This is a genomic window from Bradyrhizobium sp. LB13.1 (assembly GCF_054056815.1).
In genome coordinates, this window is the sequence record NZ_JBSRYQ010000001.1 from 2,446,933 (window position 1) to 2,562,275 (window position 115,343).

The following is a 115,343-nucleotide window of genomic DNA, read 5'->3' on the forward strand; positions in this document are numbered from 1 at the left end:
AGGAGGGCGGTTTCCAACAGCGACGGATCGACGTGGCATCGCCATAGCCGGTCATCGGTCACGAGCCTGACCTCGCATCCTCCTCCGATCGCCTGGCGGAGGAGTTCCTGGAACTCAAAGATGAGCTGGTTTGCGTTGACCAGCTTTGGGTTGAGTTTCTGTCGTCGGGAAAACGAGAGCAACTGCGCGGTCAGCTTGATTCCGCGGTCAGTGGCCCGTCCTGCGGCCGCGGTGAAGCGCCGGATCTTGCCGTTACCATCGGCAGCTTGAATAAGCTCGAGATTCCCCGAGATCACCATGAGCAGGTTGTTGAAGTCGTGTGCGACACCGCCGGTGAGCTGTCCGACGGACTCCATCTTCTGGCTCTGGTGAAGTTGCTCCTGGATGATGCGTCGCGCCTCTATCGCTTGCTTGTGTTCGGTGACGTCTCGAAAGTAGACCGCGAGGCCTTGGCTGGAGGGAAACGCATTGAGCGCGTACCAGACACCGCTGCGGGGACAAAGCGCCTCGAACGAAACGGGGCGTGGGATCCGACATGGCTTCCCGAAACTGCCTGAAAATTGCTTTTTCGGGATCGTCCAGAAAGGCTTCCTCCAGGCTCGCGCCGATGAGGTCACGCCCTTCGGAAATCTGCGCTTGGGCCCGCGCGTTGAGGTAGCTGATGCGCAAATTCCGATCGCTGATGATCACGCTATCGGTGGTGCTCTCAAAGATTATCGTGATGCCGGCTGCGGTTTCCTCGGCTCTCTCCTTCGCCTCAGACAATTCACGCTCGCGACGCTGTAATGCATCAGCCATAGCGTTGAACGCATCGGCCACCCGAGCGATTTCAGACCCATCCCGGATGTTCACACGTCGGCCGTAATCGCCGAGCCGCCATTGGTTCGCGGCACCGGCCAACTGACCTAGTGGGCGATGGATGAACCGCCGGGCGCCCAAAAATGTCAGAGCCAGCACCAGCGACGCGCTTAAGACGATTAGCAGGATGCCGCGCTGCGTGCGGCTCTGGATTGCGGTGAAGGCCTGCGCCTTATCGAGGCCAAAGCTGACAACGAGCCCCCCGGAATCAACCTGTAACGCCGAGTAGGCTTCGATACGTTCCACCCCATCGACATCGCGGATATCGCCGGTTTTTAGATATTCCTCGGCAGGCATTTTTTTGCCGACGAACCGGCCATTATCGGGGTAGCGGGCGAGGTAAGTACCATTGCGATCCACGATGGCAAGCGCGGTTCCTTGCGGGACGCTCTTTCGAGCGATGTAATCCGCGAGCCAATCCAGGCTGAGACCTGCCACAATGACGCCGCTCATCCGGTCATTGTCACTGTAGAACGGCAACGCAAACTGAATGACTTTACTGCCAGTTGACAGACCTGCTGAGAATTCTCCAACGGTGAATGCGCCCGTCTTCAAGATGCCGGCAAAGTAGGCTCGCGCAGCGATGCTGATTGGTCTGTGGTCGCTGTTCGTGTCGCAGAAAGATGCGCCTTTCAAGTCGGTAACAAGAAAGGTAATGAACGCCGGAAATCGTTTCTGCAAAGCCGCCAGGTAAACGTTGCACGCCTGACTGTCTCGCGTTTTTATGGATGGAAGCTCCGATATTGCAATCAAGACCTGACGGATTCCCTGTACGATCTGTTGCTGTTCTGCCGCGGAGAGCTTGGCCAAGCTGGCCGCGTGGTTCTGCACTTCGACTTCGCGCGAGCGCCGCAGGGCGAGCTCACTGTACGCCTGGATGGCGATCACGGGCAGTATTGCGACGGCCACCAGCACGAATAAGCGTGATAAAATACTCACCCGTCCGCTAGTTCCAGTTTGTGGCACTCGCTCGGCGAGAGGCGATGTTGTGCGCTGCGATACGTTCAATCATCGTGCTCTTCGTCGCAAAATGCTCGGGTAAATGTCGTTCGAGACCGGTCCGTCCATTCCAGATTTCCGGCCGCCGGGCACGAAAGATGCCGGCGCCGTGTGGCGGTTCAATGCCGTCGACCACAATATTTCGTTACGATTGTAATGCGTCCAGGAGTGTCGCGGTACGTCTGCGGCGAGGCAGTTTGCAAGCGTGCCTCCAGGAGACGGTTCAATCACGAACCTGGCATTCCTGAAGCTGGGGCCTGTCCTGCGTCAGCGACGCCAGAACGAGGTTGATACAGATTCGGCGGTTGGCAGCCAGAGCGCAGCAGCCAAAGCCTTGGCGATCCTCAGGAAGCGACAGTCTCTCTAAGCAAGGGTGAATATGCCTTGCTGCTCGGCTTCCTAGAGACACCGCAGCGAAAGTGGATGTTTGAAGCGAGCTACAGTCGTAACGGTTTTCCCCCCGATGGTGATGCTGCCGTAATGTGCATCTCCGAGAAGCGTACCGCGAGACACTATGGGAGAACCCGATGCTACTGATCTATTCACTCGTCTCCAAGATCCGTAATGGTAACCGGCAGCATACAATGAGCGGAGACGACGCTCGCGTCGAGAATGTCGATAGCTCCTTCGTTGAACACCAGAGACCAGCGCTTATCTCCCGCTCGGGGCGGAGCAAGTTCAAACATTCGGGAACGTCGTTTCATTGTCACAGAAGCGGCGGAAACGGACGGGCCGCCCCCGACATCGTGGTCGGCCGTGCCCGGATATCTCATCGAGTGTTTCGTTCTATGCGGAGCATCCGTGCCTCCAAACGCCGTGTTTCCGATCGAGGCGTTTCGAGTGAATCGTAATATGCCGCAACTTGGACGCATGTCTCCATCATACGTGAGTGAGGCGATCGACGCGTATGCACGATGGTTGTGGAAAGAGTGTTGGAATTTGATTGCGACGCCTTGGGCGCACTGGTGTCGCGAGCGGTTGATCAAGAAAGCCGTCGTTGCCCTGGAAGGCTTCGATGACCTGACCTTGCGCCGGATGGGAATTTGCCATCGGTCGCAGATAGAACAGACCGTAAGGTATTGCCGAGATTGCTGACGCGCCTGCATAAGTCCGCTTCTGATGCTGTGGACGGCTCTCCACCAGGAGTTCAATCTTGAGGGATTGATCAGTGGAGAACGGCGATGGAAGCAGCAGTGGTGATTGGTCTCGATCTCGCGAAGTCGGTCTTTCAAGTCCATGGTGGCGATGCAGCAAGGAAGGTCGTTATCCAGCGGCGCCTGACGCGTGGGGCGGTTGTTACAGTTTTTCACAAAGCAGCCCGCGTGCCTGGTCGGAATGGAAGCCTGTGCTGCGGCCCATCATTGGGCGCGTGAGCTGAGGAGGCTCGGGCATGAGGTGCGGTTGATGCCGCCCCGATATGTGAAGCCCTAGGTGAAGCGCCAAAAGAACGATCTGGCTGATGCGGAGGCGATCTGCGAGGCGGTCACACGACCGAGCATGCGCTTTGTGCCGATCAAGTCCTGCGAGCAGCAGGCAGTGATGGTGCTGCACCGGACCCGCTTAATGCTGATGCGTCAACGCACTCAGCTGTCCAATGCGATCCGGGGTCATATGGCGGAGTACGGGCTTGTTGCTGCGGCCGGTCGGATCGGCCTCCAGCATCTAATCTTGATCATCAGCGATGCGGATGATCGCCGAGTTCCGTCGATGGCCCGCACTTCCTTAATGATGTTGGTGCGCCAGCTTGATCTGGTGAATCGCCACGCGCTGGAGAATGACCGAGAGGTAAGAGCTAGTGCGCGGGCCAGCGATACCGGTCGCAAGCTGATGGAGATACCGGGCGTTGGACCAGTCGTTGCGAGCGCCGTGATAGCGTCCGTTCCCAATCCGTCGGCGTTCAAATGCGGCCGGGATCTGGCGGCGTGGATCGGGCTTGTGCCCCGACAAAACTCTAGTGGTGGCAAAGAACGGCTGAGCGGGATCACTAAGCAGGGCGATGGATATCTACGACAATTGCCGGTTGTAGGAGCGCTTGCCGTCATCCGACACGCGCAGCGCCATGGAACGAAGCGCAGCTGGTTGCTCCATCTTCTCGGTCGCCGGGCACCGAAGGTGGCGGCTGTCGCTCTGGCCAACAAGACCGCCAGGACGATCTGGGCGATCATGATGACAGGTGAATCCTATCGGGAGCCGATTGTGGCTGTGGCCTGACGGAGATTTGCGGCTTTGTGTTTGGGAAGGGCGATCGCGATGTAATGCACCAATCGGTTAATCCCGGAGCGGGAAAACCCATTTGCGCCACGGCGCCTTGAGCGCGTGCTTTTGGTCGGGACCTGCCTCAGCGGAAGGCATTATGGCCAGCGGCTAATGTGTGCCGCATAGACAGGCCGCACACATGGCCGCACCGACCGAAGTGCATTCCATCAAGAAAACTCTTGCCAACGGAGAGCCGTCCACACATGGCGCAAAGCCGCCATCTAAGCGGCGAGAAATTGGATCGGTCCTACGGAGTTCCGGTACTTATTTTCGGCTGCGCGGGATTGCCGCTTTTGGGTAAGCCATGATGCGGTCGAGCAAGTTCCCGGCCTTGATCAGGTCCGCGCGCTCGCTGGCTGTGAGGTATGCATCCATGGCTTCGGTGAGCCAGCGCTCGCCGCGGGTGCGGCTGTCGTCGAGAAATCGATGTCCGGCTGCACTGAGACGGAGCCTGAATTTGCGCCGGTCTTTGGTGTCTGGCCTGCGCACGATCAGCTTGCGTGCTTCGAGGGAACGTAGCGCGGCAGCAAGATTCGAAGAGCGCATGCCTTCATCGGCCGCGAGCACCGAAGGTGTGGCCGATTCGCCATGGCGGTCGATTGCACCCAGCACCAGCAGCCGCGCCCAGGATCGGTCGTCCGCGGTGGCTTCATGGCGCAACCGGCGGGAGACGCCCATCAACTGGCTTCGCAATATCGTGATGTTGCGCGTCGAACGTTGAATTCCCATATTACTATCGTGAAATAGCTATGAGTCGATAGCAATAGGGACGAACGGAATTCTGCCGAATGCTTCCGAGCAGAAGACGCTGCGGCGCTGCCCCTCTCCGCGCATACCGCGAGGGTCGCAGCCAGCTCAGAATAAGTCAGGAGATGACGATGACTTCCCGCACCCTGAGAACTTTGATCGAGGAAAAGCCGCTTGTGACCTGTCCCGGCGTCTTCGACCTGGTTTCCGCCAAGCTCGCCGATCGCACTAGGGCCGACGCGCTTTACATGACAGGCTATGGAGCGGTGGCGTCCTATCTCGGACTGCCTGACGCCGGTCTGGCGACCTACTCACAGATGCTTGATCGCGTGCAGGCTATCGCTCAAACCGGGTGCAAGCCGCTGATCGCCGATGGCGATACCGGTTACGGCGGCCTGCTGAACGTTCATCATACGGTCCGCGGCTACGAGAAGGCTGGGGCCGCAGCAATCCAGCTTGAAGATCAGCAGAGCCCCAAGAAATGCGGCCACACGCCGAACCGGCACGTGATCCCCGTCAAGGAAATGATCAACAAGCTGACGGTTGCGAGCGATGCGCGCTCGTCAAGAGACTTCCTGATCATCGCGCGCTCCGATGCCCGCACGCCGCTCGGCCTCGACGAGGCAATCCGCCGGGGCGAGGCCTATGCCAAAGCCGGGGCCGACATTATTTTCATCGAGAGTCCGGAATCGGAAGCAGAGATGCGAAAGATCGGATCAGCCCTGGACGTGCCGCTGGTCTCAAATCAGCTTCACGGGGGCCGGACTCCCATCCTCAGCCAGGATAAACTCAGGGAAATCGGTTACCGGATGGCGATTTATCCGACGGCGGGTCTGCTCGCCCCCGCTTATGCGCCGGACAATGTCTATGGTGCGCTGGTTGACGACAAGCCGGTACAGGCGCCGCTTTATGACTTCGACGAGTTCAGCTCGTTGATTGGTTTTCAGAAGGTGTGGGATTTCGAGAAGAAATACGCCGCCCTGGAAACGGATTGAACCGCGACGTGGCCGACCGCTCTGAAAACCCGCCGGAAGTCTATGACCGCACGACGATCACGCTGCACTGGGCCACCGCAATCCTCGTTGTAATCCAGTTTTTGATCGGCAGGACGACCAACTTTTTGCCACGTGGCCCGCTTCGGGTCGACATCTGGTCCGCGCATGTCCTGTTTGGATTTGCGCTTGCCAGCGTGGTGGTGTTGGGAATGCTTTGGCGCGCCACACGCTGCCATAGATTACCTCCACTTAATCGCGGCGTTCTCCACTTGATGGCGGTGGCGACGCACCGGTTGCTCGATCTGCTGCTGCTGGTCATGGTCGCGTCAGGCATCACCAATGTGTTTGCGCATGGTTTTCCGCTGTTCAACCTCTGGCACTTTCCGAAAGTCGGCAGTGAAGGATTCATGCACGGCGTCAATGCGTGGCACGGATTGCTCGCAAATATCATTGTTGCTGTGGTGCTGATTCATTCCGCAGCCGCGCTTTTCCATCACCATCTGATCAAGGACGGGGCTTTGCGCAGGATGTGGCCCACCTTGACTGAGCGGTGAAGGACGCTGTGCGAATGGAACAGATCGGACGCGACAACGGCGAGCCGGGTGAAGGTGACATAGCGCGGATGCTGCATGCAGTGGAGTGCGAACGCGTTGAACGATGACGCTATGGCCGCGCATCGTTCTTGACCGGATCGAATTCGGCTTGCCGTCGTGCTCCACGCTACGATTGTAAGCTTTCCCTGCCTCCGCAACATCTACCTGTAATCTCGTCCCTGCAAAGGTGAACGCCTCGGACCACACGTCGGCCACGTCGCGAACATGGCGCGCCCATATCAGGAGAGGTAATGATGCGAAACGTCATCAAAACGGTAGCAGTGCTGGCTTTGCTCGGCGGCCGCGCAGGCATGGCGCAGACGGTGGAAACGGCGAGATCGTCAGTAGGGCATCCGACTGCACTGGCGCCCTTGCGGCTGACGCAGAACACGCGATTGACCGTCGGTGCGCCGGTTGGCCATCGTCAGCCGCAAGCGCGCGACGTGCCGTCAGGGAACTCCGGCGATCTCGAGCGGCTCACTGAGGAGGACGCTAGAGTCGATCGCAAGCTCATTATCTGTCGCGGCTGTTGAGGTGATTGCGGCGCTAATAATGAACGGCGGCGCGTTCGCAAGACCGCGCCACGTATTACAACCGTAGCCGTTCGCGCCGCTTTCGAAGCCAAGGCGTAACCGGGATCCTCTGATCTTGACCGCTCCAACGCGGCGAGGGCTCTCGACGGCGCCGGCCCGCATCGAAGCTGTGTCGTTCAATCACAGGGATTGCATTGGTGCGCGTTCCGCCTACTTCGATGGCATTCACCTTGCTGCTCGGACTTCTCGTTGCGCTACCGTCCTTCGGTATCGACATGAGCCTGCCGGCACTCACGTCCGTGGGAGCCGCGCTCGGTGTCGCCCCGGAGCGCGCCGGCCTGATGATGAGTCTCTTCATGCTTGGATTCGCCGTCGCGCCGCTGTTCTACGGACCGGTGTCCGATCGATATGGTCGAAAACCAGTCGTGGTGTTCGCCTGCACGCTGTTCGCTATCGCCGGCATCGGCTGTGCCTTTGCCCGGTCGTTGCCAACGCTATTGGTATGGCGCGTCGTGCAGGGTGCCGGTGCCGGCGCCAGCATGACGATCACGTTGGCGATTGTCCGTGACCTGTTCGAGGGGCAGGCGGCGCGCACCCGGCTCTCCTATGTGGCGATCGCCACCATGGTCGTGCCCATGATAGCGCCGAGCGCAGGAGCTGCATTGCTTGCTGTCGGCGGATGGCGTGTCATCCATGCGGTACTTGCCGGGGTCGGTGTGTTGTTGCTGGTGGCCATTATGATCGGATTCACCGAGAGCGCGCGGCTGGATCCGGCAAACCGGCTGGTGCCGTCAGTGATTGCCCGCAATTATCTGAGGGCCCTGACGCATCCGCTGTGTCTCGGGTATATCCTGATCAACGCCGCCGCATTCGGGGCGCTGTTTGCCTATGTTAGCGGCTCCTCGCTGTTTCTGATCAACGTCGTGGGCCTGAGGCCCGGCCAGTTTGGCCTGGTGTTTGGGGCAACCTCGCTCGGAATCATGGCGGGTGCATTCCTCAACGGCCGGCTCAGCGCCCGGGGCGTCGCAACGTTCTATCCGTTGACGGTCGGCCTGGTCCTCGCGGCGGTCACCGCAACAGCTCTATTGCTGATGACGCTGGTCGGCTGGATGCCACTCGCTCCGGTCATATCGCTTCTGATCGTCGGCAACGTTGGCTTCGGACTGATCGCGCCGAACGCGATGCAGGGGGCGATGCAGCCCCTGCCCCAGATTGCCGGCACTGCCGGCGCCGCGACCGGCTGCATCCAGATGACGACGGGTGCCGTCGTCAGCGGGCTCGTCGCGATGCTTTATGATCAACACTCGGCGCTCTCGATGACCGCGCTCATGGCAGTGTGCTCGCTTGTCGCTCTTGGCGCCTATCTGCTGCTGGTCCGTCCTGCCGAGCGGGCGATTGTGCAGGCTTGAGCGCGGCCGCCTTCGCAAGGCCATCCCACATTGCAGCCGTAACCATTTTGCGCGGCCTTCGAAGTCCAGGCGTAATCGTGGAGCTGCAGCTTGTGTCCTGCTGAGCAAATCCATCGGAAGCCGTTCCGGATGGGCGACGCTTTCCAATAACTGGAGTCACAGGTCACATGAAAATCCTCTTTGCTTCGACCCCGGCCACCGGGCACCTCAATCCGCTGCTCGCGATTGGACGCTTTCTGATCGACGAGGGCCACGAGATCGCCATTCTATCGGGTAGCGCTCTGCGCAGCCCGATCGAACGCATCGGTGCGGCGTTTTACGCCTTTCCGGCCGGCGCTGACTTTGATTTGCGTGACTTCGCAACAGTGGCTCCCGAACTGAAAACCATTCCGCCCGGGCCGGAATGGTTTCGCGTGGCCATGGAGCGGGTGTTCGTCGATGCCATTCCCGCTCAACACAAGGGTATGCAGCAGGTGCTGCAGAAATTTGCGGCCGACATCGTTATCGGGGACGACATGCTGTTCGGGGTGTTGCCAATGCTGCTCGGGCCGCGATCGAAGCGGCCGCCGATCGCGCTGTGCGGCACGTCGTTCCTGCACTGGCGCCGCGACGACGGCGCGCCGCATTTTGTCGGCTTGCCGCCCGCCACCACGCAACAGGAGCGTGAGGATTACACCGCGATCTATCATGAGCATGATCGCCTCATCTATCAGCCGGTATCCGATCGCCTTAACAGATCGCTGCAGACTTTGGATGTCGGGCCGTTGTCGATGACCCTGTTTGATTCCGTCGTCGTGCTCGCCGATGCCTATCTGCAGCTGACCGCTCCGAGCTTCGAGTTTCCGCGCGCCTTTCCAGCCTCGGTGCATTTCGTCGGCCGGCCTCCGATCATTCCGGATCAGGCGCCGCTGCCGCCATGGGCCCATGAACTCGACGGCTCGCGCAAGGTGGTGCTGGTGACGCAGGGAACGCTGGCCAATCACAATTTCGGGCTGTTGATTGGGCCGACGCTGGCGGCACTCGCGGACGAGCCCGATCTGCTCGTCGTCGCCACCGCGGGCGGCCGTCCCGTCGACACCATCCCGGGTCCAATTCCGGCCAACGCGCGCCTTGCCCAATACCTGCCGTTCGAGTGGATACTGCCCAAGGCCGACGTATTCGTGACCAATGGCGGCTACGGCAGCGTCAATCAGGCGATGAGCTTTGGCATTCCGCTTGTCACAGCGGGGCTGACGGAAGACAAGGCCGACGTGAACGCACGCGTTGCCTGGTCTGGTGTCGGGATCGATCTGGCAACCAACGAGCCGACGCCTCAGGCGTTGCGTCATGCCGTTCGCACCGTGCTCGATCGTCCGGCCTATCGCAAACGGGCGTCGTCGATGGCCGACGAATTCGGCGGGATCGATACACGAGCCGAAGTTCTTCGGATCATCGGCGAGCTTGCGCATGCATCGAAGGAAGCGGTCGCACTGCAGGGCACCACGACAGTGGTCACTCGGCGCCGGCGTGTCGGCAGCCGTTAGGCTCGGACGTCGTTACCGCGGCTTCGTTACGGCTGTAACGCAAACGGGCCGGTATCGAAACCGCTTCGCATTTTTCCAGCCTTATGTCTCCGGGGGCGTCACCAAATTTGCGCGCCCTCGGATGACTGCGGCTGATCTATTTCAACTCTATTGGATGTGCCATGCTTGAATTGCTCACCTTGGCGATGTTGACCATCGTCGCCACACTGCTGGCCTGGTCGGGCCTTCGCGCCTGGCGGGCAAAGAACCGCTTCATGAAATGGGGTGGCACGAGCCTGGCGGCGCTATTGTCGACCGCTGTCACCTTGTTAAGCCTGGTCATGATCGTTGGACCATTCAAGCTGCATGCTCGGAGTGCCCCAGCGCCGATCACAAAAGTAGCAGGCACGCCTGAACAGATTCAGCGCGGAAAAGCGATCTCGGACGGCTTCTGCAGCGCTTGCCACTCAATGACCGGCACGCTCACGGGAGGCCTCGACATCGGCGAGCACTTTCCCATGCCTGTCGGGTCGTTCGTGTCCACCAACCTGACACCCGCCGGTCGACTGAGTCGCTGGACTGATGCCGACATCTTTCCGGCCATTCGCAACAGCGTTGACCCGGACGGCCGCTGGCTGATCATCATGTCCTACACCAATGCCGGAAAATTGAGCGATGATGATATACGCGCCGTCATCGCCTATATCCGCGGCGTGCCGGCCGCCGGCAAGTCAACCGACGACCAGCCGGACCATCTCAACCTGTTGGGTATCGCGATGCTGGGCGCAGGCATGCTACCGGGGGGAAAGCCGGTATCCATCGGCCCCATCACCGCACCGCCTGCGAGTCCGACATTGCAGTATGGCGAATACATCCTGCGTATCAGGATTGCCGCTCGTGCCATGGCGCGACGCTGACCGGCGGCGTGCCCGGTCAGCTTGGGCCGCTCGGGGCCGACCTCAATCTTGTGAAGGGACGGAAACTTGAGGAATTCGTCGCCACGATGCGCACCGGCGTTAATCCCGACGGACATGAACTCAGCAAGGAAATGCCGTGGCTGCCAATCGGAAGAATGAGCGATGAAGAGCTCAGCGCGGTCTGTGGGTACCTGACGCATTTGCCGAATTCCTGAAACGCCCTTGGTTCCATCGGAGAACATGACGTAACGCCTGACCGCGAAACCGCTCGATGCCTGCGCGCCCACGCCAGCTACAGATGTAACTACCGGGATCAGGAATGCCATCCGGTCGTAACCTGCTTCGACTGCAATGCCGACTCAAGAGGAGCCAAAGATATGGCAGACCTGATCGAAAGTACTTTCCGTTGGCTGGACCAACGGTTGTCCGGTCGCTTGTCGAGGCCGGGCGATGACCGCTACAGTGCCGCGACCTCGATCTGGGCAAAGCCGGTCGGTCCGATGCCGCGCGCGGTCGCGCACTGCCGCACAGCGCGAGACGTGCAGTCGGCGATCCGGACTGCCCGCGACTGCGATCTGCCGCTTTCGGTACGTGGCGGCGGTCACGATTGGGCCGGTCGCGCGTTGTGCGGCGGCGTCGCGATCGACCTGCCCGCGATGAACGATGTAACGTTGAGCCCCGACAATCGCTCCGCACGGATTTCGGGAGGCGCCCGCGCTTGGGACGCTTTCGCGGTGACCGATCCGCGCGGGCTTGCGGTGGTGACGGGCTCGTGCAGTTCCGTCGGCATGACCGGCCTGACGCTCGGTGGCGGTTACGGATCGCTGATCGGCCGCTTCGGGCTGGCGCTCGATAATCTGCTCGCCGCCGAGGTCGTGCTCGCGGACGGGCGCATCATCACGGCGAGCTTTCACAACGAAGAGGAACTGTTCTGGGCGTTGCGCGGCGGCGGCGGCAACTTTGGCGTGGTGACGGCGATGCAGCACCGGACGCACCATCTGCCCAGCGTCCGCTCAGGCATGCTGCTATTCCCGTTCGCCGAAGCCAGGGCGGTTCTCGAAGGTTGCATCGAGATCATGGCTGCCGCGCCCGAAGAACTAACGGTTCAACTCGGTCTCGTCGGTGCTCCTGATGGCTCTCTCCTCGTCATGGTGGTGCCGACGTGGTGCGGTCTGCCGGAGCAAGGCGAGGCGCGCCTGGCGCCGTTCCTTGGTCTTGTTGCGCTGGTCACCAGCGCCTTGACCACGACGGCCTATGGTGCCTCGCTCGCAATATTCGATCCGTTTTTCGCGATCGGACAGCGCGTGTTCATGGAGACGTGCTGGCTCCCCACGCTCGACAGCCAGGCTATCGACGTCTTCATTCGTGCGATGGCGACTGCGGCTTCACCGGGTTGCGCCATCATCACCCACGAGTTCCGGGGCGCCGCCTCGCGCGTGCCGGCGGCGGCGACCGCCTTCGGCCTTCGCCGCGATCATGTGCTGGTCGAGATCCTGGCATCCTTCACTGATCGGTCGGAGCCGGGTGACGAGCACTGGAATCGGCGGTGGGTGCAAGCTACGCGTCGGTCCTTTGATGGCATCGCGTTACCGGGCGGATATCCGAATTTGCTCGCGACTGGCGAGGTGGAACGCGCGGCAAAGAGCTACGGTAATGCCCACCGGCTGATCAAGGCCAAGCGGCACTACGATCCCGACAATACGTTCAACTCGGCCATTCCGCTGCGGGGCGGTCAGCACCTCTTGGCCGCCGAATAGGAGGACTAGCTATGGATGAGGAATTCGACGTTTCGATCGTTGGCGCTGGCCCGGTTGGGCCGTGGCTCGCCTGCGAGCTCGCGCTGCCGCCTAGACTCAACGTTGTTTGTCTGGTCAGCAAATCGCTGAAGACGGTGAGCTGATCGATGCTCGGCCGGCCGGGTCCGCGCATTTCAAATTCCTTGAACGTTATCCCCAGCCCTTTGCAGGTATTCTATATCAGCTTGTGTGGCTAGTTTTCAGCAACGCAATGGAAATGGAATTCTCGGCGATGCCGAAAGCGCTCGCGCTGCATTACTCGACCTACGGCCATATCGAAGCCTTGGCTCAGGCCATCGCGGAAGGTGTCAGATCCGCGGGCGCCGCCGCCGATATCAAGCGCGTGCCTGAGACGGCCCCGGAAGAGGTCGCCAAGGCCTGCCACTTCAAGCTCGACCAGGCGGCGCCGGTTGCCCGCATCGGAGATCTCATCGAATACGACGCAATCATCGTTGGCACCGGGACATCTTATGCGTGGGGAAAAGGTTGCCGGGGCCTTCACTTCGTCGGCGAGCCCGCATGGAGGGCAGGAAACCATGCGATGGTTCCCGTCAGGCGGGTGAGAACGAATTGGCGGCAGCCCGCCATCAGGGAGGGCTTGTCGCGCAAACGGCAAGGAAGCTGTTTGGCTGATATGTTTCAATTCTTCGATTTGCACATTGGAACCGCGATCGACCCGGTTCCACGACGCAGCCTTCTCGCAGAAGAGTCCAGCATGTGCAGCATGCGGTGTCGCAGAGTGATCACAAATCATCACGTCCCCGAGATTTCACCTCTTCGGACCGCAGAAAAGCGTAGTCGCAAGCTATACATAGCTCCATCGGACCGAAGCGCTCCAAGACAGAGACAATAATGCCTCAGAGCGACGATGCTGGCACGACGCCCCTGTTGAACTTCGAGGCGTGGAGAGCTTTGCTCCGATCGAACTGCGGCGGCGCGGTGGAAGTCACCGCCCCTGGCACCTTTGCTGGCTGGATGCGCCCATTGAGCGCATGCGGGTTTGAGGCGGCCTCAGTGAAGATCCAGTGGGGGTCCTGCGACCTCGGTTGCTTTGACCACCGGGTCGAACGGAGCTTCAGAGATGTTCGCTGCGACGGGGCAGACCATTACCTGGTTCTGTTTCAAGTCGCTGGGCAGTCGGCAATGACCCAGATCGCTCAGACGGCGGGCCTTTCTGTCGGCGATGTCGCGCTCATCGATACGGCGCGGCCGGTGACATATCTCTCTCGATTCAGAAGCACGCAGTGGCTAACGCTTCGGCTGCCGCGCAAATCGGTGCGGTCCCACCTTGGGATCGAGCCATTGGGTGGTGTCAGCAAGCGTATAACGCGCATTAGTCGTCTGCTCTTCGACCTCATTCGCGACGCCGATGAGGAATCAACGCCTGCTTCCGCCTATGCCGGAAAGGACAGCGGTGACGGTGCTGTGCGCGCTGGTACAAGAAAGAGTGCGCCCTCAGCACGCGACGTCCAATTTCGGACGTCGTAGATAGGATCAGCGTGGCCGCGGTTCGGGCAAGCGGGCCGGATACCAAATATTTGTCCGTCGAAATTTGATTGCAAAAGCACAGACTAGTGAACAAGAAAAGTTGAGAGATCAATTCATGCCTTCGGATGTTGGCCATATCGTTGTTGTTGATGATGATCCTGCGTTGCGGCGATTGGTGATCGCATATCTGGAAGATCACAATATCCCGACCAAGCCGGCCTCAAATCGAGCCGAACTCAATCGTCATCTGAGCGTGACCGTACCCAGCCTGATCATTCTGGATCTGCGACTCGGCCAGGACGACGGGCTGGATATGTTGCGGGAGATCCGATCATATTCGGACGTTCCGGTCATCATCACGACCGGCCATCGCCCCGAGGAGATTGACCGCATCGTTGGCCTCGAACTCGGTGCGGACGACTACATCGTCAAGCCGTTCAGCCTCAGGGAATTGCTTGCCCGGGTCCGTGCGGTCCTGAGGCGGCAGGAGATGGGACGCGTCGCACGCGCTCACAATCCCGAGCGGGGCGGATACCGGTTCGACGGCTGGCAAATCGAGCGGCGTGGCCGCAGGCTGCTTGATCCCAATGGGACGCCGGTCGCGCTGAGCAAGGGCGAGTATGCGTTGCTGTTGGCCTTTCTCGAAGCGGCGCAACGGCCGCTGTCACGCGAGCAGTTGTTGCAATCCACCCGGATGCATGAGGATATTTTTGATCGAAGCATCGATGTTCAGGTGTTGCGGCTACGGCGCAAGCTCGAGGTTGACCCGAGCGCGCCGCGCGTGATCCAGACCGAGCGCGGCATAGGCTATATTTTCGCATTGCCGGTCGAGCCGTTCTGAGCGCGATCGAAATTTGGCACCGCGCGGTTACGGTTGTAACCGAAATGTCTGCGCAGGTGATGATCCCGTAACTGGCGGCCATCAGAGTCTTCGTATCAGTTAACGGAGAGTCTCATGCTGAAGCGCCAGTTCTTTCCATTGCCGCCGTCGGTTACCCGCCGGGGAGCCGCTTTTACCGGCGGCATCGGGCCGCTTGCCAACGCCGCCGTCGCTGCTACGCAGCCAGCGAAGCGCACCGTCATCGGGCGGCATTCGAGGCTGACCATGCGATGGTTTGTCCACGTGCTCGCCAGGCTGGCGATCGCCGCGTCCTGCACAACCTCGGCAGCGGCGCTCGACACACGGGCCGCGCCCGCAAACAACCTTCCTTCACAAGCAGCTTGCTGGAGAATCTGATGTCGAATTCATCTCAGTCGGCGAACGCTATTCTCAGCAGGTACGGCGTTCCGGAACATCCGCCGCGCATCGGCGCGCGCGATGGCCACGGCTTTTTGCCCGAAGGATCGAAGCAGATTCCGGAGTCTTCGGAGACCGCCGTGAAATCGCTTCCGGCCACCAGGCCTGCAATGGGCCGGGCCGGCACGATCCGGCAGTCGGTGCTTTGGTTTTTCCTCGAAGGGTTTGCCCTCTATGGTGCTTCATTGCACTGGGTTGCAACGACCGCAGTAGCGGCAATCGCCAGCGAGGTTGATGCTTGGCAGCGCCAGAAGCCCGCCCGGAGCGAACGACAGAAATCTATTTCCCTCGTTTCGCCTGCTGCGAACGCCGGGACAACGATACTTGAGCGTGAAGACGCAATCGATCGCACTGCACTTGGAACCCGGTTGCCATCCACCGGAGATGGCTTCGCATCTCCTGCGCGCGAGGTCGACGGACACCGATTTGTCCACCCTGGCTGGCTGGTCACGATCTGGCGCGCCATCGTAAGCCGGCGGGCAAAGTGGCATCGCGAGCGGGAGATCAAGAAGGCGGTAGCCGCCTTGGCGGAATTCGACGATCGGACGCTGCGGGATGCGGGAATTCCCCATCAATCCCAGATCGAACAGATCGTGCGATATGGCCGGGACTACTGATCCAGCCAGCGGCGAGGTCGTGGACGTGGCCCATGCGCTGCAGGGGCTGCGTCCGCGTGAGCTTCACAATCTGCAAACAATTCCCATATGCCGGGAACGGAGGGGGGACCAAATCTGAGCGGAGTATGATTGCGTTGACCAGAGATCGCCAGGCATGCCGCGTAGAAACGCTTCGCCTCACCTGACCATGCGCAGCAAAGGGAGAGTTGCTCGGCCCGCCCATCGTTGGCGCTGGATCACGATGACTTGCGTCCTGATCCTGGAGGGCCTGTTACTTTCGTCGGCGGCACAGCAACCGCCCGAGCGGCCGCCCGATGCGAACAGCATCTTCTCCGAAGAGCCGATCACTCCCGTTCCCATGCCTCCCCAGATTGATCCCCTGAAGGTCAGGCTTGGCGAGCGCCTGTTCGGCGATCCTCGCCTGTCTCGCGATAACTCGCGCAGTTGCTCGTCGTGCCACGATCTCGGTTCCAATGGCGCAACCAAGGTGAGCTACGACAGCGGCTTCGACGGCTCAAGCCTTCCGCTCAACACGCCGACCGTCTTCAATGCCGCACTCAGCTTCCGCTTCGGTTGGGAGGGAAAGATCCGCACCCTCGAGTCGGTTGTCAAAGCTTCCTTGCAAAATCCTCAGATCATGGACGCCGATCTCGCCGAGCTTGCGGAAAAGCTCGAGGCCGATTCCGGGCTGCGCCGCGAATTCATGGCGGCCTACGGCCGTGGCCCCGACGCCCAAAACGTCGTGGATGCCCTCCTAAGCTTCCAGCGGACCTTGATGACGCCGGACAGCCGGTTCGACCGCTGGCTTGCAGGAGACGCTGGCGCGCTGTCTGCGGAAGAGCAGGGCGGATATCGCCTGTTCAAATCACTCGGTTGCGTCTCCTGTCATCAGGGCATGAACATCGGCGGCAATCTTTTTCAGCGCCACGGAATATTCCACCCGCTCGCATCGCGGAAGCCGGAAATTCTGCGCGTGCCCAGCCTGCGCAACGTCGCGACGACGCCGCCTTATTTTCATGACGGTAGCGCCGGGACTCTCGATCACGCCGTTCGAAAAATGGGCTTGGCGCAGTTGAACTCGACGCTGACGGACGAGCAGGTCAAGGCGATCGTCGCCTATCTGGGAACCTTGACTGGAAAGTACCGCGGCGCGCAGGTAGGGGGCGCGCCATGAAGATGACGCCCGTCGTCGTTCTGGCGTCGTTTCTGCTCCTTTTGCTGACGTGGCTGTTGCTAAGCGGGTTGAACCTGAATTCGACGCGCTTTGACCGGCAGATCGAGGCACTCGACCAGTTCTTCAGAATCGAGCGCGCCTTGAATCGCGAGGTATTGATCGCACGCGCGGGCTTGTCACGAAACTACGATGCGCTGGCGCGCCTGACCGACGCATACGATGACTCCGTCCATCAGTTGCGTGACGCCGCCGGTACAGACGCAGAGGAGGGCGCCGCAATCACCGTTCTGGCCGCGGGTGCGCATCGGCAGCAAAGTCTTATCGAACAGTTCAAGAGCAGCAACGCACTGCTGCGAAACTCCTTCCTCTATTTTGGCATATCCAGCGGCCGTCTAGCCGCCTCCGACCGCACACCGGTCGTCGCCGCCGCCACCACACTGTCGGCCGCCATGCTGCACCTCACGCTTGACACGTCGCCGGCAGCGGCACGCGACGTCAAGGGTCGGTTGGAGCAGTTGGCGGCGTTGCCTGATCCTGGCGCCGACGCCGCTTCAATACAGGCGGCGATCGCGCATGGCGGCCTGCTGCATGACCTGCTGCCGGCGACCGACGCGGTGCTGAAGGCATTGATGGCCGCGGCAACAACCCGCGAGCAGGATGCTGTTCGTGCACTGATCATGAAGCGTCAGTTCGCCGCGCGCGCATCGGCACGCCAGTACCGTGTTCTACTTTACGCGACCTCACTGCTGCTGCTCGGTGCGCTGGTGTACCTCGGACTGCAATTGCGGGCACGCGCGATCGCGCTGCGGCGACGCGCCGCATTCGAGCACGTGATCGCTGGTGTCTCAATGCGCTTCATCAATGCGCAGCCGCACAGTATTGACGCCGAGATAGCACGCGCTCTTGCCGACATGGCGGAGTGTGTCGGTTGTGACCGTGCCTATTTTGTGTCGAGCGGTGCCGCGCCGCGGCAGCACGTCTGGTGCAGACCGGGCATAAGTTCTCCACCGGACTGGCCGCGGCGCGCGATGGAGTTGACGGCCCGGTTTGAGCCGTCTGCCGATGGAATTATCCACGTTCCGCGCGTCGACCGCCCGCCGACCGGGGAGAATCAGGAGGTCTGTGTCGCGCTTGGTCTGAGCGGATGGGCGTGCGCTACGAGCGTCACCAAGGAAGGTGCCACCGTCGCCCTGGGGTTCGGCGCGATCGATCGAGCCTGTCGTATCACCGCCGCCGGCGAACTCAGCCTGCTCCGAATGGCGCTTGATACGATCGTGTATGCGCTGGAGCGGCATTACATGGAGAACGAACGCTCGCGGCTGGAGACACGCCTGCAGCAGGCCCGCCGCATGGAAACAGTGGGCACGTTCAGCAGTGGTATTGCCCATAACTTCAACAATATTTTGGGTGGCATTCTCGGCCATACCGAGGTGGCGGAAGAACATCTCGCTTCAAATGCCAAATCGCGGCGCAATCTGGATGCGATCCGGCGAGGCGCGGAGCGGGCGCGGGATCTGGTCGATCAGATTCTTGCCTTCGGACGTCGGCGCGAGGGGAGGCGGGAACCGGTTTGCGTCAAGGCGTTGGTCGCGGAAGCGAAGTCGCTACTCGCACCATCGTTGCCTGCCGATATCGAAATCACGGTGAGCGAAACGTCCGAGACGGCAGTCGTTTCGGCGGAGCCCGCGCAATTGCAGCAGGTAATCCTGAATATCTGCAACAATGCCGCCCAGGCAATGGACAAGTGTGGTGTCATCGAGATTCAGATCGGGACCCGGGAGATGACCGATACGGCGATGATTGGCCGGATCGGGAGCAATCCCGGTCGCTTTGTCGTGGTCTCGATTTCAGATTCAGGGCGTGGCATGGACGAGGCGACGCTGTCGCGTATTTTTGAGCCATTCTTTACAACGCGTCCAAATGGCAATGGTTTTGGGCTCGCCACCGCACGCGACATTGTTTTGGAGCACGATGGCACGTTGGAAGTGCAAAGCGCCCCGGGGGCCGGAACACGTTTCGACATCTGGCTTCCATCCGTCCCGTCTCTTGCGCCGATATCCATTCAGCGTGCATCCGGCTCCGCTGATCGCGGCATCGGTGAAACTGTGCTGGTGCTTGAGGCCGACCGCGAGCGCCTGCTGCGGCACGAGGAAATTCTGGCGGCACTCGGTTATGAGGGAGTCGGCTTCACCGGGTCGCAGGAGGCCGTGCAGGCCTGTGCGGCGCGCGCACGCTTCGACGCGGCGCTCGTGTGCCACCAACCCGGCGCGAGCTTTGCCCTCGATTTCGCTACCACTTTGCATGAGCTCGCGCCCAGCCTGCCGATCGTCCTGGCGACGACTTCGGCACGGGACCTGGATGCGCAATTGCTTGCAGCTTCCGGCGTTTCCGAAGTCGTCCATCATCCGTTGACGTCTGCAGAACTGGCCAGCGCCTTGTCACGCTGCCTACGAACTCAGTAAGGCCGCGGCGGCTGTCGTAGATCAGTTCGCCAACCGTTCCAGGTAAAAGGCCTCTCCCAGACAAATCAATGCGTACTTGCGAGTTCCCCCTCGAACTAGCCAAGAGCCATTTCGCTCTATTCTGTTCGTCGCCATTCTTTCTACACTTAGCCACATGGATCTCCTGTCTGGCCCGTGGTCCAAAACCGGTCCATTTTCTGTGGAACTTAAGACCATGATGGTAAAATATAATTTAATGGTGATTTGCTTGCTATTGTCACCATAACTGCAGCAGACGAAGCCTTGAACTACAGCAGACGAAGCCTTGGCGCGGAATGGGGTCGAGCCGGAGGAGGTTGAGCGTGTCTGTCAAATGAACTCACTCGAAGAGCGGACGATGGGGGAAAATGACGCGTCACCAGATTTCGCTTCTCCAACGTCAAGCGATGATGCCGCGACTTGAGACTTATCGCATCGAGTGTGGGGCTATCTTTCGTCTTCTGGTTTGCCCGGGCCATGAAACGCTGATGTTTGATCGCTGAACCGTACCTGCTGGAGTTGTGCTAGAATGAACTTCGTTGAGTATCCAATTGGCGCAGGCGCGACCGCCTCGGCGCATAGGGGCGATAGGGGCGTTGGTACTCTGAAATGTTTTCGTTCACCCTCGCTTTCCGATGTCGTCGAGGCAATCTGGGAATGCGACATTCCGGACGGGGATCTCGCAAAGACGCTTACAATCAAGTGCGCCCCAGGCACCGCGCTCCAGTTAATCGGTCAATATCGAACGCCGGCGAAAATATATCAACGCACGGAGCTCCTGCCGACAAAGTGCGCGACTAACATCCAGTCTCATGCTGTTACCCTGCGTCCCACAGGCGCACTTGGCATCGTCATTGTTCGTCTTAGATCTGACGCCGCAAGCCGCATAGTTGAAGCTCCGCTCAGGGAGTTCGCAAACGCCAAGCTCGATCTTGGAGATCTATTCAGCGCTTGCGAAGTGGCCATGTGTGACGACATGCTTGCAGCGGCGAAGACAAGCGAAGAACGGATCGCTGGTGTCCAGGCCTTCTTGCTTCGACATCTTCGTCCCCATACCGACAGTCTCGCCAACCGCGCGGCGCTGTATCTCGGGAAAGATCCAACCATGCAGATGAGCTCCCTCGCTGCAAAGCTGGGCTCTAGTTCACGTCATCTTTCGCGTGCCTTCAATGCTGCTTTTGGTATCAGTCCAAAGCGATTTGCGCGGCTGGCCCGCTTTCAAAAAATCCTCGTGGAACGACGGAGCGGCCGGTCATGGGCGCAGGTCGCCCACGCCTGTGGCTTGACCGATCAGGCACACCTCGTCAACGAATTCCAGGACATCGTTGGCGAAGCGCCGAGAGATTTCTTCACCCACGAGCTTCGCATCGGTGCAGAAGGAATGGGCGAAGCCAACCTCATCATCCAGCGCGCCGGTCCAACGGATCGTTTCGTCGCAGATAGTTGAAGCGGGTGTCCGAAACCGCCAAGACCGGTTGCGAAGAGCTCACCAAGCTGAGGCTGGATTTGGTCGATTTCAGCAAGGTGACATATGATGTGGGGTCGAATAGAAGAGGTTGCCGTAGTAACAGGCGCAGCGGAGACGCGGCGCAGCCGTTCATCCTCGATCCAGAATCGAAGCAGCAACGGCGAGTACGTCGCCACCAGAAATTCAGGTCATGTCCTCTTCATCGAGGACGACCCGGCTACGCGCCAGTCGGTCGCCAGCTTCTTCGGAGAGCACAACATGCCGGTCTGCGCCGTGGCCGGCCGGCACGAATTTGGCCGACATTTCGCTGGCAGCAATCCGAGCCTGGTTATTCTGGACCTGCGCCTGGGCCAGGAGGATGGCCTGGTCCTGCTGAGGGAAATCCGGTCGCGCTCCGACGTGCCGATCATCGTCACGACCGGCGACGGACGCGACGAGATCGATCGGGTCGTCGCCCTCGAACTCGGGGCCGACGACTATGTGACCAAGCCGTTTAGCCTGAGAGAGTTGCTGGCGCGCGTCCGGGCCGTGCTAAGGCGACAGACGCTCGGGCAGGCGGCGCGCGCGCGCGACCCTGAACGGGGTGGATTCAGGTTCGGTGGCTGGCAGCTCGATCGCCGCGTACGGCGAGTCACCGACCCGAAGGGCCATCCCGTGTTGCTGACCAAGGGCGAATACGTTCTGCTCGTCGCCTTCCTCGAGGCACCGCAAAGGCCACTCTCGCGCGAGCAGCTGCTGCAGGCGACCAAAATCCACGAAGACATTTTCGATCGAAGCATCGATGTTCAGGTTATGCGTCTCAGACGCAAGCTGGAGACCGACCCGAGCGCGCCGCGCATCATCAAAACCGAACGTAGCATCGGCTATCTCTTCGCACTGCTTGTAGATCCGTTCTAAAGGAAGCAGCACGGCGGGCGCAGGACGCCGCAAGCGGTCACGGAAAGCTGAAGCAGGTGTCTGAAAACGCCAAGACGATTTTCGCGGAGATCGCTAAATGCTGTCCGGGATTTGGTCAATTTCAGCAGTGGCGGCATGATGAGTACAGCAGAACGAGTTGCCATAGTAACGGGTGCGTCTCAGGGAATCGGCGCCGGAATAGTCCGGCAACTACTCGCCAAGGGCTACGGTGTGGTCGCCTGTTCACGAAAGATCGCGACCACCGGCCAGCCGAATCTGGTCGAAGTTGCCGGCGATATCTCACAGCCGGAGACAGCCTCGTTGGTTATCCAAACAGCGAAAGAGCGCTTCGGGCGCGTGGACACCCTGATCAACAACGCCGGTGCCTTCGTGCCCAAGCCCTTTACGGAGTACACCGAGAGCGACTTTGCGACGCTCTTACAAGTAAATCTCGGAGGCTTCTTTCACGTCTCGCAGAGGGCGATCGCCGAAATGCGTCGTCAGGCGAACGGGCACATCATCAACATTACCTCCAGTCTCCTGGCTGAGCAGCCATTGAAGGGCCTGCCGGCGGCTTTGACGGCGATCACCAAGGGTGGGATCAACGCAGTGACGCGGTCCCTCGCCATCGAATATGCGGACAAGGGTATCCGGGTGAACGCGGTGGCTCCCGGGGTGATCCGGACTTCGATGCATGCGATCGATACGCATGCGTTCCTTGCAACCTTACATCCATTGGGCCGCATCGGCGAGATTCAGGAGATCGTCGACGCGGTCCTCTATCTCGAAGATGCAGCCTTTGTCACCGGCGAAATTTTGCACGTCGATGGCGGCGCCAACGCAGGGCGCTGGTGATCCAGTCAAAGTCTCCGATTAATCGAACTAGCGCGAAGAAGAAAAATGAGCATCTATCCTCGATCAATTACCGAGCTGTTCGAAATTGAACTGCCGATCATTCAGGCGCCCATGCTGGGCATTGTTACGGCTGAGATGATCATCGGCGTTGCAGAGGCCGGCGGGCTTGGTTCGCTTCCCGCTTCCCACCTGGGTGCGGAGGAGGCTCTGAATATATTCTCCGAGATACGACGGCGGACGTCGAAGCCCATCAATGTGAACTTTCTTTGCCATGAATCGCCGGCCAGGAATTCGGCGTGCGAAGATGCCTGGGTTCAGTGTTTAACACCGTACTACGCCGAGCTCGGCCTTGTCTTCGACGCAGGTCGCCCCAGCATGCTTGTTCCGGCATTCGGGAGTGCTCATTGCGCGCTTCTGGAAGAGATCACACCGGAGGTCGTCAGCTTTCACTTCGGCCTTCCGCCCAGGCACCTTCTCGATCGTGTGCGCAAGACCGGCGCGAAGATCGTGTCGTCGGCAACTACCGTCGAAGAAGCGGAGTGGCTTGAGGAAGCCGGTTGCGATGCCATCATTGCTCAAGGGCTTGAAGCAGGCGGACATCGGGGAACGTTCCTCCGCCACAAGATCGACGCGCAGGTCGGCGCGATGGCTCTGGTGCCGCAGGTTGTTGACGCAGTGAAAGTACCGGTCATAGCCGCCGGCGGCATCGGCGATCCCCGGGGAGTTGCAGCTGTATTCGCATTGGGCGCCTCGGCGGTACAGGTCGGCACTGCATTTCTCTTCTGTGAGGAGGCGAATGTTTCTCCTCTGTACCGACAGGCAGTGAGAGCTGCGCGACCGGAGCAAACATTGGTCACAAACGTCTTTACCGGGCGTCCGGCGCGCGTGTGCGAAACGCGAATCGTTCGAGAACTCGGTCCAATCGCGAAGAATGTACCGGCTTTCCCTCTGGCCGCGACTCCGCTTGCTCCGCTACGCGCCGCATCTGAACCGCATGGGTGCACAGACTTCATGCCGTTGTGGTGCGGTCAGGCTGCGCGGCTAAGCCCGGAACTGTCAGCCGCCGAGCTGACAAAATGGCTGTCGAAGCCGTACCAGCGGCCCTTCTAGGTTCAAGATAGATGCACCCTCGAAGATCAAATCGGTCAATGAATATGTGTGCGCCAACGAAGCTCTTCGATGCTTTCCAACTCGGCCCGTTCGCCCTGTCCAATCGGGTAGTAATGGCCCCCTTGACTCGTAACCGCGCACAGCCGCACGGGTTGATGCCAAGCCCGCTTGCTGCCGAGTATTACTCGCAGCGTGCCTCAGCCGGTCTCATTATCACAGAAGCAAGCCAGATATCGCCGCAGGGTCAGGGCTATCAGGACACGCCCGGCATTCATTCGAAGGAACAGGTCTTGGGCTGGCGGCGCGTCACAGACTCCGTACATGTACGCAGCGGCCGGATCTTCCTCCAGCTCTGGCATGTCGGACGCATCTCGCACAGCTCTCTGCAGCCGGGCGGTGGCGCGCCAGTTGCACCGTCTGCGATCTGTGCCAAAGCCAAGACTTTCGTTAACGGCACATTCATGCAGACCTCCAGGCCGCGCGCGCTCGAGCTTTGGGAAATTCCCGGGCTGATCGACGACTTTCGCCGCGCCGCGGCGAACGCGCTGGTAGCAGGCTGTGACGGCGTCGAGATCCATGGCGCCAATGGCTATCTGCTCGACCAGTTCGCAAAGGACGGGGCAAACAAGCGCACGGACGGCTATGGCGGTTCGATCGAGAACCGTGCAAGATTGTTGCTGGAAGTTGCCAGGGCGGTCGCGTCCGAAGTCGGGGCCGATCGCACCGGCATCCGCCTCTCGCCGCTAACGCCGGTCGCAGATGGTTCGGACTCCAATCCGCAACCTCTCTTCGATCACATCGTCGAGCAGCTCGACGCGCTGAAACTTGTCTATATCCACGTAATCGAGGGTGCGACGGGCGGTCCCCGCGACATCGCGCCCTTCGACTACGGAAGCCTGCGCCGACGCTTCAACCAGACCTATATCGCCAACAACGGCTATGATTTCGAACTGGCGACCAAGGCGCTCGGGACTGGTACGGCCGATTTGATCTCGTTTGGCAAGGCTTTCATTTCCAACCCTGATCTGGTTGAGCGGTTGAAGAAATGCGCGCCGCTCAGCGCATGGGATGCGGCGACGTTCTATGGAGGCACCGCGGAGGGTTATACCGATTACCCAACTTTAGCTGGGGTCGCCGGGGAGAGGCCGGCTTTGCAGCATTGCGACACGCTGAGTACAGCGACGCGGATGCGGCCTCGTCTTCTCGGCAACCAACGAAATGGCCATTCAATGGAAGATGCCTCACGTTCGACTTCGGCGTCACAAGATATGCTTCGCATGATTACTGGATATTGGGTTACCCAGATCGTGCGCGGTGCGGCGTGCTACTCGCTCGCGGATCATCTCGAACGTCAGCCAATGACGGTCCGCGAATTTGCCGTTGCCGAAGGTCTCGACGAACTGGCTACGGGACGTTTCCTGACAGGCTGCGCCGGGCTCGGAATGATCAAGCTCGAGGGAAACCGGTACTTCACCACTGAACTGCTTCAGACCCTGCGCAAGGACATTCCGGGCTCTCTAAGTGGCTTTGCCTTGTCGCAAGCAGCTCCGGGCCACTGGTTGCCATGGGGACGGTTCACGGATGCGCTCAAGACCGGCGAACGGCAGACGCTTGTCACCTTAAAGGCGGAGATCTGGGACTACTATAAGGCAGTCCCGGATGAGGGTGCCGCCTTCACCGAGGCGATGACCAACCTGACCGCTACCGTATCCGACGCAGTTGCCTGCCTGCTGGACACGACGCGCTTCACTCAGGCAGTAGATGTCGGGGGAGCGGCAGGAGCGTTCCTCTACTCCCTCATGCGTGCGAATGCCGCTCTGAAAGGCATCGTGTTCGATTTGCCAAACGTGGTGACAAGTGCAACTTTCGCCGCCAATGAGGCCGGACTTGCAAAGCGTGTCAGGGTCGTTGGAGGAGACTTCTTCGAGAGCGTGCCTGAAGGCGATCTATACCTGCTCAAATACATCCTGCACGATTGGGGTGATGAAGAATGCCTGACGATTCTGCGGAATTGCCGACGAGCCGCGAAAGCCGGCGCGCGTCTGGCGGTTGTCGAGCAGCTCCTTGAGCCAGGAACTCGATCGCTGTTCACGCCTCTTATGGATCTCAACATGCTTGTTATGGTCACCGGGCGTGAACGCACCCTGGAGGAGTATCAGAGACTACTCTCCGAATCCGGCTTTGGCCAGATATCGATCACACGCACCGACTCTCCGATGATGGTCCTCACTGCCGAGGCAGTATGAAGCTGGTCCCGCAACGGCGTCGAGCCGTCCATTGTGGCCGACACTGTTCCTCCCACGTCGAAAGCCCTTGCGGCGACAGTCCGCACGTGAAGTGAAACCATGTCCTACAATTTTCTGGTGGCCTCTTGGGGAGGTCCTGGCCATCTCGGCCCGACTCTGACCGCAGCGAGGCAGTTGCGCGCGAATGGTCATGGCGTTCGCTTTATCGCGCGTGCGGACGCGCGTGAGTCGGTGGAGGCGGCAGGCTTCGGCTTTGCCACTTGGCAGCGGGCGCCGCGTGTCTCGCCCATTGCCCAGACCAGCGATCCTCTTGAGAACGCATATGATAACCTCCTTTTTGGTCCGGCCGCCGCGCGGGGTGCAGACACGCTAGATGAAATTAGGCGCGCCCCAACTGACGGTTTGTTGACCGATACCGCTCTCGTTGGCTCCGTGCTGGCTGCGGAGGCCGCTTGCATTCCTTGTGCACTGCTTTCGCCGACGATCAGCTTGCGACCATTACCAGGTGTACCGCCGATCGGCAGCGGTTTGCCGATGCCTCGTACGCCTGCACAGCGTATACGGGTCGAGGCTGCAAATAGCAGATTCATCGGAGCCATGAATGAATGGCTGCCGATGCTGAACGAGGCACGGGCGAGCCTGAAGCTTGCGCCTTATGGCCATGTGCTGGAGCTGTTCGATCGGCCCGCCCGGTTCCTATTAGCAATGAGCGCAGCATTTGATTTTCCTGCCGTCTCCCTGCCCAGCAACGTTCGGTATATTGGACCCTTGTTAGATTCTTCAGATTGGGCAAAGCCGTGGAATTTCTCCTGGTCCCACGGGTCTGATCGCCCTCGCGCATTGGTTTCTTTCAGCACAACGAATCAAGACCAAGCCGATGTACTGCAACGTGCTGTCAACGCAATCGGATGCATCAGGATGGAAGCCGTTGCAACGCTAGGACCTGCTCTAAAGGATATCAACCTGCATGCGCCGGCGAACGTAACCCTCTTGCCCAGCGCTCCGCATGATGCGGTCATGAAGCAGGTCTCACTAGTCGTGACTCATGGCGGCCACGGCACGGTAAGTCGTGCGCTCTTGCACGGATTGCCGCTTTTGGTCATGCCAATGGGACGCGATCAGGGCGACATCGCCGCGCGTGTGGAAGCCTGCGGCATCGGGTTGATTGTGGCGCCAACCGCGCCCGAAACGGAAATTTCCGCCGCAATCAACTGCCTGATCGAGGGGCCGCAATTCCGCGCCGCGGCCCGCAGATTGCGAGATATTATTGCCGCCGAGATCGGCAAGAGCAGTCTCGTTAGCGAGCTGGAACACGTCGTCCATGCCTGCCGGCACTGCGCGGGGCTTAAGTAGGGTTTCTCAAAAAAGGCTTGTGTGTTCCTCGCGGAGCCACTCATCGATGCTTTCATCCTGCAGGCGCTTCGGCAGCAGGGGGACGATGGCGAACAGAAGAGTGCATGACGCGATGAATTACGCTCGCTAAATCAGATTCTTGACGCTTCGGACGCCCCTTCCGGTTTCCGGACACTCCGGGTTTGAACTGTGAAGCTCTCAGTCGCACGACATCCAGAGATCCGTTTCAGCTGTTGCCAGCGCCCGGCAGAATCAAAGCGTGAAGCCAAGAATAGGCAGCTGGTGTCCACAGTTGTCGGAAGCGCGCCCAGCCATGGCACGTCCAACGAGACGGTTCGCGTGCGCGCAGTGACGGAAGCTCAGTCGCGAGCGGCGGCGAACCCATACCGAAGGTCACCATGGAGAGGCTGTTCGAGCCATTCTTTCGGGGCGAGATGCGAGCCAGTCGGCAAGGTCTTGCCCTGAGTCTTCAGATTGCGCGCAGATAGCTAAGCCCATGACAGTACGCTCGACCGTAAGCTCAACAAGCGAGGAGACTCGCTTCACCTTTTGATTCCGCTTCGATAATCTATAGATAAGGGGCTTTACGGTGACCCTTGGCGATCACGCAGATGGGATGGCTTCGGATATGATGACCGCCCTTAGCGGATTCCACTAGGCCTGTTCTGCGCCGGTTGGGGGACTCAGGGTCGTGAGCGTCTGGCGATGGAGCCCACCAAATGCTGTCGGGCCCCGGAACCGAACCGTGTGTTCGGAGTTAAATGTTTTGGCCATGGAGCCCGTCTCATCCCCCAGTCCAGATTCGACGAACTCGACGATACTCGCCGCCTCCAGCTGCTTATAGACGCAATCGTCGATTACGCGATCTACATGATCGACGTGGACGGCACGGTACGCAGCTGGAACTCCGGTGCGAAGCGCTTGAAGGGCTACTCGCCTGAGGAAATCATCGGCAAATCGTTTGCATCGTTCTACACGCCCGAGGATACAGCCAAAGGACTGCCAGAACAGGCCTTGAACGTCGCTGGGCGGACCGGTCGGTTCAGCGCGGAGGGATGGCGTGTCCGCAAAGACGGAAGTCGGTTTTGGGCTTCGGTCGTCATCGATGCGGTCCGGGACGAAAGCGGTCACTTGGTCGGCTTTGCCAAGGTTACGCGAGATATTACCGAGCGACAGCAGGCTCACGAAGAGCTCCTTGCTAGTGAGGGGCGTTACCGCCAATTGATCGAGGCGGTGGTCGATTACGCCATCTTTCAAGTAGACCCGCTCGGTCACGTGACGACTTGGAATCCCGGCGCGCAGCGGATCAAGGGCTACACCCCGCCAGAGATCATCGGACGACATTTCAGCGCTTTCTACACGCCCGAGGATGTGGAGCTTGGCGTTCCGCAAAGTGCGCTTTCCGAGGCGAGGGAGCATGGTCGGTTCGAAACCGAAGGGTGGCGCATGCGGAAGGACGGGAGTCGCTTTTGGGCGTCGGTCGTCATCGATCGCATCAACGACGACGCTGGCAACATTGTGGGATTTGCCAAGGTCACTCGTGACGTCACGGACCGGAAGAGAGCTCAGGACGAGCTCAAGCAGGTTCAGCAGCAACTGGCCGCATCTCAGAAGCTAGAAGCCGTGGGGCAACTCAGCGGCGGAATCGCGCATGACTTCAACAATTTGCTCATGATCGTCATCGGCAATCTGGAGACAGCTGAGCGGCACGCCCCCAAGGCAGCCCCAAATTTGGCTCGTGCATTGGCGAATGCGAAGCGCGGGGCTCAAAGAGCCGCGGCGCTCACCAGCCGCTTGCTCGCGTTCTCTCGACGACAGGCCCTCGACCCGAAACCTATCGACCTGAACAATTATATCAACGGACTGCAGGAGTTCCTCCAGCGCACGCTTGGGGAACGCATCGAAGTTCAGACCGTCGGAAGTGCCGGGTTATGGCATATCGAAGCCGATCCGAACCATCTCGAGTCGGCAATCGTCAATCTTGCAATCAATGCACGTGACGCGATGCCCAATGGCGGAAAGCTTACCCTGGAGGCCGCCAACATCTCCGCAGACGAGGAGTATTGCCGGCTCAATCCTGAACTGATCCCAGGCCAATACGTCGCAATTTGCGTCACGGACACCGGCAGCGGGATGGCGTCAGACGTTCTAAGTCACGTTTTTGAGCCGTTCTTTACCACGAAGGAGCCGGGGCAAGGCACCGGCCTTGGTCTGAGCCAAGTCTATGGATTCGTCAAACAGTCAGGAGGGCACGCAAAGATCTACAGCGAAGTGGGCCAGGGCACCAGCATCAAGATGTACTTCCCACGCTTCGCCGGGAATGCGCAATTGTTGGAGAGCACAGCGGAAGACCTTTCTCCTGAGGGTGATAAGTTCGAAACCGTTCTCGTCGTTGAGGACGATGCAGACCTTCGCACCTATATTTCCGACGTTCTGCGAGATCTCAACTATCGCGTCCTCTCTGCCCGCAGCGCTCAAGCGGCTTTGACCATTTTGCTGCAAGAGGATTCGAAGGTCGACCTTCTGCTGACGGATGTTGTCATGCCAGGCATCAATGGGCGCGAGTTAGGCAAGCGTGCGCAGCAAATGAGACCTGAGTTGAAGATCCTGTACATGACCGGTTATTCGCGCAACGCCGTGGTTCACCAGGGAAGGCTCGACGAGGGGGTCAATTTGCTGGAAAAACCGATATCTCAGGCAAAACTCGCGTTACGCGTGCGAGAAATTCTCGACCAGAACAGTTGAATTCGGCCTCTGCCCACCTAGCGGACTCGAGCATTTCGGCGGCTCGCCGCAGACGAACCTGCACCCAGAGAATTGGGCGAACTGACATCAGCGGCGGCTGCGGAATGACTGCAATGGACCAGCTGTGCTCGCACGCCTGACCCATAGCTGACGCCCCCATCAAAGTTGGATCAGCAGCCGCTGTTAATGTAGCCCGATACTCTTTTGGCGTCGAACGACTTACAGCGCTTCTCCGGTGCATGAGTCCGGATGGCCCTTCTTGGACCTGATCTGACGCTGCATAGCATCCGCAGCATAACCAAAAGCGACTTCCGCTGGCGTATTCGCTCCGAGTGTTGGCGATCGCGCTCATTACTGGACTCAGCCGCATCGGCATTGCCTTGCGCTGCTGCGTTCTCTGTGTTTTTGAACGGGCTCTCGACAGGGGGCCGCCTCAAGTAATCCCTCGAGTAGGGGACCAAAATGGCCACGCTACCCTTTGGGACGGGATGGTCCGACCGTACGCATTCCCGCAGAGTCATTTTAGGAAACGAGTTTAGGACGTTTCTTAGGATAGCCCAAATTTCCGCCATCAATTGCGTGAGGTCCACCAGTTTCAATCGACAGCCGCAGACGTCTCCAAAAAGTACAAGGAGAAGCCAGAGGCTCTCTTCACCGGATACAATCCGTTTGAAGAACAGGAGATAAGCAGGTCCGCGGCCACATCGGCAACGCCGCAAGTTTCTAACGAAAGAAAAAGCAATCTTAACCAAGCGGCTTTTTGGATACATCGGCGCGATCCGTCCGAACCGGTGGTACTTCCCCATCCAGCCATTCCTGCTCTTCGGCCAAAGACCGCCACGCCTGTTCCATGCGCCGGTACCGCTTGTAAGCCGGGCTATCCCTGGAGGGCTCTCCTTCTGCGAGCATGGCGCAGTTATCGGCGTTCTCCTGGTAGATCTCTGATGGCTTCATGACTAGCTCCTCCGCCGGGAAAGTAGTCAAGGGCCGTAAAAATTAGACAACCGGGCGGTTCTGGAAGTTTGCCGAAATGGTAACAATTCAGAAAGAAGACTAACGCAGTCCACCCCCGGCGAATTGGCGCTCAAAGAAGATACCGGTACGGCTTACGCCCTACTGCAACTAATCAACTTGGTCGTTGAGCGCCGTATCGCTACTCCCGAATTCTGGGCCGCGTGCGGATGGCGATGCTAAGTGCCTCCCGTTGACATTGTGAGGCCGCTCGGTCCGGAACCGCCGCCGCTTCAAAGAAAGCCGATTTGAGCGTGGCTGGACAGCGGACGTTAGCCATAGCTGGACCCGGAATATGGACGAGGGTTCTCTGTAGCCAAGCGAGGATGCGGCGGAAGTTGTAGCCGACGGCTGAGAGGACGATTTGGCGGCAGTTAGCAGCGGCCGAGGTGCCCTTCGGCCTTGGGGTTCGTGCGGCTGATCCGATTGCATCAAGCCGTTGTATGAAAACGGGGTAACTGCAGGCAATTGAGGTCTAGTGTATCTACCGCCGTATGAACCCATGCGTAACCTCAGGAGTTCGTGTGCAGTATCTGTTTCGCTGCCAACCCGGAGACGCGGCATGGCAAAAACACGTCACGGAATTGCTCTGGACAAAAAACATCAAGAACAGCTCTAGTCGATAAGTATCGCGCGCAAGATCCCATCTCAAACAAAATACCCGGATCCGGCCCCGAAAGTAACGAAGTCGGCAAAGTCCCAGAGCCCGAGGGCAAACAACGCGATCCTGCTGAAAAGAAATAGCGCGCTGCCAATCCGGCGCTGCTCTGCCGGAGATGCGGTCGTGCAATTCCGTGCAGCCCATGTCGACGCGGAGGGCCAGGTTCTCGCGGGAGAATACGTTCGCGAAGCTTAATCTTCGGGTTGAAGGACCAAAGAAAGAGGCCGCCAACTGAGGCGGCCTTACTTATCTGCTTCCGGATGGAGCGCCAGCTTCTGAGTTTGATGTTCCAGAGCCAGAACGTCGAGGGCCTCATTCGTTAGTCTGTCATTTACCCGCGCGGCGATCCTCCTGAAATGCCGGAGCTTCTCATCCAGTTGAAGGCATCTGTTGCACATAAGCGTCGAGGCCTGCTACCGGCCATAACTAACAAATGTTAATTTTGTTCCACTGACTTGGGAAGAGGCGAGCACCGGTTACTGGGGTATTGGCCTGTTACGACCTCATTGACCTGGAGAGTGCCGAGCAAATCCGACGTACCGCCGAAGCTCGCCTAGCAGTCGGGGAATGCTCGGGGTCAACGGCAGCTACGACAGAAGCTCCGCGGCCGGATGAATTAAGGCCGCCTCAGCTTGGCGGGCTCTGCGCTCTTGGCCCGTTGCCGCCTTCGCTTACAGAGCCGCCATGTCCGCGTTCAGGAGATAAGCCGACCCAAGTCAAGTTGCTGTGGAAATCAGCCTGGGACCCGAAGAGGTGATGTTCGCGCAGCCGCGGTTCGTGATCCGCTCTGGATCTGTCGCCGAGTTGTTCTTGTGCGCCCGGTGCTGGCCTGCCGAACTCAGTCCTCGCTTTGATTTGAGCTCGGACCTAATTCAGCCCTGCAAAAATTGGTTGCACTGGTTGGAACAGTGGGTAAATTATTGTGCATCAGAGTAGCGCCCATGAGTGCTGGCTATGGCGCAGTATCGCCTCTATCGCTTTGATAAAGAAGGCCACATTCAGGGGTCCCCCGTGATCGTCGAGTGCGAAGATGATGACGCTGCCATTGTCCAAGCCAAGCAATATGTGGACGGCGTCGCAATACAAGTATGGGACCGCGCCCGTCGAGTAGCCGTATTGCCGTCCGTAGATTGAGGCCGCCTCAGTTTGCAGGCCGCTTTTTCTCAGATGTGGCGGTGACTTGCCGCCCGTACTGCGGAACCAAATGGCGCGCCATACGTTAGGGTGGGTTCCGCGGACCGCAGAGGCGTCCGCCAATGTTCATTTGAAATAAGCGAGGCCCGTATCGGGCCGTCGCTCCTCTCGCCCCGAGAGCCGAGCGCCTCATGTCAAACGTCGAAGAATTCCCGCTGTCCGCCCGCCAAAGGCCCACGGAGTTCGAAGCGCTGGTCGCGGCCGGCCGCGCCGCGCTCGATGCCATTCCCGGCGCTGTCTATCTTTGTGACGCGGAAGGACTGCTCGTCGCCTACAACACCGAGGCCGTGGAATCGTGGGGGCGAACACCTGACCCTGCCAAGCAGGAGCGCTTCTGCGGTTCGCATCAGCTCTACCTCCTCGATGGAACTCCGCTGGCCCATGCCGACTGCCCCATGGCCGCGGCGGTTCGTCTGGGAACGCCGACCGCAATGCCGAAGTCATAATGGCCCGGCCGGATGGCTCTCGCTTCGCGGCCCTGCTCAACATCCGGGCGTTGCGCGATCAAGCTGGCCGCATCCAAGGCGCCATAAATTGCTTCCAGGACATCACCGGACGCAAGCAGGTCGAGGAGGAAGTCCGCCGGGAGACGCAGGACCTGGAGGACTTTTTCGATAATGGGGCGGTGGGCCTTCATATCGTCAGCGGAAAAGGGATTATCCTTCGTGCCAACAAAGCTGAGTTGGATCTGCTTGGGTACAGGCGCGAGGAGTACATTGGTCGCCACGTCGCCGAGTTTCATGTCGACGCGCCGGTGATCGGCGATATCCTTCACCGTCTTTCATGTGGCGAGCCCCTCGGTCGGTATCCTGCGCGGCTGCGGGCGCGTGATGGCTCTGTCAAGCACACGCTGATTACGTCGAACAGCCGTTTTGTGGACGGCAAGTTCGTCAACACGCGCTGCTTCACCATTGACGTCACCGAACTGCATGCTGCCGAAGAGGCGCGCCGAGCTAGTGAAGCCCGGCTCGCGGCAACTTATGAGGCCGCCAGCGTCGGCATCTCCGAAACCGACGAGAACGGCCGCTTCTTGCGGGTGAATGATTCCCTCTGCCGCATCTCTGCGCGCTCGCGCGACGAGCTGTTGCGGATGACCTTCTTCGACTACACCCATCCCGACGACCAGACCGAGGACGCTGAGTTCTACGCGCGGCAGGTCCGTGGCGACATCGACAACTACACGATTCGCAAGCGCGCACTGCGGCCTGACGGGTCCGTGCGCCATCTCGACATTTTCAGCTCGTCGGTGCGGGATTCGGCAGGCCGATTCCTTTATGGCGTGCGCGTCGCCCAGGATGTCACCACCACCAAGCAACTGGAGGACCGCCTGCGCGACGGCGAGCAACGCATGCGCGATCTCCTCGAGGCGCTGCCAGCAGCCATTTACACGACGGATGCCGAGGGTCGCATCAATTTCTACAATCGGGCGGCGGTCGAGATGGCGGGCAGAACGCCGCAGCCGGGCGACGAATGGTGTGTGACCTGGAAACTCTATTGGCCCGACGGCACGCCACTGCCGCACAATGAGTGCCCGATGGCCGTCGCGCTGCGCGAAAACCGTGAGGTCCGCGGTGCCGAAGCGGTGGCCGAACGCCCGGACGGCAGACGCGTACCCTTTATTCCTTATCCGACGCCCCTGCGAGACGCCGCGGGAAATCTGGTCGGCGCCATCAACATGCTGGTCGATATCAGCGAGCGCAAGCGCGCCGAGAACGCCCAAAAGATCTTAATTGACGAGCTCAACCATCGTGTGAAGAACACTCTGGCCACCGTGCAGTCGCTCGCGAGCCAGACCGCGCGCCACGCCGCCGACCTGCAGGAACTTCCTGCCAAGGTTCACTGGGCGGCTGCTTGCGCTTGCCCGCGCGCATGACCTGCTCACCAGGCGAAATTGGCAGGAGGCACCTTTAGAAAGGCTGGTCTACGATATCGTTGCTCCGGTGTCGGGCGGACGCGTGACGACGCAGGGGCCCCACGTCGATCTGGATGCCCGAACGGCGCTGAGCATCACCATGGTGCTCAACGAACTTCTGACCAACGCTGCAAAATACGGCGCACTCTCGGTGCCAGACGGGGCTGTGTCCCTCACTTGGCGGCTTGGCCCGAACGAACTGTCGCACAACACGGTGGAGTGCGAGTGGCGCGAACGTGGCGGGCCACTGGTTTCGCCACCCAAGCGGCGCGGCTTCGGCACGCGACTGATGGAGCGTTGCGTCGAGCATGACCTCGCCGGCGAGTTCGATCTGGTGTTCGAGCCGGAGGGCACCCGCTGCCGCATGGTGTTTCCCATTGTGCCTGCATCGTCCAATGGTTGAGCTGTCCGGCGCCAGGGTTCTCCTGGTCGAAGATGAGGGATTGGTGGCCCTCATGATCGAAGACATGCTCGAGGAATTGGGGTTGAAGGTGGTCGCCTCGGCCGCCCACGTGCCAAAGGCGTGCGAACTTGCCACAAGGGCATCGTTCGATCTGGCGCTGCTTGACGTAAACCTGGCAGGTGAACGTGTCTTCCCGGTGGCGCGCATCTTGCGCGACCGAAAGATTCCGTTCCTGTTCAGCACCGGTTATGGCGGACCGCCGCTTGAGGAGGAGTTCAGCGATGCGCCCGCGATCGGCAAGCCGTTCTCCATCGATCAATTGAAGGAGCGATTGCAGACTATTCTGGCGCTCCCATAGAAGCCGCGGCTTTGTGCGCCCGCGTATGTTCGCTCACGCATTCGATTTGAATTCACTTTCGATTAGACCACCACACAACCGGACTTGCGTGAAGCTCTCGCGGATAGCCGTGGCAAGTTCTTCGTCGGTCACCGCTAAGCCGCCCGCGCTTCTCCAGCAACTTGGTGAAACAGAATAAAGCGGCATACGTCATCCGCAAGTTCCCAAGCGAAGGTTTCAGTTTCGACATCGGGATCACTTACAAGACTTTCATTTCTGAAGCCGTTCTGCCCTAAGCCGAAGCGACTTTGTGCGTTCTAATTGGATGGACCGCAGCTATGGGTTACGATTTGACCGAGAGCATCAAACGTCAGGACTACACTGACGATCCCGTTTCTCGCGACGTAGGAGATTAGAGCTCCATCATCCGATGGCTGCAGGTTGTCCAGCTCCGAGGCTGGAAATTGCCGAACCCGGTCCATCCAATAGGCGTGGAGGCCCTCTCGGCCAATGATGGCTTTCATGCCGCCACAGCCGCAATGGAGTGTCGCATCCTCAGCATACATTCCAAGGATAGTTTCAATATCGCCAGCGCGGTAGGCGTCGAGCCAATCAACCGCAGCGGCCATTGGGTCGAAGGACATATTCCTCACCTACATGCCGTGATCGACCGCAGATGTAGGATTGGCCTGATGAACGCAAGATCAAATTTAGGAGTTCCGCGTCCGTAGTTCTCCGGGCATCAACGAGTTTCGGCCGAGCAATAGCAATGGAAGTGCCGCTTTCATCCCGTCGAACCAGCAGCTTCAGCTCATGGCCGCCCGTTGCCGACCTCCACTTACACAGCCGCTATGTCTGCCTTCAGGAGATAAGCCGACACCAGGTCAAGTCGGCGCGGAAGTCAGCCTGTGACCCGAATGTATGGTCCGGCCGCGCGTTGCAAGAGGTTTCGTCAACCTGGCAGATGCGGTCTTGCATCAATGTATCCGGCCTCTGATTGGAGCGTGTTGTGCTCCGGGCCATCATGGATATCAGCGCGCATTCGAGCTAATTAGCGGACAGGCCTCGAACGGGCCATTCGGGTCACCAGTGTTCGCATGCGCCGGGAAGACCGATCCTCCATCGTTGTCTCATTCCTCTCGCAGACCTCGGCGGGTAAGGGATGTTGTTACGTCATCGAACGCTCCTCACTTCGCACTGTTCCTTTGCATGTCCGGGATCACGGTTTCCAAGGTGTGGCCGTCATATGGATTGCCGGGCAGCGCCTTCACGTGGGTAACGAACTGGCCGCCCTTGCAGTGCTTGAGGGTGGTGGCAACGCTGACCTTGACGCCGAACTCGTAAGGCCGATGGGCCTTGCCTTTGCCGATGCATTCGACTTCCGGTGCATGCAGGGAATAGACCTTCGGCCCGCGTTGACGTTGCTGCTGCTCGCGCACGCGGCGAGCCAGCAACAGCAGCCTGGTGAACGCTGCTTGGAGCCCGCCATTGCCCTCGATCTTGCGCCCGATGTCGCGGATGACGCGGCCGAGGTAGGTGCGCAGCTTCCTGAGCATCCGGTTGGCGCGCTTGAACTGTTTGGCATGGGCATAGCGCTGATGCTGGATCAGGGCGAACTTGCCCACCCGTGCATAGGACTGGCGCAGATTCACCCCATGGCACTGCGCCAGCCGCACCAGCTTCTCGCGCGCCCGGTTCAGAAGCTTGGCATCGGTGGGGAACGTCACGTTCTTGGGCTGCACCGTGGTGTCGATGATCACCCGTGACAGCTCGGACGGCTTGATCGCCATGGTCCTGGTGGCAACCGACAGGCTCTCCTGCAGCAGCGCCTGCAGCCGTTCCTCGCCCATCCGGTTGCGCCAGCGCGTCAGTGACGAGCGATCGAACACCAGCCGGTGCTGGAAGAACTCCTCGCCGCAGAAGAATTGGTAGTAGGGGTTCTCGACCCCAGCGCTCGCACAGCACTTCGTCGGACAGGTCATAGGTGTGCTTGAGGATGGCCAGCCCCGCCATCAATCGCGTCGGCAGTGGCGGGCGGCCCGGGTCATCCGTGTAGACCGCGCCAAACTCCCGTTCCAGGAACTCCCAATCCACCGTGCGCCCCAGCGCCACCAGCGGATGCTTCAGGTCGATGATCTGATCGAGCCGGGACCGGAACAGATCCTGCTCTCCCGTCTCCCGCCGTTCCGGTGGCCGCATCTGGTCCCCCCGCCAAATCGTTCAATGGCGAGTGAATCACAAATCAAATTTGCAAGGAATCCCCTTCGCTGCACCCGATTCCCGGCAAGCTCAATTAGCCCAGTGCGCCGTTTCCAGATTCTAAATCAACGACTTGGGAATTCTTCACGGACGACTAGTCCGAAACTCCTCTGCTCGCATCTGCCAGTACCTAGGCGGGTGCATGCGCTCGATTCCCATCTCCCTCTCCGCCACGTTGCGTCCGGGAACAACTACGCTACAGGCCATTTTGTTCACGTTGGAACGAACAAACCCGCGCTTAGAACGAGCCGTCGGTCTGCGCAGGCTCGTCCACCGGCAGTGGCTGCTAAGGTCGTGTGCTGCTAAGCCGTTGATCGGTTTCGCTGGTGCAGGCTGACCGTGCTCGAAAGCGGCATGATACGGCCAGAACTCAGAGCTTATCGAAACGACAAAGAGTAGGGCCGCCTCAATTGAAGGCGTCTTTACTCCGAATTCTGCTCATCGCCCATCAGCGAAGTAGCTGCGCACCTCCTTGAGGTCCGCGTAGTGAGAAGGGCGGACTAGATTTGCTCACGTTGAGTTCTTCGCATTTTGACCCGTAACCGACCTCTCGCAAGACTATCGGCAAGGATCGCCCCGAGGCGTAAGCGAGCATTGCAGTTATATAATCACGCGCTTGGACTAACGAAACCAAACAAAAACTGGCCGTTTGGCGTGCGGGTCTCATCACGCACCAAGGCAGCTTTTTTCGTCACGCGTCTCGACTGGCCGCGAGTGAAGGGCGCTGTTTCATCTCTTCAAGCCGCGAAGCAATTCAGATTAGCAACGGAGCCGTCTTGTTGGCCTGCGCAACGAGATGTATTGTAGGCGTAGTAGGATGGCGGGTGAACGGCGGTCGAGGAAGACGCCGCAAGCCGTTCTGTCTTATGATTGAAACAAATTGCCTGACGCGCCGCCGCCAACCGAGTGTCGACCACCGTGATGCGGCTGGGAGCCCTGGATGGACAGGTTTGTTCACTTATTACCTCTGTTGCTTGCGCCGCTGATTGTCCAACTCCAGGTAGCGAGCGCCGGTGCAGAAACGTTGGATCAATCCACACCGGCGCTCTCGATCTTAGAGCGCCCATCGCCCCTGGATTTGCGGCTTTTCCGGCTGCTATCGCGATCTGAAGAAAGCGCATTGGTACCGCTTGATCGCTTTAAAGAGTGTGATCTCTGTCCGGTGATGATCGTCGTTCCTGCCGGCCGGTTCACCATGGGCGCAAGCGCGGGTGAAGCAGGCAGCACAGCGGACGAACGGCCGCAACACCAGGTGACGTTCCCGAGCTTCTCGGTTGGACGTTTTCCCGTTTCTCTCCAGGAGTGGAACGCCTGCGTCATGAGGAAGGGTTGCAGCTTTCGATCGTCGGATCCGACCAGCAGTAGCGAATGGAAACCCGTCACCAATATTCAATGGGCCGAAGCCAAAGAGTAACGTCGACTGGCTGTCGCGTGCGACCGGAAAGCCATATCGGTTGTTGAGCGAATCGGAGCGGGAGTACGTCGCGCGCGCCGGAACGACGACTGCTTTCTGGTGGGGCGATTCCTTCGCTTTTGATCCGGCCGAAGAACGCCAAATCGCCGGGACGAAGTCTCCGCCGCCAAGACGGTCGCCTCCTAATCCTTGGGGGATCTATGAAGTCCATGGTAGCGTCTACGACTGGGTGGAGGATTGCTGGCACGACACTTACCAAGACGCACCGGCGGACGGAACGGCATGGATAGAAGGAGATTGCAGCCGACATGTCCTGCGCGGCGGCTCGGTTAGTCGAGCGGTGCAAACCCGCCGCGCTGCGGCGCGCATTTGGTTCGGCTCATCGAATCGGATGGATTACATGAGTGTTCGTGTTGCAAGGACGCTACTGCGATAGGCAAGATGGGCCCGTTTCGTCGACCACAAGCGCGGCTGCGTCAGGGCGGCGAGATGCAGACGACAGAGGTTGACCGAAAACATGATCCGAAAAAGCTAGGTGTTGATCGACTCGGAAACAGCCTCGTCATTTGACATCGGCTATTTCACCGTCGCGATCGAACCCCATAAGCACGAACAGCCTCGATAAACGCGCCCCAATCCTTTACGGAGGAGATCGTGGCTTCGGTGTCATCCCACGTAAGGGTTGTCTCGGCGTCTAGCTCTGTCGCTCCGCGGCCCTGCAAATCCTCTTTTGCGGCCAGGACGGCCAAACGAGAGGCAACGAAGTCGCGATCAAGGTCGAGCAGAGATAGGTTTTCCGAGATTGATGAAACCTGAGCACCGCTCCGATCACGGATATCGAGCAATCCGAGCTCCTCTCGTCTGATGGCCGCTGTCTCATCACGCCAAATCTTTTCGGCCCGCTGCGCCAACTGGATGAGCCGAATGTAGAGGCTCGTAGGGATCCCGGATGACTGCGCTTGGGTCTGCGTGATGGCATGGATCCGGTGAGACTGGAAATCGAGCACCTCACCCGATTGTACGTGGGAGCGATCCTTGCTTTCGTCAGTCGGCATTGTAGTCTCCGCGACGGCCCTTATAACGGTAGCAAAAACAAGTCCGAAAATGCCTCGATGGGCGAGCGCCAGCGTTTCTACGCTTCGATTCCTCGGCCCAGAAAACAATTGACCAAGATGCCGCTCAATTGGTGGCGAAGCAGTAAAGCAATCCCGCTCCGCCGACGCGCTGCAAGTTCGCCGGGGAACAACCCGGCGTCTTGTGCGAATAGTTCCAGAAATTGGGACCCTGAGCGTTGCCGATCAGGTCATGGTGTCCGACGATCGCGCTACCCTGTCCGTCAGTGCTGCTGGTCCAGTTGCTGCAAGTCGCGTCGGCACCCGGAATGGCCGTGCCATCGTGTTGTGTGCCGGTGAGCATGTCATGTTGATTGGGGTTGTCGCCACGTCCCTTGACCACCATACCCTTCTCATCGAGGCCGGTCTCTTTGTTGATCTTGTTGTTGTCGCTGTGCAGGTCGGCCACGTTTGCCGCGATCTGGATTCCCTTGGCGTTGGACCAGGGACCGTTACCGATCCGATCCTTGGCATTGATAGCGCCCGGCCGCTGCGTCGAAAGATAGGCGTGCCATGTTTTGCCGCCCGCGCCTGCGGCCTGGGCGAGGGTCTCGCAATGTCGATCCGCCCCGTCCAGCCCACCGAGGTCGCCGCCCCTCCCAAGCCCGACACTGGTTATGAAGAAACCCATGCTGCCTTGCTGGGCTTCGGCCGGTCCCCGCACACTCAACGTCAACAATACCATGAATGAGAGTAGAGCCAAATTCGCTATCTTGGTCATGCGGTTGGTCCTTGCCAATGTGGACTCTCGTCCCCACAATCACGCGCCGCTGCAACACTGCTCCAACCGGGTATCCCGGCATTCGCTAAAACTATTATACGATCAGATTATCCATAATCACACTTCGTCTTTCATCCTGTGGAAGTAGAGGCCTATCGTCATGGGCGGCGTGACCGTAGCGCATGCCGCTGCCGCGGATGGATTTAGGTGGGCTTAAAATGACTGCGCCCCTGGGTTTCGTGGGCGGCAACGTATTCAGAGCATTCCTATCTCTCGCCGACGCCTTACGCCAATCTAAAGTCCAGCGAGGTCGCCTATTGGCCCTTCTGAGACATGCCGCCGGCTAGGTAAAATGTCCGCGTTCATCGGCAAAGCCGACAACGTGGTGCTCGCACCGAGTTCTTCTCAGTTCGACCCGATTTGTCATTTCGGCCCCTGATGGCTCCATTGGTAGATTGAATGCCGGCCATCCTGGGCGGTAAACTGGCCGCGCGTATTTGCGAGATTGACACGCCAACTGTCGCCCCGGTCCCGAAGCTGGGTCGGGCAAACAATCCGCGCGAGGCCGCCATGCAGCAAGTTGCGGACTGGCTTAAAAAGCTCGGCATGTCCGAGTACGCCGAACGCTTTGCCGAAAACGGTGTCGAGCTCAGCGTGCTCCGCGATTTGACGGATCAGGATCTTAAGGACCTCGGGGTCTTGCTCGGCCATCGCCGCAAGATGCTACGTGCGATAGCCGAACTGGATGGCGTCGACAACGGAACACCCAGGCCTACTGCTGCAACTCTTCAACCGAACGATACCGCCGAGTTCCGCCAAGTCACAGTGATGTTCTCGGACCTTGTGGGTTCGACGGCGCTCTCCGCCCGCATGGACGCGGAGGACCTGCGCGAGGTAATTTCGGCATATCAGAACTGCGTCGCCGAAACTGTGAGCCGCTTCGGCGGGTTCGTGGCGAAGTACATGGGCGACGGCGTGCTGATCTACTTCGGCTACCCGCAAGCTCACGAAGATGACGCAGAGCGAGCGGTACGCGCGGGGCTGGAGTTGGTGAGTGCCGTAAGTAATCAAAAGACCCGGGCGGTACTGCAGACGCGGGTCGGCATTGCCACCGGGCTAGTAGTGGTCGGCGACCTGATCGGGTCGGGCTCTGCTCAGGAGCAGGCAATCGTTGGCGAGACGCCGAACCATGCGGCACGCTTGCAGGGCATTGCAGAACCGAACACGGTCGTTATTGCCGAAAATACCCGCAAGCTGCTCGGCAATCTATTCGAGCTTGAGGACCTCGGAGTAAAGGATCTGAAGGGCATACCGGTGCCTGCCAATGCCTGGGCGGCACTGCGACCGGCTTCAGTTGAAAGCCGCTTCGAGGCTTTTCACGCGACCGGGCTGACGGAACTTATCGGGCGGGAAGAAGAACTCGAACTGCTGCTACGGCGCTGGTCGAAGACAAAAGCCGGCGAAGGCCAAGTCGTGTTGCTTTCGGGCGAGCCCGGCATTGGCAAATCGCGGCTCACGGCTGCGCTTTTGGAACGCCTTGCCGGCGAGCCGCACACGCGCCTGCGCTATTTCTGTTCTCCACAGCATACCGACAGCGCGCTCTATCCCTTCATCCACCAGATGGAACGTGCCGCCGGACTCGCGTACGACGACTCCCCGCAAGCGAAGCTCGACAAACTCGACGCACTGCTCGCGCAGACTTCGACGTCAGCCCAGGACGCGGCACTCTTTGCCGAGATGCTGTCGCTCGCGAACGATGACCGCTATCCGGTGATCGAGCTGACACCGCAGCAACGCCGGCAACGAACGCTGGAAGCACTCGCCGCCCAACTAGAGACGCTAGTGCGAGCGAATCCGGTGCTAATGATCTTCGAGGATGTGCACTGGATCGACCCGACGAGTCTGGAAGTGCTTGGTCGGGTGGTGGACCAGATTCCGACCTTGCGCGTGTTGCTGAGCGTGACGTTTCGGCCGGAATTCAATCCACCCTGGATCGGCCGGTCTTACGTGACCGCCCTCACCATCAATCGGCTAGGTCAGCGCGACATCGATGCCATAATCGAGCATCTTGTCGGCAACAAGGGTCTGCCGGCAAGCATCCGGCAGGATATCATCGAGCGCACCGACGGCATTCCCCTTTTCGTGGAGGAAATGACCAAGGCGGTGATGGAGTCGGAGGGCGAGGGCGAAGCGCGGCGGACAGCCAGCGCGGTTCCGCCCCCGGCGCTGGCGGTCCCCGCAAGCCTGCACGCGTCGCTTATGGCGCGGCTCGACCGGCTCGGCGCGGCCAAGGAGGTGGCGCAGGTCGGGGCGGCGATCGGGCGCCAGTTCTCCTACGCCCTGCTGGCTTCGGTGGTGCGCCAGCGCGAACCAGAGCTGGGATCGGCGTTGGACCGTCTCATTGCGGCTGGCTTGCTGTTCCGGCAGGGCGCGCCGCCGCGTGCGACCTACCTGTTCAAGCATGCCCTGGTGCAGGACACGGCTTATGGCACTCTTCTACGCAGTCAACGCCAGGAGTTGCATGCCCGTATCGCCAAGGTGCTCGAACAAGAATTCCAGGAGACGATCGGGGCGCAGCCAGAGACTTTAGCTCATCACTACTCGCAGGCAGGCCTGGTCGATCTCGCGATCGAGTTTTGGAGACGCGCCGGAGCGCGCAGCGCAGACCGATCTGCTCATCACGAGGCGGTCGGTCATTTCGGATGCGCGCTCGATTTAGTGGGAAAGCTGCCGCCGAGCCATCAGCGCGATGAGCGTGAGCTGGGTCTGATGCTTGCTCTCGCGGTATCCCTGATCGCGGTCCACGGCTTTGGGTCGATACGTTTGGAGGAGTGTGCTGTTCGGGCCAAGGAACTTTCGGACAAGCTCGACGAGTCGCAGAGTCGCTTCGCCGCGCAACGGATCGCATGGAATTCCAGCCTGATGCGCCAGCCGCTTCCGAGGACGGCGGCTTTGGCAAGAGACTTGGTCGGCTTGGCAGAAGAAGACGGGAATCCGGCAAAACTCGCCGTGGCGCATCGGGCATCAGGCTACTCGCTACTTATTGCAGGCGAATTCCGAGAGGCCGCCGAAACGCTTGCTCAGGGAGCGACTATCGCCGACACAATTCCGGAGGGCGAATTCGCGATTTATGGCGAGCATCCAAGCATGGTTTGCCGCGCCTATGGCGGGCAGGTAAAAATCTTGATGGGTTTCCCCGAATCCGGGATGAGGCTGATTGAGGCGGCCGTAGCGCATGCGCGCCAGCAAAATAACGCGCACAGCCTTGCCTGGGCGCTCGGCGTTGCCGCGCACGTTTCTCAGTCGCAGCACGAGCCTGCGGCAACGGCCCGCTTCGCATCGGAAGCCATTGAGACGGCGCGCGAGCACCGCATGCCCCAATGGCTGGCTCTCGGTGAGCGATGCAAAGGCTGGGCAATTCATCAGCTCGGCGATTTCGAGGGCGGCCTGAATCTCCTGCGACAGGGCGTGAGGCGATGGTACGAAACCGGAGCCGTCCTGCACACCACCCACACCGAGATCTGCTTGGCGGAGAGTTTTCTCCTGCAAGGTCACGCCGTGGCGGCGCGGTCCTATTTGTCAGCCGCGCGAGCGCATTGCGCGAGTTTTGGCGAAAACTATCTCGCGGCGGAAATGGATCGGCTGGACGCTTTGTTGCTTCAGTGCGAGGGCGCACCTACTGACATGGTAGAAGAATGCCTGGCCAAGGCCATAGAAATGGCCCGCCAGCAGGAAGCTAGACTTTTTGAGCTCCGTTCCGCCACAGCGTTAGCCCGGGTAATAGCCGAACACCATGAACGGAAGGCACGCGATATTCTCGCGCCAATTTACAATTGGTTCACCGAGGGGTTAGGTACTTCGGACCTGAAAGACGCAAAGGCGCTCCTCGATCGGTTGAAGTGATGCAGTTTGTTCAGCTCCTCGCCGGCTCACATTTGTTCCTCACGCTGGCGCCGCCACGACTCCGCGCCAATGTGGGTCATCCAGGCTACCCCGGGTCCAACGCACAACCGGGCTCTCGCGCACCGCACTTGCTCTCGCTCGCACCGTTTCATTCAGTGCGGGTCGGTGCATTCAAACACCGATCCAAACTCGCAATGACTGCTTATGAACCCGGAAGTGAAGTCGGCGCACGCCTTATCGAGGTCCGCTTAGCCGGGCACAGCGGACGAGATTTGCCCACGCTGAGTTCTTCGCATTCTGACGCCGAGCAAACATTTCGAAGGCGCAGAAGAAGCGGATTAAGCATTTGACTGCAACCACTCTGAGAAGGTTCGGATGGTCTTCGCGCGCGGATGGCTTGGCCTACTGACCACATGGAAACTATAGCCAGACAAGCTCAACTTGAACGCTTTCACGAGCGTACCGGCGGCGAGTTCGTGTGCGACGAGCACATCACTGAAAATCCCGACTCCCTGCCCCACGATCACCGCCTCGATGGCGTGCAGTTCCTCCCGGAAACTCAAGTGCTGCATATCCTTGAATTGGGGCACTTCGCGCCACCTGCGCTGGGCCACGGCAAACCATCTCTGCCATGTGGGCGGCTCACGATCGGCCGGCGACCAATAGGAGTGAATCAGAACGTGGTTTGCGAGGTCGACTGGTCTCTTCAGGCGTCCCGTTGAAAGCAAACGCGGATTGCAGACGGGCCAGAATGTATCGCTGAAGAGATCATTGACGATCCCGTCCGTAGGCAGTACTCGGCTAGTCGCATAACGAACGGCGACATCGCCATCGCCGGCGTGCAGATCGAGCACGGTGTCCGTGCCGATGACTTCCAGCGGCACATCGGGATGCAACTTCCGCCACGCGGGCAGGCGGGGCACGAGCCAGCGGCTGGCGAAAGCATTCGTTGTCGTCACCCGAAGAGGCTGTTGGTCGGTATCCCGCCTGACGGCCGCGATTGCGGCGGCAAACACCTCAAGGCCGCCGCGAATGGCGGGAAACAGCCGCGCTCCGGCATCGGTGAGCGAAAGAGGTCGCGGTCTGCGGCGAAACAGAGCGCGGCCACAATACTGCTCAAGCAGCACGATTTGATGGCTGATCGCGGTTGGCGTCACGCCGAGTTCTGCCGCGGCCTTCTTGAAGCTCAGATGGCGGGCGGCAGCTTCAAAAGCGCGGAGCTCGATCAGGGGCGGCAGCTTGTGCATGCGGCTAGTCTAGATGAAACCAATTCATCTTCACCTGAATTCTTCGGGTTTGCTCCGAGAGGGCCGCCGATTGAAGATATAGCCGGTTGAATTGAGGAGACGTGTCATGTCGTCCATCACATCTGTCGCGAGCGCCGCCGCCGACCTTAGCGCCTCCTTCGGAGGACAACTGCTCAAGCCAACGGACGAGGGCTACGAGGAGGCGAGAAAGGTCCACAACGGGTTGGTCGACAAACGGCCAGCGTTGATTGCCAGATGCCGCAGTGTGGCCGACGTCGTGGACGCCGTCGCTCTTGTGATCAAGCTCGGCCTCGAGGTCGGGGTTCGTGGCGGCGGCCATAACGTCGCGGGACGCGCGACCATCGACGGCGGGATAATGATCGACCTGTCCCCAATGAGGGGCGTCCATGTCGATGCTGTCGGCAAAACCGTACGCGCGCAGGGCGGGGCGACTTGGGGCGATGTCAATCGCGAGACGCAACTTCACGGCCTCGCGGTCACCGGAGGTGTGGTCTCGACCACGGGTATCGCCGGATTGACCCTCGGCGGAGGACTCGGCTGGCTGATGGGCAAGTACGGACTGGCATTGGATAATTTGCGCGCTGTCGAACTCGTCACCGCCGATGGCAAGGTCTTGCAGGTCAGCAAGCAAGAGGAACCCGATCTGTTCTGGGCCATCCGCGGCGGCGGCGGAAACTTCGGGATTGCCACCAGTCTCGAATACGACCTTCATGCAGTAGGGCCAATCATTACCGGCGGCCCCATCGTCTACTCTATCGATCGCTCCCGTGACGTGCTCGAATTCTTCCGGGCCAGCACGCGATCGCTACCGGACGAGCACACGCTGTTCGCAACCCTGACGCATGCGCCCGACGGGTCCGGCGCAGAGGTAGCTGCCTTGGTCACCAGCCATTGCGGTCCGGCAGCGGAAGCCGAACGAGCCGTGCAGCCGCTGAAACAATTCGGGGCTCCGATCTTGGACGCAATCGGGCCGATGCCCTATTGCCAGCTCAACAGCATGCTCGATGCCAACTACCCCAGAGGCGCCCTCAACTATTGGAAGTCCAATTTCCTCAGTGAGCTGAGTGATGGTGCGATTGCGACCATGATCGAATGTTTCGCGCGCTGCCCGACACCCATGGGGCAGCTGCTTCTCGAGCACATCCACGGCGCGGCGGCCCGTGTCGATGCAAGGGATACGGCGTTTCCGCATCGGCAAGAAGGCTACAACTTCCTGGTGCTCGCGCAATGGATGCAGCCGGACGATACGAGGCAATGCATCTCCTGGGCACGCGAAATCTACGAAGGCATGCGACCCTTCTTCTCCTCCGGTCGGTATGTCAACTATCTCGACGATGACGAGGTGGGCGATCCCGTCGCTGCCGCATATGGACCGAACTACCGGCGTCTGCAGCAGATCAAGGCTAAGTATGATCCGAACAATTTCTTCCGCATGAATCAGAACATCCGGCCGCTGGCCTGATCCAGGTGAGGGCATTTCGTCCCTCTCATCTTGGTTCAGGATGTCAGTGGAAGGCCGCTACGCTGCGGCCCGGTTCTATAGTTGGTCTGGCGTGCTGATCCCGAAGGAGGACTCGAAAATGGCTGTCGTGTGCCGACCCGCTCGCATGGACGACTTAAAGCGAGCCGACGAGATCGTGGTCGCCAGCATCAATGAACTCACTGAACGGCGGGGTTTCGGAAAGATGGCATCCTCTCACCCTCCGAAATTTCAAGGTTTCTCGCTAAGGGACGATACCGAAGGTCTAGCGCCGTGTCATGATAGCAATCTGTGCGAGAAAAGCACGAAACGTCTGCGTTTGGCCCATTTAAGACGTCCTACGATCTCCGCCATTCAGTCGCGATCAGCAGTACGGACATGTCGCAGACACCGTACTGCGGCGGCTTTTGATCCAACCAAGTCATGCGGTGATGTCCACTTTCAGCTGATTCAGTGCAGGATTGCGTCCCGAACAACTATGGCTTGAACTGAGCAGTCGGCGTGGAGCGCGATATCTTGAGCTCTTCCTCGTTCATGTCGGCAGAGACATCCGCGAAGAGTGGCGTGCTAAGATAACGTTCACCGGTGTCAGGCAGCATGCAAAGAATATTTGCGCCCTTCTCTGCTTGGGCTGCGACCTTCAGCGCACCCGCCATGGTTGCGCCCGAGGTGATGCCGACAAAGATGCCTTCCTTGGTCGCAAGCTCCTTGCTGCATCGAATAGCATCGGGGCCGGGAATCGGCAGAATCTGATTGATGACCTTCATCATAACGGCGTCCCCGGTCAGCTTCGGAATGAAATCAGGTGTCCAGCCCTGCATTGGATGCGGCTTGAAATCCGGATGTGGCGCCGCCGGCGTGCCATCCGGGTTCCGCTGCTGCTCGATACCGCTGCCCAAGAGCTGCGCTTCTTCGGGCTCGCAGACGATGATCTTGGTTTCGGGGCGCTCCTTAGCGAGCACCCGCGCAACACCCTTCAGTGTGCCGCCGGTTCCGTAACCGGTGACCCAATAGTCCAGTCGTTCTCCTGCGAAATCGTCCAGAATCTCGAGCGCCGTGGTTTTGGAGTGGAAGTCGGGATTGGCTTCGTTCTCGAATTGCCGCGTCATGAACCAGCCGTGCGTTTTGGCAAGCTCGATCGTTTTGTTGATCATTCCAACGGCCCGATCGGCCGCAGGCGTCACGACGACCTTCGCACCCAGAAATCGCATGAGCTTGCGGCGCTCGATGCTGAAGGGCTCGGCCATTGTGACCACCAGCGGGTACCCCTTGGCGGCGCAAACCATCGCAAGTCCGATTCCCGTGTTGCCGCTGGTCGCCTCGATGACGGTTTGACCAGGTTTCAGCTCCCCGGATTTCTCTGCGGCTTCGATCACGCCCAGAGCCAGCCGATCCTTGACCGAGCCGAGCGGATTGAAGGCCTCAACCTTCACGAACAAATTGACTCCCGTGGGAGCGAGACGATTGATCCGCACGACGGGTGTATGGCCGACCGTCTCAAGGATGGTTTGATATCTGTGGCCCATGCTACCTCCTGTGTCGTACTTATTCTGGGAAAAGCAAACTGGCGCGGGTTAACCGGCAAAGCATACCCGAACTGAATTTTCCGGCAATCGGGCAGAGCTTGCATACGGCTTCTTTCGCGGACATCAGGCCGGGCCGGCATCGATTGGGTCGGCGGAAATGACCTGAAACGGCTCGTCACGAGACGACTCAGGCGCCTTTGGCGAAATGCAATACCAAGGCGGCACACATTGGCATTCCCGCCTGACGGGCGCGATTCATGTGTATGGGGGCGATTTTCGACCCCACGCATAGAAGCGAGTGGGATCCGGAAACCCTCCTTGTCATTCGGCCTGCAATATTGACCCCGCGTATTGCCGCATCAGCGAATGTTACCCTGATGGCGCCATTGGACTGGTCGATGCGACCTCGACTGATCGGCCGCGCCAAGTGGCTGTTCTGGCTTGCTCGACGAGAGGGGCTGTGGGCGGGTCGGGCCCTACATAGCCCGAGCCGTCCACAACCCCGGGCAATGGGGCAGCGGTGGTGGCCTCGCCGAGCGGCTCCTCCGCGACCAACTGCTCGGCCGTCTTCCGTCTAAGCGCCCTCAGCAGACGCTGCACGATCGAATGCTGTCTCGTCCCGAACTGCTCGGGGTGTTTCTCGCTCAGCCGGCCGACGATGGCGAGTGCAGTTAGCTGCGGTTGCGTCGCGAGCCAGCCCTCGATTGCAGCAATATGCGGGTCGAGCTTGGACGGCATGCGAACCCTGGTTTTATCGGGCCGACGGGTGCGCCGGTGCGTGGCGCGCGACTCGCCGGACGTCGTCGTGTTGCCGAGCGTCTTCGCAAAACTGGCTGCGGTCGCTGGCGCGGTCCTCGTGCTGGCGGGTTGCAGGTTGCGCGCCTGGCCGGCACGACGATCGACGCGATTGCCGAGTTCGTCCTGGGTCGCGCGAATCTCGGCCAACAGCGCGACTGGATCGAGCGAGCTATACTGATCGCGCAGCCGCTTCTTCACGGCCGCGGTCACCTTGGGATGCGCCAATGCACGCTCATAGGGCGTCGATGGGAGATGATAGCGTTTGATCACTTTAGCCCCTTCGCGGCGCTTCTCCTTCAGCTTGAACGACGGCTGGAAGAAGTTGACGTAGAGCCGTGCGGCCGCATAGAGGCGGCCCATCACACGGGCCGTTTCGATCCCATCGAAGCGGCCGTAGCCCATCAGGCGACGGACGACGGCACCATTCTTCTGCTCGACGAACGCCTGATCGTTCTTCTTGTAGGCGCGCGAGCGTGTGACTTCGAGCTTCTGTTCGCGACACCATGGCACGACGACATCGTTCATGAAGGCGCTGTCGTTGTCGAAGTCCACCCCGCGCAAGAGCCAAGGGAAGAGGCTCTGTGCGCGCTTGATCGCCTCGACGACGAGTGAACCTTCCCGCGTCAACAACGGCAGGCACTCCGTCCGGCCCGTGGCGACATCGACCATCGTCAGGGTCTGGATGAACGAGCCAGCCACCGACGTGCCGCCATGGGCGACCATGTCAACCTCGCAGAAACCCGGCGGCGGGCTGTTCCAGTCATTGAACGTGCGGATCGGGACCTCGCGCCGGATTGCCGAATAGAATCCGGCACGGCGCCGCCTGCCGCCGCTCGCCGCGATCTTCACATCGACGAGCAGGCGATCGATGGTCGCGGCGCTGATGACCAGAACACGATCACGGTCCGCTTGGCCAAGCCGCAAGCGGCCATGCTGCTCGAGCGCCGGCAGCAAGGTCGGGATCATCACCTTGAGCCGCTTGCCGCACACCCGATCCGACGCCTCCCACAGCGAGGTCATCGCGTCCTTGATCGTCGCACCATATCCACGCTTGCGCTCTCGAGGTGCCTCGACCGCGCCGGGCCCAACCGTTGCGCGCCGCCGGAGTGCGCGCACCGCATGCTTGCGATGCCAACCCGTCGTCGCGCACAGCTCGTCGAGGATCCGCCCCTTCTCCGCCCGTTTGGCCGACCGGTAACGCTCCGTCACCGCCGACAACACCTCGCGCCGCGCGCCCATGCTGATCTTTCCCGCCATAGAGGCCACCGAAGCAATTTGGTGGCGCCGCTGCAGTCATCGGCGAGAAGTTGTCCAGTAACATTCTTGATGAGGCAATGCGGGGGTCAAGGTTGCAAGCCGATTGACACCGAACAGCGGCGAGGCAGTTGCCGCCACCAGAAGTGCGCCCCACAGAAGCCAGCTGCCCGCGTCGTAGCTTTCATAGAACACCTTTTGAGCGGCCCGCCCAAACAGGACTCCGGCGGTGGTTGCCGATATTCCGACCGCAAACCATGAGACGAGCCGGGGCTGCGAGAGCTTCCGGCGCGAGGTCAGCCATGCAGCGCCGAACACCAGGATCGCCAGCGCCATTCCGCTGCTCATTTGCAGTTTCCAGAGCGGATAGTTGCTGACAGGGATGCCGGGCGGATATTTCAGCGTGCGCTGCGTGGAATCGAATAAGCCCCACGATCCGCCGACGGTGCCCTCGAACTCATGCTTCCACAATTCATCATACGCCTCGAACAGGTTGACGCGGAAATTCTCGCGCCGGGCAAGATCGAGAACCTCCGAGATCACCCGCGCCTGATTGGTGCGCGACGGTAGCGCCGAACCGCGCATCCGCCCTTCGCTCGGCCAACCTGTTTCTCCGATCAGGATTTCCTTGCCCGGAAACGCCGACGCCACCTGCTCTCGGACGGCGTCGACGTGAGCAGCGGCAGATTTCGCCGGGACCGGGACGTTTTCCCAATATGGCAGGATATGAACGGTGACGAAGTCGACGGCGTCATCGAGTTCCCGATAGCGCAGCCAGTACTCCCAGACGTCGGAATAGGTGACGGGGACCGGCACTTGTGCCTTGACCGAGCGGATTAAGGCAGCAAGGTCGGAAGGCGTCATCTTCCGATGCAACAAAACCTCATTGCCGACCACGAGTGCGGTGATGGTTTCCGGATAATGCTGGGCGAGGCGTATGCCCGTGGATATCTGCGTCGCGTTCTTCTGTCGGTCCCTATCGAGCCAAATTCCCTGAATGACTTTCAGCCCCACCTTGGACGCAAGTTCGGGGATCTGATCGAGACCAAGATCAGTCGCATAGGTACGGATACAGTCGGTTATTTTGGCAAGCTGGGCCAGATCTTCCGCGATCTGGTCCCGCGGCACTGGTGTCGGCGACTCTGACGTTTGGTTGTTGCGGAAGGGCGCGTAGGATATGCATTGCAGTTTGGCATTCGGATCGATCGGTGCGCGCGCCAAGTTGATCGGTATGGCCAGCCACCACCACGCCGCGGCGATCGCACCTAGGGATATGATGAGAAGCGCCAGAGGCGTGCGAAGCGAAATAGTTCGACTCCCAAAAAAGATGAGCGCGCGGCGGCACTCGCGCGAAGGATCGCGGACGCCATTTTCCAGAATTCGTCAGTCTCCCAAATTTGCTCCGTGAGTATTTCGTTCTACCTTCCCAGGATCACATCCGGCTGATCATTGCTGTTGGAGCTCCAGGGCATCTCCGATCCGCACGGGACGGTTACAAGCTGAGCCTCCTGGCTCGTGCCGCTTACGGCATCGCTGCCTAGCGCGCCCAATCTGGCGATGGTCCGAGCTTGCATCAGTTCGCTCCAAATCCGGAACGCGGTGAAGCAAAAGTCGCGGGCGTTGCAGATTTACAACCCGCACAGCCGTTCGAGATCCTAAGCTCGTCCATTGAGCCGACCAAGCATTTTCATTCTTGGTTGAAGATGATCAGCGGGGTCGAAAAGTGTTTGATGTCTATCGCAATGACAAGCGCGACTTGCTCGTTCTAAGTACAGGCTGTGTCGTACCCGTGCTTTACTCTGCACATAAGTGGCGCAAGAGCAGAAAAAGAGTTCTCAAAGTCAGCGACGAAATCAAGTCAGCCGTTCAGGCACAAGGCTATTACCTCCGCAGCCGGCGGGTCGCCAGGACCGAATGATCGAGGTCGGGTAGGTCGGCGGCGCGGTGTTCTCATCTGCAATCTCTACAGCATCATCGCACAGCCAAGCCTCCATCCCAAGTCGTGCGCCTCTTAAAGTCACAGCGTGCATCATGGCAACAATGGCTATGGCAACGGCGGCAGTGACGGCAACCCCAACGGCAAGCCTGATAACGATCGCTGACAGCCGGGAGGCGGAACGCTTTGCGGATTGCCAAGTTGTTGCGAGGCTCTTCCCCAAGGGCGACCCGGATTGGCCCCAGCTTCATCGCCTTTGCCTTGGGAGCTGGGGCTATTTTTGTTCACATGAGTTCCGAAGGCAGCCTCAGTTCTCCGTTAACGGCTTCTTTGGTTGCTCCGCGAGCGGCGGTGGATGCCCAGCGCATCAGCGTCATCTCGGTCGCGGCTTTCCGTGTCGCAGATCACTGGCGCGGGATAGTCCTGGGAAAGCGCCAGGCATCGCCTTCACGTTCGACGTCGGTTGACCACGCGGAAGAGCGCGAGGATGGCGGCGCGGTTCGAGGTGATGCCGTAGAGTTGCGCATTCCAAAACGTCTGGGTGAAAGGTTAGGCGGAGCGAACTTCGCAAACACGGAAGCCGCCTTCTATGGGCGCCTTCCTACGGTTCAGTCACCAATGCTAGACGATGAGCGTGTTAGTTTTTCGGTGGCGGCGCTTTTAGAAACGCGGCGAGCACACGAATTTTCCAACTGCCGCCTTCGCGCACGTCCGTCGCTGTCCAGAGGTGGATCGTCCTGGCTTTTCGCGGTGCCAGCAATGCGGAGCGGAATCGGAGGACGATCCGTCGCCCCTAAAGGTCGATTTCAAGGATGAAGATGAAGTCAAGTAGACGCCAACGTTGACGAGGAAGTCGAAGACGAGGACAGAGTCGCTGCAGACGACGATGACGGTGGCGAACCTAACAAGTGAGGAGGGGCCGCGAATGCGGCTCACTTTTTTGTCGTACTTGATGGTCCTGTTCTCCGGCGACGGGGACTTCCGGTCCCTGGTCGAGGCGGTACAGCGCCGCGGCGTTCGGGTCACCGTCATTTCCACGCTGGCCAGCCAGCCGCCGATGATCGCCGACGAGCTGTGCCGCCAGGCTGACGTGTTCACCGACCTTGTCGAGCTCCAATCCAAGATCGGTCGCAATCCGACCGAACGCCCGGCCCCGCGCGAGCGCGAGTCGCGCTATCGTACGTCCCAATTCCCGCGGCATGAGACCGTCGTGGGAACGAAGGGAAATGATAGCGTTTTCGAAAAGTAATCCCGAGCGAGACCGCTCTGGAGCAAACGGCCGCCTGGCTGAGTCGCAAATCGTTTTATAGAGATTTGCAAGTGCGTATGGTTCCCTCCATCGCGATCGATGCCTGTGTGGATGATCAGGCCAGCGATCCCACGCGGTGACGCGCCGAGGCACCGGGCTCGTGGACCCAAGCCTCCTGTGCGAACCAGACGTGATTGGATTGGCAAATCGGACAGCGAGTGTGCGCGAAGAAAACCGGGCTGCGCCGAAAGCTCTCGCGATCGGTCTTGATGCCGGTGGGGATCGCGCGTCCGGTCTGCGGACATTTGACCATGACCATGCCCATCTGGGCCTCCCTCAACTTTAATTTTCTTGAATTCGATTTGCTATTCGGTTTTGAAAAGCAACCGGCCGGTTGGATCGCGCCTCTTGTTGGTGCGCTGGCTTGGGGGCATCGCGCACCCTGCCAGTTACTTGGTCGAGCATGGGTGCGCATGCTCGCGGCGGGGCTTGGTCCAAGCGGCCGGATCCCCCTCTTGAATGAACCTGGATGTAAATTGAGTGCCGCTTAGTCGCCTTGGTGAAGGACCTTGGCGATGTGCTTCTTGAGTGGCTCGCCGGTTGCGGTTGCAAGCTTCTGGGTAAGCTCCCACAAATCCTTGCTTTGGGCGGATGCGCTATCGTAAGTCTTGCGCGCTTGTTCCGCGGACAAGGTGACGACATCCGCCGCCGACTTGCTACCCAAGAGTTGGACGAAGAAATCGATCGCAGACGCGGTATTAAAGTTCGAGATCTCGATGACCTTGAGCCCGTAGTCTGTCGCGCTCCTGGCATTGCCCGAATAGGTCTCGCGCAGCGCTTCAGCCATATCCTCTGACGCGGCTTTGATCTTCTCGCAGCCTTCCCGTGCGCGGGCGACGCCCTGCTCGGAAAATTCACCGAGCACACCGGGCAACGCAAACTTTGGCAATCCGAACGGTGGCATCGCGAAGCCGTTCGTTCCGTTCACTTCAGCTTTCACTTTACTTTCACTCACAGGTGCTTTCCCCATTTCTCAAGCGAAATCATCTCCCGAACGCTGGCTGCGACACAGGAGTTCGTGAAGACGGAAAGTTTTCCACCTCAGCGTCCGTTCAATTTTGATGAGCTTCAATCCAGTCCCGATACCACTATGTCCAACGACAGGAGAGCTGTCCGTTCGCTTTGCGACTCTCGGCAAAAAAATCTTCCGAGGATGTCAATACACACGGTCGTCATATCAACAGTATGCTTGCCGTCCGAACGCCCGGCCCCACGCGAGCGCGAGCCGCGCTCTCATCCGCAGCAACGTGAGAACGTCATGAGATCGAAGGGAAACGATAGCGTTCTCGAGAAGTGGTCCCGAGCGAAAATGAGGACACTTAGCGAATAAGTCCGGCATTGTTTCGCCGGGCCGATCGCAAGTAAGTTTCAGGCGCTCAGCAACAGTCCGACTTGAATTTATTCGCATCAGTCGGTCCGGATTGCGACATTTGGATGCTTGCTCACGCGGCTCGGCATGATCGTGTTGCTGCCCAGCACGCTCCGCGGCGTCGCTCGTTGCGGAAGCTTCGCATTCGGCGCGCAACAAGCGCCAGCATGTAGCATTCGAAACTGATGTGAAGCTTAAAACGAAAATAGTTCCGACGCGCGATGGGAACCTAACTGCCTGCCGCCAAACGACAAATTTCGTTAGGTCTCATAATCATGATGACTCCATCGCACAATTAAAAAATATGTTGGGGGAAAACACGGGAGGATTAGAAATGGAATCTGTCCGACGCTTTCGCGCAATAGCCTCGCTTTGCCGGCAGACTGCCGCGCGTGATCCTGAGAGCAGCTGGAAGCTGCTCGCAGAGGCAGAGTACTGGGAGCATCTGGCGGCTACCGCTTTAGTTCAGTGAGCTCACGAAGTAGCGATTACTCATTTTCCTTTTTCGTCGTTGACTCCTGATCCAGGTTATATTCTGGGGAACGTAATGACCAATACTCGCCAAGTTTACAGCTATGCTGTTCTGCACGCACGGCTCCAAGCGCTCATTGCTGAGCTTACGCAGGTGGAGAAGCTTCGAAATCGGCTTCGAATCGTAGAGGCGAGGACAATCGGCAGAAGAGTGCTCGAGCGGGCAGCGGAGCAAGAGCCGTTTGGAGACGACGTTAGATCGCACCCCGAGCATTGATCTGACTAGCTCGGCCGTCGCTGCGTTCAACGAGAAGTCTCCTGTTCGCCCATCGCTTCCGTTCGCGGGGTGTCGTTGCATGTCCGCTCGCAGGGGTAGACCAGAAGTTTGCAGCCTGGCCTCAGTTCGGCGGCTTGTGACCCAAACCGGCCATTTCGCGCGACGGCCCGGCCAAAGATAGCCTTGGGAAAACGCCCAGACCTCAATGAGCTTGGCGACACTGATCCTACGAGTCTCTCCAACTTGGAGCTTTGTTTTTCGCTGCAAACGTTCTCAAATGCGTGCGACCGTCAATGCTCATACGTGAATGGACGACACCAGCGCCTCGTCCGTGCGACCAAACACAAAGGAGGAAACGCTATGAGCGCGATCTGGCCGGAAATCCCCTTCGAGGCGTGGCGCGAAACCTGTTCCGCGCTTCATTTGTATTGCCAAGTTGTCGGCAAGTATCGGCTCGCGAGGACGCCGTGGGTCAATCATTCATGGCACGCGACTTTCTACGTGAATGCTCGCGGGCTCACGACTTCACTGGTTCCAGACGCCTCAGGTATCGAGATCACCTTCGATCTCTCCCGTCATGTCGTGATCGGAGAGGCCTCTGATGGCCGCCGGGTTGAAATGGCGCTCGGGCCGATGTCCGTTGCCGACTTTCACGCCCGGTTCTGTGAGTTGGTGGGACGTCTCGGCGGTACACCGGAATTCGACGGCCGGCCCAATGAAGTCCCCGATCCGATCCCCTTCCAGGACGACCGTCAGATCCGACCCTATGATGCAGACGCAGTGACGCGGTTTTTCAGGGCCCTGGTTGCGATCGACGGTGTGTTTCATCGGTTTCGGACGGGCTTCACCGGAAAGGTCAGTCCAGTCCATCTCTTCTGGGGCAGCTTCGATCTCGCGGTGACGCGCTTCTCCGGACGTCCTGCTCCGCTTCACCCGGGGGGCGTACCGGGTTTACCGGACGAAGTGACGCGCGAGGCCTACAGTGATGAAGTCTCGTCTGCCGGCTTCTGGCCGGGCGGAGGCGGCACAGACTTTGCGGCTTTCTACTCTTATGCCTATCCCACTCCGAACGGTTTTGCCGACGAACAGATTTTGCCGACGGGCGCATATTTCGATCAGAAGCTTGGGGAATATCTCCTGGCGTACGAGGTTGTGAGGAAGTCGAGCAATCCGGAGGCGACGCTCATGTCGTTTCTGGAAAGTACCTATCGGGCGGCAGCCGATGTCGGACGCTGGGATCGTGCCGCGCTCGAATGTCCGATTGGTCACCCCCTTCTGCCCCGCCCCCTGGATAGGAAGAGATGAAGTTCGACGAGCCTTCCCCTTGGTCAGGCAGAGCACCTCAATCGCGATGTCGAGCCACTACGCTGTGCCGGCGGGGCTGCTCGTCAAGCGCGAATATCTGTTGGCGATTGGCCCTCGGCGGAAGCGCGGCCCGACTGGGACCTCCCTAGACGTCCGCCTTCAACGCGCCGCTTGCGATCCAATCGGTCGGATCCACAACCGAAAAAGAATGCCGCCTAGCAAGGAGCAGAGCGCCGCCACCTGCAACACTATGCGTAGCGCGCGTTCGAACGCTGCCGTTGCGGCTTCGGTGATGCCGGCTTGTCCGGCCAGTATTGCATTCAGCGCTTCGTTGGCTTCTGCGCGCGGCGAACCGGCAAGATGATACGAAAAGCTGGCGAACAAAACGGCGCCGAGCGCCGCGACTGCAAAGAGACCTGCCACCCGGGCGACCGCGTTGTTGATGCCCGAAGCGACCCCGGCGTGGGCGTCGCCCACTGACGACATCACCATCGAGGTCAGCGGCGGGACGGTGATGGTCATGCCGATGCCAAATACGCAGATCGCCGGAAACGCTCCGGCCCAGTAGGATTGTCGAAAATCGGCAAAAGCCAGCAGCGCCAGACCGCAGCCTGCGATGACGGGTCCGAAGGTGAGCGACTGCCGCGGCCCGAAACGATCGGAAAGCCTGCCGGCGAATTGCGCGCCGAAACCCATGATGACAGCAAATGGAAGCAGCGCAGCGCCGGCCTGCGTCGCGGAGTAGCCGCCGAGCCGGATCAAGCCGAACGGCAGATAATACAGCGCGCCGCCTAGCGCGAAGTAAAGCAACAGCGTCAATACGTTGGCTGCGGAAAAACTGCGCGAACCGTACAGCGATAGCGGCATCATTGCTCGTGCACCGAGCCGAACTTCCATTGCGAGAAATAACAAGAACAATACAAATCCCAATCCGAGCGCGCCGATTACGGTTCTGTCAGAAAATCCCGACGCGGGAACAGCGCCAAGCCCCCAGCTGATCGCGGCGAGACCGGCGGCAACCATGGCCGCTCCGGCCCAGTCCAGCGATTTTGCATTGTCATTTCGGCTTTCGCCCGCGAAGCCGCTCGCAAGTCCCGCCGCGACGGCCGCCAGCGGCACATTGAGCAGAAAAATCGCACGCCACGACACCTGATCGACGAGCCAGCCGCCCAGTACCGGGCCGACGGCAGCGGTCAGCGCGCCGACACCAGCCCATACTCCGATCGCATGGTTGCGCTCGTGCTCGTCAAAAGTCGCTCCCAATAGCGCGAGGCTTGCCGGGATGAGGAGCGCGGCGCCAACCCCTTGGATTGCGCGGCTTGCGATTAACACGGTGATGTTCGGTGACAGGCCGCACGTAATGGAGGCCATGGTGAATATCGTAATGCCGAAAACAAAGATGCGTCGACGGCCGTAAAGATCGGCAGCCGCCCCCCCAACCAGCACCATAGCGCTGAGCAGCAGCAGATAGGCACTAACGATCCATTGGGTCGCGGCCACCCCTGCATGCAGGGCGTGCTGAATCGCCGGCAGGGCGATATTCACGACCGAGCCGTCGACCAATGCCATGCTCGAACCGAATATGGTCGCCACCAGCGTCAGCCGCTTGCGTCTTTGCGGCAGTGCTGCGTCAAAAGCTGGTATGGCCCGGATAATGTTGGCTTCGCAGGGAGGTTGTGTGAAACCAACCATTTGGGGGCTCGAGAAGCGTGGCTGTCGCTATCAGCGTGCGCCTCGCGGGTACCGTTGGCAACCGTCGGTTCAGCCCGTTTCGCCGAGGTCGATCGCTCGGGTGGTCGGCAGATCCGGCAGGATGCCCGCTCAGGCCGATGTCTGCTTGTGGCCCGAAGGCGAAGATTGCCATCGTGTCCGGCACGTCGGCAGTCGGGGCCAGAGCGGACATCGAGAAGACGCGGGCAAAATCGACGCGAATGACCCGCAGCAGATATTTGCCGGAGGGCTCTCGCGCCGCGCATCCGCCTGCAGAATTTTGCTGGCGGTTACGATTTGCGGGGCGCTACGGCTCCTGCTTCTCAGCGAGTTCTCGCGCAGCCAAACTAAGCTCCAGCTCTCTGAGCTTGCTCCATCAGCCGCTCCAGTCGGATGGCTTCAGTGAATGCACGCCGTGTAACGTCAGTTGGCTCTGGAGGATCGTCGCCATCATGGCTTTGACGCTCATGGGGACCTCGACTGAAAAATCAGAACGTCATGAGTTCAATCTGAAGTAGATGCGAAAGATTGCGGATGGACAGGCAGTGACATCTCTCGTGCCTTCGCTCTCAGACATGGAGCGCGGGCCCAATGATCCCCGACAAGAGAGCAACGCACCGAGTGTCATTCGAGAGGCCCATTACTGCCGACATGATGGCGATAGATGGGACGTGGCGACGTGCCTGTACGCTCAAGGACGTCTCGGACTCCGGAGCGAAGCTGCTGGTCGAGGGTTCAGTCCAAGGACTTCCCCTCAAGGAATTCTTCCTGGTGCTCTCCTCACTAGGGTTGGCCTATCGTCGCTGCGAGCTTTTGCTTGGGTGAATGGCGAGCAGTTGGGAGTCACGTTCATCGAGACAAACCCAAAAGGAGGAGAGCCCGGGCGCCAGTGCCTGCCGGGCCGTAGCGAACCGGCTCCGGTGTCCCGCCCCGGCACAATGAACCTTGACACAGTGTGTGCAGACACATGGTATCGGGATTTTGCAATTTCCCTCCCGGGGCTGGAAGCCGCCGCCTGCGATCATTTAAGCAGGCGGCGTTTTTGCTTCCGCAGCCTTTGCCAGGCGGTGTCCTGGTCTGGATCAAGCGTGCCCGAATGCGGACGGCACCGGCCGCCCGTACTGGCCTGTTCTCGAACATCGCTCCTCGATCCGGGCAGCCCCAGGCCCAGGATGGGATTGGTGGAGCACGTCAGCCTCTTATGAGGACCGTCTACGAATCCCAGTATGGAATAGGCGGGCGGGCGATCATCAGCCAGAAGATAACCAGCACGGTTGCGAACGCCGGAAATCCAAAGGCGAACCACCATCGAAAGAGTTGGTAATACCGGGCAGGCAGCTTGGCGTTGGTCTCTACCGCACGAACGGCAAGATCGCGCATTTGCATCTGCATCCACACCACCGGTAGCCAGCAGGCGCCGGTCACCAAGTAGAGTGCGATGGACGTCGCAACCCACCCATCGCGAAGGGAATATCCGCTCGACCAAGCGAGCCATGTGCCGGTGATCGGCTGCAGGACCACGGCACTCGCCGTAAACAGGAAGTCGGCCAGTACTACCGTCCGCGCTACCCCTGCGATCTCGCGCGGGTCACCGCGCAGATGCGCCACCAGCATGAAAAAGGCGATGCCAGCCCCAGTACCGAGCAGGACGGCAGCACCGATGATGTGCACCATCTTGAGAAGGAAATAGAACATCAGCGATCCTCCCGGATCGCCATGGCAACCAGATTGAGCATCAGAACCGGCCAGATCTTCAGCATTGGCCCAAGCGGATCGGCCCACAGCCGCGGCACCAGCGCCGTGCCGATCACGACGTAGGTTAGCGAGATGATCAGTGCTGCCCAGAGCCCGTAGCGGCTCAGAGGCCGCCAAAGAATCGCGACGCCGATACCGATGTCGGCGAGCGCGCCCGAGATGACGGTGAGAGAAGCGAATTTTTCCGGCACCCTGCCTTCCCGTAGCAAGGACATTCCAATTTCCCAGCCAGGGCCGAGCGAGATGATGCCTGTGACGATCCAGAACAAGCCGAATGCGCCGAATATCAGCGGCTTGAGCGCATATAGCCGGGCAAACCAGCGTTCCTGCACCGAGGCGGGCTCGCGTGCGAGCGCGTCTTCAAGATCGCGCGGCCTCAAGCCGGTAAGCTGACGCCAGGGGTCGGGATCGCCGGTCGCGCCGCGCCGCATTTCCGCCTTTGCAGTCGAACTGACCGGCGTTCCCCAACCCAGCATCTGGGCCAGGTCCCCCGCCCGGTAAGCGCCCGAAGCCGCCCAACCAGGCAGGTGCAGGCGGTAAGCGGGCTTCCAGCGCAGCCAGGCGCGAAACAGCGCGACAGCGTCGCTGAACGCGATCCGCCAACCGGTAGTGATGCCAGACCTCGCAATAGTGCGCTGCCCCCATAGGCGGGCCGGCCCACCACCACGGAAGGCCGCAGTACGACCCAATCGAGGCCGCGGGCCATCAAGGCGGCTTCGCCTTCCCGCTTGGTACGAGAAAAATCAGTGGGCGCATCCCGGTCTATGCCGATCGCCGAGAACAGTATGACCCGGCGGACGCCCGCGCTTTCGCACGCCGTATAAAGCGCTGCGCTGCCGGCGACGTGAACCCCTTGCATGTCCTGACCCTGCAGGGCACCCGCCGCATTGATGACGGCATCGACGCCGGCAAGAATGCCCTTCCATCTCGAAGCGTCGGCGGTCCTTGCAACATCGAGGGTGACGTGTTGCGTATCAGGCGCCGCGTCCGGATTGCGCGACACCAATCCGCATTCATGCCCCTCGGCGGACAGCCTGGCGTGGATTGCCGATCCAACAAGCCCCGTACCGCCGACGAGAAGGATGCGCATTGACCGGGTCCTTCGATCGGCGGCCGAATATCGCAAACGCCGATCAAATTCTTGAAGGTGCGGACGACCAAAGCGGGGCTGATGCAATCGTTCCTCAGGGCGGAACAGATGAATTGGGCAGCAGGCAGAGCCTTGTCTTTGGCAGCGGGCCGGCGATTCCTATCGGCTCGACGATGCGATCAGCCACGGACAACAGAACGTAGTCATGCTCATGCTGTTGCTGAAGCTTGCCGATTTAGCGATCGAACGGGACATCCGCCTGCAGCTAAAGGATGTTCGTGGGCGCATCGCTCATGGGCAACCCACGCCGGAGGCTATGGCCCTCGGCTACGTGGTGGCATTCTTCCCGGCCTTAGAAACTCGATCAGGACCGGGCACTTTCATATTCCTTAGCATCGCCCGCATTAGTACCGCGAAGCTCCCTGCATTCGCCGCCGTCAAAGAACCACTTGAGCCTATCTCCACGTTACCGGTACCGAGCTTCGAGGAAATCCCGATTAGGGCGGCGATTGCTGCGGCTTCGCACGAATCCGCACACCTTCGCCCGTGCGGTCGTTGGCGAAGGTGAACTCTATCCCGCATTCGTCTTCGAGGACGCGTTGCAGCTTCTCAAGCACCGCTCTACGGCGCGGATCGTACCGATCAGACGACACGGTCGTCTCGATTTTGGCGATCACCATCCGAGAGACGCCTGCATGCTGTGCAAGTTCGGTCTGGCTCCAGCCGATCAGCCCGCGTGCCGCACGGAGGAGGGCGGGGGTCAGCAGCTGATCATCCATTGGCTACGTCATTTCTCAGAGTTCGAATGGGCGGGTCGGACATAACGGAGCGCTATGAATAATTAGAATCTTACGCTTTTTCTTAACCAGTTCTTATGGTTAACGAAATCTTCGTAGACATTTTGTCTATGATCTTCGGAAATCCGTGCTACGTTGTTTGGGAACGGACCAGGGACGAGGGCTAATGGCGGATTACGAGAAGCATCTTCACAGCGCCGCATGGCGGGAAATCCGCCAGCGTGCACTCGCGGCCGCCGACCATCGCTGCCTGCTTTGCGCGGCTACCGAGGAACTCGAGGCGCATCATCGCACGTACGACAACCTCGGCGACGAGCGCGACAGCGACCTGACGGTGCTGTGCCGTGAGTGCCACGAGGTGGTGACGAGCATGCTGCGCGCGCGCGCAAGTATGCCGCCAAGCCCGCGTCGTACGCGGACATCGTCCGCAGCATCGCCGAGGCGACGCCGCTGTTCGATCCCACCGACGGGGAGGTCTGATCATGGCGGTGGAGATGATCACGCTGCGCCTGGTCGGCGTCGGCCCGATGCTGATGCGTTCGAGCCGCCTGGCGGACCCGCTCGATCCGCAGGCGAAGGCTTTGAGCAAGGTCACGTCGAAGAGGAGCAAGGTCGACGCCGATCATCATCGGATCGCGGAGCTCGAGTTCTTCGGCTCGATGTGGCTCCACGAGGGCCGGCCGTGTCTGCCGCCCGCTGCGATCAAGGGCGCGCTCGTCAACGGCGCCAAGACGGTGCGCAAGGGCAACGCGGCCAAGGCTGCCTTCGTCGCCGAAGGTCCCGCGATCCTCGAATACGATGGTCCGAAGACGGTCCCCGAGCTGTGGGACGACCCGCGTTTCCGCCATCGGCAGATGGTGCGCATCGGCGACTCGCTGGTGGCGCGCACCCGCCCGTGCTTCGACGGCTGGAGCGCGGCGGTCCGCGGCTCGTTCATCACGACCATCCTCAACCACGAGGACGTTATCGGCTACTTCCGCATGGCCGGTCCCTACGGGATCGGTGATTACCGTCCCGACTTCGGTCGCTTCCTGATCGAGGAGTCGCAGCTCGAATAGTTCTTGGCTTGGCTCGACACCGCGAGGCTAGGCGTGGTCCGGCACGGCGTGACGTGACGGGGCGTGTCCCGGCGCGGCAGGGCAGGGTCCGCCTAGGACCCTCCCTCGCCTAACCTTTTCGAATTCCGCATTTCGACATCACGCGCGGCCTTCCGCGCGAACGACGGAGCTTTACCCAATGGACGAACGCGAAGGCCTGCGCGGCGAAGCGTTGCCCCCGGTGCTCTTCTATTGGCGGACGAAGGTCGCCGAATCCTTCGATGAGAGCGCGCGCGCCGAGGTGGCCCACTTCGTCGCCGGCATCTCCGCCACGATGCCCGAGTGGCGTACGGCGATCCGCGGCGACGCGGCCGCGGCCGTCGGTCTCGTTGTCGGACGGCGCATCCCCGAGCACATCGGCCTGCGCGTCGACCTCAGCATGACGGTGCTGCTGGCCTGCGCCTTCGCCGACCCCGCCGCGGCGCTGGTGCTGTCGCACACGTTGGCCCGCATGCCGATCGAGCCGCGCGAGCGGGCGCGCCTCTCGGCCTCCTGGTCGATGCACAAGATCTGGCTCGGCAGCCGCCGTGCCGGAGCGCGCGAGCCCAAGACGCCGACCGGCCCGAATGGAGGCGCATCATGATCCTGCAGCCGATGAGCGATCTGCATTCCGATTTCCCCGGCTTTAAGGGTTATCCGTCGCCGGCGCCCGGAGCTTCCGTGATCGTCGTCGCCGGCGACACGCGGCAGGGTCTCGCCGCCGCCCTGCGGGAATTGCGCGCGGCCTATCCGCCGCCGCTCGAAGTCGTCGTCGTAGCCGGCAACCACGAGTTCTGGGCGCGCCCGGCATTGCCCGCGACGATCGTCGAAGGCCGTCGCGTCGCCGCCGACCTCGGGCTGCACTACCTGGAGAACGAGGTCGCGGTCATTGGCGGCGCGACGGGCGTCCGCTTCGCCGGCTGCACGCTGTGGTCCGACTACGGGCTGTTCGGCGAGGCGTCACGCGCGGCAGCGATGCGCGCGGCCCTCGAAGGCATGCGCGACCACAAGCGCATCAAGTGGAGCTCGAATCCTTGGGCGCGTTTCCGCCCACAGGAGGCGCGCGCGTTGCACCTGACGTCTCTGGCTTTTCTCGAGGCCGTCCTCGCGACGCACCACCCCGGCCATACCGTCGTGGTGACGCACTTCGCACCGACGATCGACGCCGTGTCGCCGCCGTATCGCGACGGCCTGCTGGCCGCTTCTGCCTGCACCGAGCTCACGCCGCTGATCGATCGTTACCAGCCGGCCGCTTGGATCTCGGGCCACACGCACTTCAGCTGCCGCCTGCGCCGCGGCCCCACGACGCTGATGCTCTCGAACCCCCTTGGCTACCCGGACGAGCGTCTCGGGTTCGATCCCCTTCTCACCATCGAGATCTAGACGATGAACGAAACGACGAGCATTCCGCATGCCTCGGGCGCCTATGACGGCGGCACGCGTCGCACGCCTTCCTTCGACGGCGCCGGCATCGGACCCATCGAGCTGCGGGTGTACGGCGAGGCCTGGCGCGAAGGGCTGCGCTTCCGCCGAGACGTGAGCGGCGATGGCCCGGAGCGCCCTCCGCGCACCCGATCGCCCGGGTTCGCCGGGCTGCTGCGCATGCCGTCGGAGATGGACGACGACAACACGGGCTTCGAGGAGAGCGCGGGCCGCGAGGGATGCCCTCCGAGCGCGACGCGGATCGCCGCGGCGTTGCTGCTGGCGCGCGCCTTCGACGCCTCGCCGGACGCGGCGCGTGACCTCGTCTCGGGCGGCGCTCCGGTCGTCGTCGACGTCGCCGACGGCGCGGTGCTCGACGCGCTGAAGGGTGAGTGGCGCGGGATGTTCTTCGACGACCCGGCGCGGTTGATTGACCTGGTCAGGACCGCGCCTGGTCGTCGCAGTGCGCTCGACGGCGCCTACATCATGCTGAAGGAGCCGCTCAAGGGCGCCGCGAAGGAGCGTCTCGAACGCGTCACCGCTGACATGTGCGGTTACGCCCTCCCGTTCGTCGCTTTCTCGCCCGACGGCCGCGCCTGCCTGCCGAAGGTGGTGAACGACGCAGCGCGGCATCGGATCGAACTGCCGATGCTCGACCACGCCACGGTCTCGCGCACGATCCGTGCCGTGACCGGCGTCAGGACGGCGGTGGACTTGCCGGCCGAGACGGTGCGCGATCTCGGCGTCGGCGACCTCGCGGCCGCCATCCGCTTCGACCGGACGCCGGCGGCGTGCGTCGACGAGCTGCGCCGTCTCGCGTTGCTGAAGAGCGCCGGGCGGGCGTCTCGCGGGCTGTTTCTCTCCGAGATCCACGGCATGGCCGCGGCGCGCGCCTGGGCCGACGACGCGATCACAGGGCTCGCCGCCTGGCGACGGGGTGAGGCCACCTGGGACGATTCGGCCTCGAGCGCTGTGATGCTCGCGGGGCCGCCCGGCGTTGGCAAGACGCTGTTCGCCGAGGCCTTCGCGCGGAGCGCATTGGGCGAGGACTCGAAATCCGGCATCCCGCTGATCGTGTGCTCGTATTATTCGTGGCAGGCAGAGGGCCACTTGGGTGATTTCCTGGCGGCCATGCGCCGCGACTTCGCCTCCGCCCGCGCGTGTGCGCCCTGTGTGATTCTGCTTGAGGAGTGCGACAGTTTCGTCGACCGCCGTGGCGTCAAGCATTCGCACTCGGACTACGTCAGGAACTGCGTCAACGCCCTTCTCGAGGAGGTCGATGGCGTGCGCAGGCGGGAGGGCGTGTTCCTGATCGGCTGCACCAATCAGGTCGAGGCCTGCGATCCCGCGCTGCTCCGCGCGGGCCGCTTCGAGAACGTGGTGCGCATCGGCCTGCCCGATCCCGCCGAGCTCGAGAAGATCTTCCTGGTGCGCTTGAAGGGCGATCTGACCGGCGCCGACATCTCCGCCATCGTGGCGTCGGCGGCCGGCATGACCGGCGCCGACGCGGAGCGCGCGGTCAAGGACGCTCGCCGGGCCGCGCGTCGCGAGAACCGCGCGCTGCGGCTCGACGACCTCCGTCGTGCCGTCGTCGGCGACGACGACCTCTCTGACGAGCAGCGCTGGCGGACGGCGGTCCACGAAGCGGGCCACGCCCTGGTCGACGTGCTGCGCTTCGGCGCCCACGGCGTCGTCGCCAACACGACGCGCACGGACAAGAGGCTCGGGATGTCGATGCGCACGGCGACGCTCGCGTTCGACGGCACGGCGACCGCCTATCGCTCCCGGATCGAGGTCCTTCTGGCCGGGCGCGCCGCGGAGGAAATCCTGCTCGGCGAGGCGTCCGACGGCGCCCGCGAGGACCTCGCGGAAGCGACCAGGCTCAGCTGCGCGATGCTGGGTGGACTAGGCCTGTCGGGGGCCTTCGCCCTTGACCCATCTCGGCGACCTGCGCCGCGCGGAGGAGTTTCTCCGCTACGTCGACATCCGCGCAGCGGTCGGCATCGAGCTCACCGAAGCAGATCGCACGTGCCATGACCTACTCGAGGCTAACCGGTCGGCGCTGATCGCGGTGGCGCGCCAGCTGTTCGAGGGGAGCAGCGTCGTCGGCGGCGAGATCGCTGCGGTGCTCGAGGCCGCCCGCTCGAAAGAGTCGCCGAAGCCGGCGACGCCGGAGGGCGGCGTTGTCCTGCGCCTCGTCGACGATCCCGGCCGGCCGGAAGGGCCGTGACGGCGGCGCGGCGCAGTCCGCTGCATTTCTTGGAGAATGGTGGTCGCGCGAGCGGAAGAGTTCATTTTGCAAAGATGACGGCTGTCCGATCCCGTGGTCTTCCAGAAGAGCCAGAGCGGACCGAAGTGCTTCCTCTTTGAGGGCAAGTTCGCTTCCCAGCTTGGTCGTCCTTCTGCCGCTCCGAGAGCTGCTGCCGGGCCTTTTGCTTCAACGCCTCAATGCGCTGATGCATCTGCATCGTGACGTCGTACACGCGGGCCTGCGCATTCCCGGGTCTTTGCGATCCGATCATCGCTAACCTGTTTCGCCTGTACCTTGGCCTCGGCGGGGCGCCTCCTCAACTCTAGCCATCTCCCTGACCAGCCCGGCACGAGTTGAGGATCTCCGCCTCGAAGTACTTCCACGACCCAATTCGAGCGCCGTCGCCAACTCGCCTGGCGACCTTGATCAGGCAAGCTTGGACTTCACGCTCATTGAACTGCGTCAGCCAGGTGACGACCGGCGCCAGATTGTTGATACCTGGGGCGGACCAGTCAATTGCAGATCCCAACTCCATCGCAATCTCCTCGATGGTCCGAGCAGCGTGGGTCATTGCCTCTAGGTCGGGGCGCCCTGGTTCGGGAAATGGTTCGAGAAAGTGCGCAGTGGTTTGCTTCTGTCTGGGTGTTTCATCCTCGTAGATTACGCTGAAACTCGTTCCGGTGGGCACCTGAACGACGTTCTGGTGATCACCAGAAACAGCTTCATTCTTCGGCGTGGGATGGGAAGGGGTATCCGCAGGAGGCGGGCCGACTGGCGGCGCCGCGGCCGGCGGCGGCTCGGGAGGACGGATAAGGAGAGTGATCCAGTCAGACGTACGCTTGCTGTTGATCACTCTCGGGCGGCGGTGGATGAGTTTAAGCGTTTCAAGTTTGGCCAATGCGGTGCAGACCGTGCGCTCGGTGAGGCGGGTCCGCGCTGCGATGGTCTTCTGCTTGGGCCAACACACATTATCGTGGTTCGCGCGATCGCAGAGGTCGAGGAGAACGATCTTCTCTGTGGAAGTGACCTTGAGCTGGTCCCATCCCCATATCGTTGCGCGAAGGGTCATTTGCCGTCCTCGGATTCGGAGGTTTCGAACGATTTGGGTTCGAGAGTCGTGGGCGCAGCCTTGGTTTCGTCGATCCACACAAGAAATCTTGCGCGAGCGGGGATGGAGGCTTCGTGCCAGGCCGCTTGCAGCGCGGCCATTCCCCTGACGCTTTCATCGCACTCAACTCGTTGAACGCCGGGTTGGGCCGAGGTCAAACCGCCACGCGACTGCCCAGATGACATGGGACTGTCGTCTGACTCCCCTTCATCGATTGGCGAACTTGCGGCTTCGGCCGCTGCTCGGATCGCCGAGACTTCTTGACCAGCGGCCGCCCGCTTGATGAGGGCCTCGCGGGTATCGGCCGGCAGCATGGGCAGTGCGTCAAGTTCGTTGCCTCGGTCCAACGATGTACCGACAACGCGCTCCAGATCGCTGCGTCCGTTCTGAGCGGCACGTTGAACGACCCGCTGGACGGACCGCGCGGACTTGCCCATCCGCTTGGCGGTGGTCTCGACAAAGGAGGACGACGCGTCTGCCACATTGGCGGATGCGTGTACCCGACCCATGGCACGATTGGCTGCGGCTGCCCCTCTGGCCTTGGCTTTGCCGTGCAGTTGCTCGTGGAGCTCCCGACGGCGATCAATGGCGAGTGCCTCTTGCGCCGGAGTTAGCGGGCTCCTAACGAGATTCTCTTCGATCTCCCAAAGCTCCGCGTCGTCATCGGTCAGTTCGACGACGCGGCAAAGGATCTTGTCCGCGCCGCTGGCGCGGGCAGCATGGATCCTCTGCCGGCCGGCGACGAGTAGGAATTTGCCAGGGCTTGCCGGATCCGGTCGGAGAACCGGAGGCTGGATGATGTCATGGGTGGACAGGGAGTCGACCATGACCGGGATGAAATCGTCGACGACGTCACGGAGCCGATGACGAGTCGAGATGTCGGCCAGATGTACGAGCCTGAAGGCATCCATTCGGAGGTCGGCACCTGCTGTGAGCGGACCATCGAAGGGATTGGGCAGCAACGGGGTTGCCCTCAACGCCGCATCAGCAGCTTCGCCGGCGTACGGCGATGCACCCGGCTCGCTTGCTTCTTGAGCGAGGTTTGAAGCGGGAGCGCCGGAATGGTCTTTCGGCGGCTGCGAGCCTTCGTGCTTATCGTTGGAGCGTTGAGCCTGATCGAATCTGGGAAAAGCGTAGGGCCGGCGAAACGGGGCGCTGCGCTGGGGCAATTTGACCGAGGGGAAATCCTGTGAACTCTCTAAGAGTCCATCTTCAATGCTGATCGCGCGCCGTTCCACTCTTCTCTCCTGCCTGCGAAGCTCGTGCTGTGCAGACTCATCATGCCAGCTGCATCGCTCCTCGCCAAATGGCGCTGAGCGCGCAAAATTTGTGGACACTCGCTGGGAAATTCAGGCGGGAATTAACGTCTGGCAAAATTTGTTTACGAAATTTTTTTTTTGTCGGTGTTGCCGGTAGCCGCTTGCCCCGTCAGCTGAAACGGTAGCATGCGTGATCATGGGAGCCCCAGCCATCGCAACAATCGGTCCGCGATTGTGCGCTTCCGGCGTTAGTTGCGAGATCGGACGCGCAGGCCCGGAGGCGCGGCGTATCTTTGCAGCGGAATGACGGCTTATGCGGGCCTCTTTGTTGCGTCAGGATATCCACGTTGCGCCCAATCAATGCGCGAAGGTTCTGATGAGAGCCTTAGGTTCGGTCGAATCAGATTCTCTTAACTAGCTCCAGCTCTGCCGACAGAGAAACATGCGCGGCGTCTGTTCCCGTGCGCCACTTAACCGGGAAGTACTTTGACCCGGACGCACGCCTCAATACTGAAGGACAACCTGATCAAGATTTCGCTTATCGTGAATGGTACCTCAGTCACGTTGCCATATTCTGATCTGGCCGCAAGCATCACCACGTTGAAGTCGCTGAAGCTGGATGTCCCCACCAGCGACACGATGTTCCCCGCCGGTCCGGGATCGGATGCGATCAACAACAACTATCTCGCCTGCCACTCGGCCGACCACGTATTGAACCTCGTGGAATGGGCCCAGCGCAAACACGTGGATCCAAGCCAGTTGCAGACTTCGGTCCGCGCTGACGATCCCGGCGTAGGCGGTGCCTGATCCATAGCCGTTCGGATGCTCGCCGAACTTCCACACTGGAGGCGAGCGGACATACCGGACGCAATTCCCATCTTTCGGGGCGGGTTGCGCCTGAACTGCATAGCCACCGGCGATCGCAAGGATCGACGTCCACGGTGTCAATGATGGCTGCCTGATCGGCGCCTGCAGCGCGCATCCACCGGCGAGGCCGATTGTCGCTCGGACTTGATGGCCATCATTGCCTTCGGACATCCGCTCGATTGTCATGCGTTTATACCTCGGCCGGTTGGTGTAAATGCTAGAAACCAACAAGCGTCGTTCTCAAAAAGCCGCGGAGCACGCGATCACAATTGAAGTAGTATCGATCTCGCCATTTCTGGCGTGTCCGGCTCGGGCTGTTTTGCCCGGTGATTTCTTTTAGCTCGCGGCCGGCAACGAATACAACTATGCGGTCGAGCCAGCGGCGCCCGCACAGTCATTGCCGGGTATCCGCGCAAGCAGATCGAGATCCAGGCCGACCCCAACCACAGTTGGGGACCCGTCATCCAAATCATTGACCGGGAAGCGCTTGAGGATGGCGAGCATGACGATGTGCTGGAGCGGGCATCTCAAGATCGAATGCAATGACCTTGTTTGGCTGCCCGGCCACAAGCGCCTCGAGCACCTGCCGCTCGCGTGGACTGAGCGTATTGATCGACGCCGCCGCCGCAGCAATATCATCGGTCCGGCCCTTAGCCGCGCTAGTCTTCAGCGCGGACTCAATCGCTGCTATCAAGGCGTCGTCGCTGTAGGGCTTTTCAATAAAGTCCACGGCTCCCGTCTTCATCGCTCGGACCGCGGTCTGCACGTCGCCTTGAGCCGTCACCACAATGACCGGCAAGTCCGGGTTTATCAGCCGAAGGCGAGCATGAACCTCGAAGCCATCCATCTCCGGCATACGAAGATCCAGCAGGACGCAGCCCCCGAGTAAGCTGCCCGCGACGTCGAGGAACGCTTTTGGCGTTGCATACGACGCCACCTGGAAACCGACCGCATCCAGCAGCCGCTCCAACGATCGGTGGATAGCCGGGTCGTCATCAATAACGTAGATGAACCGTTCGGCGGCCATCGATGGACTCATCGTTCCAGCGGGACGGGCAGCGTCACACGAAAGATTGCTCCGCCACCTCAATTGGGCTCATACCCCAGCTTTCCGCGATGGGCCTCGACGATCGAGCGGCACAAGAGCGGCACTCATCCGACTCTTGAAAAGCTCCGGAAGGAGATTCCCGAGGGTGTGCTCGAGATGCTCGCCGTGCCCGGCCTCCGCCCCGAGAAGGTTCTGCGACTCTACGAGGATCTCGGCATCACCTCGCTCGCGGAATTGGAGGCCGCCGCCAAGGAGGACCGCATCAAGAAGACCAAAGGACTGGGTGCGGCGCTGCAGACCAAGATCCTGCAGAACCTGTCCATCGCGAAAAGCGGAGAAGGTCGCCTCCACCTGCACCGTGCTGCTGCCCTGCTCGCGCACGCTAAGGACTGGCTCCGCAAGGCCCGACCCGAACTCAAGCGCCTGACCATCGCAGGCGACTTCCGCCGGGGCTGCGAACTTGTCGCCGACCTCACGATCCTTGCGGAGGCTCCCCAAGTCGACAAGATGACAAAGGCGTCGGCGGGGGACGGACTGCAGGTCCGCTTGTCTGACCGCAAACATTTCGGCGCCGCCCTTCTTTTCGCCACCGGCTCCGCCGCTCACGTTGAGCAGCTTCAGGCTTTGGCGGTAAAGAAAGGAGTGCGCTTGGAGACCGATGGCTTGCACAAGGGCCGCACCCTGATCGCCAGCGGCGAGATCGAGATCTATCGCGCTCTCGGCCTGCCGTTCATCGATCCCGAACTCAGGGAAGGGCGCGGCGAGATCGAACTGGCTCTCAAGGGCAAGTTGCCGAAGCTCGTCACCGACAAGGACCTGCGCGGAATCCTTCACGGCCATACGGATGCCTCCGACGGCACCGAGACGCTGGAGACCATGGCCAAGGCTACGCGCCAGCGCGGTTTCGAATATTTTGGGGTCGCCGACCATTCCAAGTCCGCGCACTACGCGGGCGGTCTCTCTGTGGAGGAGATCGCGCAGCAGTACCGGGAAGCCGACCGACTGAACAAGCGTTTCGGCAAGGATTTCCGGATCCTCAAAGGCATCGAGTCCGACATTCTGGCCGACGGCTCGCTGGACTATACGGACGACGTGCTGGCGCGCTTCGATTTCGTGGTCGCGAGCATCCACGGCCGCTTCAAACTGGACCGCAAGGCGCAGACGCAGCGCCTGCTGCGGGCCATCGCCGATCCTCATACTACCATCATCGGCCACATGACCGGGCGCCAGCTCCAGCGGCGGCCAGGCTACGAAATCGACGTCGAGAAAGTGTTGCGTGCCTGCGCCAAGTCGTCGTCGAGATCAACGCTCATCCATGGCGCCTGGACCTGGATTGGCGCTGGCACCAGGCCGCCGTTGAGTTCGGCTGCATGCTCAGCATCAATCCGGACGCGCACTCGATCCCCGAGCTCGACCACATGCGCTGGGGTGTCGAGATGGCGCGCAAGGGCGGTGTCCCCGCCGACCGGGTCCTGAACGCGATGGCTCTTCCGGAGATCTCCCGGTACCTTCGTCAGAAGCGGCGCTCGCTCACCCGAGCGGCCTGATGCCGCAGGCGTTCGCGCTCTCGCTGGAGGGCACCGTGGTCGCGGTCGCCGCCGATCGCGGTCACCGCTTCAGCAAGCCGCCTCGGGATCGCATCGTGCTGGTGGAAGGCCATGGCGTCGAAGGCGACGTCCACGCTGGCCCGTTTGTGCGGCACCGTTATCTCGCCCGCCGACAGCACCGCCTGCCCAATCTCCGGCTGGTGCACCTAATCCCGTCCGAACTCTTCGCAACGCTCGTTGAAGCTGGCTTGGAGGTCGGCGCCGGCGACCTCGGTGAGAACATCAGCACCGCCGGCCTGGACCTCGAGCGGATGCCGCTCGGCACGCTTATCGAGCTCGGACGCACCGCGATTGTAGAGCTAACTGGCTCCGGACGCCCTGCGTGCTCATTGACTGCTTCAGGGCTGGCCTCAAACGGCACGTGCTCTCGTCGGCGGAAACGGGCCCTCCATTCAAATGCGGGGTGCTGGGCGTGGTGCGGGCCGGCGGACCGGTCGCGGCGGGCGATGCGGCGCGGGTTCGGCTCCCGTCCTCCTCTTTTCGCGCGTTGCCGGCCCTGTAAGGACCCCGTGCACAAGCGAGCAACCCGATGGCCGAATCGAAACGCGCTCGGTAGATCGGGGTGGCATGGCCGCAAACAAGGTAACGGCGGTACGCTTGGGGCTGGGGAGGCAATCGACAGTCCGGGACTAATCAAGCCGCCGCGCCCAGCTGGCGGCTTCTTTCTTTCATCAGGACGCGTTCGCCCTCGCTCGCTCGCGCGCACCGCGACGACGTTCGCGCCGCCGCTTGGCTGGATTAACGGGCTGCCGCAGGGGAGGAACCTGCGTCGCAGCGACTATCGAAGCTGTAGCCTCCTCGACTAAAGGCGCCTCGATCGGTTCGGGGCAGCGCGCGGGCTTCATGAACTCGAGCACTGCCTGTCCCTTGGACGTGACCTGCCATCCGCCGCTGACCCACCGCCGCGCACTGCAGCACAACAAGCTGCGGAGTGCCCGCGAACGATCCGATTGCATAAAAAACACGATGATGAAGAACGATCTTTTCCTCATCCTGCCCTTCAAGCCGCAGCATGGCGCCGATATTCTCGACCGGTCCTCTCGACGATGCCGGCGCCGACGTCGTCAATTAGCGATCTGCTCGGCGGCTCGCCGCGCTGACTGTCGGGTCCGGTCGAGTGTCTCATCTCCGGGTTTTTCGGCTCGGGCACGCGCTTCACATTTCGAGCGAAGCTCCTCAATCTCATCATCTGTGAGGTGCTCGATTCCCACGAGACTATTGCGCGCCGCGCTCACGCGAATGAGTTCGTCCAACTTTACCTGAATGGCCGCGCTGTCCCGGTTTTGCGAATTCTGAATCAGAAATACCATAAGGAAAGTTACGATCGTGGTCCCAGTATTAATGACCAACTGCCAAGTGTCCGAGAACTGGAAGAGCGGGCCGCTTATGCCCCATACTATCACCACACCCGCGGCTAACAGGAAGGTCGAGGCGCGCCCAGCCGCAAGCGAAGTCTGGTTAGCCAAATCACCGAAGAATTTTGAAATCGAGGATGGCTCGTGTCTCATGATTTCGGCCTTTGCCTTGACCACAATGTCGTTCGGAGCAAAAGTTCCGCCCTACGGAACCATGGTCTCCAGCACACCCAGTGACGTGCTTTCGCGAGTGCTCCCGAGAGCAGGTATCGAGAGTGATCGCAGAGTACGTCCAACGTGAGCCGCGCCCGTTCGGGTGCCGACCTCACCTCTGGAATTGCCACTTGCTCCTGACTCGGAAAAGATGGCCAACGAGTCGATTCGCGCCGGTCCTACAAGCCAGCCGCGGAATAGATCTCTCACGCGAGGCGTCCTCCGCGAGCGAAAAGGTCGCGATATCGCGTCTCGTACTCCTTCGCCATCCGGCTTGCGGCGAAGCACTCCTCGAACCGGGCGCGGACCACTCGTCTGTCCAGCCGGCCCAGTTCTTTCACCGCCCTGATCGCCTGCTCCTCACCATCGACGATGAAGCCGGTGACGCCGTCCTCCACGACTTCCGGCACCGAGCCTGATCGATAGGCGATCACGGGCGTTCCGCACGCCATCGCCTCGATCATGACCAGACCGAACGGCTCGGGCCAACCGATCGGAAACAGCAGGCCCGCTGCGTTCGCGAGGAAAGGCTGCTTCTTCGCATCGTCGACCTCGCCGACGAGCTGAACCGCCTGGCCATCGATGTTCGGCTCGAGCTCTTTTTTGAAGTAGGCCGTCTCCGCCCGGGGGATCTTGGCGGCGATCCGCAGCGGCATCCGCGCCGCGCGTGCGATGCGTATGGCGTCCTCCGGTCCCTTGTCCGCCGTCAGCCGCCCCAGAAAGGCCAGGTACGAACCTGGTTCGTAGGAGGGCCGAAACATGTCCTTGGGCAGTCCGTGTTGGATCGTCGCGATCCAGTTCGCCTCCGGAAGCGGCCGACGCTGGTAGGCGGAAATCGAGACGAATGGAGCGTCCGCAAAGGCACCGATGACCTGGGGCAGACCGGGAAGATCGAGCCGGCCGTGCATCGTCGTCAGGAAAGGCACGCCGGTCCGGTTCAGCACCGGAAGGGGCAACCAGTCAACGTGTGAGTGGATCACGTCAAAGTCGCGCGCGCGCTCGGCGATGGCCTCGATCAGGACCGCGCAGGCGGCGTTCGGATCCGCCCCCTTCCGCCCCAGGCGCAGCGCCCGCGGCCACACAGCGTGGAGCTTCCCCTTCGACTTCGAGTCCCCGCTTGCGAATAGCGTGACGTCGTGACCGAGTTCGACCAGTTCGTCCACCAGCCAGGCGATCACACGCTCGGTGCCGCCGTAGAGCTTTGGAGGTACGCTCTCGGCCAACGGAGCAAGCTGGGCAATCCGCATCGGCTAGGCCCCGAACACGAAACGCAGGACTGTCACGATCGTCGCGGAAATGAGGAACGAAATCGCGAGCAGCGTCCAATTGGGCCTCGTGCTTCCGCGGGCCACGCGCGCTGCGAGCGTCTTCACGGCCGTCAACTTCCGTCTCGAGGAAGCCGCTGCAGGTAGGCTATTCCGAAGCCAGCGAGTTCTTCGGTATCGCCCTCGCGCGCCTCCGACCTTCTATGGAGGTGGCGCTCCAGCAGGCAGCGCCGGCTGTCGTGCGCATCGACCTCGGGGTGCCGCGCCCGGTACACCGTCCAGGCGGTCTCCGTGGCGTTCTTCAAGACGACTTCGTCGACCATGCTCACTCTCCGGAGACGAACCCAGTCGCTGCCAACTCAAGGCATTCCGAAAAGTTTCCGCTTTTTCCCGATAATAGACGAAGGGAGGAGAGACAGGATGCATTGCCGCGCCCGCGCACATGGCACGCACAGCGGCGCGCCTCTGTAGGACGCTTTAGGACGCGTTGGCCCTCGCTCGTTCGCGGGCCTCGCGACGACGTTCGCGGCGTTCGCGCCGCCGCTTGGCACGGTCAGCGGGCTGGCGCAGCGGAGGAACCTGCGTTGGAGCGACTATCTCAGCTGTAGCCTTTTCGACCAATGGCGCCTGGATCGGTTCTGGCGCAGCGGGGCGGGCTTCCATGAACTCGAGAACCGCACGTCCGTTGGCCGTGATCTTCCAGCCGCCGCTGATGCGTTCAACCAGCCCGTGTGAAAAGATGTCGAGATCGGGCAGCCGCGCGGCGAGGCGCTTGGTTCGGTCCGCCCATTCGCGGCCACTGGTCGCCAGGATCGCCATGTCGCGTTTGAGGTCCTCCATGACGGCGAAGCCATCCGGATAGCTAACCAGGATCTTGAGGACCGTCACCTGGAAGTTCACGCCCCACTCCGGATCAGCGCCACATCGTGGGTGCACGGGACAGAGCGTCGCGGCCGACCTGCCTGAGGTCCTCGGGAGAAACCTCGCCGTTGGTGGCAGCCTCTAAGATTTTCGATGCGACGAGAGAACCTGCCCCGATCTCGCCGTGCGACACGCTTTCGCAGACTTCACCGAGGACCGCGCGCAAAAGCGCGGTGGTTTCCGGGGCGAACATGAGGTGCCCCCCAAGCGAAAACCACACCCTATCCCGGTTTTGCCGGGTTGACGATTCAGGCATGTTAAGCTCCGCGGAAATTGCGCTTCCTGCGTTGCGGATCCCGGAGCGACGGTGCAGCGAGAAGAGCAACATGACTGAAATCTTTCAGAACCGAAGTGAGACTGCGCTGGCGCGGCTGATTCAAGGCGATGGCGGCTCTGTCATGTGGACATTCCTCGGCCGGGGATCGTAGCCGAACGTATAGTGACCGGCCCGGATTTTTACTCGCTGGTTTGAAACACTAGTCTGGTGGCGTGTAGACTTTCCTTCTGAGAAGACCGATGAAGTGAGCGAGCGGACCCTCGCTCTCGTCAATATGCTGCATGCCTGGGACGTTTTTAGAAAAAATGTAAGCGGGCTTTCATGGCCTGACCAAACAATCGAACCAGAGCAGCGCCTTGGCCTCCCTTGGTCTTGGCCCGGGCTTTGCTTCGCGAAGGGTTCGCAGGGAGCGCAACGACTGAAAAGGATCTTCGCGCGCGTGCGCGATATTTGCGACGCACTAATTTCCGTGAGTACCTTAGGGATGATCACCGCGAAAGGACTTGCAAATGTCCGAGCCCGTAACTCTACGGGAGTGAAGTGCTGTCCCGCCGACTCTGCGCGCTGGGCGCTTAGCGTTCCAAACCCATCGGTGCTGCTTCGCAGTCGCGATGCAGCAATTAATCGTACTTCATTACGATGAATCCGCTTGCGACTAACTTCGCACATGGTTCTCGTGCTTCGTGCTTGACGCGAATGTTCTGCTGCACATAAAAGCGTCGACTGCCTATTTTATACTATCCAGTTGCGTCGCGAATTAAGTCTGGGGGAAGCCCGGATCAACCAATTTTGGTCGCTACGGCCTATCCGGCACAGCCTGCCTATGATCAGTCGACCAAGCTCTTTTCGGGGGGAATTGCTATGCCTAATTCACCAGCCGTCGTCGGTGCGCCCACGGTTCACGTTGTTGTCGAGGATACCAGCCTGCAGACGCTCACCGCGCAGGGGACGATCTCGATCTCGGACGCGAACGCCGGACAAGCGGCCTTCAAGACCGCGGTCGTCGCGGCTTCCGGCAACCTCGGAACGCTCTCCATCGCCGCCAACGGCGCCTACGTCTACTCGGTCGCCGACAGCAAGGTGCAGTACCTCGGGGCCGGCGAGACCAAGGTCGAAACCTTCACGATCACTTCCCTGGACGGCACCCAGAAGCAAGTCGCCTTCACTATCGTCGGCGTCAACGACGCGGCAGTCATCGGCACCCCGAACGCGGTGGACGTCACCGAAGACGCCACCAGCCCCGTTCTGAAGGCTTCGGGTTCGATCTCGATCTCGGACGCCGACCAGAACCAGGCTGCGTTCAAGACGACGGTCGCATCGGCCTCCGGAAACCTCGGCACGCTCGTCCTGCAGAGCAACGGCAGCTACACCTATTCGGTCGCCAACGGCGCCGCGCAGTACCTCGGCGCAGGTCAGGTCAAGACCGACACCTTCACGGTCACGTCCCTCGACGGCACCCAGAAGCAGCTTTCGTTCAACGTCCACGGCACCAACGACGCAGCGGTGATCGGGGTGCCGACCCAGCGCGACGTCGCCGAGGATGCCACCGCTCCGAATCTCTCCGTCACGGGATCGATCTCGATCACCGACGCCGACCAGGGCCAGGCCGCCTTCAGGACCACCGTGACCTCGGCCTCGGGCAATCTCGGCGGACTCGTGCTCGCCGCCAACGGGACCTACACCTATTCGGTGCCCAACTCTGCCACGCAATATCTCGGCGCGGGCGACACCAAGGTCGACACCTTCACGGTCACCTCGCTCGACGGCACGAGCAAGCAGGTCTCCTTCACCATCCATGGCATCAACGATGCGGCCGTGATCGGAACGCCGACCGTCCACGATGTCACCGAGGACGCCACCAATCCGATCCTGTACGCCACCGGGACGGTTTCGATCGTCGACGTCGACCAGGGCGAATCCGCGTTCCAGCCGACGATCCAGGCCGGCAACGGCAATCTCGGCGTGCTCGTCATGGGCAGCAATGGCACCTATGTCTACGCCGCGCTGGACAGCGCCGTGCAATATCTCGGCGTCGGCGACACCAAGGTCGACACCTTCACCCTGACGGCGCTCGACGGCACCCAGAAGCAGGTCACCTTCACCATCCACGGCACCAACGACGCGGCGGTCATCGGCGCGCCCGTCGTCCACGACGTCACCGAGGACGTGGGGGTCTCGGCGGCCGGCAACCTGACCGCTACGGGCGTGCTTTCGATCGCCGACGCCGACCAGAACCAGTCCTCGTTCCAGACCGTCGCCGTCGCTGCGGCGACCGGCACCCTCGGCCACCTGAGCATCGCCGCCAACGGCGCCTATTCCTACACCGTGGCCGACAGCGCCGTGCAGTACCTCGGGGCCAACGACGTCAAGACCGAGATCTTCACCGTCACCTCGTCCGACGGCACCCAGAAGCAGATCTCGTTCACGATCCACGGCACCAACGATGCCGCGGTGATCGGCACGCCCGCCCAGCACGACGTGACCAAGAACGGCTCCCCGGTGACGCTGACCGCCTCCGGCATCCTCTCGGTTACCGACGCCGATCAGAACCAGGCCACGTTCAAGACCACCGTCGGCTCGGCCCCGAGCAATCTCGGCCATCTCTCGATCGCGGCCGACGGCTCCTACACCTATTCCGTCGTCAATTCCGCCGTGCAGTCTCTCGGAGCGGCCGACGTCAAGCTCGAGACCTTCACGGTCACCTCGCTCGACGGCACCCAGAAGCAGATCTCGTTCACGATCCACGGCGGCGGCGGCGCCAACACTCCGGCCGTGATCGGGGATCCGAACAACACCACGGTGACCGAGGACGTCGGCGGTGCCACGCTGACGGTGGCCGGCACGATCCTTGTCACCGATCCGGACGCCGGCCAGGCCGCGCTGCAGACCGCCTTCACGCCCGGCGCGACCAATCTCGGCAGCCTCGTTCTGCAGAGCGACGGCAGCTACACCTATTCGGTGGCGAACAGCGCGGTCCAGTATCTCGGGCTCGGCGACACCAAGGTCGACACCTTCGCCATCAAGTCGGTCGACGGCACGACCAAGGTCGTCTCCTTCACGATCAAGGGTGCCAACGACGCCGCCGTCATCGGGGATCCGGTGGTCCATACCGTCACCGAAGATTCCGCTGGCGCGACGCTGTCCGCGACGGGCAAGCTGATCGTCACCGATGCCGACCAGAACCAGTCGTCATTCCAGGAGGGATCGGTCGCCGGCCCGAACAATCTCGGTACGCTCTCATTCGCCGCGGACGGCACCTACACCTACTCGGTCGCCAACACCGCGACCCAGTCGCTGGGCGCAGGCCAGACCCACATCGACACCTTCACCGTCCATTCGCTCGACGGCACTCCCAAGACCGTGTCGTTCGACGTCCACGGCACCAACGACGCCGCTGTCATCAGCGACCCGGCGTTCCACGACGTCACCGAGGACAGCGCCCCGACCTTGTCGGTCTCGGGCCAGATGACCGCGACCGACGCGGACGCCGGCCAGTCGCTGTTCAGCACCGTGGTGACCGCAGGCTCTGGCACGCTCGGCCATCTGACCATCACGGCCGACGGGCACTACACCTACACGGTGGACAATGCGCTGGTGCAGGGTCTCGCCGCAGGCGAAGTCAAGATCGAGACCTTCACGGTTTCCTCGATCGACGGCATCACCAAGCCGGTTTCCTTCACCATTCACGGCACCCAGGACGCGCCGGTGCTGAACGTCGGGACCGCCGCGGGACACGCCGACGACGCCCGGATTGCGCTTCACGTCGATGCCCACACCATCGAGACCGGGACCCTCGGCATCGTCGTCGTCACCGGGGTTCCGGACACCTACACGCTCAATCACGGCACCTTCGTGCTCGACGGCGCCGGCGACGGACATTGGGAAGTGCCGTCCCATCCCGACACGCTCTCGGATCTGGCGCTCGTTCCGGGGCCGGACGCCCAGGCCGGGACGCTGACGCTGCACGTATCGGTCGCCTCGATCGAAGGCGGCCACCAGATGACCGCCGGCGCACCCATGACCGTCGAGGTCACGGGAGGCGAGCATGCGGTCACCCAGCGCGCGGTCGACGGCTACATCGCCGGCGCCTTCGTGTTCGCCGACGCCAACGGCAACGGAATCTTCGATGCCAACGAAGCCTCGGCGACCACCAATGCCGACGGCAGCTTCACGCTCCACAATGCCCACGGCACCCTGATCATGACCGGGGGCATCGACGTCTCCACGGGGCTTGCCTTCACCGGCACCCTGAAGGCGCCGGACGGCTCCACCGTGGTCACCCCGCTGACCACTTTGATCACCGCCCTCGCGGTCGGCGACGTGACCACGGCCCAGGCGACCGCGCAGGTCGCCGCCGCCTTCGGCATCGATACGACCAAGATCGACCTCACCACCTTCGATCCGGTGCCGGACGCCGTCTCCGGAAAAGCTGACGCGACGGCGGTGCTATCCGCGGGGGTTCAGGTCCAGAGCACGGTTGCCCAGATTTCCGCGGTGGGCGGATCCCAGGAGGCCGTGTTCAGCGCGATCGCCAACGCCATCACTGCGGCCGGCAACAACCCGGTGGATCTGAGCGACACCGCGGACGGCGGCGCCCTCGAGACCATCGCGAGCGCCTCCGGCGTCAGCCACGACGCGCTGTCGACGGTGGTCTCCGTCGTCTCCGCCTCGAACACCATCATCCAGAATGCCGGCGACGTCACCGCCATCGCGCAGGCCGGCCAGGTCGCGCAAGGCGATGCGGCGGCCTCGCTGGGCGCCATCACCGACTTCAAGGATACCGCTCAGACCGGCGCGGTGACTGCCTTCTATGTCGATGACCTTCAGGCCCACGTCGATGCCGCCCAGGTCGCCGTCCTCGCCCCGGTGTTCGGCACCTCGGGCAGCGACGTCCTGACCGGAACGGCAGACATCGACACCATCGACGGCCGTGAAGGCAACGACCGGATCTCCGGCGGCGACGGCGCCGACGTGCTGCTCGGCGGCGCCGGCAACGACCGCCTGACCGGCAACGCCGGCAACGACCGCATCGACGGCGGCCAGGGCTTCGACCGCGCGGTCTATTCGGATGCGACCGCGGGCGTGACCATCAACATGGCCGACGGCAAGGCCTCGGGCGCCGGCGTCGACAGCGACGTGCTCTCCAACGTCGAAGGCATCGTCGGCAGCGCATTCGCCGACACCTACAACGCCGCGGGCTTCACCGGCGATTCCGGCGTGGCCGGCAGCCCGGTTGGCTTCAACGAGTTCGAGGGAGGGGCCGGCGACGACGTCATCACCGGCACCGTGAACGCGCTCGGGGTCGCGCTGACGCGCATTTCGTATGTCGGCGCCACGACGGGCGTCACCGTCGACGTCCAGGCGGGTACCGCCGACGGAGACGCTTCGGTCGGACACGACACTTTCGGCATCGCCGGCATCAACGGCGCATGGGGTTCAAGCCACAACGATACCCTGCTGGGCAGTGCCAACCCCAACGGCAGCGTCGAGGTGTTCGCGGGCATGGCCGGCGACGACCTCATCAACGGACGCGGCGGCTTCGACCGCGCCGACTACAACACCGATCCGGCCACCACTTCCGGCATCGTCGTCCACCTGGCGGCCGGCACGGTTGCGGGAGACGCCACGATCGGCAACGACACCCTCCTGTCCGTCGAGGCGGTCCGCGGCACCAACTTCGCCGACACCTACGATGCCGCTGGCTTCGGAACGGTGGGCTCCAACATCGGCTCCAACGGTACCTTCAACGAGTTCACCGGCAACGGCGGCAACGATACCATTATCGGAAACGGCAACACCCGCATCAGCTTCAACAACGCGACTGCTGGCGTGACCGTCGAGCTCCAGGCCGGCTCCGCCTCGGGCGACGCCTCGGTCGGAACCGATACCTTCACGGGCGTCAACGCCGTGCAGGGCTCGAACTTCGCCGACACCATGCGAGGCGACGCCGCCAACAACACCTTTACCGGCAATGGCGGCGACGATTTCATCGACGGCAGGGCCGGCTTCGACGTCGCCAGCTACAACAACAGCTACTTCGTGACGGGTGGGGTGACGGTCAACATGGCGGACGGCACCGCCAAGGGGGACGCCTCTATCGGCAACGACACGCTGCGGTCGATCGAGGGCGTCCAGGGCACGGGCTACGGCGATGCCTACAATGCGGTCGGCTACGGCGTAGCGGGAGCCTTGAACAGCGGCAACAACGGCACCTTCAACCAGTTCGAAGGCGTCGGCGGCAACGACACCATCAGCGGCAACGGCAATACCCGCGTCATCTACGGCAGCGCCGCTGCCGCCGTCACCGTGGACCTGTCGCTGGGAACGGCCCATGGCACCGCTGCGGGCGACATCGCCAATGTCGGCACCGACACCTTCACCGGCGTGTTCAGCGCGACGGGATCGGCCTTCGCCGACACCCTGATTGGCGATGCGAACAGCAACATGTTCGTCGGCGGCGGCGGCAACGACGCCATCAACGGCGGCGCAGGCGGCGACGTGGCGATTTTCTCGGGTGCCCGCGGCCAGTACACCGTATCGATCAACGGCGCAGGCCAGGTGACGGTCACGGACACGGTCGGCGGCCGCGACGGCACCGATACGCTCACGAACGTCGAAGCGCTGCAATTCACCAACGCCAACGTCCTGGTGGCTTCTGGAACCCAGGCGGCGCCCGTCGACCTTTCCGACGGACGGCTCTTCTTCAATGCGGCCGTAAACCCCCTCGTCTCGGTGACCGGTTCGGCCGATGACTTCGTCAAGATCAACCAGGGGCTTTCGGGCCACCAGATCGATCTCGGAGCAGGTACCCACGACACGGTCATGCTCGGAGTGACCGGCGGCTACGGACTCAGTCTCGTCGGCGTCGAGAACCTCATTGGAACCAGCGGCGGTGATTCCGTCACCCTTGCATCCGTCGCCAACGGACTCTCGATCGACATGGGCGGCGGCAACGACAGCATCAGCCTCGCCAACGGTTCGAACACGCTCAGTGCGACCAATGTCGAGATCCTCACCGCCAGCGATTTCGCGGCCGGCAGCGTCTCCAACGACACCCTGACCCTGCTCAACGGCGTCAGCGGCCTGTCGGTCAATCTCGCCAACGGCAACAACACGCTCAACCTCGCCGCCGGCGTCAATTCGTTCACCAACATCTTCGGTACCGACACGATCAACGGCACCGCCTCGGACGACACCCTGACGGTCACGAGCGGCCTCTACACCCCCAACAACGACATGTCGGTCGACCTCGGCGCCGGCAACGACACGCTTTCCCTCGGGTCGCAGTACGGCAGCCTCGCGCTCCACGGCGTCGAGCACCTCGTCGTCACCGGACAGCCCGACGCGTTCTACACCCTGACCAATGGCCAGAACGGGTTGACCGTGGATCTCGGCACCGGAAATTCGGGGCTGCAGATCGCCTCCGGCGCCAACACGCTGGCGCTGAGCCACGTCTCGAGCGTCGGCTCGGCAGACTTCTTCGGCGGCACCGCGCCGGCTTCGGACGACACCTTGACGCTGCTGAACGACGTCTCGGGCGTGATCATCAACCTGCAGCAGGGCGACAACACCCTGAAGTTGGCCGCCGGGACCAACTCGATCACCGCCTACAACGTCCAGCACATCCAGGGCAGCGCCTCGAACGACGCGCTCACGATGCTCAACGATGCGGGCGGCGACACCATCGACCTCGGCGCCGGCGACGACACCCTGAACCTCACCGGCTTCAACGGCGGCGTCACGGTCGCCAACGTCGAACACGTCAACGGCGGAGTCTTCACCGACATCATCGCCGTCACGGGCACCGTCGGAGCCACCGTCACTGGCGGCGGCAGCTCCGACTTCATCACGGCGGGCGCCGGCAACGACGTCATCCGCTACACCGACGCCACCGATTCCTCGCCGGCCTACGCTCCGGACACGGTCACGAACTTCGACGCTGCGCACGACACCTTCCTGCTCGACGGCGTCGCGGGCCTAGCCGGCTCCGTGCACTTCAACGGTTCCGGCATGCTCGGCGGGTCGCCGGCCGCGCCGCATGCCGAGGCCATTCTCGTCAATTCCGGTGGACAGTCCCAGCTGCAGATCGACGTCGACGGCGACGGCAGCATCGGTGCGACCGACCTCGTCATCAACCTGAACGGCCTTTCCGGCACCCTCAGCGACGCCAATTTCGCCGTGATCACTCCGAACCACGTCCCGACCGACATCTCGATGTTCGGCGTAGGGATCGTGCCGGAAAACGCGCCGGCCGGAGCGGTGATCGGGCTGCTGTCGGACGTCGATGCCGACGCGGGCGACACCGCAAGCTACGTCCTCACCAACGACGCCGGCGGCCTGTTCGCGATTTCGAACGGCGCCGTCGTCACCACCGCTCCGCTCGACTTCGAGCAGGCGATATCCCACCAGATCACTGTACAGGTCACGGACCATTCGGGGGCGACGTTCGAAAAGAACTTCGTCGTCACCACCACCAACGTCAACGAGACGCCTACCGCAGTCGCCTTGTCGAATTCCTCGATCTCGGAAAACGGCGCCCCCTACAGCGTGGTCGGCAACCTGTCCACCGTCGATCCGGACGCGACGGACACCGCAAGCTATACGCTTCTCGACGACGCCGGCGGCCTGTTCGCCCTGGTCGCCAACCAGGTCGTCGCCACGGCGCCGCTCGACTTCGAGCAGGCGGCATCGCATCAGGTCACGGTGCGCGCCACCGACGCCGGCGGCCTCACGATCGACCGGACCTTCGTCATCGCCACCACCAATGTCGACGAGGTGCCGACGGCGGTCCTGCTGTCCAATTCCTCGGTCGCGGAAAACACCCCCGCCGGCACCGTCGTCGGCGCCCTGTCCGCGCTGGATCCCGACGCCGGCGATACCGCCACCTTCACGCTCGTAGCCAACCCGGGCAACCTGTTCGCCGTGTCCAACGGCCAGATCGTGACCACCGCAGCCCTCGACTTCGAACAAGCCACCTCCCACCAGGTCACGGTGCGGGCGACCGATGCCGGCGGCCTCACGCACGAGACCGTCCTCACCATTGCCACCACCAACGTCAACGAGGCCCCGACCGAAATCGCGTTGTCGAACTCCGCCGTTCCGCAGGGAGCCGCAGTCGGCACCGTGGTCGGTGCATTGTCGGCCACCGATCCGGATGCGGGCGACATCGCGACCTTCACCCTGGTGGACGATGACGCCGGCCAGTTCGCGATCAGCGGCGGCAACATCGTCGTCCACGGCGCGCTGATGGCCGGAACGCAGCACGTGACGGTCCGCGCCACCGACAGCGCCGGGCTGACGTTCGACAAATCGATGGCGGTCGCCGTCGCCGCGGGAGCCCTGGTGGTCGGCACCGCGGCCGCCGATACGCTCGGCGGCACCGCCGGCGACGATACCATCCAGGGACTCGACGGCAACGACAGGCTGCAGGGCCTCGGCGGCAACGACATCCTGGACGGCGGCCAGGGCTTCGACCGCGCGGTCTACACCGATGCGACGTCCGGCATCGCGGTCAATCTCGCGGCAGGCACCGTGACCGGCGGCTCGGGCTCGGACACCCTGATCAACGTCGAATCCATCGTCGGCAGCGATTTTGCCGACACCATCAACACCGCCGGCTTCGTGGGCGACAGCGGCATCGCCGGGAATCCGTTCGGCCTCAACGAGATCGAGGGCCGCGGCGGCGACGACACCATCGTCAGCGACGTCAACAGCCAGGGCGCCTTGCTCACGCGCGTCTCCTACATCGGCGCGCGGCGGCCGGCGTCACGGTCGATCTCGCGGCCGGCAATGCCCATGGCACGGCCGTGGGCGACGCGGCGAACATCGGCACCGACACCCTGGTCGGTTCCGGCTTCTCGACCGTGATCGGCTCCCAGTTCGGCGACACCCTGCTCGGCACCAACAACGCCAACGGCACCGTCGAGATCTTCGACGGCCGCGCAGGCAACGACACCATCAACGGCCGCGGCGGCTTCGATCGCGCCGACTACGCACTCGATCCGGCGACCAATTCGGGCATCACCGTGAACCTCCTTGCCGGCACCGTCGTCGGGGACCGGCAGAACACCGGCGATTTCACGATCGGATCGGATACCCTGATCTCCGTCGAATCCGTCCGCGGCACCAATTTGGCCGACAGCTTCAATGCGGTCGGCTTCAATGGCGGCGGCGTCAACCCGGGCTCCAACGGCACCTTCAACGAATTCAACGGGATGGGCGGCAACGACAGCATCACCGGCAACGGCAACACCAGGCTCGCATTCGTCAACGCCACCGGCGGCGTGACCGTGGACATCGCGGCCGGCACCGACTCCGGCGACCTATCGACCGGCAGCGACACCTTCAGCGGCGTCAACGCCATCCAGGCCTCGATGTTCGACGACACGATCTTCGGCAGCAACAGCACCGCGAGCACCGAGACCTTCGCGGGCCTCGGCGGTAACGACACCATCGACGGCCGCGGCGGCTTCGACCTTGCGACCTACAACAACATCTACTTCTCGACCGGGCCGGTGACGGTCAACATGGGCGCCGGCACCGCGACCGGCGACGCCTCGGTCGGCAACGACACGCTGCGCTCGATCGAAGCCATCCAGGGCACCAATTTCAACGACGTTTACGACGCCTCCACCTTCGGCACCGGGGCGGCCCTCAACATCGGCAACAACGGCACCTTCAACCAGTTCGAGGGCATCGGCGGCAACGACGCCGTCACCGGCAACGGCAATACCCGGATGATCTACAGCAGCGCCGCCGCCGGCGTGACCATCCATCTGGCGGCCGGTACCGCGACGGGCGACGTCTCCGTCGGCACTGACAGCTTCACCGGGGTCAACAGCGCCACCGGCAGCCAGCTCGCGGATACCTACGATGCGTCCGGCTTCGTCGGCGGCGTCGGCGCCTTCAACAGCGGAACCTTCAACCTCTTCGAGGGGCTCGGCGGCAACGACCTTATCACCGGCAACGGCAACACCCGGATCGCCTACACCCAGGCCGCGTCAGGCGTTTCGGTCGACTTGTCTTCCGGAAACGCCCACAGCATCGCCGCATCGGACGGCGCCGGGATCGGCGTCGACAGCATCCTGGGCGGCGTCAACTCGGTCCAGGGGTCGAACTTCGCCGACGTCCTAACCGGCGGCTCGGGCAACGACCTCCTGTTCGGCGGGGCGGGCGTCGACACGCTCTCCGGCGGCGTCGGCAGCGACACCCTCACGGGGCAGGGCGGCAACGACACCCTCGACGGCGGCGCAGGCACCGACATGGTGTCCTTCACCGGCAGCCGTGGCCAGTACACGGTCACGACCAACGGCATCACCGGCGTCACGACGGTCGCAGACGCCCAGGGGGCCGCGCGGGACGGCACCGACACGTTGACCAACGTAGAGGTTCTCCAGTTCAGCGACGGAACCTATCTCCTGAGCTCCGGCACCTCGCTCAACCCGGTCGACATCTCCGCCTTCAATCTCGGTGCAGGCGCGATCACCGGAACCGGCGCGGACGACTTCCTCGCGGTCGGCAGCAACAACGGTTTCGGCCACCTGATCGATCTCGGTGACGGCGGCAACGACACCGTGAGCCTCGCGTCTCCGAACTTCTACCAGCTGAACCTCGCGAATGTGGAACACGTCACAGGAACGACAGGCAACGACAACGTCAACCTCGTGGCCAACGCGGCCGGCCTCTCGGTCGATCTCGGCGGCGGCAATGACAACCTGACGCTGGCCGGCGGCGCCAACTCGCTCTCCGTCGCGAACGTCGAAATCCTCACCACCAACGACTTCTCGGGAGCCGCGATCGACGACACCCTGACGCTGCTCAACAACGCCACCGGAGGCATGAACGTCAATCTGGCCCAGGGCAACAACACCCTGAACCTGGCCGCCGGCAGCAACTCGTTCGTCGACCTGTTCAACGTCGAGCATGTCAACGGCACGGGCTTCGACGACGTGTTGACGATCACCGACGGCATCTTCACGCCGGACAACAACCCCATCGTCGACCTCGGCGGCGGCGACAACACGCTGAATTTCGGCGGCGGCGGCTTCACCATGACTGCCCTGAACGTGCAGCACGTCGTCGGCAATGCGCTCGACAATTTCGTGACCTTCAACAACGACCTGACCGGCGTCTCGATCGACCTCGGCGGCGGCGGAGGCGACCACGTCAGCCTGGGCAACGGCGCCAATTCGGTGGCATTGGCAGGTGTCGAAAACGTCAGCGGCAGCGACTTCTCGGGCCCCGCCTCCGACGACACCCTGACGCTGCTGACCGATGTCACGGGACTGTCGATCGACCTCGGGCCCGGCACCAACACCGTCAACCTGGCCGCGGGAACGAACTCGCTCGACGGCCTGTTCAACATCGACCATCTGAACGGCTCTTCGGGCGACGACACCCTGACCATCACCCAGTCGTCGTTCGCGACGGTCTTCGACATGGACGGCGGCAACGACACGATCAACTTCGCGGGCCAGACCTTCGGCGCCACTGTGATCGGGGCGGAGACGGTCAACGGCAGCAACGGCAGCGACTTCATCACGGTCGCCAACACGTCGTCCGGCGCGACGACCGTGACCGGCGGTCTCGGTCAGGACAGCCTGGTCGCCGGCGCTGGAGCCGACAGCTTCCGCTTTGCCGGTGCCGCCGACTCGCAGACCGGCAGCGGCGACACCATCGTCAACTTCGATGCCGCGAACGACAGCTTCACTTTCGCGAACATGACGGGTCCGAACGGCTTCACCGGCCCGATCCATTTCGTGGATACGGCGGCCTTCAGTGGGTCGGCGCATTCGGAGGCCCGGATCGACGTCGCCGGAAGCACCGCGAACCTCCAGATCGACGTCAACGGCGACGGTCTGATGGATTCGCACGACATCGAGGTCCACCTGACCAACTACACGGGCACGCTGCACGACCAGAACTTCATCCTTGCTTAGGAGATCGCGGGCGTCGCCGCCGCTACCGCCAGAACCAGATCCGACAGCAATCGCGCTATGGAAAACTCCGATTCAATTGCGATACACGCATAACAACGGGCGCGTCCTCCGATAGGACGCCTTGGCGAACTCGTCGGCTTTCAGAGTGTTGGCCCCGCGCCAGGCGGTCGGCGTGGCCTGCTTTGCCAATCCGCGATTGCGGTAGTCCGGGCATAGCTCGGATCCTGCCTGATGAGCTCATCGTGATCGGCGATCGCCTTGTCGTACTGCTTCAACGATCGATAGATGCAGCCGCGGTCCACGAGATGCAGGTCGGCGTACTTCATGCGCTGTTGCTCTATCAGTTCGCTGCAGTTCTTGATCTTCACGCGCGGTCGGAATCGTCGCTCACACTGCAGGACTGCAGGTCGGCCTGAAGTTTGCCGACTTGGCCGCGGGCGGCCGTCGTGGGCGACGCCCCCGGCGGTGGCGGCGACGGCCGCGACCAGAATGGAGCGACACGGGGCGTTCACGTTCGCCATCGGTCGCATCCTTCCGTTTGTGGTTCGATCCCAACCTAGCACCGGGCCGTAGAGCGGGAGAGTTGCGGCGAACGGCAGGGTTACGGAGCACTCCTTGAGGCCATCATCGCCGAGGGCCCGAAGAACAGCCGACTGAACTCGGCCGTAGGGTGCTCCTCAAACGCCTCCAAATCGTCTCAGGTTGACGGTCCGAAGAGCCGAATCGGTGGTACACCGCGGTGGTCACAAAATCCCACCGGCCTTAATCGGAGTCCTTGCTTTTCGGCGGTTTTCGCGCGTTTGCGGCATCGGGGAAGGGAGTCCCACTCTCTCCGCCACTCCTGCCACAACCTAATTCACCCTGTCTTTTCAATCTATTAGACATGGCGACAGGAATGGTGTCCCCCAAAGTGGCCCCCAAGGTGTCCCACTATCGGCCAGCTCTTTTCGCTGCTCGGTCGAGCCAAGCGCCGATGTTCCGGTGGTCAGAGGCCATGTAGTCGTACTCGTCGGCATTCTCCGAGAGTGGCCTCACATAGCCGACTGCGGGCTCGGTGACCCATTCGGGCATGTCAACTGCTTGGGTGTAATCGCCATACCGCTGCCACTCCCAGCGATACCCACCGGCCCCGTCCGACACAGCGTTCTTCTCGTAGAGATAGTAGCGAACCAGCTTCGACGCCTCCGGCTGCAGCTTCCCTACGCCCATGTAGTCCAAGGGGTTTCGACCGCGAGTGTGCGGTGTGAGTGTCTTGTGATGTCGAATACTGTTGAGATGAACGGCCAGCAGCCCTCGTCCGTCAACAACCGCCCTTGCGATCTCGTACCTGACCCAGCGTCGCCACCACGTCTCCGGTCCGACCAGCACGCAAACGGCGGAAGTGAAACAAACGCCCGCCCTGATCAACGACTTGATGGCGTCATCGTTGGTGATCTTCTTCGCTTCCCACAAACTGCTGTCTTGAAAGCTGCGCATGGTCCCGCTGTCGAGATGGCTGATCTTCCATGCGTTGCGCACGACGTTGACGCGCATGCTGTCTTCGTAGTGGAACGAGAAGAACGCCTTTCGTTTCACCGACGGAGCGATGCTCTGCGTCGTCGGCTTGGGCGGAAAGAGGTCTGCAACTGCTCCGGCAAGTGGGCTGCGGGTAGCCGATGGCCCGAACAGGTCGAGCGCCGCGCCATTAAGCGAAGGGTTGCTAACGGGCAGTGCCGGCTTAAGAGGGGCAAACAGATCAGATAACGCGCCGCTCAGCGGGTACGGGCTCACAGGCAGAACTGACCGCGCCCGTGACGCATCTACCAGCGCACGAGCCAAGGGGCTCAACTCTGGCGTCGATGGAGTGTCGGTCGAGAGTGCACCGCGGCCCAACAAACCGCCGAATGGATACAAGGAATTATCCGCCATAGGCCAATCTCGCTCCTACCACCGCGATCAACACACCAACAGCGAGCGGCGAGTAGAAGCTGATGATGGACCAACTCAACAGGGTGCTGCGGAACGCCACGGCAGGCGCTCTCTGGAGACTTACGTCGAAGGTGGGGATGGCTTCCCACCTTCTTGCCGGACCACATCGAACAGACCCCGAAAGCGGCGCTCAACGCGCAGATACTGGGCATCGAGAAGCGCGAACGTGATCAGCGGAAGAAGAGCCAATGCGGCAACGGAGGGACGATGCAAGGTGAAAGCGAACCCCAAGACGGCCGTACAGACCGTGATGCAGTAACTCTTGAACGAGGCGCCATACCCGGCCATGCGCGTTACGAGGTTCTGGATCATCTCCAGTTGCTTCACTCGAAGCTCGGCGATCTTTTCAGGCGGCATAGCCCCTCCGTCATCCCTCCTACACGTAAGGATCAACGGAACCCGCGCAAGGGTTCTTCAGGTAGAACGGCGGAGTTCTCCCCGTCTTCGTTATGATCCCGAGCAAAAACACTGATTGGGACGGACAGGCCATCTTGCCGCAGCTCCCTCAATCGGCACCCGCCCGCGACGTAACGCGAAGAACCTGCAGAGCTGTGCACTTCAGGCTCCCTCGGGCGGTTGGGATGCCGCGTTCAGTCAGCGCCCGCGCCAACCCACTCGCCGACGTGATGCCCTCAGCGTTGAGCTGTGACAACGGACCAAGGTCGATGGCCCGCTGTTGAGCCCGGTGGCTCTGGGCCGCACGTCCCGCTGCCTGGGACTGCTTCGACAGGCTAACGCCTCTATGACCTGCAAACGCTTGCCACGCTCCTTCGCTGCTGCCAGAGCGGCTTTCGTACGAGACGATATGAGGCCAGCCTGTCAATCGGCGTTCAAAATTTGACCCCGCGTATTGCCGCATCAGCGAATGTTACCCTGATGGCCCCATTGGACTGGTCGATGCGACCTCGACTGATCGGCCGCGCCAAGTGGCTGTTCTGGCTTGCTCGACGAGAGGGGCTGTGGGCGGGTCGGGCCCTACATAGCCCGAGCCGTCCACAACCCCGGGCAATGGGGCAGCGGTGGTGGCCTCGCCGAGCGGCTCCTCCGCGACCAACTGCTCGGCCGTCTTCCGTCTAAGCGCCCTCAGCAGACGCTGCACGATCGAATGCTGTCTCGTCCCGAACTGCTCGGGGGTGTTTCTCGCTCAGCCGGCCGACGATGGCGAGTGCAGTTAGCTGCGGTTGCGTCGCGAGCCAGCCCTCGATTGCAGCAATATGCGGGTCGAGCTTGGACGGCATGCGAGCCCTGGTTTTATAGGGCCGACGGGTGCGCCGGTGCGTGGCGCGCGACGCCGCCTGCATCGAGCTTCTCCGAATCCGGCGAGGCCTGACGCCCACGCCCCTGCTCGCTCTTGATGATGGCGCAGCGCGCCCGCCGATCGAGCGTGCACCAATGCTCAATAAAAAAGCGAACCGCGTCCGACGTACAACGTTTGTTAAGAATTTCGGCTTCAGATTGCATCTGTTTCAACCGACTCGGCTCTTTCTGGTCGGGCTCACGTATGAAGTTGCGCGGTCTAATTAGGCTGCTCCGTCGAGTTCTAATTTAGTTTTGCCATTCCTTTCCATCGCTTCCGACGAGGGGAGCGACAACGACAGCTATTGGGGCACTCAATGTCTAAGGTCCTGAGATTTCCTCGACCTGATGAACGGAGACCCGAACCGGATCGTTCGCTCCAGGAAACATCTGTCATTCTGCCCAACATTGCTGCGCTGCTGTCGAGAGTGGAATCTCTTCAAATTCAAACCACCGACGATCTGCGCCTCGCCATCTTCATGCTCGATCTCGCAAATATGTGCATCCGATTGACCGTCGGCCAGACCCCGAATGGACTGACCAGAAAGAACAGTTACTGGCCCAATCCGCGAAGATTGGTCAGCTCCTTGAGACTGCGCGTTGCGAGATGCAGCTATAGGTTTCGGGAAATGACTACTTAAACTCGCCACCGTTAGTTCGAGGACTCGCCATGAGGTGGAACAATCGAAAGGCGACCCGCGTTCAGTTTGAACGCAAGCACATGGTCAACATCATCGGGGTCGATGGCACATGGCGACGGAGTTGCATCCTCCTCGATGCTTCTGAAATCGGCGCCAAGCTTGAGGTAGAAGGCTCTATCGACGCACTCAAGGCACAGGAATTTTTCCTGCTTCTATCGTCCACCGGCCTGGCATTTCGCCGATGCGAGTTGGTTTGGGTCAACGGGGCGCACGTAGGCATCAGATTCGTCACTGAAAAGACGAAGAAAAAAGAGCGCCCGGGAAACAATAATCATCTCGCTCCTGCGCAATGAGGCGAATGTTGTCGGTCAAGACCTTAGATGACCAAAAATCAAAGATGCAGCTAGTCTCGTCGCGAACGATCTCCTTCATCGATGTCCCCTCTCTTGCAGTTTGTGAGGCCAAAGAAGCTCTGCTTCATGACCAGAGTGGAGGCTTCATTCTCTATCTGTCCGGCGCAGGTTCATCATCAACCATGGAAGAGCGAGTCTTCTTCCTGGAATTGCGCGAGGCGCTGGTGTGGTTGAACGAGCCTCCTGAGGATCAAGGATCATTCTGGGTATGAACCCGCGCGAGAAAGCCGCTCAACGGAGGCGGCCATTATGCTTGTACATGTTCTGGCTGACAGTGCAGCCAAGTTGTCTGATCTTTGTCGCGTACTTGACCGAAGATTTCGCATAGCGGCGGAATGGCTGGATGTCGACTCGAAGCTTTCTTACATGCCTCACGCCGTCGTCGTCTGCGCCAACCTACGCCTCGTCGAGAACATCGCGGCTCTCAAGAAGAGAAGTGCTCGTCTAACCAATATCCCCAAGCGCATATTCCTGGTCGAACGGCCGTCTCACGCTTGCATCTCGCAGGCCTATGCTCTAGGAGCCACGCTCGCGCTGCCAGGCATCGTAAATCAGGCCAAACTGTTTGCTGCTTTGGCAAATCCTGCAAACGCTGAAAGCGCCTTGTTAACTGGCGAGCCGCGGAGAGACCATGCGATTGAGGTCGCCGCTACTGCTATTGGATCAATATTTTCTGCGGTGTCCTTGGGCGAGCCGATAGATGTGATCGGGACGAGAGAAGCTGGGAGCAAAATCGCCGATCGCATCGCGGAGCGCGGCCTCACTGAACGGCTCGCGACCGTGCGGCGACACCACGAGGGGACCTATCAGCACTGCCTCCTCGTTACCGGGGTAGCAATCGACTTTGGGCTAAGCCTGGGCTTGAGGAAAACCGATCTTGAGCGGCTGTACTCTGCCGCCATCTTTCATGATATCGGTAAAGCAAACGTCCCGCTGGCGATCCTCGACAAGCCGGGCCGCCGCCCAGCGCGAAGGGTGCTTGCCGGCGTGATCCAGAACCATCCGAACCGCTCGGGCCCGGACCTCGGGTGAAAACTTGTTCGTCGTCTTGCTTGTCATGGCTCATCCTCTCAGAAGTTGGAGCCTCGGGCAAACCCGGGGCGGTTCAGCGGGAGCGCAAGCTGGCGTTCTCATCACCGATAGAGGCCGAGGGCGGGGCGCTGATAGGGTTAGATGTCCTCTGAACCGATGAACACAGCCAGCGCTGTATTTTGCCAGCAATGCAACTCCTTCGAAACGGCTCATTCGGCGCCCTTTGATCAAGTGCGGTCAACGACGCTAGAAACGGCTGTTGCCCGCCCTACTTCTTCGTTGGTTCGCGCCTCAACGTCCGCTTGGGGTCAACACGCGGAAAACCCAAGCAGAGCAAATCGAGTCCGCCATGAGCGGACCTCAAAAATGTGCGCCGTCAGTTCGCTGATGGGCCATGGGACTAAACCGCTCGCGCGGTAGGGCACTACGCTGGCAGCGCGGCTGAGAGGATAGCGCGACGGGGCGTCCTGTCTTGAGATGAGGGGTTCGCAACCTTCACTCAAAACAGGAGCATCCCCATGACCGACGAGGCAAGGAGCCCGTTGCGCCATGGGTGAGCGTCTTCTCCAGAAGGCTCACGATCGTCGCCAGCACCCAGTTTCATGTCCGAGGCGACGCGGGCACGTAGGGCTGGCACGCCGCCGCGAACTGCGTGAGATGTTCGCATTTGTGCTCCCGAAGCTCGCGCCATTTCGATGATAGCGGTACGCTTGCGGCCCCGCGCATGACGAGATGCTGTTGCATTTGTCGATTTGCTGAACTATGACGTGCTCAGGGGAAATGCAGTCTCCCCTTGAGGCCTCGGTCCAAGAACTGTGCAGCACTCGACTTGTCGAGGAATTTGCACACATGGACCAAAACGGCCCACCCGTTCCTCCCAGCGATTTCCTTTTGCGGTCTGCTTCCCTGCGGACTGCTGCAGATATTGATCCGCCGCCCGAGCCCTGCCGAAACGACCCCCGCGACGGGCATTCGGTCGCCGTCTATTACCGAGATGAGGCGGAAGTAGGCGATGGGTTCCTGATTGCGCTGCGCGCGATGGGGGTTGCAGGTGTCGAACAGCACTCCGAGCCGGTAACGCCCCCCATCAGCGGCGCAAAGCCGTGAAGGCGCGCAATTTCCCCTACCTGCTGCCGATCTGCATGCTCTTGTGTGCGTGCGGACCGATGGCATCGCGCAGTTCGGCCGATGCCGTCACGTTCGATACGGCAGCACGGCTCGACGACTTTGATTTTATTGCATTAGGCGAGGGCAGGCCGAGCAAATGGTCGGTCATTGATAACGACGCCGGTCGAGGGTTGGCGCGGATCGGCCCCGAGTCCAACGATAACCGTCTGGCGTTCGCCCTCTACCGTCCCTTCTCTGGGCGCGACGTCTACGTGTCGACGCGCTTCCTGACCGTCCCCGGCAAGGTCGACCAGGCGGCCGGCCTGTTCATCCGGTACAGATCGCCCGACGACCACTACGCCGTACGCGCCGACGCGATTGAGAATAGCGTCACCCTGTATCGCGTCGCCGGCGGACGGCGAGAGATGATCGGAAGCATGGACGTCGACGTGTCGGGCGAAGGGCGGCATACGCTTGGTATCGCGGCGAACGAGGACCGCCTCACGGTGTTTTTCGACGGCAAGGAGCTTTCTGTCGCGATCGACAGAAGGTTTCCGGACCCACCTGGGAGGGTCGGCTTGTGGACCCATGCCGATAGCATGACCCTGTTCGAAGCTCTCGAAGTCTCAGCCCTCCATTAACTGGAAAACCAGACGACCAAAGGAGAATTACGATGCGCTACCAACTCGCACCGCTTCATTGCCGCCCCTGGACGTTGAACGGGATCTCCGCACGCCTCATCGAAAGCCACTACGAAAACAACTACGGCGGTGCCCTCAATCGCTTGAATACCATCTCCGAGGAGATCGAGCGCCTCGAGCTCGGTGACGCTCCCAACCCGACCCTCGCCCGGCTGAAACGGGACGAGATTGTCGCGCTCAACTCGACGCTTCTGCACGAATTGTATTTTGCCAGCCTCGGCGGCGACGGACGCGTCGTGCCGGACGACCTCGCAAGCGCCATCGCAAAGGATTTTGGATCGGTCGATCGCTGGCGCCAGGAGTTCGTCGGCATTGCGTCCGCACTGGCCGGCGGCTCGGGCTGGGTGCTGCTGACCTACGTTCCGCGCGACGGACGGCTCATCAATCAGATCGCTTCGGAACACAGTCAAAGCATCGCTGGCGGCCTCCCGATACTGGCCCTCGATATGTACGAGCACGCCTTCCACCTGGAATTCGGCGCGAACGCCGGCGCCTACATCGCTGCCTTCATGCGCAACATCGATTGGCCCGCCGTAAAGCAGCGCTACGAGGATGCCATCAAGGTCTCGCCTCCGCGGCCGCTCGAGCAAAAGGAGTTTGGCGACGTGCCGTCGATTTCCGCCGAGGAAGTCCGGGAGATGATGAAGTTGGGGACGCCGGTTCAGATCATCGATACGCGCCCCAAGCACTACACAACGAAGGCTCAGGACATCATGGATGGCGCCGTATGGCGCGATCCCGAACGTCTCGACGACTGGATCGGCACCCTATCGAAGACCGAACCCGTCGTCACGTTCTGCGTCTACGGCTTCCACATCGGCTGTCAGACGGCCTCGGCGCTGCGCAAGGCCGGATTCGATGCCCGCTACATGGCGGGCGGACATTATGCCTGGAAGGCAATAAAGGGCCCGGTGAAGCTCTTTGAGTGACCCGAATCTGTCCGTTCGATATCGCGGGAGCCGACCGATGTCCCATGTGCAACGCCGCAGGGCCATTGTCGCGGCCATGCTGTTCCTCACTGGAGTGAGTGCCATGTCAAACTATGCGATCAGTTTCGAGAGCACGCAGACGGGTGCCGCGCCCGAGGGCTGGACCTCCACCCTCACAGGATCAGGCGATCCAAAATGGACCGTTGAAAGCGACGAGACGGCACCTTCGAAATCGAAGGTGCTCAAGCAATCCGGCCGCGCGACGTACCCGCTGCTGCTGAAGAACGACAGCAGCATCAAGGACGGCTTTGTCGAGATCAAATTCAAGGCCGTCGCGGGATCGCAGGACCGCGCCGCCGGCATCGTCTGGCGGGCAAAGGACGCGAACAACTACTACGTGACCCGGGCCAATGCCCTCGAGGACAACGTCGTTCTCTACAAGACCGTCAACGGCGTCCGAAGCCCGCTCGACATCGTCGGCCGCAAGGGAGGGTACGGAACCGATGTCAAGGTTCCGGCCGACACCTGGCACAGTCTGCGCATCGACTTCAGCGGCTCGCGCTTCCGCGTGTCGTTCAATGGCAAGCAACTGTTCGAGGTCGAAGATTCCACCTTCGTCGATGCCGGCAAGGTCGGGCTGTGGACCAAGGCCGACAGCGTGACGCTGTTCGATCAAGTCACCTTCGGCGAAGCGAAATAGGTGGGGCAACGAAGAATCCGCTTTGGGGGGGGCGACCAATGGATGGACTTTTTCTGGTTCTTTTTTGTTTTGCCGCCTTTGCCGGCGGCTTCGTCAGCGGGTTTTCGGGATTCGCGATGGGGCTCGTCGTATCAGGCGTATGGCTGCACATCATCACGCCGATCCAGACCGCGGCACTGATTGCGGGATACGGCCTGCTCACGCAGGGTTATGGCATCCTCAAACTGCGCCAGGCGCTGAACTGGCAAGCCATCTGGCCGCTGTCGCTCGGCACGACGATCGGCATCCCAATCGGCGTGCTCCTGCTGACCTACATCAACCCGGCCTATCTGAGGCTCGGGGCCGGTGTGCTGCTGATGCTTTACGCGATCTACAGCCTGGCGCGGCCGGCGTTCAAGCCAATGAAGATCGGCGCAGCACCTGATATCGGCATCGGCATCGTCAACGGCTTGGTCGGCGGGCTGACCGGACTCGGCGGAGTCGTCTCGACCATCTCCTGCCAGTGGCGCGGCTGGAAGCGGGACGAGCAACGGGCGGTGTTTCAGCCGGTGCTGTTCGCGGCCTTTGTGGTGATCTCGATTTCAATGGGCGTCACCGGTGCCTTCACGACGCAAACCGTCAAATTGTACGGGCTCGGTCTGCCATTTCTGCTCGTCGGCCTCTGGAGCGGCTTCAGGCTGTACGGAAGGATCGACGACGAGATGTTCCGCAAAGTGGTGCTCCTACTGATCCTGCTTGCCGGCCTTTCGCTGATCGTGCCAGCCGTGCTTGCCAAACCGTGAGGACGCCATGTCGCTGAAAACGGCGACCAACGGAGGCATGACCATCAATCCTGCGCTGGCAAAGCAGGTCGGCGAAGCGAGCGCGTCTATGCGGCCGGACCTGCTCAGCCTCTCGATTGTTCGAAGACTAACAACGTCGACAGATACTCTTGATCTTCTTTCTAACGCTCTGGATCGCGCGGCTGGTCGCGCGCAGACTTTACGGTAGTCGGTTGCTCCACTGCCGGTGCGGCCCGGGGTAGTGCGGCTTGCTCTTCTCCTTCCTTAGTGATTCAACAGCAGCGAATGCTGCGATCAACATCGAGGCAAAGATCCTCAGCATTTTTTGCAAATCTTCCCCACCGTCTTATCGGCCTTTTTGTTCTCCTGATCGATTTTGGCGTCGCTGTCCTGTTGGTTCGTGGTCGTCGGCTTGCCGATGCCGCCCGCAGGGGCGGTATTCTGCGCGTTGGCCCCCGGCGAGCCTGAGGGAGCCGCAGTACCTGGCGAGGAATGGAACGCCGTGTTCGACGCCCACTCGCCACGAGTCCGTTGCACGGGCATCGATCGCCAGCTCATCGCGGAGAGCGTGCGAAATCTTCCACGCCGTGGAGGCACCGATCACACGGTAATCGACATCGCCGTGAGTCCAGGACTCGGTGATGGCCGCCAAGGCGGTCGTCTTGCCCGCGCCCGGGGCGCCCTCAAGAATCGTGATCTGGGCACCGCTGGTCGCCGCGCGCACGGCGTCGGCTTGTTCTTCGTTGAGCCCATGCTTCCGGATCAACTTGGCGACGATTGCAGGGGATGGCGCGCTGGAGATTTCTTAGAAAGCCGAGCTGCCATCTCGCCGATTTCAGATTCGATGCGCAGGATTTCCGGGGTGGTGAAAACCTGATGCCCCCACACGTCATAATCGAGGGTAATAACCGCATTCGTCGCGACGAGGTTGTCGACCTCCCTCTCGACGCGTTCCGCGCCGTCGCCGGTTCCGACGAATGCTGCGGCTACGGCGGCGTAGAGGTGTCGGCGTTCGAAGGTGCTCTCATGCTCAGCAAGCCGATCGGGAATAGCCGCGAGGCGCGCCTGGATCAGGCGTTCACGATCAGCATTCTCAAGCCATGCATGCTGCTCGCGACCTGCGGCAAAACAGGATTCAATGACGACCTTGCGATCGAAGCCGAGGTCGCGGGAGCATTGCTGCCAAAATGCGACGCGGTCTTGGTGTTGCTGCTGTTTGGCCTTGCGGGTCGCTTTGGTGATTGCTGCGGCCAACGCCGGAGCACTGGCGCTATCGGTACCGGCGGCTTCAAGTTCGCCCTCGATCTCACCGCGACGGGCCGAGAAATAGGATTTTAGCTGCGGAGCAATTCCGACGACTTCCCAGATTCCATTTTTGCCGATATCTCCGACGGCAAAACCAAGATCCTGAAAATTTTTGGCGAGCTGGGAGTGGTAGACTGCTCCAGCCGCCAGGCAAAGATAGCTTTGCGTCCAGAGCTCCGTAACGCTCGCGCCCGATGCCGCTCGCTTTACCGTTGGCGCCGTCGTCCGACGCTTCGTCGAATTTGCGAGCGATATTGAGGACAACGGCGTGACTATGGAGCGCACAATCCGAGAAAATGTTGCCGTCGAGATGTAGTGCAGGGCGCGCGTCGCCGTGCTGGAACACGCCAACCTTCTCTCGGCGAATGCCGTCCTTGCCCGATCTGCAGAATGCCGCGTTGGCCCCAACCGACTTAAGGGCTGCTTCGACGGCGCCGGCTTGAGCCTCCTCTATCTTGGCACGCAGCTCGTCATTGGTTAGCGCCCAGAGAATAGAACATGTCTTCGGCGCCGAAAACGTGATGTCATATCCGCCGACGTGCTTTTTCCCGCTTTTATCGAGAGCATGAAGCGGCCTTCGGAGCCGATGGCCGCGTGGAGCCGCTCGAAGGGTTCGCGCTCGACCACCGACCCTACGCGGACGCCGATGTCGACGCCCACCGCCACCCATCGACCTGCGGGTTCGCTGCCGCCGACATAGTAGTCGGATGAGGCAATGTAGTATTCGGCTGACGTCCCGGCTGCGACGGTTGCGACCATCTCACTCACTTGCAGTATGATGCAAGCGAGCATGCGCGTTCGGGAGGAAGGCTTACCGGGCACCTCCCCGAGATAAGAGCCGCAGTCTGGCGGCGGTCATAAAATAATGCCCGTCACTAAGGTGACGGGCATTTCCGCTAATCTCGACGGTACGAGCGAAGCCGAACTAAAGCCGCTGCCAGGCATCAAGCGGCCATTCCACCACGTAGACGTTGTCGAATCCGACGATCGACGCACGGATCGATTTACTCCCTCGCCAGTCGACCGTCAGCCCCAAACTGGTTGACATCTCGTGCGGGGACAAGGCCGGCACTTTGTGCAGGTCGGTCTCTCCTTGCTTACCAGGTCGGTCAATCCCGAACGTTGTCACACCCATCAGGGATTCGGAGAGTTCAGTCGCATTCTTGCCAGGCCTTGCTTTGCAGACGATGATGGTCGCGAAGTTCTCGGTTAGAGCTTCCGCCGCGGCCTTGGTTGAGGCGTCCTCGATCTGTGCGAGACTCTGCGCCGTTGCGACAACGCGGATCCCGCGGGACCTTCCCAGCGAGGCGAGCTGCATGACGTCTTTCATCGCTCCACGAAACCGAGGAAGTTCATCCGCGAAAATCCAAACACCATGGTCGATATTGTCGGCCATATCCGGCGCAAGAAGCTCGCTTGCCAACACCCGGAACATCAGGGTCAGCAGCAGTTCGGAATTGTCGCGATTGGAAAGATCGTGCCGCAGGATGATGGCGCGCTGGCGGGATCGCTTTCGCGCCCAATCAAGGAGCGAAATTCGCGGGCGCCCATCCGCCTCCATCGCGGCGCAGGTATCGACGATCTCTGCGATGTGGGCGATCATGTTGAATACGACGAGAGACTCATAGTAGTGGGGTCGTCACCTTTGTCGCGCAACATTTCGGCGACCTGGCGCATTGTTGGCCGCAGGTCGTTGGCGATCTCTTCGACCGGCTTGGAGATCGCGGTCTGCAGCTCTCGCCGTCCCCATTGCTGTCCGTGCTCGGCGATGAGTTTCAGGATAAGTCCCTTCAGAACCAAACGGGATGCCGCTGACCAGACGGGATCGCGGGATTCCGGTATCATGATTGCGGGGATGCGGCTGGCGGCCTCTGGCGATCGGACGTCGCGGCCGATCGCCCAGACGGCAGAAGCGCGTCCGATTCCTATGACGGTGCTGCTCCCGCGGCCGATCAAAGCCGTGATCCGCCTGTGGAGGGCGCCCTTGACGCCGAGGTGGAGAACGTGATCGCCGCGCATCGTCGCCTGGCGGGCGAGGCCTTCGGCGATAAGAGTTTTTCCGGAGCCAGGTAAGCCGATGCTGAAGACCGATTCATGCTCGGCCAGATTGGGAAGCCAGAGGCCGGGTGCAAGCTCGACCCCGCCGGGGAATTCCGAGACCAAGGTCGCCAAATGCGTCTGTGCCGCACCGATCGCCGCACCAAACCATAAAGTCTTCGGCCCATCGATCCAGCGGGCACTCCTTAGTTTCGGGGTTCGCGAAAGCACCTGCCGGTAAATAGGAACGGCCACGACCCATCCGGCAAGGATCGCGCCGATCATGCGAAGCGGCAGCTGGATGGCCATGTCGATGCTCATCAGCAACGCCCAGCATGCCTTTCCGATTGCGAAAGGATAGCCAAACCAACCAATGATGTACGCGGCCAATGCTGCCAGCCGTTCGCTTGCTTTGCCGCTCAGGTCCAGAACAGGAGTGGCGGCATGATGAGACATCGCGATCAGGCGCAATATGGCTGTCAGGTCGAACGGCAGCTCAACTTGATCGCGAGTTGACCAATAGAATGCCGGCATAGCGGCGAACAGAATTAGGAAGGTCGTTGCGGCCGCGAGTGCGGCGAACGAAAGGCTTGCCAGGACGGCGCCTGAACGGGAGGCCACCGGCGTAAGCGGATGGGTGGGTTTCGACATGATCTACTACCTTTCTGAATTGCGGTTGACGTGAATGACGGTGCCGAGGGGCAGAGAGCCATCGGCGTGCAATCTCGTGTGCGGAATGCTGAATGAATTTTGGTCGCGCGCGAGACGTGCTTCTAGATCCGCTAGACCGAGGCCTGGACCGGTCACGACGTAGCTGCAGTCCTCGGTCCAGCGATCAAGCCTGTTGCAGAGGCCCATGGCGTCACCGCTCTGATATCCCGATCGGAAGAGTCCCCAGCGCAGCGGCCGATCGATCATGCCGACGAGGATCGTGAGGCCAATGACGATCGGCGAGGCGGCACAGCAGACGAGCCAGAGCGGCGGTGGCCCGCTGGCCGACTCGTGGGACTGTATGCCTACCGAAGCCCGCCTTGGTGCAGGCAATGCATCGTCGGTACCCGCTGCAACGCGTGCCATCGTCGCGATGCCCTCCGGCCCAATACGCGTCAACACCGAGCGTGGAAGCTTGGTGATCTCGCGCGGCGATAGTTCGGCGAGTTTCAGCCCCAGAGTTTCGCGCGAGGCCTTACCTTGCGCGATGTTTTCGTGCAGGCGCTTGATGAGCTTGCTCGGAAGCGCCCTCTTAGCGGCTGGCATCGAAGCCTCCCACAGCGAAGCCGGCGATGGCACCGAGACGCGGCCAAACCACGGAGAGAAATTCCGACACGTCGCCCTGCAGCGCGGTGACCATGAGGCGGGACATGCCCAGCCTGGCGATGAGCGTCGCCTCATCCGCCATGATCCGCTTCGGTGAAGCTCATCCCGGCAGCCTCGAACAACGGCCAAGCGCCGACGGCCATTGCGAGCAGCGTGACGTGGCGGCGGTCCTTCAACAGCGGCGCGATTCGATCGTTGTAGATTTTATGGGCCGGCGTGCCCGGGAGGAATTTGAATCCTCCGTCACGCAAGTTGAGGACCGGGACAATCTCCGCGGCCGGATGGACCAGCTGAAGTTCGCCGATCAGATTCGCGCTCTGCGCCATCGCACTGGGATCTGCCGTCGGGCCATTCTCTTTACAGAGACAAGCGACGACAACGGCACCTGGGTGCTTGGGCCGCCTGCCGCATGGTATCTTCTAATCCGAAACTCTAATGAGTCGGGGCGTGGGTATTTTGCTCTCGCTCGCAGCGTGCGTTGTTGGTGTTCCTCTCCTGCTGCATTCGGCCGATAGGACCGACTGCGGACGCAAGAGTTGCCTTGAATCCTCAGCCAGCGCCGAAATTAAGCTCTTCGGCCGGTTCTTTTTGACTGTGCGGGATTGAGCGGGTTCACATCCATGATGTGAGTGGAGACGAACGTGATCAGTTGGCTGTTAGTAATCATCATTGCGGCCAGCGTCGCAGTGTTGATCGCTCACGCGATTGACGCCATCCGTTCCTGAAGCGCAGCGCAGCGGCGGAAATTGCCTAGTATTATCTTGAAGGAGCGCGAGCTACTCGCCCGTAATGCGTGGGGAAATACTTGACAGTTCATTCGTCGAACACCCCCAGTGCTCGCTCCAAGGCACCAGCGTTCTTCATTGAATCAGGCTTAGGACGGCCACCGATTGCACCGGCATGGGCACCTATTGACGGTCAGGGCTGAGCGAGTCTGATCGGCCACAATCGGACAGCAACAGCGCGACACCTCCACGAGCTCGCGCGCATGGAGCGCATCCGTTAAAGTTAGCGGAGGAGAGCAGGGTGCCTAAGAGGCCGCTGCAACGCAGGTCTGGCAGCAAATGGAGTTGGCCAACTGATAATAGCTGAAACCTTATCAGTACGCGATGGTCGACCGCGAGGGGGGCAGCCGACGTATCGCGGGCAGTCAGATCGTCATGCCGACGAACTTAAGTTGCGATAATTCCTGGATCGCATGACGCACGCCCTCGCGGCCAACGCCGCTGTGCTTGACGCCTCCGAATGGATAATTGTCGAGGCGAAAACGCGTAGCTTCATTGATCCAGAGAGCGCCGACATCGAAGTCATCGGAAAATCGCAGGACCGCGCCGAGGTCGCGGGTGAAGAGAGCGCCCTGCAACCCGAATGGCGAGTCATTGGCAAGCGTGAGGGCGTCGTCAATCTCGTCGAACGGCGCCACGACTGCGACAGGACCGAACACCTCTTCGCGCCAGAGACGAGCGTCACGTGATATGTCGACCAGAATGCCAGGCGACACGGTGGCCCCTGTCCGTGTCGGTTCAAGCGTGTAGCGGGCCCCATGCGCGATCGCGTCGGCACACATTGCCATCACGCGTTCGGCCGCGGCAGCGCTGACCATGGGCCCGACATCCGTCTTCGGATCGGTGGCTTCGCCGACCCTGAGTGACTTTGCGGCCTGGACAAGGGCGTCCAGGAATTCCTCAAGGCGGGGTCGCGCGACGAGAATGCGTTGGGCTGAGATGCATTGCTGTCCGCTCGCCTCGAACGCTGCGGAGGCAATCTTCTTCGCGGCAACCGCGTTATCAGCATCTCCAAGTACGATATTCGCGGCGTTCGACCCGAGCTCCGCAAGAAACTTCTTTGCGCCTGCCGCTCGTGCGAGCGCCTCGCCGCCGCTGGTGCTGCCAGTGAATGACACGGCACGTATGCCATCGTGGGCCGCGAGAGCCGTGGCGGTCTCCTTGTCGCCTGTGACGACGGTGAAAAGGTTCTCGGGCCAGCCGGCATCGAGGAACAACCTCGCGAGCTTCAGAGCCGTCCGCGTGCCAGCAGGCGCCGGCTTGACCACCATCGCATTGCCGGCCGCGATGGCCGGTGCGACCTTCTGGACCAGCAGATTGACGGGAGCGTTGAACGGCGTGATTCCTGCAACCACTCCGTAGGGGACGTGTCGAACAAAACCGATATGGTTTGTCCCCGCAGGTGTCACATCCAGTGGAACGGTCTCGCCGCCGAACTGTGTCAGCGCGGCCGCTGTTGCCTCGAGAAATTCCGCGCCACGCTTTACTTCGAACGAGGCCATTCGGATTGGCTTGCCGACGTCGGTACATATGGTAGCGGCAATGTCGTCGCTCGCTTCCAGCAGTGCTTTGGCCGCTGCCCTGAGCCAGCCGATCCGAACGTGGGTCGGCTGCTTGCGGTTTCGCGCAAAGCTGACGTTTGCCGCGGCAACGGCCTTGTCGACGGCCGCCTGCCCGGCCTCTGCGATCCGGCCAACGATTTTGCCGTCTTGGGGAGCTATGAGGTCGAACGTCTTCTGCGCGTCCTCAGCGATAATTCCGTCAATGAAGCTGGCGTAGAGAGGGGCAGGCATGAGTCGTGTCCATAAGCTATCGGGCTGTGCGCATGCGCTGGATCTGCATGTTAGCCAAGAACGGCACCAGCGGGTGCGTACCCATTTTCGTGAGCGCCGGCAGGTCGAGCGCGATGAGCGCCTGCCGCTGTTCGGGGGGAAGCTGGTACTTGTCTGCGTAGGCACCGGCATCCTTTACGAATTGGGTCCGGCTCTCCGGCTCATGTGCCAATGCGTGCAACGCCGACGTGAGTCCAACAAGCTCAGGCTTAATCGAGGGGTAGTGAGCCTGGCTGGAGCCTGCCTGCGGACTGTACCACCCCAAAGACGCATAGTTGTGATGCCAGCTCGGGTCCATCGAGAGCACGTCCGGCTTGCGTTCGCCCAAAGCGCCGGCGGCGCATGCCCAGCATCGTAGCTCGATATTGCCGGTATCATCGAGTTCGGCCTCGTCATAGCCAATGAGAGACTTAAGGTTGCCAGTCGCGAGTTTCGCCAGAACCTTGTTATCCCAGCTCAGCTCCGGGTTAGAGTAACGATCCGTTCCAGGGAAATGCGACATGCCGCCGCTCGAGAGCACGACGGTTTTGAGACCCATCGCGGTCACGGTTCGCGCGACGGCTTGGCCTAAGGCGTAGCAGCGCTCCATTGTCGGTTGCGGCGGCAGGTAGGCGTTGACGTAGATGGGAAGCACCGGCTCCGTTAGCCCGAGGTGGGTGAGGGGAATGCCGATCGCATAATCAATTTTTGCAGTGCTGCTGAAAGCGGGATCGAAGTTCTGGCGGTAAAGCTGCCGGACCAGCTCAAAGCCGATCTCGCTCGGCACCTTCCAGTGGAACTTGCGACCAGCGAATTCACCCGTCGCCTCGCCACCAACATGGACCGTAAAGGGCGGCGCGGCATTGTGGAAGAATTGTTCCGCGTGATCGTTTGAGAAGATGATCCAGAGGTCGGGCTTCAGCGCCTTGAGCTTCTCGCCGAGATCGGCCGCGACCTCCCGTACCTTCTGGACGACTGCCTTGTCCTCGGTATCGGGCATGGTGAAGAACTGGGGCGCGTGGGGCAGCATGGCGCCGCCGACGACCGTGGACATCATGGGGTGTTCCTCCTGCGTTAGGTGAACTGATTGGATTTGGCTGAAGATACGCAGCTTGCCACGCGGCGTGTTAGCGCTATTCTGTCATATAATTGTTGTGGAACGACAGATGTCATGAGCCGTATCCATCCCGATGTCCTGATCCCTCCGAATGGCCCGTCGGCGCATCGTGTGGTGGCCTATGTGTTGGATATTCAGCGCGGCGGCGGGCGTCCCCAGCACAAGCACGATCGCGCCCAACTCCTGGCCGTAACGTCCGGATCCATCGCCGTGGTGGCAGAAGGCGCGACCTTCGTGGCGCCACCGGAGCGGGGCGTGTGGGTTCCGGCGCACACCCTGCACGAAACCCGGCATTTTGCGTCGACCCGTCTGCGCACGCTTTACATCGAACCGGGCGCCTGCGGCGCGCTGCCGGATCGCACGACCGTGGTCCAGATCAATCCGCTGATGCGGGAGTTGCTGTCCGCCATTGTGGGGCGCCCGCGCGAGTACGAAGAAGAGGGGGCCGACGGACGGCTGATCGATGTGATCCTCGACCAGATCGCCGTCTCGCGTGTATTGCCGCTCAATCTTCCTATCCCAATCTCGGCGCCGCTGCGCGCCGTCGCCATGGAGATTCTGGAGCGGCCGATGGGAGGTCCCGACCTGCACGGGCTATCGAACTCGCTGCACATGTCGACCCGAACCTTGCAGCGGCAGTTCAAGAGCGAGACCGGCCTCTCGCTACGCAGCTTCAGGCGTCAGGCCAAGCTCCTGAAGGCGCTCGAATTGCTGTCGGCCCGCACGCCGGTGAGCCGGATCTCCGATCAACTCGGCTTCGGCGAGCCCAGTGCCTTCATCTCGATGTTCAGGGCCGCGTACGGCGTGACGCCGGGGCGCTATCTTTCGCAGGAGCAGTGATGACCGGAAAAGGTCTGCAGCTGTCTTCCGAACACGTAGTCACTCGATATTGATTCACCGGGGGTAGGCGATGAAATCGAGCATCGCCACCCCCAGCTCGTCTTCAGCCGTATTGATGTGGCCGATCGACGATGTGTGATTGTGCCCCCGCAACCACATCGATGGCGGAGAACGGCGCTTGGCCTGCGCGAGCCGGAAGCACAGCTCGGCGCAATGTACATCGATCAGCGGATTCTCAAATTCGGCCCAGGCGACAAAGGTAGGGACGCTGCTCTCGTCTATATGAGAAACCGGCGAGACGTCGGCCAAGAAGTCAGGGTTGTCGGTACCGTAGTAGCTGACGACCTTATGCGCATTGGGATTTTCGGGGCGGGTGTCGGCCCGCACCCTGCCGCTGACGACGAGATGACCGGCCAACCCCGGACCGGCAACGGGCTGACGGCGCCTGTCATAGGCGTAGCTGCCGGTATGCGCTGCGCCTGCAGAGTGCCCCATGAGAAAGATGCGATTGCGGTCTATTCCAATCTCAGGCCCGTGATCGTGCGCCCAGCCAACGACTGAAGCGATATCGTCGGTCGCGCCGGGATAGCGCGTGTCGTCGGCCAGACGATAGCCGACATTGATTCCGACAACACCGTTCCGCGCGAAATATCGCAAAATGTTCGCATAGATCTCGTCGGTCCGGTTGCGGTGACCGTCGAGGAACGCCCCTCCATGCACAAACAGAACCGCCGCGCGGCCGCCGCATGGGCCCGCAGGCAGGTAGATGTCGAACCTTTGACGCGGATGCGTGCCATAGGCGATGTCCGACCTGACATCGATGTCCTCTGTCTGCGCCGTCCGATGTATCTCGCTGAATTTTTCGAGCATCAGCTTGACATGCTTGGCCGGAGACCACTGAGGGCCGATTTCGGCCATCAGCTCGCGCAACTCGTTCGGAATGCCCGGGCGTGTCCGGTCCATTGATTACTTGGCCTTATACGATGACGCGCCTGGCACGATGTTCGATCAGCCGAACCAGGCTGAGTGCGGTCAGCTCGGATGATTTCGGGTTGGTCGCGAGCGGCTTGTTCTCGAGTGTGATGTCCATGCGGCCGAACGCGCCGCTGGCGATGATGCGGTGACCGTTCATCGTCGTAGTTGGATCTGCGATTAGTTCGACGCGCGTTCGATCCAATCCAATTCCGGCGAGCGAGGAGACTACCGTCGCGTTGGCATTTTGCGGATACGTTGCTGCCGCCTGCCGCGCCGTTCCGGTGAAAAACACCGTGCGTTCGCCCAGGCTATCCAGGGCAAGGAGCCCTTCCGCCGGCGTGTTCTTCCAGGCGCGAGGTGGTTTGACGATCTGGTGAACGACATCGTCGAGACCGAGCACGGCAGCGCTGGCGAGCGCATCGATGCCGCCGATCGCACCCGACGGCAGCTCGATCCGGCTGCCGTTCCGCTCCGCGAGATCGATCAACCAGGTGAGCAGGCCTTCGTCGCTGAAGGCGCTGGTGGACGCCGTGATCATGGCGGGACTGGCGGCGAGCGCCGCGGGCGCCCATTGCGAAATGGCGGCGCGGCCGGCCGCCTCGATCACGAGGTCGGGCCTGAAGGCCGCGAGTTCGTCCGGCGAGCCGAGGAAGGCAACGCCGGGCGGCAGCTCGGCTCGCGCCTGCGGCGTGTCCATTGTCGCGATGGCGGCGATCTCCACCGCTGTTTCGCGCTGCTTCAACAGCGTGCCGACACGCGAATTGATCGCGCCCCAGCCAATGAACACCAACCGCGCAGGTTTGGACATCACGTGGGGCATCAGATCGTATCTCGATTTGTCCGCGGCACCGGCCGTGGCGCCGGTTTGCCGCGGGCGCCGTGCCGAGTTGCGGTCGTTTGGCCTTTGACAGGCTTTGTCCCCGCGGTCAGAGCCTGGCGATGAGCCAACATGAGCTGGCCGACATGCTCCAGATGCTCGCGCATCGCAAGGCCGGCAGCTTCCGACCGGCCCTTCAGGATGGCCTGCAAGAGACCGGTGTGGCTGCTGGCGCTGTCTGTCGTGACCGATTCGCCGAAGTTGACGCGGTGGCGCTCGCGATGCACGTGCCACATCACCTTCTCGTGCAAATCCATCAGCGACCGATTGCCGGTGCCGTGCACGATCGCGAGGTGAAACGCGTCGTTCAACTTATAGTAGTGAGCGGCGTCTCCGGATTTAGCGGCGGAATTCATCTCACGTTGTATCCGCTGGATCTCGCGCAGCACCTCGGGCTTGCCGGCCTCGGCCACGCGCGTCGCTGCAAGCTGTTCGAGAGCAATCAGGACCTCCATGTGCTCGCCGACCTCTGCCTCGTCCGGGTCCGTAACAACTGCCCCGACGTGTGGAATGAGGCGAACAAGACCTTCCAATTCCAATGTCGCTAGTGCCTGCCGCAACGGAGTACGGGAAACACCGAACTCCTTGCAGAGGAGGGGCTCTGACAATCGCTCTCCGGATTTCCACCGGTTCTCGATGATGTCCCTGCGCAGATGAGGCAGGATCTGGTCGTGCATCGGCGCATAGCGCACGACCGAGTTGTTCTGCTTCCCCGTCATTTCGATTTTTTCCGACTTGCCCACTGCAACCTCGCTGGAAGGTAGGCCTTGTGAGCGGGGGATTGACTCTTTGCAAGTATCCATAGATCGTATACGAAATACGATATCCAATTACAAGAGGCGAGCCGTTGACAGTCGGAGTGGTCGCTAAGAACAGGGAGCAGGGCGTCGGAGCCTCGGTCAGGCGCAAGGAAGACGCCCGCTTTCTCGAGGGTAAGGGCGAATACCTCGCCGATCTGCAGGTCCCCGGGATGGCGGAGGTGGCATTTCTGCGCAGCCCAGTCGCCCACGCGCATATCCGCGGCATCGAGATTCCCGAGCAGTATCGCGACCAGGTGTTCGTGGCCGCCGATCTCGCCTTTGCGGCCCCGATCGTCGCCGTCAGCGCGGCGAAAGGGTTCAAGCGATCAGAATACCACCCGCTGACCGGTGACAAGGTTCGGTTCGTCGGCGACCTCATAGCGATGTGCGTCGCGCCCACCCGAGCCGATGCCGAGGACATTGCAGCCGCCTGCGTCGTCGATTTCGACGAATCCCCCGCCATCTGGGACATTGATGTTGCGCTCAAACCCGAGGCGCCGCGCGTCCACGAGCACTGGTCGGACAACATTTACGTCCAGAGCACGATCCAAACGGGTGACCTCGACGAGGTCCGCAACGTCGCGGCCGTGAAGGTGCACAAGATCTTGCGCATGGGCCGTCACGCCGGCGTTTCGATGGAAGGGCGCGGTGTCCTTGCGCACTACGATCGCCGTCTGGACGAGCTGGTCGTCTATAGCTCAACGCAGTTTCCCCACGTCATTCGCACCATCATGGCCGAGTGCCTGGGCATCCCGGAGAGCAAACTGCGGGTAATCGCGCCGGACGTGGGCGGCGGATTCGGGCCCAAGAACAATTTTCAGCCCGAAGAACTCGCGATCGCGGCTCTGTCCATGAAGCTCAATCGTCCTTTGCGCTGGGTTGAGGACCGTCGCGAGCACCTGATCGCCTCGCCGCATGCGCGCGAGCATCGCTACGATCTCACGGCTTACGCGGATGCAAAGGGCCGGATCCTGGGGTTAGAGGCGGAAGTTGTCGTCGACGCCGGGGCATATTCGGTATGGCCGTGGACCGCGGGGATGGAAGCCGGCATGTCGGCCGGCATCATGACCGGTCCCTATGACATTCGCGTCTATCACGCGCGCGCTATCAGCGTTGCGACCAACAAGTCACCTCTCGGCCCCTATCGCGGCGTGGGGCGAAGCGGCGCCTGTTTCGCGATCGAAACCTTGGTGGACGCCGTTGCGCGTGCGGTCAATCGAGAGCCGATGGACGTTCGCGTGGAGAACATGGTGCCGCCCGAGGCGATGCCGTACAGCTCCGCCACGCACAAGCTCTACGATAGCGGTGATTATCCGCAATGCGCACTGCAGGCGCGCCAAGCCATCGATCTGGAAGGTGTTCGCGCGCGACAGAAAAAGGGCGAGCCTGACGGCCGCCTGATCGGCGTCGGCATGGCGAGCTACACCGAGCAGTCAGCCCATGGCACTGCCGAATGGGTCGCCCGCGGTCTACCGGTCGTGTTCGGGTACGAGCCGGCGCTCGCGCGCTTCACGCCGGATGGCAAGCTCATCCTGTTCGTCGGCATTCAGAACCACGGGCAGGGCCTCGAGACGACACTCGCGCAAGTGGCACATCAGGAGCTCGGCATTGCTATCGACGATGTCATCGTCCGTCATGGCGACAGTTCGGTCTCGCCTTACGGCATGGGTACATTCGCCTCGCGCAGCATGACCATGTCGGGCGGCGCCGTATCGGCGGCTTGCGTCATTCTTGCCGACAAGATCGCTCGTATCGGCGCACATCTGCTGCAGGCTCCCAAGGAGATGGTGAAGCTGGCTGGCGGCAAGGTCAATTTCGGCGAGCAAAGTGTCGGTTTCCGGGATATCGCGCAGGCGGCGTTTCTCCATCCGGAGCGACTCCCGGTCGGCGAAGACCCCGCGCTCGAGGCCAATGCGGTCTATCAGCCTGGACGCAGCACCGGCGCATTCTCCTATGCGACGCATGCCTGCACGGTCGCTGTCGATCCCGGCACAGGGCAGGTCGAGATTCTTGATTACGTGGTCTGCCACGACTGCGGCACCATGGTGAATCCCATGATCGTTGAGGCCCAGGTGGTCGGCGGAGTGGCGCAGGGCCTCGGGACCGCGCTCTACGAGGAAATCCCGTACGACGAGAACGGGCAGCCGCTGGCCTCCACGTTCCTCGACTACACGATTCCGGGCTTCACCGAGGTGCCCGACGTTCGCGTGCTGCATATGGAGACGCCATCGCCGCACACTCGCTTCGGCATCAAGGGCATGGGCGAGGGCGGCGCCATTGCGCCCCCGGCTGTCGTGGTCAATGCCATCAACGACGCGCTGCGTCCCCTAGCCGTCGAGATCAACGAAACGCCGGCGACGCCCGAGCGCGTTCTCGAGAAGATCGTAGCCGCAGCGGGAGACCGCCGATGAAGCCGGCTCCGTTCGCATATCATCGTGCGACTTCGATAGAAGACGCGATCGCCGAGCTTGATAACGACGAAATGATCGCGCGGCCGCTGGCCGGCGGGCAATCGCTCGTTCCCATGCTGAACCTTCGGCTCGCGCCGGTTCAGAAGCTGGTCGACCTCGGCCGCATCGAGGCGCTTCGACGCGTCGATGAGCAGAGTGGCCGTATCGCCTACGGCGCATTGCTTCCGCACGCCGCCTTCGAGGACGGCCGCGTGCCGGACGGCAGCAATGGACTTATGAACTTTG

General features: G+C 61.4%; 92 protein-coding genes and 13 pseudogenes (2 of these 105 only partly in view). 58 read left to right on the plus strand and 47 right to left on the minus strand.

Going from position 1 to position 115,343, the window contains the following annotated elements:
* Positions 1-299: the beginning of an ATP-binding protein gene (locus ACVWYI_RS11610; protein WP_456662040.1), read on the minus strand. Its footprint begins 751 nt before the window's first position; 299 of the gene's 1,050 nt are visible here — the first part of the coding sequence; the start codon lies at positions 297-299; its stop codon lies off the left edge, out of view.
* Positions 253-1,797 (minus strand): cache domain-containing protein, encoded by a 1,545-nt coding sequence (locus ACVWYI_RS11615; RefSeq protein ID WP_456662041.1) that lies wholly within the window; start codon positions 1,795-1,797, stop codon positions 253-255. Before ACVWYI_RS11615 ends, ACVWYI_RS11610 begins: the two co-directional genes overlap by 47 nt.
* A gap of 1,241 nt (positions 1,798-3,038) precedes the next feature.
* Here ACVWYI_RS11615 and ACVWYI_RS11620 point away from each other — a divergent pair.
* Positions 3,039-4,068 (plus strand): annotated as a pseudogene (locus tag ACVWYI_RS11620) (IS110 family RNA-guided transposase).
* Between the two features lie 309 nt (positions 4,069-4,377).
* Here ACVWYI_RS11620 and ACVWYI_RS11625 read toward each other — a convergent pair.
* A complete protein-coding gene (locus ACVWYI_RS11625) occupies positions 4,378-4,791 on the minus strand; it encodes a MarR family winged helix-turn-helix transcriptional regulator (protein WP_456662042.1) in 414 nt (137 codons plus the stop codon).
* Between the two features lie 200 nt (positions 4,792-4,991).
* Between ACVWYI_RS11625 and ACVWYI_RS11630 the strand changes: the two genes are divergently transcribed.
* The 23 genes and pseudogenes from ACVWYI_RS11630 (at position 4,992) to ACVWYI_RS11740 (ending at position 27,590) form a co-directional block, all read left to right on the plus strand.
* On the plus strand, positions 4,992-5,855 hold the full coding sequence (locus tag ACVWYI_RS11630; protein ID WP_456662043.1) for an isocitrate lyase/PEP mutase family protein: 864 nt from the start codon (positions 4,992-4,994) through the stop codon (positions 5,853-5,855).
* Positions 5,852-6,409, plus strand: a complete 558-nt coding sequence (locus ACVWYI_RS11635) for a cytochrome b (RefSeq protein ID WP_456662044.1) — start codon at positions 5,852-5,854, stop codon at positions 6,407-6,409. Before ACVWYI_RS11630 ends, ACVWYI_RS11635 begins: the two co-directional genes overlap by 4 nt.
* A 290-nt stretch (positions 6,410-6,699) precedes the next feature.
* Positions 6,700-6,981, plus strand: a complete 282-nt coding sequence (locus ACVWYI_RS11640) for a hypothetical protein (RefSeq protein ID WP_456662045.1) — start codon at positions 6,700-6,702, stop codon at positions 6,979-6,981.
* Positions 6,982-7,199: 218 nt separating this feature from the next.
* A complete protein-coding gene (locus ACVWYI_RS11645) occupies positions 7,200-8,390 on the plus strand; it encodes a multidrug effflux MFS transporter (RefSeq protein WP_456662046.1) in 1,191 nt (396 codons plus the stop codon).
* Between the two features lie 167 nt (positions 8,391-8,557).
* Complete coding sequence (locus ACVWYI_RS11650; protein ID WP_456662047.1) at positions 8,558-9,913, plus strand: glycosyltransferase; 1,356 nt, start codon at positions 8,558-8,560, stop codon at positions 9,911-9,913.
* Between the two features lie 161 nt (positions 9,914-10,074).
* Positions 10,075-10,809 carry a c-type cytochrome gene (locus tag ACVWYI_RS11655; RefSeq protein ID WP_456662048.1) on the plus strand — a complete coding sequence of 245 codons (735 nt, stop codon included), beginning with the start codon at positions 10,075-10,077 and terminating at the stop codon, positions 10,807-10,809.
* Positions 10,810-10,817: 8 nt separating this feature from the next.
* Positions 10,818-11,024, plus strand: coding sequence for a hypothetical protein (locus tag ACVWYI_RS11660; protein ID WP_456662049.1), 207 nt, complete (start codon positions 10,818-10,820; stop codon positions 11,022-11,024).
* A 162-nt stretch (positions 11,025-11,186) separates the two neighbouring features.
* Entirely contained in the window at positions 11,187-12,566 is a 1,380-nt protein-coding gene (locus tag ACVWYI_RS11665) for an FAD-binding oxidoreductase (RefSeq protein ID WP_456662050.1), read from the plus strand.
* Between the two features lie 11 nt (positions 12,567-12,577).
* Complete coding sequence (locus ACVWYI_RS11670; protein WP_456662051.1) at positions 12,578-12,709, plus strand: hypothetical protein; 132 nt, start codon at positions 12,578-12,580, stop codon at positions 12,707-12,709.
* A 128-nt stretch (positions 12,710-12,837) separates the two neighbouring features.
* A pseudogene (locus ACVWYI_RS11675) lies at positions 12,838-13,238 on the plus strand (hypothetical protein).
* Positions 13,239-13,457: 219 nt separating this feature from the next.
* The gene (locus tag ACVWYI_RS11680) at positions 13,458-14,093 is read left to right on the plus strand and encodes an AraC-like ligand-binding domain-containing protein (RefSeq protein ID WP_456662052.1); all 636 of its coding nucleotides are present in this window, start codon (positions 13,458-13,460) and stop codon (positions 14,091-14,093) included.
* A 115-nt stretch (positions 14,094-14,208) separates the two neighbouring features.
* Complete coding sequence (locus ACVWYI_RS11685) at positions 14,209-14,934, plus strand: response regulator (RefSeq protein WP_456662053.1); 726 nt, start codon at positions 14,209-14,211, stop codon at positions 14,932-14,934.
* A 114-nt stretch (positions 14,935-15,048) separates the two neighbouring features.
* Positions 15,049-15,330: a hypothetical protein gene (locus tag ACVWYI_RS11690; protein WP_456662054.1), complete on the plus strand. Its 282-nt coding sequence runs from the start codon at positions 15,049-15,051 to the stop codon at positions 15,328-15,330.
* Positions 15,315-16,007 carry a hypothetical protein gene (locus tag ACVWYI_RS11695; RefSeq protein ID WP_456662055.1) on the plus strand — a complete coding sequence of 231 codons (693 nt, stop codon included), beginning with the start codon at positions 15,315-15,317 and terminating at the stop codon, positions 16,005-16,007. The genes ACVWYI_RS11690 and ACVWYI_RS11695 overlap by 16 nt, the downstream gene beginning before the upstream one ends.
* 358 nt (positions 16,008-16,365) lie before the next feature.
* Positions 16,366-17,181 (plus strand): cytochrome-c peroxidase, encoded by an 816-nt coding sequence (locus ACVWYI_RS11700; RefSeq protein ID WP_456664507.1) that lies wholly within the window; start codon positions 16,366-16,368, stop codon positions 17,179-17,181.
* Positions 17,178-19,643, plus strand: coding sequence for a two-component system VirA-like sensor kinase (locus ACVWYI_RS11705; RefSeq protein WP_456662056.1), 2,466 nt, complete (start codon positions 17,178-17,180; stop codon positions 19,641-19,643). Before ACVWYI_RS11700 ends, ACVWYI_RS11705 begins: the two co-directional genes overlap by 4 nt.
* A 547-nt stretch (positions 19,644-20,190) precedes the next feature.
* On the plus strand, positions 20,191-21,108 hold the full coding sequence (locus ACVWYI_RS11710) for a helix-turn-helix domain-containing protein (protein ID WP_456662057.1): 918 nt from the start codon (positions 20,191-20,193) through the stop codon (positions 21,106-21,108).
* 84 nt (positions 21,109-21,192) lie between these two features.
* A complete protein-coding gene (locus tag ACVWYI_RS11715) occupies positions 21,193-22,026 on the plus strand; it encodes a response regulator (protein ID WP_456662058.1) in 834 nt (277 codons plus the stop codon).
* Positions 22,027-22,164: 138 nt separating this feature from the next.
* A complete protein-coding gene (locus tag ACVWYI_RS11720; RefSeq protein WP_456664508.1) occupies positions 22,165-22,881 on the plus strand; it encodes an SDR family NAD(P)-dependent oxidoreductase in 717 nt (238 codons plus the stop codon).
* A gap of 45 nt (positions 22,882-22,926) precedes the next feature.
* Positions 22,927-23,991, plus strand: a complete 1,065-nt coding sequence (locus ACVWYI_RS11725) for an NAD(P)H-dependent flavin oxidoreductase (RefSeq protein WP_456662059.1) — start codon at positions 22,927-22,929, stop codon at positions 23,989-23,991.
* 44 nt (positions 23,992-24,035) lie between these two features.
* Positions 24,036-25,115 (plus strand): annotated as a pseudogene (locus ACVWYI_RS11730) (alkene reductase); the annotation flags it as partial.
* Positions 25,116-25,433: 318 nt separating this feature from the next.
* Positions 25,434-26,237 (plus strand): methyltransferase, encoded by an 804-nt coding sequence (locus ACVWYI_RS11735; RefSeq protein ID WP_456664509.1) that lies wholly within the window; start codon positions 25,434-25,436, stop codon positions 26,235-26,237.
* 99 nt (positions 26,238-26,336) lie between these two features.
* Complete coding sequence (locus ACVWYI_RS11740; RefSeq protein ID WP_456662060.1) at positions 26,337-27,590, plus strand: glycosyltransferase; 1,254 nt, start codon at positions 26,337-26,339, stop codon at positions 27,588-27,590.
* 52 nt (positions 27,591-27,642) lie between these two features.
* On the opposite strand, the gene ACVWYI_RS11745 is transcribed toward ACVWYI_RS11740, so the two are convergent.
* A complete protein-coding gene (locus ACVWYI_RS11745) occupies positions 27,643-27,798 on the minus strand; it encodes a DUF5681 domain-containing protein (protein ID WP_456662061.1) in 156 nt (51 codons plus the stop codon).
* Positions 27,799-28,376: 578 nt separating this feature from the next.
* Between ACVWYI_RS11745 and ACVWYI_RS11750 the strand changes: the two genes are divergently transcribed.
* Positions 28,377-30,335: a PAS domain S-box protein gene (locus ACVWYI_RS11750; protein ID WP_456664510.1), complete on the plus strand. Its 1,959-nt coding sequence runs from the start codon at positions 28,377-28,379 to the stop codon at positions 30,333-30,335.
* Positions 30,336-31,079: 744 nt separating this feature from the next.
* Here ACVWYI_RS11750 and ACVWYI_RS11755 read toward each other — a convergent pair.
* On the minus strand, positions 31,080-31,289 hold the full coding sequence (locus ACVWYI_RS11755) for a hypothetical protein (protein ID WP_456662062.1): 210 nt from the start codon (positions 31,287-31,289) through the stop codon (positions 31,080-31,082).
* Positions 31,290-31,610: 321 nt separating this feature from the next.
* Positions 31,611-31,750: pseudogene (locus tag ACVWYI_RS11760) on the minus strand (IS5/IS1182 family transposase); the annotation flags it as partial.
* A gap of 1,211 nt (positions 31,751-32,961) precedes the next feature.
* On the opposite strand from ACVWYI_RS11760, the gene ACVWYI_RS11765 reads away from it, so the two are divergent.
* The 4 genes and pseudogenes from ACVWYI_RS11765 to ACVWYI_RS11780 all read left to right on the plus strand — a co-directional run bounded on the left by ACVWYI_RS11765 (position 32,962) and on the right by ACVWYI_RS11780 (position 35,874).
* Positions 32,962-33,141: a hypothetical protein gene (locus ACVWYI_RS11765; RefSeq protein ID WP_456662063.1), complete on the plus strand. Its 180-nt coding sequence runs from the start codon at positions 32,962-32,964 to the stop codon at positions 33,139-33,141.
* Positions 33,142-33,332: 191 nt separating this feature from the next.
* A pseudogene (locus ACVWYI_RS11770) lies at positions 33,333-35,144 on the plus strand (PAS domain S-box protein); the annotation flags it as partial.
* Between the two features lie 12 nt (positions 35,145-35,156).
* Positions 35,157-35,516: a sensor histidine kinase gene (locus ACVWYI_RS11775; protein WP_456664626.1), complete on the plus strand. Its 360-nt coding sequence runs from the start codon at positions 35,157-35,159 to the stop codon at positions 35,514-35,516.
* Complete coding sequence (locus ACVWYI_RS11780) at positions 35,509-35,874, plus strand: response regulator (protein WP_456662064.1); 366 nt, start codon at positions 35,509-35,511, stop codon at positions 35,872-35,874. Before ACVWYI_RS11775 ends, ACVWYI_RS11780 begins: the two co-directional genes overlap by 8 nt.
* Before the next feature lie 296 nt (positions 35,875-36,170).
* Here the strand turns inward: ACVWYI_RS11780 and ACVWYI_RS11785 are convergent, their stop codons facing one another.
* Positions 36,171-36,497: a nuclear transport factor 2 family protein gene (locus tag ACVWYI_RS11785; protein WP_456662065.1), complete on the minus strand. Its 327-nt coding sequence runs from the start codon at positions 36,495-36,497 to the stop codon at positions 36,171-36,173.
* A 561-nt stretch (positions 36,498-37,058) separates the two neighbouring features.
* Positions 37,059-38,052, minus strand: a pseudogene (locus tag ACVWYI_RS11790) (IS5 family transposase); the annotation flags it as partial.
* A gap of 1,000 nt (positions 38,053-39,052) precedes the next feature.
* Here ACVWYI_RS11790 and ACVWYI_RS11795 point away from each other — a divergent pair.
* Positions 39,053-39,526, plus strand: a complete 474-nt coding sequence (locus ACVWYI_RS11795; RefSeq protein WP_456662066.1) for a formylglycine-generating enzyme family protein — start codon at positions 39,053-39,055, stop codon at positions 39,524-39,526.
* Positions 39,527-39,536: 10 nt separating this feature from the next.
* Positions 39,537-39,962: a formylglycine-generating enzyme family protein gene (locus ACVWYI_RS11800; RefSeq protein ID WP_456664511.1), complete on the plus strand. Its 426-nt coding sequence runs from the start codon at positions 39,537-39,539 to the stop codon at positions 39,960-39,962.
* Between the two features lie 145 nt (positions 39,963-40,107).
* Here the strand turns inward: ACVWYI_RS11800 and ACVWYI_RS11805 are convergent, their stop codons facing one another.
* Both ACVWYI_RS11805 and ACVWYI_RS11810 read right to left on the minus strand, forming a co-directional pair.
* Positions 40,108-40,581 carry a hypothetical protein gene (locus ACVWYI_RS11805; protein WP_456662067.1) on the minus strand — a complete coding sequence of 158 codons (474 nt, stop codon included), beginning with the start codon at positions 40,579-40,581 and terminating at the stop codon, positions 40,108-40,110.
* A 124-nt stretch (positions 40,582-40,705) separates the two neighbouring features.
* The gene (locus ACVWYI_RS11810) at positions 40,706-41,359 is read right to left on the minus strand and encodes a hypothetical protein (RefSeq protein ID WP_456662068.1); all 654 of its coding nucleotides are present in this window, start codon (positions 41,357-41,359) and stop codon (positions 40,706-40,708) included.
* A 459-nt stretch (positions 41,360-41,818) separates the two neighbouring features.
* Here ACVWYI_RS11810 and ACVWYI_RS11815 point away from each other — a divergent pair, with 459 nt between their 5' ends.
* A complete protein-coding gene (locus ACVWYI_RS11815) occupies positions 41,819-45,262 on the plus strand; it encodes an AAA family ATPase (RefSeq protein ID WP_456662069.1) in 3,444 nt (1,147 codons plus the stop codon).
* Between the two features lie 338 nt (positions 45,263-45,600).
* Here the strand turns inward: ACVWYI_RS11815 and ACVWYI_RS11820 are convergent, their stop codons facing one another.
* Positions 45,601-46,509: a LysR substrate-binding domain-containing protein gene (locus ACVWYI_RS11820; RefSeq protein WP_456662070.1), complete on the minus strand. Its 909-nt coding sequence runs from the start codon at positions 46,507-46,509 to the stop codon at positions 45,601-45,603.
* Positions 46,510-46,615: 106 nt separating this feature from the next.
* Here ACVWYI_RS11820 and ACVWYI_RS11825 point away from each other — a divergent pair, with 106 nt between their 5' ends.
* Positions 46,616-47,992, plus strand: a complete 1,377-nt coding sequence (locus tag ACVWYI_RS11825) for an FAD-binding oxidoreductase (RefSeq protein ID WP_456662071.1) — start codon at positions 46,616-46,618, stop codon at positions 47,990-47,992.
* Positions 47,993-48,486: 494 nt separating this feature from the next.
* Here ACVWYI_RS11825 and cysK read toward each other — a convergent pair whose 3' ends face one another.
* From cysK to ACVWYI_RS11840, 3 genes and pseudogenes are all read right to left on the minus strand, one after another.
* On the minus strand, positions 48,487-49,536 hold the full coding sequence (cysK, locus tag ACVWYI_RS11830; protein ID WP_247369492.1) for a cysteine synthase A: 1,050 nt from the start codon (positions 49,534-49,536) through the stop codon (positions 48,487-48,489).
* Between the two features lie 369 nt (positions 49,537-49,905).
* Positions 49,906-51,591 carry a transposase gene (locus ACVWYI_RS11835; RefSeq protein WP_456662072.1) on the minus strand — a complete coding sequence of 562 codons (1,686 nt, stop codon included), beginning with the start codon at positions 51,589-51,591 and terminating at the stop codon, positions 49,906-49,908.
* A 96-nt stretch (positions 51,592-51,687) separates the two neighbouring features.
* Positions 51,688-52,917, minus strand: a pseudogene (locus tag ACVWYI_RS11840) (glycoside hydrolase family 17 protein); the annotation flags it as partial.
* A gap of 1,559 nt (positions 52,918-54,476) precedes the next feature.
* Between ACVWYI_RS11840 and ACVWYI_RS11845 the strand changes: the two are divergent.
* Positions 54,477-54,773: pseudogene (locus ACVWYI_RS11845) on the plus strand (NYN domain-containing protein); the annotation flags it as partial.
* A gap of 115 nt (positions 54,774-54,888) precedes the next feature.
* Here the strand turns inward: ACVWYI_RS11845 and ACVWYI_RS11850 are convergent.
* Complete coding sequence (locus ACVWYI_RS11850; RefSeq protein ID WP_456662073.1) at positions 54,889-55,098, minus strand: hypothetical protein; 210 nt, start codon at positions 55,096-55,098, stop codon at positions 54,889-54,891.
* Here ACVWYI_RS11850 and ACVWYI_RS11855 point away from each other — a divergent pair.
* Positions 55,085-55,324 (plus strand): hypothetical protein, encoded by a 240-nt coding sequence (locus ACVWYI_RS11855; protein WP_456662074.1) that lies wholly within the window; start codon positions 55,085-55,087, stop codon positions 55,322-55,324. The genes ACVWYI_RS11850 and ACVWYI_RS11855 overlap by 14 nt on opposite strands.
* Here ACVWYI_RS11855 and ACVWYI_RS11860 read toward each other — a convergent pair.
* The gene (locus ACVWYI_RS11860; protein WP_456662075.1) at positions 55,321-55,803 is read right to left on the minus strand and encodes a phasin family protein; all 483 of its coding nucleotides are present in this window, start codon (positions 55,801-55,803) and stop codon (positions 55,321-55,323) included. The two genes, ACVWYI_RS11855 and ACVWYI_RS11860, sit on opposite strands and share 4 nt — an antisense overlap.
* A gap of 1,507 nt (positions 55,804-57,310) precedes the next feature.
* Between ACVWYI_RS11860 and ACVWYI_RS11865 the strand changes: the two genes are divergently transcribed.
* The gene (locus tag ACVWYI_RS11865) at positions 57,311-58,255 is read left to right on the plus strand and encodes a DUF5996 family protein (RefSeq protein ID WP_247394956.1); all 945 of its coding nucleotides are present in this window, start codon (positions 57,311-57,313) and stop codon (positions 58,253-58,255) included.
* A 159-nt stretch (positions 58,256-58,414) separates the two neighbouring features.
* Here ACVWYI_RS11865 and ACVWYI_RS11870 read toward each other — a convergent pair whose 3' ends face one another.
* Positions 58,415-59,947, minus strand: coding sequence for an MFS transporter (locus tag ACVWYI_RS11870; protein ID WP_456662076.1), 1,533 nt, complete (start codon positions 59,945-59,947; stop codon positions 58,415-58,417).
* Positions 59,948-60,556: 609 nt separating this feature from the next.
* Between ACVWYI_RS11870 and ACVWYI_RS11875 the strand changes: the two are divergent.
* Positions 60,557-60,834, plus strand: a pseudogene (locus ACVWYI_RS11875) (PilZ domain-containing protein); the annotation flags it as partial.
* Between the two features lie 343 nt (positions 60,835-61,177).
* Here ACVWYI_RS11875 and ACVWYI_RS11880 read toward each other — a convergent pair.
* The 4 genes and pseudogenes from ACVWYI_RS11880 to ACVWYI_RS11895 form a co-directional block, all read right to left on the minus strand.
* Entirely contained in the window at positions 61,178-61,660 is a 483-nt protein-coding gene (locus ACVWYI_RS11880; RefSeq protein WP_456662077.1) for a DUF2269 family protein, read from the minus strand.
* Entirely contained in the window at positions 61,660-62,409 is a 750-nt protein-coding gene (locus ACVWYI_RS11885) for a DoxX-like family protein (RefSeq protein ID WP_456662078.1), read from the minus strand. The genes ACVWYI_RS11880 and ACVWYI_RS11885 overlap by 1 nt, the downstream gene beginning before the upstream one ends.
* A 14-nt stretch (positions 62,410-62,423) precedes the next feature.
* Positions 62,424-62,810, minus strand: a pseudogene (locus ACVWYI_RS11890) (NAD(P)H-binding protein); the annotation flags it as partial.
* A gap of 497 nt (positions 62,811-63,307) precedes the next feature.
* On the minus strand, positions 63,308-63,589 hold the full coding sequence (locus tag ACVWYI_RS11895; protein ID WP_456662079.1) for a helix-turn-helix domain-containing protein: 282 nt from the start codon (positions 63,587-63,589) through the stop codon (positions 63,308-63,310).
* 366 nt (positions 63,590-63,955) lie between these two features.
* Between ACVWYI_RS11895 and ACVWYI_RS11900 the strand changes: the two genes are divergently transcribed.
* From ACVWYI_RS11900 to ACVWYI_RS11925, 6 genes are all read left to right on the plus strand, one after another.
* Positions 63,956-64,087 carry a hypothetical protein gene (locus ACVWYI_RS11900; protein WP_456662080.1) on the plus strand — a complete coding sequence of 44 codons (132 nt, stop codon included), beginning with the start codon at positions 63,956-63,958 and terminating at the stop codon, positions 64,085-64,087.
* Between the two features lie 2 nt (positions 64,088-64,089).
* Positions 64,090-64,665 carry a hypothetical protein gene (locus tag ACVWYI_RS11905; RefSeq protein ID WP_456662081.1) on the plus strand — a complete coding sequence of 192 codons (576 nt, stop codon included), beginning with the start codon at positions 64,090-64,092 and terminating at the stop codon, positions 64,663-64,665.
* Between the two features lie 178 nt (positions 64,666-64,843).
* The gene (locus tag ACVWYI_RS11910; RefSeq protein WP_456662082.1) at positions 64,844-65,287 is read left to right on the plus strand and encodes a hypothetical protein; all 444 of its coding nucleotides are present in this window, start codon (positions 64,844-64,846) and stop codon (positions 65,285-65,287) included.
* Positions 65,284-66,066, plus strand: coding sequence for a metallophosphoesterase (locus tag ACVWYI_RS11915; RefSeq protein WP_456662083.1), 783 nt, complete (start codon positions 65,284-65,286; stop codon positions 66,064-66,066). Before ACVWYI_RS11910 ends, ACVWYI_RS11915 begins: the two co-directional genes overlap by 4 nt.
* 3 nt (positions 66,067-66,069) lie before the next feature.
* On the plus strand, positions 66,070-68,142 hold the full coding sequence (locus tag ACVWYI_RS11920; RefSeq protein WP_456662084.1) for an AAA family ATPase: 2,073 nt from the start codon (positions 66,070-66,072) through the stop codon (positions 68,140-68,142).
* A 34-nt stretch (positions 68,143-68,176) separates the two neighbouring features.
* The gene (locus tag ACVWYI_RS11925) at positions 68,177-68,335 is read left to right on the plus strand and encodes a hypothetical protein (protein WP_456662085.1); all 159 of its coding nucleotides are present in this window, start codon (positions 68,177-68,179) and stop codon (positions 68,333-68,335) included.
* 343 nt (positions 68,336-68,678) lie between these two features.
* Here the strand turns inward: ACVWYI_RS11925 and ACVWYI_RS11930 are convergent, their stop codons facing one another.
* A complete protein-coding gene (locus ACVWYI_RS11930) occupies positions 68,679-69,425 on the minus strand; it encodes a helix-turn-helix domain-containing protein (protein WP_456662086.1) in 747 nt (248 codons plus the stop codon).
* Positions 69,422-70,702, minus strand: coding sequence for a ParB/RepB/Spo0J family partition protein (locus ACVWYI_RS11935; protein WP_456662087.1), 1,281 nt, complete (start codon positions 70,700-70,702; stop codon positions 69,422-69,424). The genes ACVWYI_RS11930 and ACVWYI_RS11935 overlap by 4 nt, the downstream gene beginning before the upstream one ends.
* Positions 70,703-71,209: 507 nt before the next feature.
* On the opposite strand from ACVWYI_RS11935, the gene ACVWYI_RS11940 reads away from it, so the two are divergent.
* The gene (locus ACVWYI_RS11940; protein WP_456662088.1) at positions 71,210-71,530 is read left to right on the plus strand and encodes a hypothetical protein; all 321 of its coding nucleotides are present in this window, start codon (positions 71,210-71,212) and stop codon (positions 71,528-71,530) included.
* 529 nt (positions 71,531-72,059) lie between these two features.
* Here ACVWYI_RS11940 and ACVWYI_RS11945 read toward each other — a convergent pair.
* A complete protein-coding gene (locus ACVWYI_RS11945) occupies positions 72,060-72,617 on the minus strand; it encodes a response regulator transcription factor (protein WP_456662089.1) in 558 nt (185 codons plus the stop codon).
* A 111-nt stretch (positions 72,618-72,728) separates the two neighbouring features.
* On the opposite strand from ACVWYI_RS11945, the pseudogene ACVWYI_RS11950 reads away from it, so the two are divergent.
* Positions 72,729-74,185 (plus strand): annotated as a pseudogene (locus ACVWYI_RS11950) (PHP domain-containing protein); the annotation flags it as partial.
* On the opposite strand, the gene ACVWYI_RS11955 reads toward ACVWYI_RS11950, so the two are convergent.
* From ACVWYI_RS11955 to ACVWYI_RS11980, 6 genes are all read right to left on the minus strand, one after another.
* A complete protein-coding gene (locus ACVWYI_RS11955) occupies positions 74,152-74,391 on the minus strand; it encodes a hypothetical protein (protein WP_456662090.1) in 240 nt (79 codons plus the stop codon). The pseudogene ACVWYI_RS11950 and the gene ACVWYI_RS11955 sit on opposite strands and share 34 nt — an antisense overlap.
* A gap of 918 nt (positions 74,392-75,309) precedes the next feature.
* Positions 75,310-75,753: a low affinity iron permease family protein gene (locus ACVWYI_RS11960; protein ID WP_456664512.1), complete on the minus strand. Its 444-nt coding sequence runs from the start codon at positions 75,751-75,753 to the stop codon at positions 75,310-75,312.
* Between the two features lie 266 nt (positions 75,754-76,019).
* Entirely contained in the window at positions 76,020-77,060 is a 1,041-nt protein-coding gene (locus tag ACVWYI_RS11965) for a glycosyltransferase family 4 protein (RefSeq protein WP_456662091.1), read from the minus strand.
* A 131-nt stretch (positions 77,061-77,191) separates the two neighbouring features.
* Positions 77,192-77,401 (minus strand): hypothetical protein, encoded by a 210-nt coding sequence (locus ACVWYI_RS11970; RefSeq protein WP_456662092.1) that lies wholly within the window; start codon positions 77,399-77,401, stop codon positions 77,192-77,194.
* A 154-nt stretch (positions 77,402-77,555) separates the two neighbouring features.
* Entirely contained in the window at positions 77,556-77,978 is a 423-nt protein-coding gene (locus tag ACVWYI_RS11975; RefSeq protein WP_456662093.1) for a hypothetical protein, read from the minus strand.
* Between the two features lie 13 nt (positions 77,979-77,991).
* A complete protein-coding gene (locus ACVWYI_RS11980) occupies positions 77,992-78,192 on the minus strand; it encodes a hypothetical protein (protein WP_456664513.1) in 201 nt (66 codons plus the stop codon).
* A 945-nt stretch (positions 78,193-79,137) separates the two neighbouring features.
* Here ACVWYI_RS11980 and ACVWYI_RS11985 point away from each other — a divergent pair.
* Together ACVWYI_RS11985 and ACVWYI_RS11990 are read left to right on the plus strand one after the other, a co-directional pair.
* Complete coding sequence (locus tag ACVWYI_RS11985) at positions 79,138-88,143, plus strand: beta strand repeat-containing protein (protein WP_456662094.1); 9,006 nt, start codon at positions 79,138-79,140, stop codon at positions 88,141-88,143.
* Positions 88,083-91,214: a beta strand repeat-containing protein gene (locus tag ACVWYI_RS11990; RefSeq protein WP_456662095.1), complete on the plus strand. Its 3,132-nt coding sequence runs from the start codon at positions 88,083-88,085 to the stop codon at positions 91,212-91,214. The genes ACVWYI_RS11985 and ACVWYI_RS11990 overlap by 61 nt, the downstream gene beginning before the upstream one ends.
* Positions 91,215-91,354: 140 nt before the next feature.
* Here the strand turns inward: ACVWYI_RS11990 and ACVWYI_RS11995 are convergent, their stop codons facing one another.
* The 4 genes from ACVWYI_RS11995 to ACVWYI_RS12010 form a co-directional block, all read right to left on the minus strand.
* Positions 91,355-91,735 (minus strand): hypothetical protein, encoded by a 381-nt coding sequence (locus tag ACVWYI_RS11995; RefSeq protein WP_456662096.1) that lies wholly within the window; start codon positions 91,733-91,735, stop codon positions 91,355-91,357.
* Between the two features lie 409 nt (positions 91,736-92,144).
* A complete protein-coding gene (locus ACVWYI_RS12000; RefSeq protein ID WP_456662097.1) occupies positions 92,145-93,122 on the minus strand; it encodes a TIR domain-containing protein in 978 nt (325 codons plus the stop codon).
* Positions 93,123-93,242: 120 nt separating this feature from the next.
* Positions 93,243-93,539: a hypothetical protein gene (locus tag ACVWYI_RS12005; RefSeq protein ID WP_456662098.1), complete on the minus strand. Its 297-nt coding sequence runs from the start codon at positions 93,537-93,539 to the stop codon at positions 93,243-93,245.
* An 894-nt stretch (positions 93,540-94,433) separates the two neighbouring features.
* Positions 94,434-94,652 (minus strand): hypothetical protein, encoded by a 219-nt coding sequence (locus tag ACVWYI_RS12010; protein WP_456662099.1) that lies wholly within the window; start codon positions 94,650-94,652, stop codon positions 94,434-94,436.
* Between the two features lie 496 nt (positions 94,653-95,148).
* Here ACVWYI_RS12010 and ACVWYI_RS12015 point away from each other — a divergent pair, with 496 nt between their 5' ends.
* From ACVWYI_RS12015 to ACVWYI_RS12050, 8 genes and pseudogenes are all read left to right on the plus strand, one after another.
* Positions 95,149-95,472 (plus strand): PilZ domain-containing protein, encoded by a 324-nt coding sequence (locus ACVWYI_RS12015; protein WP_247349526.1) that lies wholly within the window; start codon positions 95,149-95,151, stop codon positions 95,470-95,472.
* A 5-nt stretch (positions 95,473-95,477) separates the two neighbouring features.
* Positions 95,478-95,744 carry a hypothetical protein gene (locus ACVWYI_RS12020; protein WP_354049421.1) on the plus strand — a complete coding sequence of 89 codons (267 nt, stop codon included), beginning with the start codon at positions 95,478-95,480 and terminating at the stop codon, positions 95,742-95,744.
* A 154-nt stretch (positions 95,745-95,898) separates the two neighbouring features.
* A pseudogene (locus ACVWYI_RS12025) lies at positions 95,899-96,450 on the plus strand (hypothetical protein); the annotation flags it as partial.
* Positions 96,451-97,667: 1,217 nt separating this feature from the next.
* A complete protein-coding gene (locus tag ACVWYI_RS12030; protein ID WP_456662100.1) occupies positions 97,668-98,312 on the plus strand; it encodes a hypothetical protein in 645 nt (214 codons plus the stop codon).
* 32 nt (positions 98,313-98,344) lie between these two features.
* Positions 98,345-99,301 carry a Fe-Mn family superoxide dismutase gene (locus ACVWYI_RS12035; RefSeq protein WP_456662101.1) on the plus strand — a complete coding sequence of 319 codons (957 nt, stop codon included), beginning with the start codon at positions 98,345-98,347 and terminating at the stop codon, positions 99,299-99,301.
* A gap of 103 nt (positions 99,302-99,404) precedes the next feature.
* Positions 99,405-100,001, plus strand: coding sequence for a family 16 glycoside hydrolase (locus ACVWYI_RS12040; RefSeq protein ID WP_456662102.1), 597 nt, complete (start codon positions 99,405-99,407; stop codon positions 99,999-100,001).
* A gap of 38 nt (positions 100,002-100,039) precedes the next feature.
* Entirely contained in the window at positions 100,040-100,783 is a 744-nt protein-coding gene (locus ACVWYI_RS12045; protein ID WP_456662103.1) for a TSUP family transporter, read from the plus strand.
* Positions 100,784-100,790: 7 nt separating this feature from the next.
* The gene (locus tag ACVWYI_RS12050) at positions 100,791-100,991 is read left to right on the plus strand and encodes a hypothetical protein (protein ID WP_456662104.1); all 201 of its coding nucleotides are present in this window, start codon (positions 100,791-100,793) and stop codon (positions 100,989-100,991) included.
* A gap of 138 nt (positions 100,992-101,129) precedes the next feature.
* Here the strand turns inward: ACVWYI_RS12050 and ACVWYI_RS12055 are convergent, their stop codons facing one another.
* The 10 genes and pseudogenes from ACVWYI_RS12055 to ACVWYI_RS12100 form a co-directional block, all read right to left on the minus strand.
* Positions 101,130-101,549: an AAA family ATPase gene (locus tag ACVWYI_RS12055; protein ID WP_456662105.1), complete on the minus strand. Its 420-nt coding sequence runs from the start codon at positions 101,547-101,549 to the stop codon at positions 101,130-101,132.
* On the minus strand, positions 101,546-102,373 hold the full coding sequence (locus tag ACVWYI_RS12060) for a relaxase domain-containing protein (protein WP_456662106.1): 828 nt from the start codon (positions 102,371-102,373) through the stop codon (positions 101,546-101,548). The genes ACVWYI_RS12055 and ACVWYI_RS12060 overlap by 4 nt, the downstream gene beginning before the upstream one ends.
* Before the next feature lie 10 nt (positions 102,374-102,383).
* A pseudogene (locus ACVWYI_RS12065) lies at positions 102,384-102,758 on the minus strand (relaxase domain-containing protein); the annotation flags it as partial.
* 255 nt (positions 102,759-103,013) lie between these two features.
* Positions 103,014-103,691 carry a type IV secretion system DNA-binding domain-containing protein gene (locus ACVWYI_RS12070; RefSeq protein WP_456662107.1) on the minus strand — a complete coding sequence of 226 codons (678 nt, stop codon included), beginning with the start codon at positions 103,689-103,691 and terminating at the stop codon, positions 103,014-103,016.
* Positions 103,688-104,776, minus strand: a complete 1,089-nt coding sequence (locus ACVWYI_RS12075) for a type IV secretion system DNA-binding domain-containing protein (RefSeq protein WP_456662108.1) — start codon at positions 104,774-104,776, stop codon at positions 103,688-103,690. Before ACVWYI_RS12075 ends, ACVWYI_RS12070 begins: the two co-directional genes overlap by 4 nt.
* Positions 104,777-104,782: 6 nt before the next feature.
* Positions 104,783-105,382, minus strand: coding sequence for a hypothetical protein (locus ACVWYI_RS12080; protein ID WP_456662109.1), 600 nt, complete (start codon positions 105,380-105,382; stop codon positions 104,783-104,785).
* Entirely contained in the window at positions 105,369-105,524 is a 156-nt protein-coding gene (locus ACVWYI_RS12085) for a hypothetical protein (RefSeq protein WP_456662110.1), read from the minus strand. Before ACVWYI_RS12085 ends, ACVWYI_RS12080 begins: the two co-directional genes overlap by 14 nt.
* On the minus strand, positions 105,514-105,768 hold the full coding sequence (locus tag ACVWYI_RS12090) for a hypothetical protein (RefSeq protein WP_456662111.1): 255 nt from the start codon (positions 105,766-105,768) through the stop codon (positions 105,514-105,516). The genes ACVWYI_RS12085 and ACVWYI_RS12090 overlap by 11 nt, the downstream gene beginning before the upstream one ends.
* A gap of 824 nt (positions 105,769-106,592) precedes the next feature.
* Entirely contained in the window at positions 106,593-108,020 is a 1,428-nt protein-coding gene (locus ACVWYI_RS12095; RefSeq protein WP_456664514.1) for an aldehyde dehydrogenase family protein, read from the minus strand.
* A gap of 16 nt (positions 108,021-108,036) precedes the next feature.
* Positions 108,037-109,095: a DODA-type extradiol aromatic ring-opening family dioxygenase gene (locus tag ACVWYI_RS12100; RefSeq protein WP_456662112.1), complete on the minus strand. Its 1,059-nt coding sequence runs from the start codon at positions 109,093-109,095 to the stop codon at positions 108,037-108,039.
* A gap of 114 nt (positions 109,096-109,209) precedes the next feature.
* On the opposite strand from ACVWYI_RS12100, the gene ACVWYI_RS12105 reads away from it, so the two are divergent.
* Entirely contained in the window at positions 109,210-109,995 is a 786-nt protein-coding gene (locus ACVWYI_RS12105) for an AraC family transcriptional regulator (protein ID WP_456662113.1), read from the plus strand.
* Positions 109,996-110,049: 54 nt separating this feature from the next.
* On the opposite strand, the gene ACVWYI_RS12110 is transcribed toward ACVWYI_RS12105, so the two are convergent.
* From ACVWYI_RS12110 to ACVWYI_RS12120, 3 genes are read right to left on the minus strand one after another with little or no spacing between them, the layout of a single operon-like run.
* The gene (locus ACVWYI_RS12110) at positions 110,050-110,958 is read right to left on the minus strand and encodes an alpha/beta hydrolase (RefSeq protein WP_456662114.1); all 909 of its coding nucleotides are present in this window, start codon (positions 110,956-110,958) and stop codon (positions 110,050-110,052) included.
* Positions 110,959-110,971: 13 nt separating this feature from the next.
* On the minus strand, positions 110,972-111,778 hold the full coding sequence (locus ACVWYI_RS12115) for an aspartate dehydrogenase (protein ID WP_456662115.1): 807 nt from the start codon (positions 111,776-111,778) through the stop codon (positions 110,972-110,974).
* A gap of 11 nt (positions 111,779-111,789) precedes the next feature.
* The gene (locus ACVWYI_RS12120; RefSeq protein ID WP_456662116.1) at positions 111,790-112,590 is read right to left on the minus strand and encodes a GntR family transcriptional regulator; all 801 of its coding nucleotides are present in this window, start codon (positions 112,588-112,590) and stop codon (positions 111,790-111,792) included.
* 104 nt (positions 112,591-112,694) lie between these two features.
* On the opposite strand from ACVWYI_RS12120, the gene ACVWYI_RS12125 reads away from it, so the two are divergent.
* Entirely contained in the window at positions 112,695-115,058 is a 2,364-nt protein-coding gene (locus tag ACVWYI_RS12125; RefSeq protein ID WP_456662117.1) for a xanthine dehydrogenase family protein molybdopterin-binding subunit, read from the plus strand.
* On the plus strand, positions 115,055-115,343 hold the 5' end (the start) of the coding sequence (locus ACVWYI_RS12130; protein WP_456662118.1) for an FAD binding domain-containing protein. The gene runs 542 nt beyond the window's last position; only the first 289 of its 831 coding nucleotides appear in the window; its start codon is at positions 115,055-115,057; its stop codon lies off the right edge, out of view. Before ACVWYI_RS12125 ends, ACVWYI_RS12130 begins: the two co-directional genes overlap by 4 nt.

What these genes read in the sequence shown, in the direction of transcription:
- ACVWYI_RS11665 (WP_456662050.1), top strand. Translation starts at nt 11,187, where the DNA reads ATGGCAGACCTGATCGAAAGTACTTTCCGTTGGCTGGACCAACGGTTG.
- ACVWYI_RS11680 (WP_456662052.1), top strand. Translation starts at nt 13,458, where the DNA reads ATGCCTCAGAGCGACGATGCTGGCACGACGCCCCTGTTGAACTTCGAG.
- ACVWYI_RS12035 (WP_456662101.1), top strand. Translation starts at nt 98,345, where the DNA reads ATGCGCTACCAACTCGCACCGCTTCATTGCCGCCCCTGGACGTTGAAC.
- ACVWYI_RS11720 (WP_456664508.1), top strand. Translation starts at nt 22,165, where the DNA reads ATGAGTACAGCAGAACGAGTTGCCATAGTAACGGGTGCGTCTCAGGGA.
- ACVWYI_RS11920 (WP_456662084.1), top strand. Translation starts at nt 66,070, where the DNA reads ATGAACGAAACGACGAGCATTCCGCATGCCTCGGGCGCCTATGACGGC.
- ACVWYI_RS12070 (WP_456662107.1), bottom strand. Translation starts at nt 103,691, where the DNA reads ATGATCGCCCACATCGCAGAGATCGTCGATACCTGCGCCGCGATGGAG.
- cysK (WP_247369492.1), bottom strand. Translation starts at nt 49,536, where the DNA reads ATGGGCCACAGATATCAAACCATCCTTGAGACGGTCGGCCATACACCC.
- ACVWYI_RS11670 (WP_456662051.1), top strand. Translation starts at nt 12,578, where the DNA reads ATGGATGAGGAATTCGACGTTTCGATCGTTGGCGCTGGCCCGGTTGGG.
- ACVWYI_RS11915 (WP_456662083.1), top strand. Translation starts at nt 65,284, where the DNA reads ATGATCCTGCAGCCGATGAGCGATCTGCATTCCGATTTCCCCGGCTTT.
- ACVWYI_RS11820 (WP_456662070.1), bottom strand. Translation starts at nt 46,509, where the DNA reads ATGCACAAGCTGCCGCCCCTGATCGAGCTCCGCGCTTTTGAAGCTGCC.
- ACVWYI_RS11965 (WP_456662091.1), bottom strand. Translation starts at nt 77,060, where the DNA reads ATGCGGATTGCCCAGCTTGCTCCGTTGGCCGAGAGCGTACCTCCAAAG.
- ACVWYI_RS11815 (WP_456662069.1), top strand. Translation starts at nt 41,819, where the DNA reads ATGCCGGCCATCCTGGGCGGTAAACTGGCCGCGCGTATTTGCGAGATT.
- ACVWYI_RS11725 (WP_456662059.1), top strand. Translation starts at nt 22,927, where the DNA reads ATGAGCATCTATCCTCGATCAATTACCGAGCTGTTCGAAATTGAACTG.
- ACVWYI_RS11980 (WP_456664513.1), bottom strand. Translation starts at nt 78,192, where the DNA reads ATGTTCGCCCCGGAAACCACCGCGCTTTTGCGCGCGGTCCTCGGTGAA.
- ACVWYI_RS11785 (WP_456662065.1), bottom strand. Translation starts at nt 36,497, where the DNA reads ATGTCCTTCGACCCAATGGCCGCTGCGGTTGATTGGCTCGACGCCTAC.
- ACVWYI_RS11705 (WP_456662056.1), top strand. Translation starts at nt 17,178, where the DNA reads ATGAAGATGACGCCCGTCGTCGTTCTGGCGTCGTTTCTGCTCCTTTTG.
- ACVWYI_RS12005 (WP_456662098.1), bottom strand. Translation starts at nt 93,539, where the DNA reads ATGCCGCCTGAAAAGATCGCCGAGCTTCGAGTGAAGCAACTGGAGATG.
- ACVWYI_RS12045 (WP_456662103.1), top strand. Translation starts at nt 100,040, where the DNA reads ATGGATGGACTTTTTCTGGTTCTTTTTTGTTTTGCCGCCTTTGCCGGC.
- ACVWYI_RS11960 (WP_456664512.1), bottom strand. Translation starts at nt 75,753, where the DNA reads ATGAGACACGAGCCATCCTCGATTTCAAAATTCTTCGGTGATTTGGCT.
- ACVWYI_RS12080 (WP_456662109.1), bottom strand. Translation starts at nt 105,382, where the DNA reads ATGCCAGCCGCTAAGAGGGCGCTTCCGAGCAAGCTCATCAAGCGCCTG.
- ACVWYI_RS11715 (WP_456662058.1), top strand. Translation starts at nt 21,193, where the DNA reads ATGATGTGGGGTCGAATAGAAGAGGTTGCCGTAGTAACAGGCGCAGCG.
- ACVWYI_RS12110 (WP_456662114.1), bottom strand. Translation starts at nt 110,958, where the DNA reads ATGGACCGGACACGCCCGGGCATTCCGAACGAGTTGCGCGAGCTGATG.
- ACVWYI_RS11755 (WP_456662062.1), bottom strand. Translation starts at nt 31,289, where the DNA reads ATGAAGCCATCAGAGATCTACCAGGAGAACGCCGATAACTGCGCCATG.
- ACVWYI_RS12050 (WP_456662104.1), top strand. Translation starts at nt 100,791, where the DNA reads ATGTCGCTGAAAACGGCGACCAACGGAGGCATGACCATCAATCCTGCG.
- ACVWYI_RS11805 (WP_456662067.1), bottom strand. Translation starts at nt 40,581, where the DNA reads ATGCCGACTGACGAAAGCAAGGATCGCTCCCACGTACAATCGGGTGAG.
- ACVWYI_RS11835 (WP_456662072.1), bottom strand. Translation starts at nt 51,591, where the DNA reads ATGGCGGGAAAGATCAGCATGGGCGCGCGGCGCGAGGTGTTGTCGGCG.
- ACVWYI_RS12040 (WP_456662102.1), top strand. Translation starts at nt 99,405, where the DNA reads ATGTCAAACTATGCGATCAGTTTCGAGAGCACGCAGACGGGTGCCGCG.
- ACVWYI_RS11985 (WP_456662094.1), top strand. Translation starts at nt 79,138, where the DNA reads ATGCCTAATTCACCAGCCGTCGTCGGTGCGCCCACGGTTCACGTTGTT.
- ACVWYI_RS12115 (WP_456662115.1), bottom strand. Translation starts at nt 111,778, where the DNA reads ATGTCCAAACCTGCGCGGTTGGTGTTCATTGGCTGGGGCGCGATCAAT.
- ACVWYI_RS11855 (WP_456662074.1), top strand. Translation starts at nt 55,085, where the DNA reads ATGACCATGCCCATCTGGGCCTCCCTCAACTTTAATTTTCTTGAATTC.
- ACVWYI_RS11655 (WP_456662048.1), top strand. Translation starts at nt 10,075, where the DNA reads ATGCTTGAATTGCTCACCTTGGCGATGTTGACCATCGTCGCCACACTG.
- ACVWYI_RS11650 (WP_456662047.1), top strand. Translation starts at nt 8,558, where the DNA reads ATGAAAATCCTCTTTGCTTCGACCCCGGCCACCGGGCACCTCAATCCG.
- ACVWYI_RS11895 (WP_456662079.1), bottom strand. Translation starts at nt 63,589, where the DNA reads ATGGATGATCAGCTGCTGACCCCCGCCCTCCTCCGTGCGGCACGCGGG.
- ACVWYI_RS11630 (WP_456662043.1), top strand. Translation starts at nt 4,992, where the DNA reads ATGACTTCCCGCACCCTGAGAACTTTGATCGAGGAAAAGCCGCTTGTG.
- ACVWYI_RS11810 (WP_456662068.1), bottom strand. Translation starts at nt 41,359, where the DNA reads ATGACCAAGATAGCGAATTTGGCTCTACTCTCATTCATGGTATTGTTG.
- ACVWYI_RS11910 (WP_456662082.1), top strand. Translation starts at nt 64,844, where the DNA reads ATGGACGAACGCGAAGGCCTGCGCGGCGAAGCGTTGCCCCCGGTGCTC.
- ACVWYI_RS11870 (WP_456662076.1), bottom strand. Translation starts at nt 59,947, where the DNA reads ATGGTTGGTTTCACACAACCTCCCTGCGAAGCCAACATTATCCGGGCC.
- ACVWYI_RS11970 (WP_456662092.1), bottom strand. Translation starts at nt 77,401, where the DNA reads ATGGTCGACGAAGTCGTCTTGAAGAACGCCACGGAGACCGCCTGGACG.
- ACVWYI_RS11825 (WP_456662071.1), top strand. Translation starts at nt 46,616, where the DNA reads ATGTCGTCCATCACATCTGTCGCGAGCGCCGCCGCCGACCTTAGCGCC.
- ACVWYI_RS11995 (WP_456662096.1), bottom strand. Translation starts at nt 91,735, where the DNA reads ATGGCGAACGTGAACGCCCCGTGTCGCTCCATTCTGGTCGCGGCCGTC.
- ACVWYI_RS11945 (WP_456662089.1), bottom strand. Translation starts at nt 72,617, where the DNA reads ATGGCCGCCGAACGGTTCATCTACGTTATTGATGACGACCCGGCTATC.
- ACVWYI_RS11930 (WP_456662086.1), bottom strand. Translation starts at nt 69,425, where the DNA reads ATGACCCTTCGCGCAACGATATGGGGATGGGACCAGCTCAAGGTCACT.
- ACVWYI_RS11865 (WP_247394956.1), top strand. Translation starts at nt 57,311, where the DNA reads ATGAGCGCGATCTGGCCGGAAATCCCCTTCGAGGCGTGGCGCGAAACC.
- ACVWYI_RS12015 (WP_247349526.1), top strand. Translation starts at nt 95,149, where the DNA reads ATGAGGTGGAACAATCGAAAGGCGACCCGCGTTCAGTTTGAACGCAAG.
- ACVWYI_RS11765 (WP_456662063.1), top strand. Translation starts at nt 32,962, where the DNA reads ATGGCGCAGTATCGCCTCTATCGCTTTGATAAAGAAGGCCACATTCAG.
- ACVWYI_RS11690 (WP_456662054.1), top strand. Translation starts at nt 15,049, where the DNA reads ATGCTGAAGCGCCAGTTCTTTCCATTGCCGCCGTCGGTTACCCGCCGG.
- ACVWYI_RS11625 (WP_456662042.1), bottom strand. Translation starts at nt 4,791, where the DNA reads ATGGGCGTCTCCCGCCGGTTGCGCCATGAAGCCACCGCGGACGACCGA.
- ACVWYI_RS12105 (WP_456662113.1), top strand. Translation starts at nt 109,210, where the DNA reads ATGAGCCGTATCCATCCCGATGTCCTGATCCCTCCGAATGGCCCGTCG.
- ACVWYI_RS11645 (WP_456662046.1), top strand. Translation starts at nt 7,200, where the DNA reads ATGGCATTCACCTTGCTGCTCGGACTTCTCGTTGCGCTACCGTCCTTC.
- ACVWYI_RS11685 (WP_456662053.1), top strand. Translation starts at nt 14,209, where the DNA reads ATGCCTTCGGATGTTGGCCATATCGTTGTTGTTGATGATGATCCTGCG.
- ACVWYI_RS11780 (WP_456662064.1), top strand. Translation starts at nt 35,509, where the DNA reads ATGGTTGAGCTGTCCGGCGCCAGGGTTCTCCTGGTCGAAGATGAGGGA.
- ACVWYI_RS11640 (WP_456662045.1), top strand. Translation starts at nt 6,700, where the DNA reads ATGATGCGAAACGTCATCAAAACGGTAGCAGTGCTGGCTTTGCTCGGC.
- ACVWYI_RS11700 (WP_456664507.1), top strand. Translation starts at nt 16,366, where the DNA reads ATGCCTCCCCAGATTGATCCCCTGAAGGTCAGGCTTGGCGAGCGCCTG.
- ACVWYI_RS12075 (WP_456662108.1), bottom strand. Translation starts at nt 104,776, where the DNA reads ATGTCGAAACCCACCCATCCGCTTACGCCGGTGGCCTCCCGTTCAGGC.
- ACVWYI_RS12090 (WP_456662111.1), bottom strand. Translation starts at nt 105,768, where the DNA reads ATGGCGCAGAGCGCGAATCTGATCGGCGAACTTCAGCTGGTCCATCCG.
- ACVWYI_RS12100 (WP_456662112.1), bottom strand. Translation starts at nt 109,095, where the DNA reads ATGATGTCCACGGTCGTCGGCGGCGCCATGCTGCCCCACGCGCCCCAG.
- ACVWYI_RS11850 (WP_456662073.1), bottom strand. Translation starts at nt 55,098, where the DNA reads ATGGGCATGGTCATGGTCAAATGTCCGCAGACCGGACGCGCGATCCCC.
- ACVWYI_RS11740 (WP_456662060.1), top strand. Translation starts at nt 26,337, where the DNA reads ATGTCCTACAATTTTCTGGTGGCCTCTTGGGGAGGTCCTGGCCATCTC.
- ACVWYI_RS11860 (WP_456662075.1), bottom strand. Translation starts at nt 55,803, where the DNA reads ATGGGGAAAGCACCTGTGAGTGAAAGTAAAGTGAAAGCTGAAGTGAAC.
- ACVWYI_RS11880 (WP_456662077.1), bottom strand. Translation starts at nt 61,660, where the DNA reads ATGTTCTATTTCCTTCTCAAGATGGTGCACATCATCGGTGCTGCCGTC.
- ACVWYI_RS11710 (WP_456662057.1), top strand. Translation starts at nt 20,191, where the DNA reads ATGAACTTCGTTGAGTATCCAATTGGCGCAGGCGCGACCGCCTCGGCG.
- ACVWYI_RS12085 (WP_456662110.1), bottom strand. Translation starts at nt 105,524, where the DNA reads ATGGCGGATGAGGCGACGCTCATCGCCAGGCTGGGCATGTCCCGCCTC.
- ACVWYI_RS12020 (WP_354049421.1), top strand. Translation starts at nt 95,478, where the DNA reads ATGTTGTCGGTCAAGACCTTAGATGACCAAAAATCAAAGATGCAGCTA.
- ACVWYI_RS11795 (WP_456662066.1), top strand. Translation starts at nt 39,053, where the DNA reads ATGGACAGGTTTGTTCACTTATTACCTCTGTTGCTTGCGCCGCTGATT.
- ACVWYI_RS12095 (WP_456664514.1), bottom strand. Translation starts at nt 108,020, where the DNA reads ATGCCTGCCCCTCTCTACGCCAGCTTCATTGACGGAATTATCGCTGAG.
- ACVWYI_RS12000 (WP_456662097.1), bottom strand. Translation starts at nt 93,122, where the DNA reads ATGGCGGATAATTCCTTGTATCCATTCGGCGGTTTGTTGGGCCGCGGT.
- ACVWYI_RS11735 (WP_456664509.1), top strand. Translation starts at nt 25,434, where the DNA reads ATGATCAAGCTCGAGGGAAACCGGTACTTCACCACTGAACTGCTTCAG.
- ACVWYI_RS11905 (WP_456662081.1), top strand. Translation starts at nt 64,090, where the DNA reads ATGGCGGTGGAGATGATCACGCTGCGCCTGGTCGGCGTCGGCCCGATG.